At 67.0% G+C, this 95,691-nt stretch carries 91 protein-coding genes, 1 tRNA gene and 1 riboswitch (1 of these 93 cut by a window edge); of the genes, 59 read left to right on the forward strand and 33 right to left on the reverse strand.

Annotation, left to right across the window (positions count from 1 at the left end; genetic code table 11):
- Positions 1-854, forward strand: partial view of an AAA family ATPase gene (locus tag AC1DN2_RS10670; protein WP_476850308.1) — the 3' portion only. The gene continues 3,487 nt to the left of window position 1, outside the view; only the last 854 of its 4,341 coding nucleotides appear in the window; the start codon falls outside the window, past its left edge; it ends in the stop codon at positions 852-854.
- A gap of 944 nt (positions 855-1,798) precedes the next feature.
- Here the strand turns inward: AC1DN2_RS10670 and AC1DN2_RS10675 are convergent.
- Both AC1DN2_RS10675 and AC1DN2_RS10680 read right to left on the reverse strand, forming a co-directional pair.
- The gene (locus tag AC1DN2_RS10675; protein WP_476850309.1) at positions 1,799-2,050 is read right to left on the reverse strand and encodes an FmdB family zinc ribbon protein; all 252 of its coding nucleotides are present in this window, start codon (positions 2,048-2,050) and stop codon (positions 1,799-1,801) included.
- A gap of 139 nt (positions 2,051-2,189) precedes the next feature.
- Positions 2,190-2,852: a 5-formyltetrahydrofolate cyclo-ligase gene (locus AC1DN2_RS10680; RefSeq protein ID WP_476850310.1), complete on the reverse strand. Its 663-nt coding sequence runs from the start codon at positions 2,850-2,852 to the stop codon at positions 2,190-2,192.
- Positions 2,853-2,956: 104 nt separating this feature from the next.
- Here AC1DN2_RS10680 and galU point away from each other — a divergent pair, with 104 nt between their 5' ends.
- From galU to AC1DN2_RS10710, 6 genes are all read left to right on the forward strand, one after another.
- Entirely contained in the window at positions 2,957-3,874 is a 918-nt protein-coding gene (gene galU, locus AC1DN2_RS10685; protein WP_476850311.1) for a UTP--glucose-1-phosphate uridylyltransferase GalU, read from the forward strand.
- Between the two features lie 5 nt (positions 3,875-3,879).
- Positions 3,880-4,500: a GNAT family N-acetyltransferase gene (locus AC1DN2_RS10690; protein ID WP_026537630.1), complete on the forward strand. Its 621-nt coding sequence runs from the start codon at positions 3,880-3,882 to the stop codon at positions 4,498-4,500.
- A gap of 143 nt (positions 4,501-4,643) precedes the next feature.
- Positions 4,644-5,642 (forward strand): hypothetical protein, encoded by a 999-nt coding sequence (locus AC1DN2_RS10695; protein ID WP_476850368.1) that lies wholly within the window; start codon positions 4,644-4,646, stop codon positions 5,640-5,642.
- A 108-nt stretch (positions 5,643-5,750) separates the two neighbouring features.
- Entirely contained in the window at positions 5,751-6,563 is an 813-nt protein-coding gene (locus tag AC1DN2_RS10700) for an SDR family oxidoreductase (RefSeq protein ID WP_476850312.1), read from the forward strand.
- Positions 6,564-6,609: 46 nt separating this feature from the next.
- Positions 6,610-6,682: transfer RNA gene (locus AC1DN2_RS10705), tRNA-Ala, on the forward strand.
- Between the two features lie 151 nt (positions 6,683-6,833).
- Positions 6,834-7,463 carry a GNAT family N-acetyltransferase gene (locus tag AC1DN2_RS10710; protein WP_476850313.1) on the forward strand — a complete coding sequence of 210 codons (630 nt, stop codon included), beginning with the start codon at positions 6,834-6,836 and terminating at the stop codon, positions 7,461-7,463.
- Here AC1DN2_RS10710 and AC1DN2_RS10715 read toward each other — a convergent pair.
- Positions 7,460-7,975 (reverse strand): hypothetical protein, encoded by a 516-nt coding sequence (locus AC1DN2_RS10715; protein ID WP_476850314.1) that lies wholly within the window; start codon positions 7,973-7,975, stop codon positions 7,460-7,462. The genes AC1DN2_RS10710 and AC1DN2_RS10715 overlap by 4 nt on opposite strands.
- 277 nt (positions 7,976-8,252) lie before the next feature.
- Here AC1DN2_RS10715 and AC1DN2_RS10720 point away from each other — a divergent pair, with 277 nt between their 5' ends.
- The 5 genes from AC1DN2_RS10720 to AC1DN2_RS10740 all read left to right on the forward strand — a co-directional run bounded on the left by AC1DN2_RS10720 (position 8,253) and on the right by AC1DN2_RS10740 (position 12,158).
- Positions 8,253-8,621 (forward strand): hypothetical protein, encoded by a 369-nt coding sequence (locus AC1DN2_RS10720; RefSeq protein WP_476850315.1) that lies wholly within the window; start codon positions 8,253-8,255, stop codon positions 8,619-8,621.
- A 25-nt stretch (positions 8,622-8,646) separates the two neighbouring features.
- Complete coding sequence (locus tag AC1DN2_RS10725; protein ID WP_018773763.1) at positions 8,647-9,117, forward strand: GatB/YqeY domain-containing protein; 471 nt, start codon at positions 8,647-8,649, stop codon at positions 9,115-9,117.
- Positions 9,114-10,706, forward strand: coding sequence for an ABC-F family ATP-binding cassette domain-containing protein (locus tag AC1DN2_RS10730; protein WP_476850316.1), 1,593 nt, complete (start codon positions 9,114-9,116; stop codon positions 10,704-10,706). The genes AC1DN2_RS10725 and AC1DN2_RS10730 overlap by 4 nt, the downstream gene beginning before the upstream one ends.
- 166 nt (positions 10,707-10,872) lie before the next feature.
- On the forward strand, positions 10,873-11,676 hold the full coding sequence (locus AC1DN2_RS10735) for a hypothetical protein (RefSeq protein ID WP_476850317.1): 804 nt from the start codon (positions 10,873-10,875) through the stop codon (positions 11,674-11,676).
- A 158-nt stretch (positions 11,677-11,834) separates the two neighbouring features.
- On the forward strand, positions 11,835-12,158 hold the full coding sequence (locus AC1DN2_RS10740; protein ID WP_476850318.1) for a hypothetical protein: 324 nt from the start codon (positions 11,835-11,837) through the stop codon (positions 12,156-12,158).
- Here the strand turns inward: AC1DN2_RS10740 and corA are convergent.
- Entirely contained in the window at positions 12,155-13,150 is a 996-nt protein-coding gene (gene corA / locus AC1DN2_RS10745) for a magnesium/cobalt transporter CorA (RefSeq protein WP_230009012.1), read from the reverse strand. The two genes, AC1DN2_RS10740 and corA, sit on opposite strands and share 4 nt — an antisense overlap.
- A gap of 7 nt (positions 13,151-13,157) precedes the next feature.
- The gene (locus tag AC1DN2_RS10750) at positions 13,158-13,697 is read right to left on the reverse strand and encodes an Lrp/AsnC family transcriptional regulator (protein WP_476850369.1); all 540 of its coding nucleotides are present in this window, start codon (positions 13,695-13,697) and stop codon (positions 13,158-13,160) included.
- A 177-nt stretch (positions 13,698-13,874) separates the two neighbouring features.
- On the opposite strand from AC1DN2_RS10750, the gene AC1DN2_RS10755 reads away from it, so the two are divergent.
- Positions 13,875-15,113, forward strand: coding sequence for an MFS transporter (locus tag AC1DN2_RS10755; RefSeq protein WP_476850319.1), 1,239 nt, complete (start codon positions 13,875-13,877; stop codon positions 15,111-15,113).
- Between the two features lie 48 nt (positions 15,114-15,161).
- On the opposite strand, the gene AC1DN2_RS10760 is transcribed toward AC1DN2_RS10755, so the two are convergent.
- Positions 15,162-15,659 carry an Lrp/AsnC family transcriptional regulator gene (locus AC1DN2_RS10760; protein WP_018773770.1) on the reverse strand — a complete coding sequence of 166 codons (498 nt, stop codon included), beginning with the start codon at positions 15,657-15,659 and terminating at the stop codon, positions 15,162-15,164.
- A 133-nt stretch (positions 15,660-15,792) separates the two neighbouring features.
- Between AC1DN2_RS10760 and AC1DN2_RS10765 the strand changes: the two genes are divergently transcribed.
- Positions 15,793-16,956 (forward strand): trans-sulfuration enzyme family protein, encoded by a 1,164-nt coding sequence (locus AC1DN2_RS10765; protein WP_476850320.1) that lies wholly within the window; start codon positions 15,793-15,795, stop codon positions 16,954-16,956.
- Positions 16,957-16,972: 16 nt separating this feature from the next.
- Here the strand turns inward: AC1DN2_RS10765 and AC1DN2_RS10770 are convergent, their stop codons facing one another.
- Positions 16,973-18,298, reverse strand: a complete 1,326-nt coding sequence (locus AC1DN2_RS10770; protein WP_476850321.1) for an MFS transporter — start codon at positions 18,296-18,298, stop codon at positions 16,973-16,975.
- A gap of 92 nt (positions 18,299-18,390) precedes the next feature.
- Here AC1DN2_RS10770 and AC1DN2_RS10775 point away from each other — a divergent pair, with 92 nt between their 5' ends.
- Positions 18,391-19,413, forward strand: a complete 1,023-nt coding sequence (locus tag AC1DN2_RS10775; protein ID WP_476850322.1) for a LysR family transcriptional regulator — start codon at positions 18,391-18,393, stop codon at positions 19,411-19,413.
- A gap of 181 nt (positions 19,414-19,594) precedes the next feature.
- Here the strand turns inward: AC1DN2_RS10775 and AC1DN2_RS10780 are convergent, their stop codons facing one another.
- Positions 19,595-20,665 (reverse strand): nitronate monooxygenase, encoded by a 1,071-nt coding sequence (locus AC1DN2_RS10780; RefSeq protein ID WP_476850323.1) that lies wholly within the window; start codon positions 20,663-20,665, stop codon positions 19,595-19,597.
- A 51-nt stretch (positions 20,666-20,716) separates the two neighbouring features.
- Here AC1DN2_RS10780 and AC1DN2_RS10785 point away from each other — a divergent pair, with 51 nt between their 5' ends.
- From AC1DN2_RS10785 to AC1DN2_RS10825, 9 genes are all read left to right on the forward strand, one after another.
- Positions 20,717-21,655, forward strand: a complete 939-nt coding sequence (locus AC1DN2_RS10785) for an N-acetylglucosamine kinase (RefSeq protein ID WP_476850370.1) — start codon at positions 20,717-20,719, stop codon at positions 21,653-21,655.
- Positions 21,656-21,689: 34 nt separating this feature from the next.
- Complete coding sequence (locus AC1DN2_RS10790; protein ID WP_028275721.1) at positions 21,690-22,145, forward strand: NUDIX hydrolase; 456 nt, start codon at positions 21,690-21,692, stop codon at positions 22,143-22,145.
- Between the two features lie 340 nt (positions 22,146-22,485).
- Positions 22,486-23,652, forward strand: coding sequence for a ribosome small subunit-dependent GTPase A (rsgA, locus tag AC1DN2_RS10795; protein WP_476850324.1), 1,167 nt, complete (start codon positions 22,486-22,488; stop codon positions 23,650-23,652).
- A 227-nt stretch (positions 23,653-23,879) separates the two neighbouring features.
- The gene (locus AC1DN2_RS10800) at positions 23,880-24,983 is read left to right on the forward strand and encodes an ABC transporter ATP-binding protein (protein WP_476850325.1); all 1,104 of its coding nucleotides are present in this window, start codon (positions 23,880-23,882) and stop codon (positions 24,981-24,983) included.
- Positions 24,983-25,723 carry an ABC transporter permease gene (locus AC1DN2_RS10805; RefSeq protein ID WP_476850326.1) on the forward strand — a complete coding sequence of 247 codons (741 nt, stop codon included), beginning with the start codon at positions 24,983-24,985 and terminating at the stop codon, positions 25,721-25,723. Before AC1DN2_RS10800 ends, AC1DN2_RS10805 begins: the two co-directional genes overlap by 1 nt.
- Complete coding sequence (locus AC1DN2_RS10810) at positions 25,720-26,466, forward strand: ABC transporter permease (protein ID WP_476850327.1); 747 nt, start codon at positions 25,720-25,722, stop codon at positions 26,464-26,466. Before AC1DN2_RS10805 ends, AC1DN2_RS10810 begins: the two co-directional genes overlap by 4 nt.
- Positions 26,463-27,428, forward strand: coding sequence for an ABC transporter substrate-binding protein (locus tag AC1DN2_RS10815; RefSeq protein WP_223913874.1), 966 nt, complete (start codon positions 26,463-26,465; stop codon positions 27,426-27,428). The genes AC1DN2_RS10810 and AC1DN2_RS10815 overlap by 4 nt, the downstream gene beginning before the upstream one ends.
- A gap of 131 nt (positions 27,429-27,559) precedes the next feature.
- Entirely contained in the window at positions 27,560-28,780 is a 1,221-nt protein-coding gene (locus AC1DN2_RS10820; protein ID WP_079550274.1) for a pyridoxal phosphate-dependent aminotransferase, read from the forward strand.
- Positions 28,781-28,850: 70 nt separating this feature from the next.
- Positions 28,851-29,705, forward strand: coding sequence for a polyphosphate kinase 2 family protein (locus tag AC1DN2_RS10825; protein ID WP_476850328.1), 855 nt, complete (start codon positions 28,851-28,853; stop codon positions 29,703-29,705).
- 36 nt (positions 29,706-29,741) lie between these two features.
- Here AC1DN2_RS10825 and AC1DN2_RS10830 read toward each other — a convergent pair whose 3' ends face one another.
- Both AC1DN2_RS10830 and xseA read right to left on the reverse strand, forming a co-directional pair.
- Positions 29,742-29,972, reverse strand: coding sequence for an exodeoxyribonuclease VII small subunit (locus tag AC1DN2_RS10830; RefSeq protein WP_476850329.1), 231 nt, complete (start codon positions 29,970-29,972; stop codon positions 29,742-29,744).
- 124 nt (positions 29,973-30,096) lie between these two features.
- Entirely contained in the window at positions 30,097-31,383 is a 1,287-nt protein-coding gene (xseA, locus tag AC1DN2_RS10835; RefSeq protein WP_230009060.1) for an exodeoxyribonuclease VII large subunit, read from the reverse strand.
- Between the two features lie 255 nt (positions 31,384-31,638).
- On the opposite strand from xseA, the gene AC1DN2_RS10840 reads away from it, so the two are divergent.
- Positions 31,639-32,499, forward strand: a complete 861-nt coding sequence (locus tag AC1DN2_RS10840; protein ID WP_476850330.1) for a hypothetical protein — start codon at positions 31,639-31,641, stop codon at positions 32,497-32,499.
- 9 nt (positions 32,500-32,508) lie between these two features.
- Entirely contained in the window at positions 32,509-33,597 is a 1,089-nt protein-coding gene (locus tag AC1DN2_RS10845; RefSeq protein WP_476850331.1) for a 4-hydroxy-3-methylbut-2-enyl diphosphate reductase, read from the forward strand.
- Positions 33,598-33,674: 77 nt separating this feature from the next.
- Here the strand turns inward: AC1DN2_RS10845 and AC1DN2_RS10850 are convergent, their stop codons facing one another.
- Entirely contained in the window at positions 33,675-34,913 is a 1,239-nt protein-coding gene (locus AC1DN2_RS10850; RefSeq protein ID WP_230008652.1) for a DNA recombination protein RmuC, read from the reverse strand.
- Between the two features lie 208 nt (positions 34,914-35,121).
- Between AC1DN2_RS10850 and ychF the strand changes: the two genes are divergently transcribed.
- The gene (gene ychF / locus AC1DN2_RS10855; RefSeq protein ID WP_028275710.1) at positions 35,122-36,207 is read left to right on the forward strand and encodes a redox-regulated ATPase YchF; all 1,086 of its coding nucleotides are present in this window, start codon (positions 35,122-35,124) and stop codon (positions 36,205-36,207) included.
- 207 nt (positions 36,208-36,414) lie between these two features.
- Here the strand turns inward: ychF and AC1DN2_RS10860 are convergent, their stop codons facing one another.
- Positions 36,415-37,092 (reverse strand): GNAT family N-acetyltransferase, encoded by a 678-nt coding sequence (locus tag AC1DN2_RS10860; protein WP_476850332.1) that lies wholly within the window; start codon positions 37,090-37,092, stop codon positions 36,415-36,417.
- 209 nt (positions 37,093-37,301) lie between these two features.
- Positions 37,302-37,751, reverse strand: a complete 450-nt coding sequence (locus AC1DN2_RS10865; RefSeq protein WP_476850333.1) for a DUF4188 domain-containing protein — start codon at positions 37,749-37,751, stop codon at positions 37,302-37,304.
- Positions 37,752-37,860: 109 nt separating this feature from the next.
- On the opposite strand from AC1DN2_RS10865, the gene AC1DN2_RS10870 reads away from it, so the two are divergent.
- The gene (locus AC1DN2_RS10870) at positions 37,861-38,430 is read left to right on the forward strand and encodes a TetR/AcrR family transcriptional regulator (protein ID WP_476850334.1); all 570 of its coding nucleotides are present in this window, start codon (positions 37,861-37,863) and stop codon (positions 38,428-38,430) included.
- Positions 38,431-39,339: 909 nt separating this feature from the next.
- Here the strand turns inward: AC1DN2_RS10870 and AC1DN2_RS10875 are convergent.
- Positions 39,340-40,035, reverse strand: a complete 696-nt coding sequence (locus tag AC1DN2_RS10875; RefSeq protein WP_476850335.1) for an alpha/beta fold hydrolase — start codon at positions 40,033-40,035, stop codon at positions 39,340-39,342.
- Positions 40,036-40,251: 216 nt separating this feature from the next.
- On the opposite strand from AC1DN2_RS10875, the gene AC1DN2_RS10880 reads away from it, so the two are divergent.
- From AC1DN2_RS10880 to AC1DN2_RS10895, 4 genes are all read left to right on the forward strand, one after another.
- The gene (locus AC1DN2_RS10880; protein ID WP_476850336.1) at positions 40,252-40,956 is read left to right on the forward strand and encodes a class I SAM-dependent methyltransferase; all 705 of its coding nucleotides are present in this window, start codon (positions 40,252-40,254) and stop codon (positions 40,954-40,956) included.
- 427 nt (positions 40,957-41,383) lie between these two features.
- The gene (locus AC1DN2_RS10885; RefSeq protein ID WP_476850337.1) at positions 41,384-43,165 is read left to right on the forward strand and encodes an ABC transporter family substrate-binding protein; all 1,782 of its coding nucleotides are present in this window, start codon (positions 41,384-41,386) and stop codon (positions 43,163-43,165) included.
- Positions 43,166-43,344: 179 nt separating this feature from the next.
- Entirely contained in the window at positions 43,345-44,886 is a 1,542-nt protein-coding gene (locus tag AC1DN2_RS10890) for an ABC transporter permease (RefSeq protein WP_476850338.1), read from the forward strand.
- Between the two features lie 26 nt (positions 44,887-44,912).
- Entirely contained in the window at positions 44,913-46,031 is a 1,119-nt protein-coding gene (locus AC1DN2_RS10895) for an ABC transporter permease (protein WP_476850371.1), read from the forward strand.
- 24 nt (positions 46,032-46,055) lie between these two features.
- Here the strand turns inward: AC1DN2_RS10895 and AC1DN2_RS10900 are convergent, their stop codons facing one another.
- Positions 46,056-46,685 (reverse strand): PH domain-containing protein, encoded by a 630-nt coding sequence (locus AC1DN2_RS10900; protein WP_476850339.1) that lies wholly within the window; start codon positions 46,683-46,685, stop codon positions 46,056-46,058.
- 78 nt (positions 46,686-46,763) lie between these two features.
- Here AC1DN2_RS10900 and AC1DN2_RS10905 point away from each other — a divergent pair, with 78 nt between their 5' ends.
- The 5 genes from AC1DN2_RS10905 to AC1DN2_RS10925 all read left to right on the forward strand — a co-directional run bounded on the left by AC1DN2_RS10905 (position 46,764) and on the right by AC1DN2_RS10925 (position 54,410).
- Positions 46,764-48,590, forward strand: a complete 1,827-nt coding sequence (locus AC1DN2_RS10905) for an ABC transporter ATP-binding protein (protein WP_230007107.1) — start codon at positions 46,764-46,766, stop codon at positions 48,588-48,590.
- Between the two features lie 305 nt (positions 48,591-48,895).
- A complete protein-coding gene (locus AC1DN2_RS10910; protein ID WP_476850340.1) occupies positions 48,896-50,536 on the forward strand; it encodes a peptide ABC transporter substrate-binding protein in 1,641 nt (546 codons plus the stop codon).
- A gap of 223 nt (positions 50,537-50,759) precedes the next feature.
- Complete coding sequence (locus AC1DN2_RS10915) at positions 50,760-51,689, forward strand: ABC transporter permease (RefSeq protein ID WP_230007109.1); 930 nt, start codon at positions 50,760-50,762, stop codon at positions 51,687-51,689.
- Positions 51,679-52,677, forward strand: a complete 999-nt coding sequence (locus AC1DN2_RS10920) for an ABC transporter permease (RefSeq protein ID WP_230007110.1) — start codon at positions 51,679-51,681, stop codon at positions 52,675-52,677. The genes AC1DN2_RS10915 and AC1DN2_RS10920 overlap by 11 nt, the downstream gene beginning before the upstream one ends.
- An 11-nt stretch (positions 52,678-52,688) precedes the next feature.
- Complete coding sequence (locus tag AC1DN2_RS10925) at positions 52,689-54,410, forward strand: ABC transporter ATP-binding protein (protein ID WP_476850341.1); 1,722 nt, start codon at positions 52,689-52,691, stop codon at positions 54,408-54,410.
- 158 nt (positions 54,411-54,568) lie between these two features.
- Here the strand turns inward: AC1DN2_RS10925 and AC1DN2_RS10930 are convergent, their stop codons facing one another.
- Positions 54,569-55,501, reverse strand: coding sequence for an SGNH/GDSL hydrolase family protein (locus AC1DN2_RS10930; RefSeq protein WP_476850342.1), 933 nt, complete (start codon positions 55,499-55,501; stop codon positions 54,569-54,571).
- 282 nt (positions 55,502-55,783) lie between these two features.
- Here AC1DN2_RS10930 and typA point away from each other — a divergent pair, with 282 nt between their 5' ends.
- The 3 genes from typA (at position 55,784) to AC1DN2_RS10945 (ending at position 59,160) form a co-directional block, all read left to right on the forward strand.
- On the forward strand, positions 55,784-57,712 hold the full coding sequence (gene typA, locus AC1DN2_RS10935; protein ID WP_079550304.1) for a translational GTPase TypA: 1,929 nt from the start codon (positions 55,784-55,786) through the stop codon (positions 57,710-57,712).
- A 27-nt stretch (positions 57,713-57,739) separates the two neighbouring features.
- On the forward strand, positions 57,740-58,126 hold the full coding sequence (locus AC1DN2_RS10940) for a hypothetical protein (RefSeq protein ID WP_476850343.1): 387 nt from the start codon (positions 57,740-57,742) through the stop codon (positions 58,124-58,126).
- Between the two features lie 224 nt (positions 58,127-58,350).
- The gene (locus AC1DN2_RS10945) at positions 58,351-59,160 is read left to right on the forward strand and encodes a type IV toxin-antitoxin system AbiEi family antitoxin domain-containing protein (RefSeq protein ID WP_476850344.1); all 810 of its coding nucleotides are present in this window, start codon (positions 58,351-58,353) and stop codon (positions 59,158-59,160) included.
- Between the two features lie 614 nt (positions 59,161-59,774).
- Here AC1DN2_RS10945 and AC1DN2_RS10950 read toward each other — a convergent pair.
- Complete coding sequence (locus AC1DN2_RS10950) at positions 59,775-60,023, reverse strand: putative acetyltransferase (protein ID WP_476850345.1); 249 nt, start codon at positions 60,021-60,023, stop codon at positions 59,775-59,777.
- Between the two features lie 150 nt (positions 60,024-60,173).
- On the opposite strand from AC1DN2_RS10950, the gene fdxA reads away from it, so the two are divergent.
- The 5 genes from fdxA (at position 60,174) to AC1DN2_RS10975 (ending at position 64,684) form a co-directional block, all read left to right on the forward strand.
- Positions 60,174-60,500: a ferredoxin gene (gene fdxA, locus AC1DN2_RS10955; RefSeq protein ID WP_028275689.1), complete on the forward strand. Its 327-nt coding sequence runs from the start codon at positions 60,174-60,176 to the stop codon at positions 60,498-60,500.
- Positions 60,501-60,512: 12 nt separating this feature from the next.
- Positions 60,513-61,661 carry a succinyldiaminopimelate transaminase gene (gene dapC, locus AC1DN2_RS10960; RefSeq protein WP_476850346.1) on the forward strand — a complete coding sequence of 383 codons (1,149 nt, stop codon included), beginning with the start codon at positions 60,513-60,515 and terminating at the stop codon, positions 61,659-61,661.
- Positions 61,662-61,889: 228 nt separating this feature from the next.
- Positions 61,890-63,173, forward strand: coding sequence for a citrate synthase (locus AC1DN2_RS10965; protein ID WP_028275687.1), 1,284 nt, complete (start codon positions 61,890-61,892; stop codon positions 63,171-63,173).
- A 180-nt stretch (positions 63,174-63,353) separates the two neighbouring features.
- The gene (locus AC1DN2_RS10970; RefSeq protein WP_476850347.1) at positions 63,354-64,025 is read left to right on the forward strand and encodes a TetR/AcrR family transcriptional regulator; all 672 of its coding nucleotides are present in this window, start codon (positions 63,354-63,356) and stop codon (positions 64,023-64,025) included.
- Between the two features lie 47 nt (positions 64,026-64,072).
- Positions 64,073-64,684, forward strand: a complete 612-nt coding sequence (locus tag AC1DN2_RS10975; protein WP_028275685.1) for a hypothetical protein — start codon at positions 64,073-64,075, stop codon at positions 64,682-64,684.
- 80 nt (positions 64,685-64,764) lie between these two features.
- Here AC1DN2_RS10975 and AC1DN2_RS10980 read toward each other — a convergent pair whose 3' ends face one another.
- Together AC1DN2_RS10980 and dapD are read right to left on the reverse strand one after the other, a co-directional pair.
- Positions 64,765-65,616: a hypothetical protein gene (locus AC1DN2_RS10980; RefSeq protein ID WP_476850348.1), complete on the reverse strand. Its 852-nt coding sequence runs from the start codon at positions 65,614-65,616 to the stop codon at positions 64,765-64,767.
- 111 nt (positions 65,617-65,727) lie between these two features.
- Complete coding sequence (dapD, locus tag AC1DN2_RS10985; protein ID WP_476850349.1) at positions 65,728-66,750, reverse strand: 2,3,4,5-tetrahydropyridine-2,6-dicarboxylate N-succinyltransferase; 1,023 nt, start codon at positions 66,748-66,750, stop codon at positions 65,728-65,730.
- Between the two features lie 209 nt (positions 66,751-66,959).
- Between dapD and dapE the strand changes: the two genes are divergently transcribed.
- Complete coding sequence (gene dapE, locus AC1DN2_RS10990; protein ID WP_476850372.1) at positions 66,960-68,057, forward strand: succinyl-diaminopimelate desuccinylase; 1,098 nt, start codon at positions 66,960-66,962, stop codon at positions 68,055-68,057.
- Between the two features lie 120 nt (positions 68,058-68,177).
- Here dapE and AC1DN2_RS10995 read toward each other — a convergent pair whose 3' ends face one another.
- From AC1DN2_RS10995 to AC1DN2_RS11010, 4 genes are read right to left on the reverse strand one after another with little or no spacing between them, the layout of a single operon-like run.
- Complete coding sequence (locus AC1DN2_RS10995) at positions 68,178-69,014, reverse strand: amino acid ABC transporter permease (protein WP_223913897.1); 837 nt, start codon at positions 69,012-69,014, stop codon at positions 68,178-68,180.
- Positions 69,011-69,661 carry an amino acid ABC transporter permease gene (locus AC1DN2_RS11000; RefSeq protein ID WP_223913898.1) on the reverse strand — a complete coding sequence of 217 codons (651 nt, stop codon included), beginning with the start codon at positions 69,659-69,661 and terminating at the stop codon, positions 69,011-69,013. Before AC1DN2_RS11000 ends, AC1DN2_RS10995 begins: the two co-directional genes overlap by 4 nt.
- Before the next feature lie 52 nt (positions 69,662-69,713).
- The gene (locus tag AC1DN2_RS11005; RefSeq protein ID WP_243180934.1) at positions 69,714-70,598 is read right to left on the reverse strand and encodes a glutamate ABC transporter substrate-binding protein; all 885 of its coding nucleotides are present in this window, start codon (positions 70,596-70,598) and stop codon (positions 69,714-69,716) included.
- 58 nt (positions 70,599-70,656) lie between these two features.
- On the reverse strand, positions 70,657-71,412 hold the full coding sequence (locus tag AC1DN2_RS11010; protein ID WP_028275678.1) for an amino acid ABC transporter ATP-binding protein: 756 nt from the start codon (positions 71,410-71,412) through the stop codon (positions 70,657-70,659).
- A 213-nt stretch (positions 71,413-71,625) separates the two neighbouring features.
- On the opposite strand from AC1DN2_RS11010, the gene AC1DN2_RS11015 reads away from it, so the two are divergent.
- The 4 genes from AC1DN2_RS11015 (at position 71,626) to AC1DN2_RS11030 (ending at position 74,763) form a co-directional block, all read left to right on the forward strand.
- Positions 71,626-72,519: an LOG family protein gene (locus tag AC1DN2_RS11015; protein ID WP_476850350.1), complete on the forward strand. Its 894-nt coding sequence runs from the start codon at positions 71,626-71,628 to the stop codon at positions 72,517-72,519.
- Positions 72,520-72,567: 48 nt separating this feature from the next.
- Positions 72,568-72,924, forward strand: coding sequence for a DivIVA domain-containing protein (locus AC1DN2_RS11020; protein ID WP_476850351.1), 357 nt, complete (start codon positions 72,568-72,570; stop codon positions 72,922-72,924).
- Positions 72,921-74,342 (forward strand): hypothetical protein, encoded by a 1,422-nt coding sequence (locus AC1DN2_RS11025; protein WP_476850352.1) that lies wholly within the window; start codon positions 72,921-72,923, stop codon positions 74,340-74,342. Before AC1DN2_RS11020 ends, AC1DN2_RS11025 begins: the two co-directional genes overlap by 4 nt.
- A 253-nt stretch (positions 74,343-74,595) precedes the next feature.
- Entirely contained in the window at positions 74,596-74,763 is a 168-nt protein-coding gene (locus AC1DN2_RS11030; RefSeq protein WP_079550332.1) for a DUF3117 domain-containing protein, read from the forward strand.
- A 109-nt stretch (positions 74,764-74,872) separates the two neighbouring features.
- Here the strand turns inward: AC1DN2_RS11030 and AC1DN2_RS11035 are convergent, their stop codons facing one another.
- Entirely contained in the window at positions 74,873-75,505 is a 633-nt protein-coding gene (locus AC1DN2_RS11035; RefSeq protein WP_018773821.1) for an O-methyltransferase, read from the reverse strand.
- Between the two features lie 272 nt (positions 75,506-75,777).
- Here AC1DN2_RS11035 and sigE point away from each other — a divergent pair, with 272 nt between their 5' ends.
- The 3 genes from sigE (at position 75,778) to AC1DN2_RS11050 (ending at position 78,314) form a co-directional block, all read left to right on the forward strand.
- Entirely contained in the window at positions 75,778-76,431 is a 654-nt protein-coding gene (gene sigE, locus AC1DN2_RS11040) for an RNA polymerase sigma factor SigE (RefSeq protein WP_079550334.1), read from the forward strand.
- Positions 76,432-76,439: 8 nt separating this feature from the next.
- Positions 76,440-77,837, forward strand: a complete 1,398-nt coding sequence (locus AC1DN2_RS11045) for a hypothetical protein (protein ID WP_476850353.1) — start codon at positions 76,440-76,442, stop codon at positions 77,835-77,837.
- A gap of 81 nt (positions 77,838-77,918) precedes the next feature.
- The gene (locus AC1DN2_RS11050) at positions 77,919-78,314 is read left to right on the forward strand and encodes a twin-arginine translocase TatA/TatE family subunit (protein ID WP_476850354.1); all 396 of its coding nucleotides are present in this window, start codon (positions 77,919-77,921) and stop codon (positions 78,312-78,314) included.
- A gap of 55 nt (positions 78,315-78,369) precedes the next feature.
- On the opposite strand, the gene AC1DN2_RS11055 is transcribed toward AC1DN2_RS11050, so the two are convergent.
- Genes AC1DN2_RS11055 through AC1DN2_RS11065 form a run of 3 tightly spaced genes read right to left on the reverse strand, consistent with a single transcriptional unit; the run spans position 78,370 to position 81,603 of the window.
- Positions 78,370-79,497, reverse strand: coding sequence for an Mrp/NBP35 family ATP-binding protein (locus tag AC1DN2_RS11055; RefSeq protein WP_476850355.1), 1,128 nt, complete (start codon positions 79,495-79,497; stop codon positions 78,370-78,372).
- An 11-nt stretch (positions 79,498-79,508) separates the two neighbouring features.
- On the reverse strand, positions 79,509-80,339 hold the full coding sequence (locus AC1DN2_RS11060; RefSeq protein WP_476850356.1) for a DUF1003 domain-containing protein: 831 nt from the start codon (positions 80,337-80,339) through the stop codon (positions 79,509-79,511).
- Entirely contained in the window at positions 80,320-81,603 is a 1,284-nt protein-coding gene (locus AC1DN2_RS11065) for a magnesium transporter MgtE N-terminal domain-containing protein (protein WP_028275668.1), read from the reverse strand. The genes AC1DN2_RS11060 and AC1DN2_RS11065 overlap by 20 nt, the downstream gene beginning before the upstream one ends.
- Before the next feature lie 77 nt (positions 81,604-81,680).
- On the opposite strand from AC1DN2_RS11065, the gene AC1DN2_RS11070 reads away from it, so the two are divergent.
- Positions 81,681-82,577 carry a YflT domain-containing protein gene (locus tag AC1DN2_RS11070; protein WP_476850357.1) on the forward strand — a complete coding sequence of 299 codons (897 nt, stop codon included), beginning with the start codon at positions 81,681-81,683 and terminating at the stop codon, positions 82,575-82,577.
- A gap of 112 nt (positions 82,578-82,689) precedes the next feature.
- Here the strand turns inward: AC1DN2_RS11070 and AC1DN2_RS11075 are convergent, their stop codons facing one another.
- Positions 82,690-84,273 carry an aminopeptidase P family protein gene (locus AC1DN2_RS11075; RefSeq protein ID WP_476850358.1) on the reverse strand — a complete coding sequence of 528 codons (1,584 nt, stop codon included), beginning with the start codon at positions 84,271-84,273 and terminating at the stop codon, positions 82,690-82,692.
- 123 nt (positions 84,274-84,396) lie between these two features.
- On the opposite strand from AC1DN2_RS11075, the gene AC1DN2_RS11080 reads away from it, so the two are divergent.
- Positions 84,397-85,242, forward strand: a complete 846-nt coding sequence (locus AC1DN2_RS11080) for a PHP domain-containing protein (protein WP_230008367.1) — start codon at positions 84,397-84,399, stop codon at positions 85,240-85,242.
- A 134-nt stretch (positions 85,243-85,376) separates the two neighbouring features.
- Here AC1DN2_RS11080 and AC1DN2_RS11085 read toward each other — a convergent pair whose 3' ends face one another.
- The 3 genes from AC1DN2_RS11085 to AC1DN2_RS11095 all read right to left on the reverse strand — a co-directional run bounded on the left by AC1DN2_RS11085 (position 85,377) and on the right by AC1DN2_RS11095 (position 89,897).
- Positions 85,377-86,249 (reverse strand): DNA-methyltransferase, encoded by an 873-nt coding sequence (locus tag AC1DN2_RS11085; protein WP_476850359.1) that lies wholly within the window; start codon positions 86,247-86,249, stop codon positions 85,377-85,379.
- An 8-nt stretch (positions 86,250-86,257) separates the two neighbouring features.
- A complete protein-coding gene (locus AC1DN2_RS11090) occupies positions 86,258-88,021 on the reverse strand; it encodes a DEAD/DEAH box helicase (protein ID WP_476850360.1) in 1,764 nt (587 codons plus the stop codon).
- A gap of 382 nt (positions 88,022-88,403) precedes the next feature.
- Entirely contained in the window at positions 88,404-89,897 is a 1,494-nt protein-coding gene (locus tag AC1DN2_RS11095) for an RNB domain-containing ribonuclease (protein WP_476850361.1), read from the reverse strand.
- A gap of 38 nt (positions 89,898-89,935) precedes the next feature.
- Here AC1DN2_RS11095 and AC1DN2_RS11100 point away from each other — a divergent pair, with 38 nt between their 5' ends.
- Entirely contained in the window at positions 89,936-90,610 is a 675-nt protein-coding gene (locus AC1DN2_RS11100; RefSeq protein WP_230008586.1) for a ferritin-like fold-containing protein, read from the forward strand.
- A gap of 37 nt (positions 90,611-90,647) precedes the next feature.
- Here AC1DN2_RS11100 and thiE read toward each other — a convergent pair whose 3' ends face one another.
- Positions 90,648-91,346 (reverse strand): thiamine phosphate synthase, encoded by a 699-nt coding sequence (gene thiE / locus AC1DN2_RS11105; protein WP_476850362.1) that lies wholly within the window; start codon positions 91,344-91,346, stop codon positions 90,648-90,650.
- Between the two features lie 26 nt (positions 91,347-91,372).
- Positions 91,373-91,493, forward strand: a riboswitch (TPP riboswitch).
- Between thiE and thiO the strand changes: the two genes are divergently transcribed.
- The 3 genes from thiO to AC1DN2_RS11120 all read left to right on the forward strand — a co-directional run bounded on the left by thiO (position 91,487) and on the right by AC1DN2_RS11120 (position 93,860).
- Positions 91,487-92,797, forward strand: a complete 1,311-nt coding sequence (thiO, locus tag AC1DN2_RS11110) for a glycine oxidase ThiO (protein WP_476850363.1) — start codon at positions 91,487-91,489, stop codon at positions 92,795-92,797. It overlaps the preceding riboswitch by 7 nt.
- Positions 92,794-93,030 (forward strand): sulfur carrier protein ThiS, encoded by a 237-nt coding sequence (gene thiS, locus AC1DN2_RS11115; RefSeq protein ID WP_476850364.1) that lies wholly within the window; start codon positions 92,794-92,796, stop codon positions 93,028-93,030. Before thiO ends, thiS begins: the two co-directional genes overlap by 4 nt.
- Before the next feature lie 5 nt (positions 93,031-93,035).
- The gene (locus tag AC1DN2_RS11120; RefSeq protein WP_476850365.1) at positions 93,036-93,860 is read left to right on the forward strand and encodes a thiazole synthase; all 825 of its coding nucleotides are present in this window, start codon (positions 93,036-93,038) and stop codon (positions 93,858-93,860) included.
- 955 nt (positions 93,861-94,815) lie between these two features.
- Here AC1DN2_RS11120 and AC1DN2_RS11125 read toward each other — a convergent pair.
- On the reverse strand, positions 94,816-95,691 hold an 876-nt coding region (locus AC1DN2_RS11125; protein WP_476850366.1), incomplete at its 5' end, for a DUF222 domain-containing protein.

The following is a 95,691-nucleotide window of genomic DNA, read 5'->3' on the forward strand; positions in this document are numbered from 1 at the left end:
TCGGCCAGGACGATGCGGAGATTCCCCGTCCGGTGGCGATCGAGTCGGATGGCACCAGCCACTACCGGCGGATGAGCGTCCGCGAACGGAGCAGGCTCAGGCCGCAGCTCCTGGAGCGGCTTGGCTGGCGGTACATGCCCCTATGGACCATAGAGGTCTTCACCGACCCCTCGGCCTGCGCCGACCGGATTGGCGGCTACCTCGGGTTGGAGAAGCCCGCCGTGTCCAGCCGGCTGCGGACATCGCACGGGTTCTTCGACGACGGCATCGAACACCTGGCGATCGACGAGGCGCGGGCCGCCGAGTACCACGTGGCGGCCGAACCCTCGGGACAGGTGTTCCGCGGCCACGAAACTGCCGGCCAAGAATTCCGCCGGCAGGCACCAGCATCAGCAATGACAGGCAATACAGGCAGTAAGGAGGCCGGCGGCATGAGTGCGGACGGCATCACTAGCAACATCGGCAAGACCGGCAAGACCGGCAAGACCGGCAACACGAACGACACCGGCAACACGAACGACGCCGGCGCCACCGGCGCCCGCGAAGCCCGCGAAGCCGGCGCGGCGGGCGCCTCGGCCGACACCGCGGGGCCGAAGCCCGGTGAGTCGACGGGGGCCGCGGCCGACACCGCAGGGTCGAAGGCCGGCGAATCGACCGGGGAATCGACCGGCGACGGGCCGGACCAGGAGCCAGCGAAGGAGACATCCCGCCGTTCGGAGGCACAGGCCACCGTTCCGGAGGGTGTGCTGCCGAACAAAGCGGCGGAAGACGACCCCCGGCGCTGGGGTGACCAGCCTGATAATTACGATCACGACGCCTGGCTCCAGGAACAGAAGCCGCCGCACTGGGGCTGACGGGCCGCGCCCGCAGCCCAGAGCCTGCGGGCGCGGCCCGCGTCGGAGCCTACGGCCCGGGCCACTGGCCCGGCGGAAACGCCCTGCTGGCTGGACGGCTAGCCCGGCGGTGACGCCACAAGCACGAAAAACAATTTGCCCTGGGTAGACGCGCCCGCCAGCCTACGGGCCTGGTCGGCCGTCGCTGCCACCACCACCAGCCCGTCAGTCTCCGCAGTGGCGGGCCAGGAGCCGGCTTTGCCGCCCTGCGTCGACGTCCAGAGCACTGGTACGGCTTCGGCCAGGATTTGGCTTTCGCCGGCTGCCGGGGCTGCCCGCAGGAATAAGGCCGGGTGGCACGCTGATCCTACTGAGATCGCCGGGTTCCAGGGACTTTCCAGCGGGCAGATCGGCCGCGGCGGCGAAGGCTGCGACAGTGTCAGTGGGCGTTGGAGCCAGTTGCTGAACTGTCAGTCCGGCGGGGATGCAGAACAGGAGGGCCGCGATAAGCCGCCGGTTCCGGTTCAGCCAGCCGCGCAGGCGGCGCCACGACGGACGGCCGCGGGGCGGACGCCGGCGGGGTTTCACGGGACCGATCCGGCTCCGGAACGGAAGGCCTGCGGCGGAAAACGTGGCGGCAGGAAGGCTCGTTGGACGGATACCGGTACGGGACCAGCGGCCGGGGCCAGCTTCAGGCATTGCGGCGCGGAAAGGCCTGAACAAAGGCGTGGAAGACGGCACAGGCGCCGCCGGGGCAGCCGTCTTGAACGAAGGCGGGGAAACCGCGGTGAGGAAAAGTTCCATGCCGCCACGCTACGGATCTGCGCAGAGCGGCGGCAGCTGCGGAACGTCCTATGTGGACAACGGCAACAGCGGCAACGGCAACAGCGGACAGGGATTCAGGCAGTGCCGAGAATCAGCCGGCCGTAGCCCAGCCGGCGGCCGGTGCCAACCCGGCAGGTGCCTTAGCTGGCCGCTGCGGCGGGCGCGGGGGTGGCCGCGGGAGTTGCAGGAGCCGGGGAAACCGTGCTGCCCTTGGCGTCGCGCGAATCGGTCCGGTAGAAGCCGGAGCCCTTGAACACTACGCCGACGCTGTTGAACTTCTTGCGCAGCGTGCCCTGGCACTCGGGGCAGGACGTCAAGGAGCTGTCGCTGAACGACTGCACGATCTCGAAGGCGTGGCTGCAGTCCTTGCAGGCGTATGCATACGTGGGCACTGGAAATCCTCCTCAGGGGCAAACGAGCAGGTCCCGTGCTGCGGAGTCCGGATCACCGCCGATATGTCTATCGACCTGTTCCGTCCTTAGCAGTCTCAGGGCCTGAGTGCCAATTCTATCACCTTGGCGGGAACCCGGATCAGGCAGGCCGGGATCGGCCGAGCCGGACGATCCCGCCCGGGGTCAGCGCCGTGTCGACTTTCCGGTCGAACGACTCCGCGGGGATGCTGCCTGCGGGCAGCACCTCCGTGTCATAGACGACGGCGGCAGTCGGCAACGCGACAGCGTCGGCCGCAGCGTCGGCCGCCCCGGCGTCCGCCCCGCCGGACGCGGAGGACATGGCAGCCAGGGCGGCAAGGAACTTGTCGTAGTAGCCGCCGCCTTGCCCGATTCGGTTGCCCGAGAAATCCACCGCGGTGGCCGGCAGGAAGATTGCGGTGGCGTCCCGCATGACTTCGGTACCGTGGCGCTCTCCGACAGGCTCCTGGATGGGCGCGTAGCGGCTGCGGACAAACCCGGACTGGGGAGTCCAATACACCCAGCTGAGCTCGATGTCGGGTTCGCAAACGGGCAGCAGCACCCGGTGCCCGGCCTCGACCAAGGCAGTCAGCAGTGGCAGCGTGGGCGGTTCGGCGCCCACCCCGAGGTACGCCGCGAAGGTGCCCTGGCGGCCGCGGGCAAGCCCGGAGGCCCACGCGAGCCCGTGCCTGGCGATGCCCGCCGCGGCGGTGTCTTGTGCGGCCAGCGGGAGTGCGGAACGCGCCGCCCTGTGGCTGGAGCGAATTTCCTCTTTTGACGCCATCTTGGCCCGTCCTCTGCCTCTTGCGGCCGCGCTGCGCCGGGGGGCCCGGCAGGCGGTTCGCATAATGATTACGCAATGATTGGTCCCTCCGTTAGATTAGTCGTGTGAATACACCCATCGCTTCCGTCCGCAAGGCCGTTATCCCCGCCGCGGGCCTTGGTACCAGGTTTCTCCCGGCCACAAAGGCCATGCCCAAGGAAATGCTGCCTGTCGTTGACAAGCCGGCCATCCAGTACGTCGTCGAGGAGGCCGTGAATGTCGGCCTGAACGACATCCTGATGATCACTGGCCGCAACAAGCGGGCGTTGGAGGACCACTTCGACCGCGTCCCCGCGCTGGAGTCCACCCTGAAGGCGAAGGGTGATACTGCGAAGCTCGAATCCATCCAGGCCGCCAGCAACCTCGGTGACATCCACTACGTCCGCCAGGGCGATCCCATGGGCCTCGGCCACGCGGTCCTCCGGGCCAAGCAGCACGTCGGGTATGAGCCGTTCGCCGTCCTCCTGGGAGATGACCTCATTGACGCCCGCGATGAGCTCCTCAGCACCATGATCGAGGTCCAGGCCAAGACCGGCGGGTCAGTGGTCGCTCTGATCGAGGTGGACCCGTCCCAGATCAGTGCCTACGGCTGCGCGGACGTCGAGGCAATCGGCGGTGAGGACTACGTCCGCATCAACCAGCTCGTGGAGAAGCCCGATGTCGCGGACGCCCCGTCCAACCTGGCCGTGATTGGCCGCTACGTGCTGCACCCGGCCGTCTTTGAAGTGCTGGAGCGCACCGCGCCCGGCCGCGGCGGGGAAATCCAGCTCACGGACGCCCTGCAGGAACTCTCGGCCGGCACCGGCGAGGGCTATGGCGTGTACGGCGTCATCTTCCGCGGCCGCCGCTACGACACCGGCGACAAGCTCAGCTACCTCAAGGCTTGTGTCCAGCTCGCCTGCGACAGTGAGGACCTCGGCCCGGGCCTGCGCGAATGGCTGCCCGGCTTCGCGTCCAGCCTGGCCCCCAGCCTCGCCAAATAACTCCCGTGGGGGGCAGCTTCACCTGGCCGGTGACCTTGGAGAGCGGCGACATCGTGTTGCGCCCGATCCGGTACCGGGACCGCAAGGAGTGGACAGCGCTCAGGTCCCGCAACTGCGAGTGGCTGGCCCCCTGGGAGGCATCGAACCCGGTCCCCGGCGGCGGCCTGCCGGACTACCGGCAGATGGTGCGCTCGCTCAAGGCCCAGGCCGCGCAGGCCACGGCCCTGCCGTTCGTCATCGCGGAATGGACACCAGGCCATCAGGCGCCGGTGATCGTGGGGCAGCTGACGGTGTCCTCGATTGTCTGGGGGTCGGCCATGATGGCGACGCTTGGCTATTGGGTCGACAAGGAACGGGCCGGCCGGGGGATCGCCCCGACCGCCGTGGCCATGGCGACCGACTATTGCTTCGGCACCCTTGGCCTGCACCGCATGGAGATCAACATCAGGCCGGAGAACGCGCCGAGCCTGCGCGTGGTGGAAAAACTCGGGTTTCGTGACGAGGGATTCCGGCCCAGGTTCCTGCACATCAACGGTGAATGGGCAGACCACCGGACCTTCGCGCTCACGGCTGAGGAAGTCCCGGAAGGCCTCCTCGCGCGGTGGCTGAGAACCCGCCAGTCCTGAGGCCCATGAGAGCCGCCTGACCAGCCACGACGCCCCGACGCCGGCCAGTCGCCGCTGCGCGCGCGACACACCCCTGACAATGCGGGGCAGCACCTCATATACCTCATACGGTTTTGAGTGTGGACTTCCCTCTTAGCAGCTCTGTGATCCTTGTCATTGCTGTTGCGCTCTGGATCGTGTGGGTGGCGCCTTACGTTCTCCGGAACGGACGCCACCAGCTGCAGCCTGCAGGCGACTTCCTGGCGGATGTCATTGACATGGAACCAGCAGATCCACATGCGGGGAAGGTTATGAAAATGGCGGCGCAGCAGGAGAAACCCATGATCAGCACACAGCGCGCAGACCCGGCCGGCGGCACACCTGGGCCTGGGGCGGGCAAAGCGGCGACCCCTCGGGTGAATCCGATTGCTGCGTCGGGCTCCCCGGCATTCCGGATTCGTTGGGCGCGGCTGGTGCTGGCGGTAGCCGGGCTCCTGGCTCTCCTCACGGCAGTGGTGTCCGGAGCCCTTCGGCTTTTCGGCATCGGTTCAGGCTGGCTGCCGGTGACCGCCCTCCTGGGCGCCTTCGCCGCAGTGGCGCTGCTTCGTCGTCTTGCCGTCCGCGATCGCCGGCGGAAGATGAACGCTGCATTCCGTGCAGCCATGGGCAGCCCGGAACGCACCCCTGCGCGGCCGTCGGTGCCCAAACAGACCCCCTCCCTTCCCGACGGACGTCCCGCTGCCCGGCCGGAAAGCCCGCTCTTCGACGCCGAAGCGGGCCGCGACACGCCCGAGCCCGCGCCGAAGCCGCTGACCGCACTGGAACTCCGCCAGGCCGCCCTCGCTGAAGCCGTCGCCTCTGGGGATGCCTCGGCGGCCATGGCAGCCGACGCAGGTGCAGTAGCGGAGGGCACGAGCTGGGAGCCCGTCGAGGTTCCCAAGCCCACCTACGTCGAAGCCCCGAAGGCCGAACGTGCAGCCCCAATGCCCCTCGACCTTCCCGAGGCGCCGAAGGCCGTAGGGAAACCGTCTCTCAAGCAGGCCTCGGCGCGACCGGCAGCGTCCGATCCGCAGACCGCCGACGATTCTGAGACTAAGCAGCTCAGCAAGGCCCAGAGCGCCTTGAGCAACCTGGATGATGTCCTCCAGCGGCGCCGCGCCTGATCCGCCCCGTCCTTCCGGAGATTACCCCGGGCAGCCAGCGATGGCGGCCCGGGGTTTTTCATGTCCCCGCAGCGTCGCCGGCGGGCTTCGCTGCGGTAGCCTCGGGTCATGACAAGGATCTGCGTTGCCGGTGGAACCGGGCAAGTGGGCCGAGTAGTGGTGCGCCTGGCCGTCGACGCCGGGCACGCCGTGGCCGTCCTCAGCCGCAACCCGCCGGGGGCCGGCGCCGCCGGCAACATCCCGGGCGCGGAGTACTTCCGCGCGGACGTCACGACGGGAGAGGGAATAGCGGCCGCCCTGGCCGGCGCCGACGTCGTGATCGATTGCCTGGAAGGGCGCGCCGGGAAGGCGCGCAAGAACTTCGCCGACGGCGGTGCGCGGCTTCTGGCCGCTGCACAGGACGCGGGAACGGCCAGGGCCGTCATGCTGTCCATCGTGAACTGCGATCGCAGCAACTCGTCCTTCTACCGATCGAAAGCTGCCAAAGAACACGCCTACGAGCTGTCCGGACTCGAGACCGTGGTGGTCCGGGCCACCCAGTTCCACTCGTTGCTCGCGATGATGTTCGACGCCGGCTCAAAGCTGCGGATCATCCCCGTGGTCAGAGGTGCCCGGTTCCAGCCGGTATCGCCGGCCGACGCAGCCGCGGTTCTGCTGGAGACCGCCCTTGAGCCGGCGTCCGTTCCAGCCGCGGGCCCGCGGCACCGGGTACTGAACCTCGGCGGCCCCGAATCCAAAGACATGGTCGACTTTGCCCGGGAATGGCAGCGGGCCACCCGCGCAAAGGGTCAACTCGTGCGCTTCCCACTGCCCGGCGCGATGGGCCGCTACCTGCGCGAGGGGTTGAACCTGGTGCCGGAGGCGCGACACGGCACCGAGACTTTCCGGGGCTGGCTGGAAAACAGCGCAGATAGTTTGTAGCCTAGGGACACCGGCAACGCCGTTCCGTCAGGACCGGCGTTGCTTCGGGGCTATAGCTCAGTTGGTAGAGCGCTTCGTTCGCATCGAAGAGGTCAGGAGTTCGAATCTCCTTAGCTCCACAGATTGCAAGGGTTTTTGAACCTTTGAGTGCTCGAATGAGTGCGTGAAATGACATTTGCCGCCCGCCCGGCGCGTCCCTGCCCGGTTCCAGGGCTATGCGATGGTGCGTACTGATGCCCGCCGACTAATGCCCGGCGACGAGGAGCAAACATGGAAGCCGCAACGATGGGCACCCGGCCGGCGTCGAACGTCAGCCTCCACGTTGGTGCACCGGGACCCGCTGTGGCCAGCGAAACGGCAGCGCTGCTCAACGAATCCCTCGGCTCCGGTTTCACTCAGCCATCAGCGCTGGCGCAACTCACAGCCGATGGCGGGGGAGTCCTTATCCGTGCCCGCGGCCGGGGCGGCGGGCTCCTGGGCGCGGCGACCGCCCGCGTCCTGGACCGTGCGTCCCACGCCGCACTGCAGGACCGCCTGCGCATCACCGGGGTCGACGCCGGCCTGGACGGCCGCCGGGTTGGGGAGCTGAAATCCATCGTCGTCGCGCCCGCAGCCAGGGGGACGGGCGTCGGCTCGATCATGCTCGCGGCCAGCCTGGACTTTCTCAAGGCCCGCGGCTGCCACGATGTCGTGTCCGCGTCCTGGCTCTCGGCCGATCCACAGCACTCTTCCCTGGGGATGCTGGAGCGGGCCGGTTTTACGCAGGTGGCCACGATCCCCGCCTTCTGGGCGGACGACCAACAGGCGGCCGGCTACCTCTGCCCCCTCTGCGGCGCCGAGTGCGTCTGCGCGGCCGTCATCCTGGTGCTCCCACTCGAGGGCAGGGCCAGCCGCGGCTAGAGCGCTTCCTTGGCCAGGGCCGCAGTGCCGGGAGGGGTCCTGCGGCCGAGCCGGTCGTCCAGTCTGACGCGCAGCCTGGCGGCGGCGACCCGGACCCGGTGATGCGAGAGGGCCGCCGAGCCGGTAACCTGCGCAGCGACGTGCTGCCCGTTGCCTGTGCTTTCCCCGGCCCCGTTCACGGACTCCCACGCGATGTCCAGAAGCTCAAGCTCCTCGTTGCGGGCCAACTCGCTGCGGGCGAGCACATCCAGCGCTGCCAGCCCCAGGGCTTTGCTGTCCCCGTCCTCGTCCAGGGCACGGTCCAGCGCCCATTGGGTCCGTTTCCACCACTCGGCCCGGTCGTCGGCGACGGCCTTCTGGCGCAGAGTCCGCCAGGCCATGAACGCTCCCACGGCTGCCGCTACAAGTACAGCAACAGGGGCAAGCGCGGCAACGATCTGCCACCACTCGGCCGGACCCGTGTGGAGGAGGACTTCAACCGGAACCGGAGACGGGGCAGGTGTTGGCGGCATGCGACCAGCCTAAGCCGCGGCCCGGACAGTGGCAGGCGGCGCGGCGGCAACGCGGCAAGGCGGTGTGGCGGGCGCGGCGTGGTTCGGCGCTCCCGACCGGTCACCGGTACGGAACGCAAGTGATTTCATGAGATGGTGTGAACCTGCGTGAACGGCGCCGTGGCCGTGCCGACGCAGCAATCCGCGCGGCAAGACCATCGTGCAATCCAGCGGCAAGGCAGCCGAATCCAGCGCAGGCATCCAAGACAGACATCCAGCGCAGACAAGGCCACCACCGATGAAGAACACCACCCCGATCGCCCTGGCCCTGCTGTCTGTTCTGCTGACCGCGGCCTGCTCCGCCTCCCCGAGCCCCGAGCCGTCCGCCGGGACCCCTGCGGCGGGCCTGCCGGCGTCGCTGCCCAAGCCTGACCCGGCCCAGCAGGAAGCCCTCCTGGCCGCGCTGGCCAAGATCAACCCCCGCCTGCCAGACGACCAGGCAATCGACAAGGCCCGCCGCCTGTGCGGCCGACTGCTGGGGCAATCGACGGCGGACCAGCTCATCGCTGCCGCAAAGACGGAGTTCAGCGGGGACGTCCCCGCCCTCCCGGACGAAGACGCCCAGCGGATCATCTCGGCGATCGGGGCCAACGGGTTCTGCCGCTAGCCTTGTTAACAACACGAGGAGAACTATGACCACCCTGAAAGAACGCCTGCACGCCGACGTCGTGAGCCACATGAAGGACCGCAACAAGGTTGCCCTGACCACCGTGCGCAACGTCCTGGGCGAGATCGAGACCCGGGAGAAATCGGGCAAGACGCCAATCGTGCTGGACGACGCACAGGTGACCGCACTCCTGCAAAAGGAAGCCGCCAAGCGCCGCGACACGGCCCGCATCTACACCGAGGCCGGCGAAGCCGAGCGCGCCGCGGCCGAGATCGCCGAGGCCGAGGTGATCGAGGCCTACCTGCCCAAGCCACTGACCGCGGCGGAAGTCGAGACGATCGTGGACGAGGCCATCGCGGCGCTCAAGGCCGACGGCGTCGAGCTGTCCATGCGTCAGCTGGGGGCAGTGATGAAGCCCGTCACCGCCACGGTGGCCGGACGTTTTGACGGCAAGGCCGTCAGCGAAATCGTCCGCAACCGTCTCGCGCAGCAGTGAGCCTGGTCCGGCTGCACGACGTCAGCGTCCGCTTCGACAACACACAGATCCTCCGCGAGGCGTTCTTCCGTCTGGAGCCCGGGGACCGGGTGGGCCTGATCGGCAAGAACGGCTCCGGGAAGACCTCCATCCTCAAGCTCGTCCTGGACCAGGTCTCCCCGGACACCGGAACGGTCACCGTGGAGCAGGGAACCAGGGTGGGGTACTTCTCCCAGTTTTCCGAGCTCGACGGCGAGGCAACCATCCTTGCGGTCCTTGACGGACTGTTTGTCGAGATCAAGGCTGCCGAGGCCGAGCTGGCAGCCATCGACGCCGCCATTGCGGCTGACCCCGCCGAGGCGGAGCTGGACCGGCTGATCCGGCGCCAGGCCGAGCTGTTCGAGGACATGGACCGCCTCGACGGATGGGATTACAAGCGGCGCATCGACACGGTCCTGACCACTCTGGGGTTCAGCGACGCCCACCGCACGTGCGCGATCGACGAACTCTCCGGCGGGTGGCGCAACCGCGCCGCCCTGGCCAAGATCCTGTTGGAGGGCCCGGACGTCCTGCTGCTGGATGAACCCACCAACTACCTCGACGTGGCCGGTGTCGAATGGCTCGAAAACTGGTTCCGCGACTACCGCGGCGCCGCGATCATCGTCTCGCACGACAGGAAGTTCCTCGACGCGGTGGTCACCCGGATCATCGAAGTGGAAAACTTCCACCTGCACGAGTACCCCGGCAACTTCGCCGAGTACGTGGTCCAGAAGCAGTTCCGGCTCAAGACGCTCGAGGCCCAGTTCGTCCATGAGTCCGAGCTCCTGGCTTTTGAAGCGGAGGGCATCGCCGACCGCCGGGAGGCCGCCAAGGCCGCCAGCCGCGGGTTGGGGAACCAGCTGGCCAAGATCAAGAAAGCGCGGACACCACGTCCCGTGGACCAGATCGTCACCGAGATCTACGGCGGGCTGCACGTGAAGGATGTCCTCTGCAGGGTCGAAGGACTGGGCAAGTCCTATGGCGACAAGGTCCTGTTCGAGGACCTGAGCTTTGAGATCCGCCGCGGCAACAGGATTGTGGTCCTGGGCTCCAACGGCAGCGGCAAGTCCACGCTGCTGAAAGTGCTGACCGGGGAGGAACCGGCGGATTCCGGTGAAGTGGTCTGGGCGAAGGGGCCGGGTTTTGTTTCCTACAACAAAATGCTGGAGGAGCTCGACGACGCCGACACCGTTTCGCACGCGGTCAACGCGCTGCCGGACAGCCTGGCCTTCAGCGCCACGAAGAAGTCCGTCAACAGGTTCCTCGCCATGTTCCAGTTCTCCGAGGCCGACCTCAAACAGAAGATCGGGAACCTCTCCGGCGGACAGAAAGCCCGCGTCGCCATGGCCCAGTGCCTGCTGTCCGGGGCCTCGGTGCTGCTGCTGGATGAGCCCACCAACCACCTGGACATGTCCAGTACCCAGGTGATGGAGCGGGCACTGCTCCACTTCCCCGGCGCGGTCGTCGTGGTCAGCCACGACCGCTTCTTCACCGAGAAGATCGCCACCCGTCAGCTGGTCTTCGGCACTGACGGCGCAGAACCCGGCGAGGTCGACGTACGCGCGGCCTAAGGACGTGGTGATTGCCCCGAGGCTCAGTGTTTGCTCAACATTGGCTCAGGATGTGGCCTGAGCGGCTAAAGGGCGGACAAGTGGTCGTTTCCGAGCGGTAGTGTGGCGCTGGCTGCCGACCGGGGGGACGGCAGCGGTCTCTTATCCGCTTTGAAAGGAATCTCCCGTGGCAGGAATCATCGGCTGGCTCAGTGCTCTGGGCACCACAGGCAAGGCAGTAGTAGTGGCCTCCGTCGTCGTCACCGGCGGCGCCGGCGCAGCGGCGGCCACCGCGACCACCAATCTCCCGGCTGACCCGACGTCAACCATGACGGCGACCGGCACCGAAACCTCTGAGCCGGTCGAGTCGGCCGGGTCGGAGACTCCGGTAGTGGGCGACCAGGAAGCCGCCGATCACGAATCGTCTGAATCGTCTGAACCGGGCGATCCGGCTGAATCGTCTGAACCGGGCGAACCGGCTGAGTCGGATGACCAGGAGGCGGACGATCAGGGCACAGAGGCGGACGCGGACGATCAGGGTGCGGAAGAGGTCGCGGACGACCAGAACGCGGACGACCAGAACGCGGACGACCATGGCGCGGAAGAGGTCGCGGACGCTCAGGAGCCTGCTGCCCCGGCTCCGGCCCCCGCTGCTCCGGCCCCGGCGCCCGCCGGAGACGATGCGAAGGATTCGGCCGACGCGCCGGTAGCCGACGCGTCCCACGCATCGAACGGCAACAGCGGATGGGCACACCAGAACGCCGCTGAACACCGCGCCGCCGGCCAGGCCAACGCCGCTGAACACCGCGCCGCCGGCCAGGCCAACGCCGCTGAACACCGCGCCGCCGGCCAGGCCAAGGCCGCCGAGCACCGCGCGGCCAGCCAGGCCAAAGCCGCCGAGCACCGTGCCGCTCCGGCCGGTCTTGAAAGCGATCACGCCGCCAAGAACAGCAAGCGCGGCGACTCGGGCGGGCACGGCCACAGCAAGTAGCCCAATCGGCATGCAATGACGGGGCCCGGACCACTGGTCCTGGCCCCGTCGTCGTGACGGCACGAAAATGTTTCAGCGCGAAAGTGTTTCAGCGCGAAAGTGTCCAACGGTTCGGTCTCAGGGGCGCGGCGTTTCCGGGCCCGCGGGATAATGGAACCATGACCAATCAGCAGCAGGACCGCGACCCGTGGGAGGAGTTCGACAAGCTCCAGCCCGCCGGTCCGGACCGGGTTGCCGGGTACCCCGGTGGGAAACCGCAGGGCTTCGGCTTCCGCACGGGCGTCCGCAGCGCCAGGGTAGCCCTCGGATTTGCCGTCTACTCCCTGGCGCTGGGGAGCATTCTGGTCCTCACCGGGGCCATCGTTTTCATCGGCAGCGGGAAGTGGCTGCTGCTCGGGCTGATGGTGCTGATCGAGGTCGTGTTCGTCCTGGCGTTCCGACGGCTCATGGTCCAGGTCCGGAACCGCCGCGCCGCTGGCTAGAGCCAGCCCTTCTTCTTGAAGATGGCGTACATCAGCGCCGCCGTGCCGGCCATGAGCGTGATTGCCATCGGGTAGCCAAGCGTCCAGTGCAGCTCCGGCATGTTGTCGAAGTTCATGCCATACAGTCCGGCCACAAATGTCGGCGCGAAGAAGATCGCGGCCCACGACGAGATCTTCTTGACCTGTTCGTTTTGTTCCGCGCTGGCCTCGTTCTGGCGGTTGGCGGTCAGGGTTCCGTCCAGGGTGAGCGCATTCTGCAGCAGGTCACGGAACGAATCGGCGCGGGAAATCAGCCGTTCCACGTGGTCCTCGACGTCGCGCAGGCTGTGCTGCAGTTCGATGTCCACCCGGTACTTCTCGAAGCCCCGGCGGAGCTGCTGCATCATTGCCGGGAGCGGGTGGATGGCGCGCTGGAAATGGATGACTTCACGGGCGAGCTCGTAGATCCGCCGGGACACCAGGGGGTCGCCGCTGAAGAGCTGGTCCTCGATCTCGTCGATGTCGTTTTCCAGCCCGGCTACCACGGGACCGTAGTCATCCACCACCTGGTCCATGAGCGCGTACAGGACGGCCTCGGGCCCGTGGCGCAGCAGATCGGGCCGGCCCTCCATCCGGCGCCTGACCTGGCCCACGACTTTCGTCTCGGCGTGCCGGACGGTGACCACGAAGTTGCGCCCCGTGAAGACGTGGAGCTCGCCGAACTCCACGGTTTCGGTCTCGTCCAGGTATCTGGCGGGGCGGAGCACAGTGAACAGATTGTCGTCGTAGCGTTCCAGTTTGGGGCGCTGATGGGCAGAGATCGCGTCCTCCACCGCCAGCCCGTGCAGGTTGAATTCTGCCGCCACGGCCGCCATTTCCTCAGTGGTCGGCCGGTACAGGCCGATCCAGGCCATGCCCCCGTGCTCGGTCAGGGTCTCAAAAGTCTGCTCGAGGTTCCGCGGCTCGGCGCTGCGGATGCCGTCAACGTAGACGGCGTTGTCGATGATAGTCACCGGGACATTATCCTTTGTCCACCTGGAATTCGGCGGACCCGGCCCGCCGCGACGCGGACCGGCCAGGGGCGAGCGCGTTGCCTTGGGCGAGGCGGCTGATCAGCGGCTCGGTCCGGTACGGGATATGGGTGTGCAGCGCCAGGACGGTCTCGGTGCGGATGACGCCTTTGATCCGAAGGATCGACCGGAGGGCCGCCTGGAGATTGTGCGTATCCGTCGCCACCACCCGGCACCAGACGTCGCCGCGCCCGGAGATCTCGTGGACTTCCAGAACCTGGGCGATCAGCCGCAGGGCCCCCACGACGCCGTCGAGTTCCCGGTGGTTGACCTCGATCGTCACGAAGGCGACGACGTCGTACCCCACCGCCTCCAGATCGATTTCACGGCCGCCGTCGTGCAGCACACCGGAGCGCAGCATGCGCCGCACGCGCGACTGGGCGGTGTTCCGGGCGATGCCCAGGGCGTCACTGAGCTCGCCGATCTGGATCCGCGGATCCCGGATCAGCTCCAGCAGGATCTTCAGGTCGGTGGGGTCCAGACTGTTCAAATCATCACTCCGGTTCACTTGAGCAGTCTGAGAATGACTGTTTTGCTCAATTTTGGCACAGAACTTGGCCATCCAGATCATTGGTATTGCATTCTTTAGGTACCAATCTTTTCGACCGGGCCGTCGGTGTTCCCCACAGGGAACGCATGCGGCCCGATTTCATGCAAGGGCACGGCCATGACAGTCTTTAGCGAACTCCGCATGCGCCCGGCCACAGCTGACCGCTGGGGCTGGGACGCTTCCACCACCGCACGGCTCGTGATGGCCGGGGTTGTGATCTTTACGCTGCTGGTCGGCGCGAATCTTGCGACGCCGCTGTACCCGCTGTTGCAGGCAAAACTTGGAATCACGGCGCTCGATGTCACGGTGGCGTTCTCGGCCTACGTCCTGGCCCTCGTGGCCACACTCGTCCTGGCCGGCCACTGGTCCGATCACATCGGCCGCCGCGCCGCCCTCGTACTGGCAGTGCTGGTGGGCCTGGCCGGCGGCTTTGTCTTCGCCACCGCGGGCAACCTCGTGGCGCTCTCCGCCGGGCGCGCCCTGCAGGGCGTCGCCGTAGCGCTCGCCACCGGGGCCAGCTCGGCTGCCCTGCGCGAGCTGCTGCCCAGCCGGCCGGAGTGGGCCTCACGGTTCACGCTCCTGGCCTCCGCCGGCGGGGTGGCGGCCGGCCCCGCAATCGGCGGAATGCTGTCCCTCCTGCCGGGCCCGACGTCGACGCCGTACTACCTGCACTCCATCGTCCTCGCCGCCGTGCTGGTGCCCCTGTACCTGCTCAAGGCGCGGCCCGCCATCAGCCTGCACGCCGGTCCCCAGACCCTGCGGGTCCTGGCACCGCGGCGGCCCTCGGTCTCCAGCGACGCGCGCGGCGCCTTCTGGCTGGCGTCGTCCGTGGGCTTCCTGAGCTTCACCGTTTTTGGCTTCTGCCTCTCGCTCGCCCCCGGCTATTTCGCCCAGATTGTCCACGCCGATTCGCGACCGCTGATCGGCCTGCTGGCAGGGCTGACGCTGGGGTCCTCAGCCCTGAGCCAGCTGCTGGCCATCCGGGGACGATTTGCCGTGTCCGCCGGCCTGGCCGTCCTGGGCGTCTCCGTCCTGCTGATCGCCGCGGCCGCCGCCTGGAGCAGCCCGTGGCTGCTGATTCTGGCCAGCATCACTGCCGGCGTGGGGCAGGGCGTGGCCTTCCGGACCGTGTTCAATGACGTTGCCGGCAGGGTGGAGGCCGCGCGGCACGCCCAGATCATCAGCACCGTCTACGTGATTACGTACCTTGGCAGCGCCTTCCCGGTGATCGGGTTGGGGCTCGCAGCCGGGATCGTCGGGCTGCAGAGCGCCGTCGCCGGTTTCGTCACGGTGTGCGCCGCCGCCGCGCTGACGCTGGCGGCCGTTACGCTGCGAAGCGCACTGCGCCGGGGCTAACTGCGCAGGGTCTAATTGCGCCGACCCTAACTGCGTCGGCCGGGCCCGTTAGGGCAGCGGGCCGTGGTTGCCCTGGATGTGGTCGAAGACCAGCGTGGTTTCGGTGTGGCCCACCACGGGGTCGGTGGCCAGGTTGTCCAGAACCCAGTCCCGGAGGTCCTCGGTGGTGGCGACGGCGATGTGCAGCAGGTAGTCCACTGACCCGGACGTGTGGAAGGTCGAGAGCACTGCCGGCAGTTTGGGCACCCGGGCAGTGAAACGGTCGATCTGCTCGCGGTCATGGGCCCGGAGCCGAACCGCAATGAGGGCCTGGACCGAACGCCCGATCGCGGACAGGCTCAGATTGGCCTCGAAGCCCTCGATGATGCCGCGCTCGGACAGGGCGCGGGTACGCATCAGCGCGGTCGACGGCGCGATCCCCACGAGCTCTGCCAGCTGTTTGTTCGAGATGCGGGCGTCCGCGACGAGGGCAGCGAGCAGGCGCTCGTCGATCGCGTCCAGCGGCTCGCTGGCTCCCGGCCGAACATTCTTCGCGGTGCTGCTCACGGATCCTCCTAGTAGTGTTCTCCGTTCATCATAAACGGCGTTATCCGACAGTTCCATTCAGAACCTCTACAAAAGCGCGAATTATTGCCAGATACTTGCGGAATTCAATGGTGAATATTCGTAAGGAGCAAGGGTGCTTTCTCAAGATTCATTGGCGGTCCACGCAGGCCGGAGCGGGCTCACGGAACTGGGCGTCCACGCGGTGCCCATCGATCTGTCCACGACGGCGCCCCTGCCGTCCGTGCACGACGGAGGCCTTGCCTACGAGCACATGGCCACCGGCGGCTCACATGTGGAGGGGCAAAGCACGGTCTACCAGCGGCTGTGGAACCCCACGGTGGCACGCTTCGAAGAAGGCGTCGCTGTCCTGGAAGGCACGCCCGAGTCTGTCGCCTTTGCCACCGGAATGGCGGCGCTGAGCGCCGTGCTCCTCGCGGTTGTGGCCGCGGGCAAGAAGCACGTTGTCGCCGTGCGCCCGCTTTACGGCGGCAGCGACTACCTTTTGGCCTCCGGCGTCCTTGGCAGCGAGGTCACCTTCACGACGCCGGAGGGCGTCGGCGCCGCCCTGCGCCCGGACACCGGCCTGGTGATCCTCGAGACGCCGGCCAACCCGACCCTCGAGCTGGTGGACATCGCCCGCGTGGCAGCCGCCGCCGACGGTGTGCCGCTCCTGGTAGACAACACCTTCGCCAGCCCGGTACTGCAGCAACCCTTCAAGCACGGCGCGGCCATGGTGCTGCACAGCGCCACGAAGTTCCTGGGCGGCCACGGGGACGCTATGGGCGGCGTGGTGGCCGCAGGCTCTGAATGGGCAGTGCGCCTGCGCCAGATCCGGGCCGTGACCGGCGGCATCCTGACCCCGTGGCCGGCGTACCTGCTGCACCGCGGGCTGGCAACGCTCCCGGTCCGGGTCCGCGCCCAGCAGGCCGGCGCCGAAAAAGTCGCGGTTGCCCTGGCAGGGCACGGGCTCGTGAGGCGGGTTTACTACCCGGGACTGGCCGAATGCGACCCGCAGGGCCTGGTGGGCACACAGATGTCCGGGCCGGGATCGCTCATGGCCTTCGAGCTCGCCAGCGCCGAGCACGCCAAGCGGATCCCGGCCGCCGTCGGCATGATCACGCACGCCGTGTCCCTCGGCGGGATTGATACCCTCATCCAGCACCCGGCCGGCCTGACCCACCGGCCGGTCGAAGCCGCGGCCAAGCCGCACGCGAACCTGCTGCGGATCTCGGTGGGGCTGGAGGACCCGGCCGACATCGTCGCCGACCTCGTGCAGGCAATCGAGGCAACGCAGTAGCCCGAGGGTCCCGTGCCTAGCCCGATGCCGTGACCCTGCCGGCGGCCGCGGTGCCGGTTGCGGGCACCGGCGCGGGATGCGCGACGGCGGTGATTGCCGCCGTCGCGCCGGCCAGTCCGATGACCGTCAGCGCAAGGGCCGTCCAGCCGAACCGCTGGAAGACCAGGCCGCCGGCCCAGCCAAGCACGCTGGAGCCGAGGTAGTAGGCAAGGTTGTACAGCGAGGCGGCCTGCGCCCGGCCCGTCGTGGCGATCAGCCCGGTCCAGCCGGATCCGATGCTGTGTGCCGCGAAGAAGCCGCCCGTGAACAGCAGCAATCCCGCCAGGATCGCGGCCAGCTGTTCCGTGAGCGTCAGGGCCAGGCCGCCTGCCATCAGTGCGGTGCCGGCGATCAGGACGGTGCGCCGGCCGAACCGCGACGTCAGGCCCGCTGCCCAGCGCGCCGAGACGGTTCCGGAGAGGTAGGCCAGGAAGATCAGGCTGATCGCGGTGGCGGGCAGGCTGAACGGCTCCCCTGACAGCCGGAATCCGAGGTAGTTGTAGACGGCCACGAAACCGCCCATGAGCAGGAATGCCTGGATGTACAGGGCCAGGAGCCGGGGATTGCGGCCATGGCCGGCCAGCGTGCGAAAGGCCCCGCGGAAGCCGCCCGCGGCCGCGGCGGTGAAGCCCTTGGCCCGGGGCACCAGAACAAGGAACAGGACTGCCGCTCCGCTAGCCAGAACGGAGACCGCCAGGGCCGCGGCCCGCCAGCCCCACAGTTCACCCGCGGGCCCGGCGACCAGCCGGCCGGCCAGGCCGCCCAGGGTGGTCCCGGCGACATAGCTCCCGGCGGCGACGGCGGCGTGGGCCTTGTTGACCTCCTCGTTGAGATACGCGATCGCGATCGCCGGGATGCCGCCGAGGGCCATTCCCTCCAGCATCCGCAGGCACAGCAGCACGGGGAAGCTGGGGGCCAGGGGGACCAGCAGGCCCAGGACGGTGGCCGCTGAGATGCCCCACATCATTGCCCGGACCCGGCCGATCCGGTCGGCCAGGAAGGACCAGGGGAGCACCGTCAGGGCCAGCCCTACCGTTGCCAGGGAGATGGTCAGCGCGGCCTCGGCGGCCGAGACGCGAAGATCCGCCGCCAGGAGCGGGAGCACCGCCTGGGTGGAGTAGAGCTGGGCGAAGGTTGCGACGCCGGCAAAGGCAAGCCCTGCGAGGATCCGGCGGTAGGCCGTGGAGCCCTTCGGGTGGCCAGCCCATGCGGCAGCGTTGGCTGCAGGATCAGCTGCGAGATTGGCTGCGTCCTTGGCCGCGGGGCGTGGGCCGGTGCCGGTGGGTGCGGAAATGCGTGGCATGCCTTCAGGCTAAAGCCTGCCCGAGGGATGCTTCCAATGCATGATTTCCATAGAATAGATAGCAAATATGGATCAGTGTGCTGGAGGGGAACATGGACGTCGAACACAGGCAGCTCGTGCAGCTGCTGCCCCTGCTGCCGATGCTGGCGGAACTGGGGCGGACGGAGCACATTACCGAGACGGCCGAGCTCCTGGGCCTGCCGCAGTCGACCGTGAGCCGTGCCATTGCGCGGGCCAGTGCCATCGTGGGGACGGAGCTGCTGATCCGGGACGGCCGGGGCGTGCGTTTGACGCCCGCGGCGAAGGCGCTCATGCCCCACATCGAGGCTGCCCTGGCCGAATTCCAGACGGGGCTGGACAGCTTCAGGCACGAGTCGGAGGTGGTCCGCGGGCGGATCGCCGTGTCGTTCCAGCACACCTTCGGCGAGGCAATGCTGCCGCTGCTCATCAGTGCGTTCCGGAGCAGGCACCCGCAGACTGCTTTTGACCTCAGCCAGGGTGCACGGGACGGCTGCCTCGCGGAACTGGCCGCGGGCTCCGCCGACGTGGCGCTCACGGCACCCGTTGCCACACCCAGCAAGCGAATCGGTTCGGCCGCGCTGTACCGCGAACCGTTGCGCCTGGTGGTCCACCACCGGCATGCCCTGGCCGGCCGCCGTCGGGCCAAGGTTGCCGAGATCCGGCAGGAGCCCTTCGTGGCGATGGGGTCCGGCTACGGCATGCGCTCGCTGACCGACGCTTTGTTCCGGGAGGCGGGGTTCCGCCCGCGCATTGCCTTCGAGAGCCAGGACTCGCACACCGTCCGCGGCCTCGTCTCGGCCGGGCTCGGCGTCAGCATTCTGCCGCCCGGCGGCTCCGCACCCGGCAGAGCCGCACAAAAGAGCCACCACCCGTCGCGGGGCACCGAAGCCGACGACGGCGGACCGGGCTGGGTGGAGATTCCCCTGGATTCAGTCCTGGCGTTCCGTGAGATCGGCCTCGCTTGGCGGGAGCCGGTTTCGCGGAATGCCGTGGCCGATGCCGAGTCCGATCCCGTGCGCTTGTTCCGCGAATTCGTGCTCCGCGACGGTCCGGCGCTCCTGGCAGGCTTCGTGCGCGAACGCTCGGCAGGCTGAGCCGGGCCGGTGCGCTGAGGCCGAGCCGGAGCCGGTCCGCTCAGGCCGGAACGCTCAGGTCGCCGGTTGGCGCCGAGGTCGCCGTAAGGTGACGGCGGTTTGGCACGTTTCCGGCGACTTCGGAGTTCGGCCAGGTCCGGCCGGATTCCGATGGTGGGGGTCGGCGGGGGGTCGGCGGCGGTCAGCGGCCGGCGAGCAGCCCTCGCACGACGCCGGCCACGGGTCCGGCTTGTGCCTTCTGCCAGCCCGTGCCCGCCCACAGGTTCAGGCGTTCCGCGTCGCCGGCTGCGGTGGCCGCGGCCCGCAGGGGCGCCGTGAGGTGGTGGACGGCAGGGTAGGCCTCCGGCGCCTCGGGGTGGTCGCGGACGAATTCGTTCTCCAGAGCCCGGGCCTGCCGGCCGGTGAAGGCGCGCGTCAGCCGGGTTCGGGTGAAGTGCGGATCGGCCAGGGCATCCTTGTGCAGCTGCTTGGCGCCGCTTTGGTCAGTGCGGAGAAACGCGGTGCCGAGCTGGGCTGCGACGGCCCCGGCACGCAGCACGGCGTCCAGCCCGGCCGCATCCATGATGCCGCCCGCAGCCACCAGCGGAAGGTCGACGACGGACCGCACCTCGGCGAGCAGCTCCGCCGTCGTGCCGCCCGGCTGCGCCGTTGTGCCGCCCGGCTCCGCCGCGTCAGCCGGTTGCGGCTCCGGGGCCGGAAGGAACGTCGCGCTGTGTCCGCCGGCGCTCGCGTGCTGCACGACGAGGGCGTCCACGCCTTGCCCTGCCGCCTGCACGGCCTCGGCCGCGGTAGTGACAGTGGCCAGCACCGCCGACCCCGCCCGCTGCAGGGCCCGAACGACGTCCGGGCCGGGCAGCCCGAAGGCGAAACTGACCAGCTCCACGGGCTCTGAGAGCAGGGCATCGATCTTTCCCTGCCATTCGTCGTCGTCGTCGAGCCGCAACTGCGGAAGCTCGACGCCGTAGCGCCGGGCGTCGGGGCGCAGCTGCTGCCGGTAATCCTCGAGTTCCGCCAGCACCGCCGCGGAGGGCGGCAGCTGGGCCGGATCCGGGACAAACACATTCATGCCGAACCGGGCGCCGGACTCCCGGATGGTGCGGATTTCCGCCTGCATGGCCGCCATGCTCTTGTAGCCGGCCGCGAGGAAGCCCAGCCCGCCAGCCCGGTGTACGGCCTCGACGAAGGCCGGTGTGGAGGTGCCGCCGGCCATGGGCGCCGCGATGACGGGTGTGCCGAAAAGATCGTGGGGCATTGCGGGCTCCTTGCAGCGATTCAGTAACCTGTTGCAGTGACTAACACTGATATGCCGCCGGCGGCGGACTCCGTTCCATCTTCCACCACGCCATCTGCCACGGCGAGGACAGGTGCCGTGATCGGACTGGACATCGGCGGCACCAAAACCCGGGGCGTCAGGTTCGAGGACGGCGCGCCCGTTGCCGATGAATCGGTGGGCAGCTCCAATGTCCAGAACGTCAGCCCCGAGGAAGCCGCCTTCAACCTCGCGGAACTCTTCGCCAGGATCGGCGGGGGAGACGTCGCCGAGGTCTACGCCGGAGCCGGCGGCATCGACACCGATGACGACGCCGCGGCGCTCGCGGCACTGATTGCCCCGCACGTGCCCGGTGCCCGGATCACGGTGGTCCACGACTCCCGGCTGCTGCTTGCCGCAGGCGGCGCCAGCACCGGCGTCGCCGTCATAGCCGGCACCGGATCGGCCGCGTGGGGCAAGAACGGCCGCGGCGAGGAAGCACGGGCCGGGGGCTGGGGCTACCTGCTCGGCGACGAGGGCAGCGGCTACTGGCTGGGCCGGGAGGCAGTCCGCCACAGCCTGCGCCGGATGAACCAGGGGCTGGAACCCGACGAACTCTCCACTGCCCTGCTGGCATCCTGCGGGGTGGATGACCCGAACAAGCTGATCGCCATGTTCCACTCGCCCGAGACCGGGCGCCGGTTCTGGGCCCAGCAGGCCCGTCTCGTGGTGGAGGCTGCAGACGCCGGGCATGCGCCGAGCCGGGCCCTCATGGAGCAGGCCGGGCGCGACCTCGCCGACCTCGCCGCGCAGACCGTCCGGCAGCTCGGCATCGAGGGCCCCGTCATCCTGGGCGGCGGACTCGGCATGAACGTGCCGGGGCTCCAGGAGTCGTTCCGCACGGCACTGGCCGCCGCGGGGATCACCGATGTCCGGGTCCTGGCGCAGGAGCCGGTGTTCGGGGTGCTGCAGCTGGTGGCGGAACAGGAGTAGACGGAGGCAATCCTCCGGCCACTACGCTGGGGGGATGAGCATGCAATTCGACACCCGGCCCGCCGCCTACGCCGTAATCATCCGCGATGCCGGGATCCTCCTGGCGTACTGGAAGCAGGACGGCCGCGAGGGCTGGACGCTGCCCGGCGGCGGCCTGGACCTGGCCGAACACCCGGTGGACGGGTGCCGACGCGAGATTCACGAGGAAACCGGTTACGACGCCGAGGTCGGCGCCATGCTGGGGATCGACGTCGGGCACTGGCCGTCCGAAGTCCGGCTCGACGGCGGCGTACGGGACTTCCAGTCGCTCCGGCTGGTCTACGAGGCGACGATCACGGGCGGGGAACTGCGTCACGAAGTGAACGGCAGCACCACCCACGCGGCCTGGATTCCACTGGATGAGGTGGCGCAGCTAAACCGGGTCTCGCTCGTGGATGCCGGGCTGCGTCTGTACCGTGAGCGGCCGCTGAACGGAAAACTTTCCGGCTAAACCGCTGGCCAGGCACGGGCACCATCGCTATCCTGTAGAAACCGCCGGCCGCAGCAGACCGGCAATCGACGGGGAGGTGGAAGCAATGAATGCGATATTTCTGAGCGCGCAGCGCACCGATACAAGCCATGTCATTACTCCTGCCCCGTCCCACGGCGCAGCCTAGCCATCGAGCGCTAGTCTCCGCGCGCGGCATCCAAACCGCCGCAGCCCGCAATGCGCCGCACCACGGGGCCCCACCAAAGGGTTTTCGTTGACCATTTATCCTGCATCCCGGGGCGCCGGCAGCGCCCTCATTACCAATTCATCCGAACCTCATTCATCTGTGCCTCATACGGCCGTGCCCTCCGACGAGGCTGGCCCCGAGGGTCCTGTCCTCTACGGCTACACGGCCGGCGTCGCCGAGCGGTTCGCGGCCCAGCCGGTGCCGGGCGGCGACCGCCCTGGCCGCGTCATCCGGGTGGACCGCAACCTCGTCCTGGTGGCCGAGGGCGGCGGAACCGCCCACCTGCCCTACCCGCGCGGCGGGGAGCTTCCCGCCACCGGGGACTGGGTCTGGCTGGGTCCGAACGCGGCGGGGGAACCCGCCATCGTGGGCATCCTGCCCCGCCACTCGGAGCTGAGCCGCAAGCGTGCCTTCGAGGCCTCGTCCGAGGCGCAGGTCCTTGGCGCCAACATGGACGTCGTCGGGATCGTCGTTCCCGTGGATCGTCCGCTCACGCACAACCGGCTCGAACGGACCCTGGTTGCGGCGTGGGACTCCGGTGCCACACCGCTCGTGATCATCACGAAGGCGGACATCGCGGACCTCGCGGACGACGTCGTGGCGACGGTCGTGCGCCAGGCAGCCGGCGTAGACGTCGTCACCACCTCTGCCGAGAACGGCGATGGCCTCGACGAAGTGCTGGGCCATCTGCCGCCCGGCGGCACGCTGGTGCTGCTGGGGCCCTCTGGCGCCGGAAAATCCACGCTCGTCAATGCCCTCGCCGGCGTCCGGGCCCAGGAGACGGGGGCAGTGCGGGCGGGCGACGGCAAGGGCAGGCACACCACCACGTCCCGCGCGCTCGTTCCCCTGCCCGGCGGCGCCGTCCTGATGGACACGCCGGGGGTGCGCGGCTTCGGGGTCTTCGACGCCGAGGGAGGAATGGAGGAGATGTTCGGCGACCTCGAAGAGCTCTTCGAGCACTGCCGCTTCTCGGACTGCGCGCACGGCCGGGAACCCGGCTGTGCTGTGCAGGCCGCGCTCGCCGACGGCGTACTGGAGGACCGCCGGTGGGCCAGCTACCTGAAGCTGCAACGCGAACTCGCCGCCCTGGCGCGCCGCCACGACGCGGCCGCGCGGCGCGCCTACCAGCGGGAATGGCACCAGAAGATCGTCGTAGCGGGCAAGAGCCAGCGGTCAGCCGAACGGGACAACCACGAGAACGCGCACGGCGGCGGAAAGAGCCGCCAGGACGGAAATAGCAGAAACACCAGTGGCGCGAAGGGTGCGCGGCGGCCCCGCTGAAGCACACCGCCGGGTGAGACAAGGGCCGCGGTGGCGCGCCGGAACGATTTCCGGCGCGCCACCCATCCAAAATCGTTGTGCTTCCGAAGCCTTACGGGAGCCCCGCGCCGCTGACATAGTCCGGGGTGCTGGTTAGTCTATGAGCTAACTGCTTTATGGCCAGCACACTGACGAAACCGTGCGCTGGCCCGACCAATGTTGCCGCCAACAGTTAGGTAAGCCCGGAAATGGCCGAAGCCATGATCGAGTTCCAGAACGTCACCAAGCAGTACCAGGGCGGTCAGGCCGCCGTTGACGGGCTGACCATGTCCATCGATAAGGGCGCCATCACTGTCTTCGTCGGACCCTCCGGCTGCGGTAAGACCACGTCCCTGCGGATGATCAACCGCATGGTGGAGCCCACGTCCGGCGTCATCACCGTGGACGGGGCCGATGTCACTTCAGTCCCTGCCGCGCAGCTGCGGCGGTCCATGGGCTACGTCATGCAGTCCTCCGGGTTGATGCCGCACCGCTCCGTGCTGGACAACATCGCCACCGTTCCCCGGCTTAACGGCGTGTCCAAAGCCGACGCCCGCAAGCGCGCCCAGGAACTGCTCGACGTCGTCGGGCTGGCCTCCTCGCTCGGCAAGCGGTACCCGTCCCAGCTCTCGGGCGGACAGCAGCAGCGCGTGGGCGTGGCCCGGGCACTCGCGGCCGATCCTCCGGTGCTGCTCATGGACGAGCCCTTCAGCGCCGTGGACCCGGTGGTCCGCGACGAACTCCAGAAGGAGCTCCTCCGGCTCCAGCATGACCTGGCCAAGACGATCGTCTTCGTCACCCACGACATCGACGAGGCCACCGTCCTGGGCGACAAAGTGGCCGTGTTTGCCGTCGGCGGCAAGCTGGCGCAGTACGCCGCGCCGGCGGAGATCCTGCGGGCCCCGGCGAACGAGTTCGTGGCCTCCTTCGTGGGCCGTGACCGCGGGTTCCGGCACCTTGCGTTCAGCCCCTCGGACGGTGTCACCATCCACCCCGTCCCCACTCTCACGCCCGATCAGCTCAGGGCTGAGGGCAGCTCCGATGAATGGCAGCTGGTGGTCGACGACGCTCTCCGGCCCCTGGGCTGGGCCGGGCCCCGCAGCGCCACCGGAACCGCCCCGGCGATGGTTCCCGGAGGCTCCCTGTTCCGGAAGGGGGACACGCTCCGCCGGGCACTGGACGCGGCCCTGTCCTCACCCTCGGGCCTCGGCGTCGCCGTGGACGACGACGGCCGGGTGGCCGGAGTAATCGGAGCCGCCGAAGTCCTCGCCGTCATCGAGTCAGACCGCAACGTCCGGCACGGAGGGCTCTGATGGAGTGGTTCCTGGCCAACAGGGCCGAAGTCTTCAGCCTCGCCGGCCAGCACCTCATCCTGGCCATCCTGCCGATGGTGTTCGGGGTCCTCATAGCCGTTCCGCTGGCCCAGCTCGCCCGGCAGAGCCGCGCGCTCCGGTCCTTGGTGCTCACCGGGTCCTCGCTGCTGTACACGATCCCCTCGCTGGCGCTTTTCATCATCCTGCCGACCATCCTCGGAACCCGGATCCTGGATCCGGTCAACGTGGTGGTGGCCCTGACCATCTACGCCATCGCCCTGCTGGTGCGCGCCACGCTGGATGCCTTCGACTCGGTGGACGAGGACCTGCGGCAGGCCGCCGTCGCCATGGGGTTCAAACCCTTCGCCCGCTTCATGCAGATCGACCTGCCGCTGTCCTTGCCGGTGCTGTTCGCCGGGCTGCGCGTGGTCTCGGTCAGCAATATCTCGCTGGTCAGCGTCGCGGCACTGCTCGGCATCGGCAACCTCGGAATGCTCTTCACCTCCGGCCTCCAGCGTGACTTCGTCACCGAAGTGGTGGTGGGCATCATCGCCATCCTTCTCCTGGCGCTGCTGATGGACGCCGTCCTGGTGCTGCTTGAACGGCTGCTGACGCCCTGGACCCGGGCCGCGGCGGCCACGGGTGGCGGCACCGGTTCGGGCGCGGGCCCGGACAGGACTGGCCCCGCCGCGGCGGCGATGCGGTTTTCGCGTCCCAAGACCGGAGGGGGAAACGCGTGAATAACGTCGTCACGGACACCTTTGCCTGGCTCAGCGACCCGGAGAACTGGTCCGGCAGCGCCGGAATCCCGGTGCGCCTGGCCGAACACCTGTTCTACACGGGCCTGGTGATGGTGATCGCCATCGCCATCGCCGTCCCGATCGGCCTGTTCGTCGGGCATACCGGCCGCGGGCGGGTTGCGATCGTGTCAGTCGCGGGCGCGCTGCGCGCCCTGCCCACCCTCGGCTTGCTCACCTTTTTCGTCCTGCTCGCCGGCATCGGGCTGATGCCGCCGATCTGGGCTCTCGTGATCCTGACCGTGCCGCCGCTGCTCGCCGGCACCTACGCCGGAATCTCCAGCGTCGACCGCAACGTGGTGGATGCCGCCCGCGCCATGGGCATGACCGAGTGGCAGGTCCTGTTCCGGGCGGAATTCCCGAACGCGCTGCCGGTGATGTACGGCGGGTTCCGGACCGGGGTGCTCCAGGTGATCGCCACCGTTTCCGTGGTCGCCTACATCAACCTGGGCGGCCTGGGCCGTTACCTGTTCGACGGGCTCGTGCTCTCCGACTTCCCGCAAATGCTGGGAGGCTCGCTGCTGATCGCCGCCCTTGCCATCAGCGTCGACCTTATCCTTGCCCTTATTCAGAGGCTGTTCCTGTCACGGGGCGCCTCATCCAAGCCGAACCGCAGCCAGCAGGCTGCGGTTGATCTCACAGACCCCGTGATCGCGGAGACTGTTGTTCAAGGAGGTACGTCATGAAGGAATCCCGCCAACGAGGCCTTGGCCGGCGCGCATTCGGCGGCCTGGCCGTCGGCGTCGGCCTGGCCATGGCCCTGTCCGCCTGCGGAGGCTCATCAAACCCGCTGAGCTCGGCCCCGGCCAGCAGCGGTGCCGCCTCCGGTTCCGGCGGTGCCCTGGTGATCGGGTCGGCTGATTTCCCCGAGAGCCAGATCCTGGCCGAGGTCTACGCCGGTGCCCTGAACGCCGCGGGCGTCACCGCCAGCACCAAGCCGAACATCGGCTCGCGCGAGGTCTACATCAAAGCAGTCCAGGACGGCTCGGTGGACGTTGTTCCCGACTACAGCGGCAACCTGCTGCTGTATGTAAACAAGGACGCCACCGAGGTCTCCGCCGAAGACATCGCGAAGGCACTCCCGACCAAGCTCCCGCAGGGCCTGGCCGTGCTCGATGCCTCCAAGGCTGAGGACAAGGACGCCATGGTGGTCACCAAGGCCACGGCCGAGAAGCACCAGCTGAAGTCCATCGAAGACATGGCGAAGGTCTGCGGCGATCTCGTCATCGGCGCCCCGGCGACCTTCGCCGAGCGCGCCTACGGCCTGCCGGGCCTGGCGAAGAACTACAACTGTGTGCCCAAGAAACTCGAGCCGTTCAGCGACGGCGGCGGCGCCGTCACGCTCAAGGCGCTGCTCTCGGACCAGGTCCAGGTCGCGGACATCTACACCACCACCCCGTCCATCCCGGACAACGACCTCGTGGTGCTGGAGGATCCGAAGAACAACTTCATCGCCCAGCAGGTGCTGCCGCTGTACAACTCGGCCAAGATGACGGACAAGGCAAAGGAAACGCTCAACGCGGTGTCCAAGGTCCTCACCACGGAAGACCTCATCAACCTCAACCGTGCCGTGAGCGGCAGCCAGAAGCAGAACCCGAAAGATGCCGCCGACGCGTGGCTGAAGGAAAAGGGCCTCGCCCAGCAGTAGGCCACTGGCGACCCTGCGACGCCGGTGTCCGGGCTTACAGCCCGGGCACCGGCGTCGTTGTTGTTACTGCGGCGCCCGTGTGTGAGTCATGTCTCAGCGGAAGTACATCCTCCATATGGCATATTTGATGAATGGCAGAATTCAAGCAGTCCACCAAGCTTCATAATGTCCTTTACGACATCCGTGGACCGATTCTTCAGGCCGCCCAGCAGATGGAGGCGGAGGGTCATCGCATCCTCAAACTGAACATCGGAAACCCGGCCCCGTTCGGGTTTGAAGCGCCGGACGCGATCCTGGTGGACATGATCCGCCACCTGCCGCATGCCCAGGGCTACAGCGACTCGCGCGGCATTTTTTCGGCCCGCACCGCCGTCTCGCAGTACTACCAGACCCGCGGGATCCAGAACATCCACGTGGATGACATCTACCTCGGCAACGGCGTCAGCGAACTGATCACAATGTCGCTCATGGCCCTGCTCGACGACGGCGATGAGGTCCTCATCCCCACCCCGGACTACCCGCTGTGGACGGCCTCGGTTGCCCTGGCCGGCGGGAAGCCCGTGCACTACCTCTGCGACGAAGAATCCGGCTGGCAGCCCGACCTCGAGGACATGGAAGCGAAGATCACGCCGCGCACCAAGGGCATCGTGGTCATCAACCCGAACAACCCGACAGGTGCGGTGTACCCGAAGGCGACGCTGAAGAAGATCGTTGCCCTCGCGGAGAAACACGGCCTGGTGCTCTTCGCCGACGAAATCTACGAGAAGATCCTCTACGAAGACGCGGTACACGTAAACCTCGCCTCGCTCACCGGCGACGATGTCCTGTGCCTGACCTTCAGCGGGCTCTCCAAGGCCTACAGGGTCTGCGGCTTCCGGGCCGGCTGGATGGCCATCTCCGGGCCGAAAAAGGCCGCCGCGGACTACCTCGAGGGCATCAACCTGCTGGCCAACATGCGCCTCTGCGCCAATGTGCCGGCCCAGCACGCCATCCAGACCGCCCTCGGCGGCTACCAGAGCATCAACGACCTCATCCTGCCCGGCGGGCGCCTCCTGGAACAGCGGAACAAGGCCTATGACATGCTCAACGCCATCCCGGGCGTCAGCACGCAGCAGGCGCGCGGGGCCATGTATCTGTTCCCGAAGCTGGACCCCGAGGTCTACCACATCCGCGACGACGAGAAATTTGTCCTGGACCTGCTCCGCGAGCAGAAGATCCTGCTGTCCCACGGAAGGGCGTTCAACTGGGTCCGGCCGGACCACTTCCGGATGGTGACGCTGCCGAACGTCAAGGACCTCGAGGAAGCAATCAACCGCATGGCGGACTTCCTGAGCCGGTATAAGGGGAACTAGGCTTCGGTCAGCAGCGGAGCTCGGGGACTCGCCCGCGCAGCGGCTGCACGAAACTGGAAAGAGGCTTTCCATGACAGATGCTGTGATGTTCGAGCGGCACCCCGCCGAGACGCTGCTGGTCGGAAAAAAATTCAAGCTGAAGGACTGCGACCCGGACTCCACCCCGGGCTACCCGGGCGGGAAATCCGACGGCGAGGCGCTCCTGGCAGAGCTCGATGGCAAGCTGACCACCCTGCAGGAGCAGCTTTTCGCCGAATCCCGGTTCGGCGGCACCAAGCGCATCCTGCTGGTCCTGCAGGCGATGGATACCGCAGGCAAGGGCGGGATCGTCAACCATGTCATGGGCCAGATGGACCCGCAGGGTGTCCAGCTCAAGTCCTTCAAGGCGCCGACCCCGGAGGAGAAATCCTACGATTTCCTCTGGCGGATCGAGAAGGCAGTGCCGGGGGCCGGCATGGTGGGCGTCTTTGACCGCTCGCATTACGAGGACGTCCTGATTCACCGGGTCCACCGCTGGGCAAGTCCCGAGGAACTGGAGCGGCGCTACAAGGCCATCAACGAATTCGAGGCAAGGCAGGCGGCAGCCGGGACCACGGTGGTCAAGGTCATGCTCAACATCAGCCGGGACGAGCAGAAGGACCGGCTGCTCGCCAGGCTGGATGACGAAACCAAGGTGTGGAAGTACAGCAGCACCGACCTCAAGGAGCGCGCCTTCTGGAACGACTACATGGATGCGTACCAGGAGGCGTTCGAGAAGACGGCCACTGACATCGCGCCCTGGTACGTCGTGCCGGCCAACAAGAAGTGGTACGCCCGCATCGCGGTGCAGCAGCTGATGCTGGACGCCCTGGAAGGGCTGAAGCTGCAGTGGCCGGATCCGGAGTTCGACGTCGATCTGGAACGGGATCTGGTCGAGCGCTCCTAATACGGAGGGAACCGGCACGCCGCGGCGTGCCGGTGCCTAGCTCTTGTCCGCGGCCTGGTCCCGGGCCGCGGCGAGCCGCTTGCGGGCGCCTTCCAGCCACTGTTCGCAGCGCTTGGCCAGCGCTTCGCCGCGTTCCCACAGCGCAAGCGATTCCTCCAGGCTTGCGCCGCCGGCCTCCAGCTTGCCCACCACGGCGACCAGCTGCTCGCGGGCGTCCTCGTAGCTGAGGGCCTCGATGTCGGCGTTCGGGTTGGGTTCTGCTGCCATGTGGGTGCTCCTTGATTGTCGCGGTTTGTGCCGCGGTGACGCGGTGACGCTGTCTGTGGTGCTGACGGTGGTGCCTGTTCGGGGCGCTGACGGGTGGCCGTGTGGGCACGTCCGTCCGCCGGGGTTATTCCTCGGCCGGTTCCTGGCCGCCGGTGGATTGGGCCGTGAACCGGCCGCCGGCCACCCGAACCGTGAGGTCCGTGCCGGCGGGCACCTGGGACGGATGGCGCACAACGTCCCGGTGCGCCGCGGGGGCGTTTCCGTCGCCGGCGAGCTGGACCACCGCGTAGCCGCGATCCAGTGTCTTTTGCGGCGAGAGTGCGCGCACCTGCGCCTTGAGGTGGACCAGTTGGTCCGCTGCCCGCACGACGGCGGCGCTGATCGCCGAGTGCGAGCGGACCTTGAGCCGTTCGACGTCCTCGTGGCGCTGGCTGATCATGACGTCGGGGGAGAGCAGCACGGGGCGCGAACGCAGGGAGGCCAGCCGGTCGCCCTCGCGTTCAACGAGCCGGGTGACCCCGCGACGGAGCTGGTCCCGTGCCTGCCGGACCCTGACAAGCTCCTCGGCGACGTCGGGAACTATCCTCTTCGCGGCGTCGGTGGGCGTTGATGCCCTGAGGTCTGCGACGTCATCGAGGATAGGCCGGTCCGCTTCGTGCCCGATCGCGCTCACCACGGGGGTGGACGCGTCCGCGACGGCTCGGATGAGTTCCTCGCTGCTGAACGGCAACAGGTCCTCGAGGGCGCCCCCGCCGCGGGCGATGACGATGACGTCGACCACGGGGTGGGCGTCGAGTTCCCGCAAGGCCGCGATCATCTGGGCTACGGCGGTGTTCCCCTGGACCGCTACTTCGCGGATCTCGAATTCGACGGCCGGCCAGCGCAGGGCGGCATTGCGCAGTACATCCTTCTTGGCGTCAGAGTCGCGGCCGGTGATCAGGCCGATCCGGTGCGGGAGCAGTGGAAGCCGCTTTTTGCGCGAATCGGCAAAGAGTCCTTCGGCGGCGAGGGCCTGGCGCAGCCGCTCGATCCTGGCCAGGAGGTCGCCGAGGCCCACGGGCCGGATGTCCTTCACAGACATGTTCAGCCGGCCCGTCTTGAGCCAAAATTCGGCCTTGATCAGGGCTACAACCCGGGAACCGCGTTCCAGCGGGGCGGCCTGGCGGTCCAGCACTGTGGTCCAGACCGATGCCGGCAGCGAGATTTCGGCGTCGATGTCCCGCAGGGTCAGGTAGGCGTTGCTGCCACGCCGGTTGAGTTCGATTACCTGCCCCTCAACCCATGCCGAGGGCGCGCGGTCGATATGCATCTTGAGCTTCTGGGACAGCAACTGCAGCGGCCAGGGGTTGTCCGGACTGGTTTGGGCCGCGGTGGCCGGTAGCGTGGTGGCCGCCGCCGCGTCCTCAGGCATGCGTGGGCTCCATGGCCGGGAGTGCCTGGTGGAGTGCCTTGTGCATATGTGTGCGTGTCCTTTGCTGCGTGCCGTTTACTGCATGTCCTTACACCGGGACTGCCGGCGGCCCGCTCCCCGGCGGGTGGGCCGGCCGGCAGCCGGAAGTTGTCTCTGTCAACTCTATCCATAGCTCTACCACCGGGGTCCGACTTTATGGCCGCGCCCGGCCCCGCCCTAGGATGGGAGGGATGCCATCAACCTCCTAGGAATCCCTTGCGCACTTTTGTCTCTGCCGTCGCCGTCCTCATCGGGCTCCTGATGGCAGCCGTCGCCGTTCCAGCCATGTGGGTGGACCAGAACATCGTCCAGGAAGAGGGCTTCGTTGCCCTGACCGCGCCGCTGGGCAAGGACCCGGCGTTCCAGCAGCGGCTGGCCGCGGCCGCCGTCGACGGCCTGGCCGCCAGCGCCGGCATTCCCGAAGCCTTCACGGAGCTGGCCCGGCCGGTCCTGGACAGCGCGGCGCGCTCGCTGACGGGACTGCCCGGCTACCCCGAGGCCTGGGCTGAAACCCTGCGCAAGAGCCACCGCCTCACGTTCGCCGACCCCAGCACGCTGCCGCCGGAGGTTGACGGGTCGTCCTCGCTCACCCTGGATGTCGCGCCGCTTGCCGGGCTGGTGGCCAAGCAGGTCACTGCGGCGACCACCCTTCCGCTGGAGGCGCCCGGCCAGGTGCTGATCCATATCGGGCAGTCCGACCAGCGCCAGATGATCGAACGCGTCACCGTCTACGCCCCGATGGGCTACGCCGTTGCCGTCGGCGCGGCCATCGCCTTCATTCTGGCGTTCGTTGCGGCCCGACGCCGGTGGACCGTGCTGGTCGGAATGGGCGTTGGGACGCTGGTGCTCGCGGGGGTATGGAAGCTTGCCAGCGATGCCGCCGGCGCCGCTGTCGCCGGGACTTCGAGCGGTAACGATGTGGCGGAGCTGTTCAAGAACGAGTTCGTCGCGGCGTGCTCTGCCAGCTTCGGCCAGTGGATCGTCGTTGGTGCCGTCGCGGGAGCAGCACTGGTAGCCACGGGAGTGGCTGTCCGGGTCGCCGGCGGCCGCAAACGGGGCAGGATTGAACACCGGTAGCATGGGAGCATGACCACCACCGCTGTCTCCGTTCCGATGCCATCCGTTCCGCGCAGGCGGCGTTCCCCGGAAGACGTCCTGGCCGCGGCCCCGGTCGCCGGTCCCAAAAAGGTCCTCCTGGCAGCCCCGCGCGGCTACTGTGCCGGCGTGGACCGTGCAGTCATCGCGGTGGAAAAAGCCTTGGAGCACTACGGCCCGCCGGTATATGTCCGCAAGCAGATCGTGCACAACGTCCATGTGGTCAGCTCCCTGGAGGAAAAGGGCGCCATCTTCGTCGATGAAACCGACGAGGTTCCGGAAGGCGCCCTCGTGATCTTTTCCGCGCATGGAGTCTCGCCCGCCGTCGTCCAGTCCGCCGAGGACCGCGGCCTGCGCACCATTGACGCGACCTGCCCGCTGGTCACCAAGGTGCACCGCGAAGCCGTCCGGTTCGCCAAGGATGACTTCGACATCCTGCTGATCGGCCACGACGGCCATGAGGAAGTCGAAGGCACCGCCGGCGAGGCCCCCGAACACATCCAGATCATCAACGGCCCGCACGAGGTCGACAAGGTCACGGTCCGCGACCCGGAAAAGGTCATCTGGCTCTCGCAGACCACCCTCAGCGTGGACGAGACCATGGAGACCGTGCGCCTGCTCAAGGAGCGGTTCCCCACCCTGCAGGACCCGCCCAGCGACGACATCTGCTACGCCACCACCAACCGCCAGGTGGCCATCAAGAAGATCTCGCCCCAGGCGGATCTGGTGATCGTGGTGGGCTCCGCCAACTCCTCAAACTCGGTCCGCCTCGTGGAGGTGGCGCTGGAATACGGCGCCAAGGCCTCCTACCGGGTCGACTTCGCCAACGAGGTTGATGAGACGTGGTTCGAGGGCGCCGCCACGGTGGGCGTGACGTCGGGGGCCTCTGTCCCGGAAGTCCTCGTCAAGGATGTGCTGCGGCTTCTCGCCGACTACGGCTACGGATCGGTCGAGGAAGTCGTCACGGCCGAGGAAGACCTCCTGTTCTCCCTGCCGAAGGAGCTCCGGGCCACCCTGAAGCAGGCCGGCGACGTCACCCGCGCCCTCGGCGGCCGCGGCACCCGCCCCGAACAGTCCTAGGCACCGGACAGTCCTGGGTACTGGACAGTCCTGGGCATTGGACAGTCCTGGGGTACTGAGACCCAAGCGCAGGGCACCTAGGCCGCGGACTCTTCTGACTCGTCACGGGACTGAAGTTCCGGGGCCGCGACTGCCCGCGGTGTAACTTCGACGGCGGGGGGAGTGGCCAGTCCGGCGGCTTCCAGGGCGTTGAGTTTCCTCGCGGTCGGCAGGACGCGCGCCTCAAGGGTCCCGACCATGGAGTTGTACCGCTCAACCGAGGTCTTCAGCGAGGACCCCAGCTTGGTGACGTTCTCGCCGAGCGTGCCCATCCGGTCGTAGAGCTGCCGGGCGAGCTCGAAGAGTTCCCGGGCGCTGTCCGTCAACACGTCCTGCCGCCACGTGAACGCCACCGACTTCAGCACCGCCAGCAGGGTCCCGGGGGAGGCCAGGACCACGTTCTTGGCCAGTGCGTAGTCCAGCAGGGCCGGGTCGGCCGTGAGGGCGGCGGCCAGGATTGATTCCGCCGGCAGGAAGCAGACCACCAGCTCCGGAGAGTTGCCTGGGATGTCCCAGTACTTCTTGCTGCCCAGCGCGTCCACATGGGCCTTCAGGGCCTTGGCATGGGCGGCGAGGTGCGCCTGCTGGCTGCCGGGCAGCTGCGAGGACTGCTGGCCCGCCTGGGCGGCGCCGAGGTCCTGGGCGGCAAGATACGACGCCAGCGGGACCTTTGCGTCGACCACCAGCTGCTTGTCGCCGGGCAGCTGCACCACGAGGTCGGGCCGGAGGCTGCCGTCCGTGCCGGAGCTGTGGGCCTGCCCGCTGTGGAGCTGTTCGTGGAAGTCCACGTGCCGCAGCATGCCTGCCGCCTCGACCACCCGGCGCAGCTGGACCTCGCCCCACTGGCCGCGGGCGCTGTTGGAGCGCAGAGCGGACTCCAGCGCATGCGTGGACCGCAGCAGCTGCTCATCGGACAGGCGGGCCTCCTGCAGCTGCTGGGCCAGCTGGCCGTACTGCTCCAGCCGGTCGCGTTCGAGCAGGGATACCTGCTGCTGCACGGCAGTGAGCTTTTCTGCCACCGGCGCCAGCGCACGGAGCACACTGCCGTCGTGGTTCCGGGACTCGCCGAGTTCCCGGTTCTGGGCCGCGAGCAGGCGCCTCTCGGCGTCGGCGGCGGCGAACTGGGCGCTGACCTCGGACAGCCGGGCTGACACGCCGTCGAAGTCCTGTTCCACGGCCAGATAGCGCCGGCGCAGCAGGACATAGACGACGGCGGCGCCGGTGACGGCGCCCGTGAGCAGCATGAGCAGGGCGAGAATCAGAGAAAAAGCTTCCATGTCTTCACTGTGACATGCCCCTGTGACAGTTTTGGCTTCGACGCCCGGAACACCCTGGAACACTCCGGGATGTACCCGCCGCACCACCCGACAACGCCCCGGGAACACCCCACAACGCCCCGCGCCCGCGCCGGCACCCTGCCGCGCCACAGGCGCAGCCGCAGGCCGCAGCAACGGCCGGCGGCTGGTGCGGGTAGAATATATGCTCGTGGCTCTTACTATTGGCATCGTCGGACTGCCCAACGTCGGCAAATCAACCCTTTTCAACGCACTGACCCGCAACCAGGTCCTCGCGGCGAACTATCCGTTCGCCACGATCGAGCCCAACATCGGCGTCGTGAACCTGCCGGATGCCCGGCTTGAAAAGCTGGCCGGCATCTTCGGCTCCGCGCGCCTGCTGCCCGCCGCCGTGTCCTTCGTGGATATCGCCGGCATCGTCAAGGGCGCCTCCGAGGGCGAGGGCCTCGGCAACCAGTTCCTCGCCAACATCCGTGAGGCCGAGGCCATCGCGCAGGTTGTCCGCGTGTTCGATGACCCGGACGTCATCCACGTCGACGGCAAGGTCGATCCCAGCTCCGACATGGAGACGATCAACACCGAGCTGATCCTGGCCGATCTGCAGACCATCGAAAAGGCCATCCCGCGGATCGAAAAAGAAGTCAAGATCAAGAAGCGGGAGGCCGCCGAACTGGCGGCCATCCTGGCGGCGCAGGCAGTGCTGGAACGCGGCGACACCATCTTCTCGTCCATCAAGAGCGACAAGCTGGAGATGGAGCACCTCAAGGAACTCGGCCTGCTCACGGCCAAACCCTTCATCTATGTCTTCAACTCCGACGAGGGAATCCTCGGCAGTCCGGAGAAGCAGGCGGAACTGCGGGCCCTCGTGGCCCCCGCCGACGCCATCTTCCTGGACGCCAAGCTCGAGTCCGACCTGGTGGAGCTCGACGAGGCAGAAGCCCGCGAGATGCTGGAAATGAACGGCCAGGATGAATCCGGGCTGGACCAGCTGGCCCGCGTCGGCTTCCACACCCTCGGACTGCAGACCTACCTGACGGCCGGCCCCAAGGAAACCCGCGCGTGGACCATCCGCCAGGGCGACACTGCCCCGCAGGCGGCTGGCGTGATCCACTCCGATTTCCAGCGCGGTTTCATCAAGGCCGAGGTCGTCTCCTTCGATGACCTGATCGAGGCCGGTTCCATGGCCGAGGCGAAGGCCCGTGGCAAGGTCCGGATCGAAGGCAAGGAATACATCATGGCCGACGGCGACGTCGTGGAATTTAGATTTAATGTGTAGATTCTTCGCCTGAATCAGTAGAAATGCCGCCCTCCGTGAAACGTACGAGGGCGGCATTTCTTGTAACAGAATTGATAGTCGTAGCGTCGAGGGCCTTCGGACGGAGTCCGGGTGCATAGGAAATTTCGGGGTTTTTCCCCGGATACCCAATGACCTGCGACTCCAACGCGAGGCGATGCGGGTCTTTCCCTTACCAGCGCTCACGAGTCATTTCACAGCTAACCCCTTGATGCCGACCGGGGAGGGGGCCATCCCGGTCGTTTCCTTATGGCCCGATTCCGTCGGAGGCAGATCCGGTACGCTCCGTGGACCTGCAGTCCACTCCCGGTCCAGTATTCCGAAGACGAACTCGCTTCCCCACGTACCTTTGAAAAAGACGTTTTCGTGGAAGTGGGCTTCCCTCCGCATTCCCACCCTCTCAAGAAGCCGGGCCGCAGAATCGTTGAGCGCGTCGGTGACAGCTAGTATGCGGTGGAGATGCAACTGCTCGAAGGCGTAGCCGAGGAGCCCCAGAACCGCCTCACGGCCATACCCGTGCCCCTGGTGCTCGGGCGCTAGCGTAAATCCCAATTCCGCCTCGCTCTTTTCAGTGTCGTTCACCTTTAATGCAACATCGCCGATGAGAATGCCGTCGGCACGTCTTTCGAGGGCGAACTGGTACCACTCTCCCGGTATGCCGGGCTGGATGTTTTGCATCGAGTTGATGAGGGTGCGACCTTGTTCAAGGGTGTAATTGCTCCAGCTTTGGTACCGCTCGACCTGGGGCTGGGCGCGATAGGCGGCAAAGGCTTCTGCATCTGCCGGATGGAATGGGCGGGCATGAAGGCGCGGTGTTTCGAAATGGGCGACAGCGGGTCCTGTTTCGGGGCCGTTGAAAGTCGGCATTTAGTTTCTTCTCCTCGTAGGAACTTTGGATTTGTTTCGGGAGTGCTGCGGCCCGTTCGCACGGTGGTGAGGCTTGCTGCGCCGGGTTCGCCGGAAGCGTGCCGGTTCGCCGTCCGTGGCGGAGAATCGCGGCGATGACTCCAATGAACGGGCTCTGCCTTCACTATTGGCCGGAGACCTTTCACAGTGAGAACTGCAATCTAGACGGCTCATTCGGACAGGCGCCAACTTACCTCGTCTGCCTCCAAACGCTGGCGTGCGGTGTTCAGTCCCGCTCCCACTGGTACGTGACCGGTAGCCGCTGCCAGCCCGAAGACCGGCATATCGCTATACACGCTTTCCCTGCCACCGGGCATCGTCTCGTAGGTTTCGTGCCATACGCCGATGTCGCCAGTACCGGCGGATTCGCGCATGAATCGGCGCCAGGGCTCAAGGTGCGGCGCCGACCGGTCGGCCGCGAACCGCTGCAGATGCTCCGGGCTCCTCCAGTAGCTGACCATGATGGTCGTCCGCCCGAACCATTGCTGGTAGCCCAACAATCCGGCCTCCGGCGTCTTGGCCAGGTGGGCAAGCATCCTGGGCATGGCCGCCCCCACCCGTGCCACTTTCCCGAATTTCCACCACCGGTTGGCGCGCATCCCAATCAGGAAGATTGTCACCGGGCCGCCTCCGGGATCGGCAGTGAAACGTCCTGCGTGCACTTGCTCCGATATGGGCTTCTCCTATTCATAACGCTGTTACAGAACAGTGTTATGCAATACTTGTCCTATGGCAAGACCCATAGTCCACGATGAGACCCTGCGTCGCAGGCTGCTCGACACCGCAGCCTCCCTCATCGCCCGCGACGGCGCCGCCTCCTTATCGCTGCGCAGTATTGCCGCTACCGCTGGGACGTCGACGACGGCGGTGTATTCGCTCTTCGGGGGCAAGGCGGAGCTGTTGACTGCCGTGCTCGACGATGGCTTCGCTTCCTTTGCTGCCTCCCAACAAGAGGTCGCCGCTGCCGGCCTCGAAGCATTGGGCCGGGCTTACCGAACTTGGGCACTGGAGCATCCGATCCTCTACGGCCTGATGTTCGGCGGCTCACTGGCCGGCCAGGTGCCGTGTCGGCCGACGCCGGGTGCCACTGAGCCGTCGATCGCGCCGCTGTTCGCCGCGGTTGCCGCAGCGCTGCCCGGAGCAGCGGATGACGAGATCGCCTCGATGGTCGCCGTCGTGTGGGGCCAAGTCCACGGGCTGGTGTCACTGGAGCTGGCCGGTGCACCGGCTGCTGGCTGGATCTGGGATGTGGCCTATGATGCCGCTATCAGCCAGATTGGCCGCTCGCTGCGACGCTAGGGAACATTAGTCCTCAAGCAGCCGGCGGACCATGGGGTCGCAGTAGCCGTCGAAATCCGGATCTCGTGATGGTCGACCAGTATGTTCGTCAGCGTACCCCCTGTTCTACAACGGGTTGTTTGGTGACGGAACGTGGTGGAGTTCCGCTTTAACGTCTGAGTCAGCTCCGGTACCTCCCGGGAATCCTCGGCCGAAGTGTTGGGGAACTAAACGTTCTTCCGAGACGGTGATTGTTCCCGAGGCGGTGGCGGCTCGGAGTGCGCTAGCCTGAACGGCGTGGACCGCATAGACATGGATGACGCTGCAACGCTCGTGACCCTGCTGCATGATGGGAGGCGCTCCTCGTCGCTCCGTGCGCTGCTGCCGGGGTGGGACATGCTGCAGGCCGACGTCCCTTCCCGGGAACGGGTAGAGACGGCAATAGCGGTCCTGGTCGGTTCCAGCCTTGCTGAGGTCGACTCATCCTGGGGGATGCGGCTCACGGAGCAGGGCGTGCAGCTCAGGCGGTCCGTGAAAGGTGCTCGGGGGATGCGGGAGATCCCGGAGGCAATCAGCGATCTGCTGGTAGGACGCCAGTTGAGCCGTGCAACGCTGAGTCTTCCTCACGAGGTCTTTGATGCGGCGCGCGAGGACTATCTGGACGCGGCCCAACGCAGGGCTGAGCGCCGATCGCGACATCGCTGGTGGTGGCCCGACCCATCCAGGCCCCGTCCAAGGAAGCCGCCATCCTCGACCTCCTGAGAAGCACGAACGGCCACCCGTGACGTTGTTCGACTGCCGAACGTAGTGGAGTTCCGCTTCAACGTCTAGTTTCTGATCTCCCTGAGGCCAAAAGCGATAGCCGCTAAGAACACGTGTTCTTGGCGGCTATCGCTTTTGCGAGCGGGTAAGGGCTTCACGGACAGTTGGCTATGTGGCGGACTCAAGCCAGGAGCTTACGGCGTCGCGTGCGGCGGCGGGCTGCTCGTGGAACAGGAAGTGGCCGGCACCTTCGACGACGGTGAACCGGGCCGTGGGCAGCGCTTCTGCCATTTCTTCGGCAGCGTTCAGAGGGATGAGGCGGTCCTGGGCTCCGTGGATGATCGCTGTCGGGCAGGCGATGGACGGCAGAATCGAGCGAAGATCGGCGCGCTGCACGACTGCCTGCTGCTGTCGGAGGAAGGCTTCTGCACCGACTGGGCTGGTCATGGAGCGCCAAGTGGCTAGGAGTGCATCGTCGGATTCGTTGTCTGCCGCGACGACGCCAGGGAAGGCGGCGTCGACAAGAGCGTCGAAATGCCCGCCTTCAACGAGCGCGGACTGGCGCGCCCGCGCTTGGAGCTGCTCCGCGGAGTCGGCTCGGGCGGACGTGCTTACGAGTGCGAGAGCGGTGACGCGATCGGGCGCCTGTCGGATGACTTCGAGGGCGACGTACCCTCCCATGCTTGTTCCGAGAACAGCAATGTCGCCGACGTTCTCGCGGAGGATCCGTTCGGCCATGGCCGCAATGGTGTCGTCGTGCCGGGTGTCGGCCAAAGTGACTTGCCCGCGCGTCCAGACGGTATCGATCACCGGGGCGTAAGCGAGCGGAGAGCAGAGCAGAGGCGGTATCAGGACAATATTCACGTTCTCAGTCTTGCTGAACCTGCCGACAATAAACTATCGACGCAGGCGTTCTGGCTCACGGTAATCATTTCGACCACCAGAACAGACCAACCGCGTTGATCCAACACACGAAACCGAATCTGTTATCAACGGGCGATGCTTACGGGCTTTACGGCCGTGTTGTTAGGATCGGGCCGACCGTACTGACCATGAGCGTTTACGCGAGAGCGAGGATCCGTGAAAGCCGACCATTATGACAGTTTTGCCGAGAGCTACTCGGCGGAAAACGAGTCCAGCCTCCTCAACGCCTACTACGAGCGGCCGGCGATGATTGGCCTCGCCGGCGACGTCGACGGCCACCGGGTCCTGGATGCAGGGTGCGGCTCCGGGCCCCTGTCCGCGGCACTGAGCGCGAAGGGCGCGATCATGACCGGATTCGATTCCAGTCCTGCGATGCTCGAACTGGCAAGACAGCGACTTGGCGGAACCGCGGATCTATACTTGGCCGACCTCAGCAAGCCGCTGCCTTTCGCGGATGGCTCCTTCGACGACGTTGTCTCGTCTTTGGTTCTGCACTACCTGGAGGACTGGTCAGCGCCGCTTGGCGAACTGCGGCGCGTGCTGAAGCCGGGCGGTCGCCTGATCCTGTCGGTCAACCACCCCACGGTCAGCGTGATCACCCAACCAGCCGAGGACTACTTCGCCATCCGGCAGTACTCGGAGGATTACGAGTTCGATGGGGAGACTGCGGTTCTGACCTTCTGGCACCGACCACTTCACGCGATGATCAACGCCTTCACATCGGCGGGATACCGCGTCGCCACCGTGAGCGAACCAGGGCCATCTCCAAACACACCGCACGAACTCCTTCCGCCGCGCATCCTCACCGGCGAGAAGACAGCGTTCCTGTCCTTCATCTTCTTCGTCCTCGAAGCCGGCTGATGGCAGCTGAGGAACGTGAGGACACGAGCCGCCGCCGTCCCAGTTCACGCCAACGACCTGTCGCGATGGTCAGCCGTGATGAGAAGGAGGCTCTCCGCCGCCCGGCAGCGCGGTAATTCTGCCAAGTAATTAAGGATTAACTGGAGGGCCCCGATTCTCGGATTGGGGCTTTTCCTGTGTGCGGCGCTTTTATCCTTTTGTTACGCCGCCGTCAACGTTTTGTGGGAAAGCTGGCCCTGCGGAAGCTGCCCAATGTTGCAGCTCCATAACGAACTTTACGGTGAGTCAACTTTGGTGGCTCCGGACGGTCTTTGGGGTTACGCTTCATGCCATGTGAGACGGGCCACACTGCCGCTGGGGGAGTGTGGACGTCTGTCTGGCGCCTTCGGCGCCGGTCTCACCCACACCACAGAAACAAGGAGGCGGAATGCGCTTGGGTCGTATTTCCAAAGCAGTGGGCGTGGCGGCAGCAGCTGCCATCGCCCTCAGCGCCTGCGCGGGCAACGGCGGCGGGACAACCCCGACCACTGCGGCGGCAGCAAGCAAGCAAGGCGGATCGGCAACCGTAGTAGAGGTCAACGCGTTTAATACGTTCAACCCGAACACGGCCGATGGAAACACTGACATCAATTCAAAGGTCAGCTACGCCACGCACTCGGGCTTCTTCTACATCGACAACAAGCTCAATGTTGTCCGCAATGAGAAGTTCGGCAAGATGGAAAAGGTCTCTGACGATCCGTTGACGGTGAAGTACACCATCAACGACGGCGTGAAGTGGTCCGACGGCACTCCTGTTACCGCAGCCGACCTTGTGCTGCAGTGGGCCGCCTTCTCCGGTTACTACAACGACGCCGACGCGGAAGGTAAGACCGGAACGTCCTACTTCTCCTACGCCGGTGACCCCACCGGTATCGCCCTCACCGACTTCCCGGAACTCGGTGACGACGGCCGCAGCATGACGCTGAAGTACTCCAAGCCCTTCGCGGACTGGGAAATCGCCATCGGCGGCCCCGGCGTCGACATCCCCGCCCACGTCCTGGCCAAGAAGGCAGGCCTGGCGGACACCAAGGCGTTCATTGACCTGCTGAAGGGCATGCCCCGCGGCGATTCCAAGGCCCCCAAGCCGGCGAACGCCCAGCTCAAGGCTATGGCGGACCTGTGGAACACCGGCTTTGACACCAAGACCCTGCCGGCCGATCCGAGCCTTTACCTCTCCAACGGTCCGTTCATCGTCAAGAGCGTCAACCAGGACCAGTCCCTGACCATGGTCAAGAACAAGGACTACAAGTGGGGACCGGAAGCCAATCTGGACGAAATCACCGTCCGCTACATCGGTGAGGCACCCGCCCAGGTCCAGGCTCTCAAGAACGGCGAGGCCGACATCATCGCCCCGCAGGCATCCGCGGACACCGTGGAGCAGCTCAAGGCACTCGAAAGCCAGGGCGTGACGGTCGACGTCGGCAACCAGCTCGCGTACGACCACATCGACCTGAACTACTCGGGCCCGTTTGCCGACAAGAACGTCCGCGAGGCGTTCATGAAGGCCGTCCCGCGTACGGACATCGTCGACAAGATCGTCAAGAAGCTGGATCCGAAGGCTGCACCGCTTGACTCCCAGCTGTTCGTTCCGGATCAGGCCCCGTACGCCGACTCGGCCAAGAACAATGGTTCCTCCGCCTACCAGGGTGTGGACATCGAGGGTGCCAAGAAGCTCCTCAACGGCGCCACCCCCGAAGTTCGCATCATGTACAACAAGGACAACCCCAACCGTGTTGACGCTTTCTCCCTGATCAGCGAGTCCGCCACCAAGGCCGGCTTCAAGATCGTCGACGGCGGCCTCGGCAAGTCTGACTGGGGCAAGGCCCTCGGTGACGGCAGCTACGATGCCACCATCTTTGGCTGGAGCAACTCGGGTGTCGGCGTGTCCGGCGTTCCGCAGATCTTCAAGTCCGGCAACGACTCCAACTTCAACCAGTTCAGCGACCCCGCAGCCGACAAGCTGATGGACGAACTGATTGTCACCACCGACAAGAGCAAGCAGGACGGCCTCGTTGCGCAGATCGACAAGATGATCTGGGATTCGGCCTACGGCCTGCCGCTGTTCCAGTCGGTTGGCGTGGACGCGTACAGCGACCGCATCACCGGTGTGAAGTACATGCCGAACCAGACCGGCGTTTGGTGGAACTTCTGGGAATGGGCGCAGAAGTAGCCCGCGACCCCAAGTAACACTGCTGGAAAGGCGTCGGGACCACAGCTTCTTCGGTCCCGGCGCCTTTCTGGCGACATCCCTGACGATGCCGTGGTCCCGCCGCCACATCGGCGGGAACCGGCCAAACTCCGCGACCGGTCCGGGCAATCCCTGGGCCCGAATTCCGAGGTTCTATTCCAATGGTGACCTACATCTTCCGGCGGCTCGTGACTGCCGCCCTCATCCTTCTCGGTGCGTCTTACCTCGTATATCTCCTGACAGCGGCGTCCGGCGATCCCCTCGAGGAATTCCGCGCCAACCCCACGCCCCAGAAGCAGCAGCTCATGGACGCGAGGACCGAGCTCTTGCAGCTGGACACCCCGGCCCCGCTGCGGTACTTCAAATGGTTCGGCGGCGCTGTCCAGTGCCTCGTTCCGTTCGCCAACTCCTGTGACCTCGGGAAAAACATCGCCGGTCAGCCCATCACCGAGGCCCTCGGCTTCGCGCTCGTCCAGACCCTGACCCTCGTCACCGCGGCAACGGTGCTCGCCATCCTGATCGGCATCACCCTGGGCATCGTCACCGCCCTGCGGCAGTACAGCACCCTGGATTACGGCGTGACGTTCATGGCCTTCCTGTTCTTCTCACTGCCGATCTTCTGGGTCGCCGTCCTGCTCAAGGAATTCGGCGCCATCGGCTTCAACGACTTCCTGCGGAACCCCGACGTGCCGCTGCCCGCGGCCCTCGGGATCGGCGTCGTCGTCGGCGCAGTGACAGCCGTCGCGGCGGGCGGGACCATGCGGCGCCGGCTGCTGGCCGGCGCCGTCGCCTTCGCCTTCGTCACCGCGGTGCTCATTTACTTCTCCGCCACCGAATGGTTCAAGACCCCGGGCATGGGCCCCGTGGTCATCGCCATCGCCGGTGTCGGCATCGCGTTCGCCGTGACCCTGCTCTCCGCCGGGCTGAAAAACCGCAAGGCCCTGCAGTCGGCCCTCATCGCCGTCGGCGTCGGAGTCGTGCTCTACTTCCTCCTTCAGCCGCTGCTCAACGAGGCTACGTTCCTGATGATCGTGCTCCTGGCGGTCGCCTTCGTCCTGATCGGCATGGGCATCGGCTACCTGGTGGGCGGCTACGACCGCGGGCAGTCCATGCGGGCGGCAGCCATCACCTCGTTCCTGGTCGGCTTCCTGATCCTGCTGGACCGGTACATGCAGGCGTGGCCCAGCTACTTCAACAACAGCCGTGTGCGCGGCCGGCCGATCGCCACCATCGGTGCCAGCACGCCGAACATCCAGGGCGACTTCTGGGTCCTGAGCCTTGACTCCTTCACGCACCTGATCCTGCCCACCCTGGCCCTGATTCTCATTTCACTGGCCAGCTACACCCGCTTCACCCGGGCCTCGATGCTCGAAATCATGAACATGGACTACATCCGCACGGCCCGGGCCAAAGGCCTGAGCGAGCGGACCGTCATCATGCGCCACGCCTTCCGCAACGCCCTGATCCCGATCGCCACGATCGTGGCCTTCGACATTGGGGCGCTGATCGGCGGTGCCGTCATCACCGAAACCGTCTTCTCGGTCCGCGGCATGGGCTTCCTGTTCCTGGACGGGATCGCGCACACCGATCCCAACCCGGTCATGGGCGTCTTCATCTGCGTGGCCATCACGGCCATGGTCTTCAACCTCATCGCGGACCTCGCCTACTCCGCACTGGATCCGCGCGTAAGGGTAAAAGCATGAGCCAGCCAAGTCAGCAGGAAGTAATCATGGCCGAAGACGAAGCCTCGCGGATATCAGCCGCGGCCGGCGTTGAGCCGGTCCTTGAGGCCAAGGGTCTCAGCCAGGGCCAGATCGTCCGGAAGCGTTTCCTCGGACACTCCGGCGCCATTATCGGCCTCGTGGTGTTCGCCTTCATTTTCATCCTGGCCTTCACCTCGGTGGGTTACCTGGGAATCCCCGGCTGGTGGAAGTACTCCCACACGCAAGTCTCGCCACTGGTCAACGGCGGCGCACCGACCTCCTCGCTGTGGCCGCTGGCCTGGGGCGAACATCCGTTCGGCCAGGACCGGATCGGCCGCGACCTCTTCGCCATGACCATGCGCGGCGCGCAGCAGTCCATCACCATCATGATCGTGATCGGCCTCATCGCCGGCCTGATCGGCGTCGTGGTCGGTGCCATCTCCGGGTACTTCCGCGGCTGGTCCGAGGCCATCCTGATGCGCCTGACCGACGTCATCATCATCATTCCGGCCCTGTTGCTGGCCGCCGTCATGGCCGCCCTCGCCGGCCGCCGGGACCAGGGGAGCTGGTTCGCCTCCTTCGCCAGCACCAACGGCGTCCTGGCCCTCGGAATCTTCCTGGGCCTGATCAGCTGGGTCGCCTTGGCCCGACTGATGCGCGGCGAATTCCTGTCCCTGCGCGAACGTGAGTTCGTGGATGCGGCCCGGATTTCCGGCGCCAGCAACGCCAGGATCATCTTCAAGCACATCCTGCCCAACGCCGTCGGCGTGCTGATCGTGAACGTGACCCTGACCATGTCCGCCGCGATCCTCACCGAAACGGCGCTGAGCTACCTCGGCGTCGGCGTCAAGGCCCCGGACACGTCGCTGGGCCTGCTCATCTCCCAGAACCAGCAGGCCTTCGCCACACGGCCCTGGCTCTTCTGGTTCCCGGGCATGTTCATCGTGCTCATCTGCCTCAGCATCAACTTCATCGGCGACGGCCTGAGGGACGCCTTTGACCCACGGCAGAAGAAGTTCAATGCCAAGAAGGCGGCCGATCATGGGGGTGCCGCGGTGCAGGCAGGTACCGTCACCGGACTTGGCGCCTCGGCGCCTGAGGATCCCCGCAACGACGGGCCGGCTGACGGAACACGGGGCCAGTAGATGCCGGCCCCGTGCAGGACCGCTCTAACCGGCGGTAATCGCCAGGTAGCTTGCCGCCAGGAGAAGTACGACGGCGCCAATCGCCACCCAGCGGACGGTCACCGTTGCCGCGGTGCTGGCGGCGTCGCCGGCGGCGAGCTGCCCGCCTTCCACGAGGTCATGCCACCGGGCCCGCACCAGCATGGCAGCCTGGCCGGAATCCGTGGTCTTCAGATCTCCCGGACGGACCGACTTGCCGGGACCGTAGGTGGTTGCCGGCAGGCCGTGGAGGTCCTCCGGGCGGGCATGGCGGCCGCCCCAGATGCCGGGGGCCGGCGCGGCCCAGGAGGTGTAGCTCTTCCGGGCGGTGACCAGCGTCAGCGCAAAACGGGTATCGACGTGCACCAGCGCTGCCCACGGCACCTCAATCGAGCGGAACGGATTCTCCAGGGTGACGCCGGCATCGTGGACTACAACGGACGGCATCCAGAACAGTTGCCAGCCCATGAAGGCAATGAAGGCCAGCGGGGCGATGCCGCCCAGCGCCCCCGGACCCGCCATGACGACCGTGACCACGACACCGAACGCGGCCACCGCCCAGGACAGCAACGCGAACCATTTGTTGGTTCGTGCTTTGAAGACTTCAACATTTCCGGCGTGCGGCGTAGAGCTCATGCCCCCAATAATTCAGTATTCCGAGCCGCAGCACTAATCCCCGGTGCACCGGCGGCCCGGGCGGAAGGATAGCCCATCATGACTGACTTCATCACCCTCGATCCGCCGGCGTCACCTGTGCCTGGCAAAGGCGAACCTGTCCTGGAGGTCCGGGATCTCAGCGTGGATTTCGGCGTGGACAAGAAATGGGTCCCGGCAGCGATCGGCCTGAACTACGAGGTCCGGGCCGGCGAAGTGCTCGCCATCGTGGGGGAGTCCGGCTCCGGAAAGAGTGCCAGTTCGATGGCGCTGCTGGGCCTGCTGCCGAGTAACAGCCGTGTGACAGGAAGTGTCAAGCTTGCCGGCCGTGAGCTGCTGGGGAGCAATGAGGCCAATATCCGCGCGGTGCGCGGCAAGGACGTCGCGGTGATCTTCCAGGAGCCGATGACGGCCCTGAACCCGGTGTACACCGTGGGGTCGCAGATCGTCGAAACTGTGCGTCTGCACAATGAAGTTTCCCCGGAAGAAGCCCGGCTCCGGGCCCTGCGCATGCTGGAACTTGTCGAACTGCCCGATCCGGAGAAGGCCTTCCGGTCTTACCCGCACCAGCTTTCCGGCGGCCAGCGCCAGCGCGCCATGATCGCGCAGTCGCTCTCCTGCGACCCGAAGCTGCTCATTGCCGATGAGCCGACCACGGCCCTCGACGTGACCGTCCAGGCCGAAATCCTTGACCTCATGCGCAACCTGCGGAACAAACTGGACAGCGCCATTGTGCTCATCACCCACGACATGGGAGTGGTGGCCGACCTCGCCGACCGGATCGCCGTCATGCGCAAGGGCCTGATCGTGGAGACGGGCACGGCAGCGCAGATCTTCCACAACCCGCAGCACGAGTACACCAAGGCGCTGCTGGCTGCGGTCCCACACCTGGGCCAGGGCGGCGCGGATTCCACCGCGGACGTGGACGTCACCGCCGCCCTCGCGGCCGCGACCCACGTCGAGATCCTCTCCATTCCTGAAGACGAGCTGATCCGGCGCGAGCGCGAAAACGCCGCCGCCCTGGCCGCGGCCGAAGCGGCCAAGCCGAAGGGCGAGCCGGTCCTGGAGCTCACCGATGTCGCCATCGAGTACCCGAAGCAGGGCCGGGTGCCGGCGTTCCGTGCCGTGGAAGGGGCCAACCTGGTCATCTATCCCGGACAGGTGGTCGGTCTCGTCGGCGAGTCCGGCTCCGGAAAGACCACCATCGGCCGGGCCGCCGTCGGCCTGCTGCCGGTGGCGGCAGGCACCATGCGGGTAGTCGGGCAGGACATTTCCGCCGCCAAGAGGAACGGCCGGCAGCTCCACGAGATGCGCCGGCATGTCGGCATGGTGTTCCAGGATCCGTCGTCGTCCCTGAACCCCCGGCTGCCCATCGGGGAAAGCATCGGGGAGCCGATGTTCCTGGCACGGGCCGCGAAGGGCGCCGACCTGCAGCGGCGGATTGAGGCGCTGCTGGACCAGGTCGAGCTGCCGCGCGACTACCGCAACCGCTACCCGCACGAGCTCTCCGGCGGCCAGAAGCAGCGCGTGGGGATCGCGCGGGCCCTCTCGCTCAAGCCCAAGCTGATGGTCGCCGACGAGCCCACCTCCGCCCTCGACGTCTCAGTCCAGGCCAAGGTGCTCGATCTGTTCCAGAACCTGCAGAAGGAACTGGGGTTCGCCTGCCTCTTCGTCACCCATGACCTCGCGGTGGTGGACGTCCTCGCGGACCGGATCTGTGTCATGCAGCGCGGCAGGATCGTGGAGCAGGGGACCCGCGACCAGATCCTCCGCAATCCCCAGGAGCCCTACACCCAGCGGCTTTTGGCGGCGGTTCCGCTGCCGGATCCGGACAAGCAGCGCGAGCGCCGCGAACTGCGCGCGCAGCTGCTGTCAGGGGCCAGCTGAGGCTTGCCTGGAGGGGGTCGGAACAGGGGCGAAAACCGGAAGATTCCAGTTAAGGGCGAGTAACCCAGGTCACACCGCGGGCGAATACTACCAGCCGGTAGCGTGTGACTTGAAATACACTCCGCTTGACGTTACTCGTCATGAGATTGTCGGATCACGGTTTGGCAACAGAGTTCCAACATTTGGACGGTTTAGGGCTAGGCTACTTCCATATGTAGGCCACGTCACAGGGGATACCCCTGTGCCTGCTTACGGGGAAGCATAAGTTTTTCCCTCACGAACTCCCACAACTCATAGGAGGCGGAATGCGTTTTTCGCGCACTTCCAAAGCACTGGGCATGGTGGCTATCGCCGCCCTCGCCCTGACCGGATGCGGTGCCAGCGGCTCCGCAACCGGTAGCGGCAGTACCGGCGGCGACACCAGCAAAGTGATCCTCGCCGACGGCTCCGAACCCCAGCGTCCCCTCATGCCCGCCGACACCAACGAAGTCGGCGGTGGCAAGGTCATCGACATGATCTTCGCGGGTCTGGTCAGCTACGACCCCAGCGGCAAGCCGGTCAACGAACTCGCCGAGTCCATCGAGGGCAAGGACGGCCAGCACTTCACCATCAAGGTCAAGAAGGACCAGAAGTTCACGAACGGCGAGGCCATCACGGCCAAGTCCTTCGTCGATTCCTGGAACTTCGGCGCCGCAGCCAAGAACGCCCAGCTCAGCGGTGGCTTCTTCGAAAGCATCAAGGGCTACGACGAAGCCAGCGCAGAGGGCTCCACGGTTGAGACCATGTCCGGCCTGAAGGTCGTTGACGACCAGACGTTCACCGTCGAACTGAAGCAGCCGGAATCTGACTGGCCGCTTCGCCTTGGCTACACCGCGTTTGTTCCGGTTCCCTCCGGTGCCCTGAAGGACCCGAAGGGCTTCGGCGAGAAGCCGGTCGGCAACGGCCCGTACAAGCTCGCGGACGGCGGCTGGCAGCACAACGTGCAGATCCAGCTCGTTCCGAACCCGGACTACAACGGCCCGCGCAAGGCCAAGAACGCCGGCGTGACGTTCAAGATCTACCAGAACGACGACTCGGCGTACCAGGACCTGATGTCCAACAACCTGGACATCCTGCAGACCATCCCGACCAGCGCGCTGAAGAACTTCAAGTCTGACCTCGGCGACCGCACCATCAACAAGCCGTACGCCGGCAACCAGACCATCGCCATCCCGGAATACCTGCCGGAATGGAGCGGCGAGGCCGGCAAGCTGCGCCGCCAGGCGATCTCCATGGCGATCAACCGCGAAGAGATCACCAAGGTGATCTTCAACGGCGCACGCCAGCCCGCCAAGGACTTCACGGCACCCGTGCTTGACGGCTACAGCGACTCGATCGCCGGAGCCGAGAACCTGACTTTCAACGCCGACAAGGCCAAGGAAGCCTGGGCCAAGGCTGACGCCATCCAGAAGTGGGACGCGAACAAGACGTTCACCATTGCCTACAACGCTGACAAGGGCGGACACAAGGCCTGGGTTGAGGCAGTAGTCAACCAGCTCAAGAACACGCTCGGCATCAAGGTTGAAGGCAAGCCGTACGCCACCTTCAAGGAAGCCCGCAACGACGCCACCGCCAAGACCCTCACCGGCTCCATCCGTGCCGGCTGGCAGGCAGACTACCCGTCGCTGTACAACTTCCTCGGCCCGATCTACAAGACCGGTGCCGGCTCCAACGACGCCAACTACGCCAACCCGACGTTCGACAAGGCCATCTCTGACGGCCTGAACGCCGCGTCGGTCAGCGACGGCAACAAGGCCATGAACAAGGCCCAGGAGATCCTCCTGACGGACCTGCCGGCCATCCCCCTGTGGTACCAGGTTGCCCAGGGCGGCTGGAGCGACAAGGTCACCAACGTCGACTACGGCTGGGACGGCGTCCCGCTGTACTACAACGTAACCGGTAAGTAACAACAAAACGACGGCGGGGGCCGCCCATACTGGGGCCTCCGCCGTCGTTGTGCTTCCCCTCCATTTATTTTCTTGATGCCCGGCTCTTTCGGGCGAACTTTTCGCAGCCCTGCCGCCGTGAGCAAACCGGCGCCAGCCTGCATCCATAGTGAAAAGGTTCTTTGATGAACAACTCCGCCGCATCCCTGGACAGGATGCCTGCCAACGAGGGTGTGACTCGCTGATGTCGACATACATCCTCAAGCGTTTCCTGCAACTGATTCCCGTCTTCCTGGGCGCAACACTGCTGGTCTATTTCCTGGTCTTCAGCCTGCCGGGTGACCCCATCGTGGCCCTGTTCGGCGACAAGCCGGTGAACGAGGCGGTCGCAGCCAAGCTGCGCATGCAGTACCACCTGGACCAGCCGTTCTGGATGCAATACCTGCTTTACCTCAAGAGCATCTTCACGTTCGACCTCGGCCAGGACTTCTCCGGACGCCCCATCGCCGCCGTGCTCGGCGAGGTCTTCCCCGTCACGGCGCGGCTGGCCATCATGGCGCTGATCTTCGAGGCCTTTTTCGGCATCATCTTCGGCCTCATCGCCGGCCTGCGCAAGGGCAAGCTCTTTGACGCCACGGTCCTGATCTTTTCGCTGATCGTAATCGGCATCCCGATCTTCGTCCTCGGCTTCCTGCTGCAGTTCACCATCGGAGTCCAGCTCGGCTGGGCCAAACCGACCGTCAGCTCCGCGGCGACCATCCCGGACCTCATCCTGCCGGCGATCGTGCTGGGACTGGGATCGTTCGCCTACGTCCTGCGCCTGACCCGCACGTCCGTCATCGAAAACATGAACGCCGACTATGTGCGCACCGCCACCGCCAAGGGCCTCTCCCGGTTCCAGGTGGTCCGCGTCCACATCCTGCGCAACTCCCTGATTCCCGTCATTACCTTCCTGGGCGCCGACCTCGGTGCCTTGATGGGCGGGGCAATCGTCACGGAAGGAATCTTCAACGTTCCGGGCGTAGGCAACCGGCTCTACCGGGCCGTGCTGTCCGGCGAAGGGCCCACGGTGGTCTCGATCGTCACCGTCCTGGTGCTGATCTACTGCCTCTCCAACCTGCTCGTTGACCTGCTTTACGGCTGGCTTGACCCGAGGATCCGTTATGACTCCTGATAACACCACCACCACCGCACGGCACGCCGATTCGCGCCGCCCGGCCCGCCGGACCGTGCACTTCGTGGCCGATGTCTCCGAGACTCCGCTCCAGGTAACGGACCGGGTCAAGGACGAAGCCGCACCGCTAAGCCTGTGGGGTGAGGCCTGGAAGAACCTGCGCAAGCAGCCGCTCTTCATCATCTCCGTGTTCCTGATCCTCGTGGTCGTGGCGGTGTCGCTCTTCCCGGGGCTCTTCTCGCCGATCGACCCGACCTCGGAGGCCTGCCAGCTGGCCAACTCCGACGCCGGCCCCGCCGCGGGCCACCCGCTGGGCTTCACCCAGTTGGGCTGCGACGTCTACGCCCGCGTTATCTTCGGTACGCGGTCCTCGGTGACCGTGGGCCTGTTGACCACCATCGGCGTGCTGCTGATCGGTGGCATCATGGGTGCCGTCGCCGGCTATTACGGCGGCTGGATCGACTCGGTCCTGGCCCGCATCAATGACATCTTCTTCGCCCTTCCCCTGATCCTGGGCGCGATCGTGCTGATGCAGCTGCCGATGTTCCGGGCTAACAAGACCGTGTGGACGCTGGTGCTCATCCTGATCATCTTCGGCTGGCCGCAGATTGCCCGCATCACCCGCGGCGCCGTCGTTGAGGTCCGGAACGCCGACTTCGTCACGGCCGCCCGCTCGCTGGGCGTCTCGAAGTTCGGCGCCCTCATGCGCCACGTCCTGCCGAACTCGCTGGCCCCGATCATCGTCGTGGCCACCATCTCCCTGGGAACGTTCATCGTGGCCGAGTCCACGCTGTCCTTCCTCGGCATCGGGCTGCCGGCCAGCGTCATGTCCTGGGGCAATGACATCGACGCGGCGAAGGCCTCCCTCCGGTCCAACCCGATGCCACTGATCTACCCGGCCATCGCGCTGTCCATCACCGTCCTGAGCTTCATCATGCTGGGCGATGCCCTGCGTGATGCCCTCGATCCCAAAGCCCGCAAGCGATGAAAGGGGACACCATGAGCGCCTCTGTTGACTTCCAGGAAGCTGAGTACGCCACTGAGCGCCCGCTGCTTGAAATCAAGGACCTGGCCATCGGGTTCACCACCAGCAACGGCGAGGTCAACGCCGTCCGCAACGCCCACCTCACCATCATGCCGGGCGAAACCGTCGCGATTGTGGGCGAGTCGGGCTCCGGCAAGTCCACCACCGCGCTGGCTGCTATCGGCCTGCTCCCGGGCAACGGGCGGGTCGCGGCAGGCCAGATCCTGTTCGATGGCGAGGACATCTCCAACGCCAGCGAAAAGCGGATGATCGCACTGCGCGGCAACAGCATCGGAATGGTCCCGCAGGACCCGATGTCCAACCTGAACCCGGTGTGGAAGATCGGCGACCAGGTCCGCGAGACGCTGAAGGCCAACGGACTCCCGAGCGGCCCCGACGACGTCGCCAAGGTCCTGTCCCAGGCCGGGCTGCCCGACGCCGGCAGCCGCGCCAAGCAGTACCCCCACGAGTTCTCCGGCGGCATGCGCCAGCGCGCGCTGATCGCGATCGGGCTCGCCTGCCAGCCGCGCCTGCTCATCGCGGACGAGCCGACCTCGGCGCTCGACGTGACCGTGCAGCGCCAGATCCTCGATCACCTGGACAAGATGACCACGGAACTGGGCACCGCGGTGCTGCTGATCACGCACGACCTCGGCCTCGCCGCCGAGCGTGCCGATCAGGTGGTGGTCATGTACCGCGGCCAGGTTGTCGAATCCGGACCCTCGCTGGAGCTGCTGCAAAACCCGCAGCACCCGTACACCCAGCGGCTGGTCGCCTCGGCGCCGTCGCTGGCGTCCCGGCGCATCCAGGCGGCCAAGGAACTCGGCGTGGAAACCGACGACATGCTCGCCCCGAGCGAGACCGGCGTGGTTGAGCCGGCCAAGTCCGACGACGTCCTGCAGATCCAGAACCTCAGGAAGGTCTTCAAGCTGCGTTCGGGCCTGGGCAAGTCCACGGACTTCACCGCCGTCGACGACATCTCCTTCAACGTCAAGCGGGGAACCACGACGGCGATCGTGGGGGAGTCGGGTTCCGGCAAGTCCACGGTGGCGCAGATGGTCCTGAACCTCCTGACGCCGACCTCCGGCAAGATCATCTTCGACGGCGTGGACACCTCCACGCTGAACAGCAAAGAGCTCTTCGCCTTCAGGCGCCGGGTACAGCCGATCTTCCAGGACCCGTACGGTTCCCTGGACCCGATGTACAACATCTTCCGGACCATCGAGGAACCGCTGCGGACCCACAAGATCGGGGACAAGGCCAGCCGCGAGAAGAAGGTCCGGGAATTGCTGGACCAGGTGGCGCTGCCGCAGTCCACCATGCAGCGGTACCCCAACGAGCTCTCCGGCGGCCAGCGCCAGCGGGTCGCGATCGCCCGCGCCCTGGCCCTGGACCCCGAAGTGATCATCTGCGACGAGGCCGTCTCGGCACTGGATGTGCTGGTGCAGGCGCAGGTGCTGAACCTGCTCGCCGAACTGCAGTCCCGGCTCGGCCTGACCTACCTGTTCATCACCCACGACCTCGCGGTGGTCCGGCAGATCGCCGACCGCGTGTGCGTCATGGAGAAGGGCAAGCTGGTGGAAACAGGCTCGACGGACGACGTCTTCGAGTCGCCGCAGCAGGACTACACCCGGGCGCTGCTCAACGCCATCCCCGGCGCCGGCCTCATGCTGCCGCCGGAAATGGACGTGGCCTGAGCGGCCGCTTCCTGAGGGCTTGAAGAAGTCCGCCGCCAGCAGCGCTTAGCGGCTGGCAGTACAGGAGCCGGTGTCCTCCCTTCGGGGCGGACACCGGCTCCTTTGTTGTGCTGTGGCCCGTGCGCCGGCGGTGCCTGCGCCGGTGGGACAAACCTGCGTTAGTGGGATAAGCCGGCGAGCATGCCGGGGTCGGCGTAGTCAAACCCCAGGGACTGCAGCCGCTGGCCGAAAACGGCGCCCAGGGCCGCGTGGCCCTGCCGGTTCAGGTGGACCCGGTCCGCCATCGAGCCCGTCAGGTTGTACCGGGTGAGCCAATCGCCTGCGCTGACGAACGACAGCCCGTGATGGTCCGCCACCCGCCCCAAAAGCGCGTCCACCTCGCTCCGGCGTCCTCCGCCGTAGTGGGCGCCGCGCCCGAGTGTGCCGACGATGAGTATCCGGGCAGCGGGGTAACGCTGCTGGATGCTGGCGATCAGCCGTTCCGCGTTGGAGACGATCTGCGCGTCGGAGGCGCCGCGTGCGGCATCGTTCCCGCCGCCTTCGATCACCACGAGAGGAGGAGCGCCGTACGGGAGTTTCCAGTCGCCGCGCTGAAGCGCGTCGATGTAGTTGCCGGTCTTGCCGTTGGACGCCACGAAACCGGTGCCGCCCCGGCCACAGAAGAAGACTTTGTACCCAGCAGCGGCCAGACCCTGCCTGGGCCAGCCGTAGGAAGGTTCCGATTGCGAGTCGCCAATCAGCACGGCGACATTGCTGGTGTCCTTGACGATGATCTCGTTGCGGCCGTTGGCAGGATTGCGGTAGGTCGAGCCGCTCGGCAGTGCGGCGGGGTCGATGGTGGACCCGATGCGCGTCTTGGCCGCGGACCCGGCCGCGACCGGGACTCCGGCGCCAACGGCCGCTCCGGCCCCGCTGCCGGTCAGTGGCGTGCCCACAGCTTCCGACTCTGATGATCCAGCGTCGGAAGAGCCCACTTCGGAAGAGCCCGCGTCGGGCGCAGGTGAATAAGAGGTCTGTCCGCAGCCGCCAAGAACCACGCCGGTGGCGATCATCATTGCGACGAAGCGGGACAGGGCCGAGGCGTTTCGCATGAATGTCTCCGGGCTTGCTTGCTGCTATCAGAGCAATGATGGTGCATGGGCGCTGGAAAATCCAGTGACTTTACTCACACGTAATAGACCACTTCCGTGCGCCCGTCCTGCTCTGGCGACAGCGCGGACGCTGGTCACCGATCCGCATTTTAGGCCAATAAATGACCTAGCGTTTAGAATGGTAGTAGGTGCCCTGTGCCAAAGGGACTTATCTGTCGTGCGTTCCGGTTGGAAATGTCGCGATACCACAGCTGACTTCACCACTGAATCGAGCAATAACGCATGTCTGAAACCACCACCAACACCGCGGTAGCCACTGCATCGCGCAGTGACCTGCGCAACGTCGCGATCGTGGCCCACGTTGACCACGGCAAGACCACGCTGGTCGACGCCATGCTCAAGCAGACCAACTCCTTTGCCGAGCACAACCACCTCGAAGACCGCGTCATGGACTCCGGTGACCTGGAACGCGAAAAGGGCATCACCATCCTGGCCAAGAACACCACGGTGGCCTACAACGGACCGTCCTCCAACGGCGAAACCATCACCATCAACGTCATCGACACCCCCGGCCACGCCGACTTCGGTGGCGAGGTGGAGCGCGGCCTGTCCATGGTCGACGGCGTCGTCCTCCTCGTCGATGCCTCTGAGGGCCCGCTGCCCCAGACCCGCTTCGTGCTGCGTAAGGCCCTCGCCGCGCACCTGCCGGTGATCCTCCTGGTCAACAAGACCGACCGCCCCGACGCGCGGATCGAAGAAGTTGTCCACGAATCCATGGACCTGCTCCTGGGCCTGGCCTCCGACCTCGCCGACGAAGTTCCGGACCTCGACCTGGACAAGATCCTGAACGTGCCGGTTGTTTACGCCGCCGCCAAGGTCGGCCGCGCCTCCCTCGAGCAGCCCGCCGACGGCAGCGCCCCGGAAAACGAAGACCTCGAGCCGCTCTTCCGGGCCATCATCGAGCACATCCCGGCCCCGACCTACAACCCGAACGGTGTCCTGCAGGCACACGTCACCAACCTGGACGCCTCACCGTTCCTGGGCCGCCTGGCGCTGCTGCGCATCTACAACGGCACCCTGCGCAAGGGCCAGACCGTGGCCTGGGCACGCGCCAATGGCGAGCTCAAGAACGTCAAGATCACCGAACTTCTCGCGACCAAGGCACTGGACCGCGTCCCGGCTGAGTCCGCTGGCCCGGGCGAGATCGTCGCCGTCGCCGGCATCGAGGAGATCACCATCGGTGAGACCCTGACCGACGCCGAGAACCCGCAGCCGCTGCCGCTGATCACTGTTGACGACCCGGCCATCTCCATGACCATCGGTATCAACACCTCCCCGCTGGCCGGCAAGGTCAAGGGCGCCAAGGTCACGGCCCGCCAGGTCAAGGACCGCCTCGACAAGGAACTGATCGGTAACGTCTCCATCAAGGTTCTCCCCACCGAGCGTCCCGACGCCTGGGAAGTCCAGGGCCGTGGCGAGCTTGCACTGGCCATCCTGGTCGAGCAGATGCGCCGCGAAGGCTTTGAGCTGACCGTCGGCAAGCCGCAGGTGGTCACCAAGACCGTCGACGGCAAGGTCCACGAGCCGATGGAACACATGACCATCGACGTGCCCGAAGAGTACCTCGGCGCCGTCACCCAGCTGATGGCAGCCCGCAAGGGCCGCATGACCAACATGGCCAACCACGGCACCGGCTGGTGCCGCATGGAGTTCATCGTTCCGGCCCGCGGCCTGATCGGGTTCCGCACCAAGTTCCTCACGGACACCCGCGGCGCCGGCATCGCCGCCTCCATCTCCGAAGGCTACGAGCCGTGGGCCGGCCCCATCGAATACCGCACCAACGGTTCGATGATCGCCGACCGCGCCGGTGTTGTGACCCCGTTCGCCATGATCAACCTGCAGGAACGCGGATCCTTCTTCGTCAAGCCCACCTCCGAGGTGTACGAGGGCATGATCGTGGGCGAGAACTCCCGCGCCGACGACATGGACGTGAACATCACGAAGGAAAAGAAGCTCACCAACATGCGTGCAGCTTCCTCGGACACCTTCGAGAACCTGACGCCCCCGCGCGACCTGACCCTCGAAGAGTCCCTCGAATTCGCCCGCGAAGACGAGTGCGTTGAGGTTACCCCGGATTCAATCCGCATCCGCAAGGTCATCCTGGACACCAACGAGCGTGCCAAGGCCAACCGCGCCCGCGCCAAGGTCTGATCCCGGTCTCCGGGCTTCAGCCACAACGTGATTAAGAGAGCTGCCGGTACGGCAGGCGGCATTGCCGCCGCCGTGCCGGCAGCTCTTTTTGTTGCCCTGGCCGGCACCGCCCTGCATCGCCACGATCTGGTCCTGGGCGGAGTGGACGTCCCGTGGGGCGCCGTCGCTGCGCTCGTGCTGCTGGGCTCGGTCCAGCTGTGGCTGGGGGCGGCATTCCGTTCTGTCGTCCCGACGGCGGCTTGCGGAGTCCTCTGCTACGCGCTGATTGGCTGGTGGTCCACCCTGGAAACGGGCAAGCGCCTGGTCATCGGCGACGCCGCGGGCAATATCTGGGTCTTCGGCATCGCAGGCATCACCGTGGCCATGCTGGCCTGGTGCCGGCGCTACAGGAGGCCGACCGGCCAGGACCGGTGACGACGGGCCAGGACCGGACCGCCCTGCCCGGCTCCCCTCGGGACATGCCCATTTTTCGGTCGCTCGAGTGGGCACAATGGCATTGTGTCCGGCCCCGGCTCCCCTCGGGACATGCCCCCTCATGGTCGGACCTGTCCGGCACCGCCCCCATCCGGCCGGTGCAGTTTTCCACATAGTGCGGGATCCGACTTCCAGGGCGCAGAGTGCGGCTCCACCATGGGTGAATGGCCAACATCATCGAGGTGCTCTCGAATTACGACGGCGTCGCCCGCGCCAAATACATTGCCGCCGCGGGGGTCTCCGATTTTCAGCTCAAGTCCGCGATGGCCTCGGGAGCCGTGTCACGGGTGGCCCGCGGCGTCTATACGTTGCCCGGTGCAGACGCGCAGCTGATCGCCATACGCTCGCTTCCGGCGGAACCGGCGTGCATCACCGCGGCGCACTTCAGCGGGCTGTGGGTCCTTGAAGCCCCGGCCCAGCCGCACGTTGCCCTCACCCACAGCAGGAGCTACCAGGGCTTCGTGTGCCACCGGGCGCCCGCGCCGCCGACACTCCTGGACACGGTCATCCAATGCTTGCGCTGCCTACCCGAACCTCACGGGCTGATCATCGCCGAATCCGCCGTCGTGCTGAAGGGACTCCCGCTGGGTTCATTGCGTCAGCGGCTCGATGGCCGGAACGACACCCGGGAGCGCCGGATCGTGTCGGCGATTGTCCCGCAGTCGCAGTCGCTCATTGAGTGCCTGGCCCGGTTCCTGCTGCGGCGGGCCGGCTTCCATGTTGAATCGCAGGTCAACGTTCCAGGGATGGGACACCTGGACCTGATGGTCGACGGCCGTCTCGGCATCGAGACTGACGGGGCGGGATTCCACATGGACAGGGCAAGCTTCGAGGAAGACCGGCGGCGTTGGAACGTCACCACGCGACGTGGAATCCCGACTCTTGTTGTGACGTACCCGCTGCTGAGGGACCACCCCGAGGATTTCATCGCTATGGTCCGCGAAGCCCTGAACAGGCTATCTGCCGCCGCCTAGAGTCAGACTCCACGTCCGGCTTCGTGTGCCCTTGCGATGCGGTTCGGCGCTCTGATCCTGCACTCTGATCCTGCACCGCGCCCAGCCACCGCTGAAATTGTCCCGCGCTCTTTCGATGCACCGCTGGACATGTCCCTTGTTCTGTTGGTTTACCGCTGGACATGTCCCGCGGTGGCTGGCGGCGATGAGCACGGCGCCGAAATGTCCATCTCCAGCAGCAAGGGGAGTGCATGTCCATTGATGGCCGGAGGTGGGGCTGGACACGTGCGTGGTTGGCCAGCAGGGGAGGGCATGTCCATTGATGGCCGGAGGTGGGGCTGGACATGTGCGTGGTTGGCCAGCAGGGGAGGGCATGTCCATTGGTGGCCGGGGGTGGGGCTGGACATGTGCGTGGTTGGCCAGCAGGGGAGTGCATGTCCATTGGTGGCCGGGGGTGGGGCTGGGCATGTGCGTGGTTGGCCAGCAGGGGAGTGCATGTCCATTGGTGGCCGGGGGCGGGGTTGGGCATGTGCGTGGTTGGCCAGCAGGGGAGGGCATGTCCAGTGGTCAGGTGGGGCGGAGGGCATGTCCCCTCGGCGCAACCACCACCGACGCGCCCACCCCGGAACCGCCCGTCAGCGCTCCTGCACCCGCGGGGCGCGGCGCGGCGGGGGCGGCGGGACTTCCTTGGCTGCCACGACAAGGGGGAGGGCAATGACGACGTCGGAGCGGCGGGTGCGGACGGTGCATACGCCGTCGGCGCGATCCACGAGCTCGCCGAGGGCATCCGTCAGGCCGCCGTCGATCCTGTACCGGACCACAACGCGGGTGCCGAGCGGGGCGGCGGAGAGAAACTGCTGGGGCAAGGGCAAAGGCGAGCTCATCAGAACATCGTAAGACGCGGAGCATGTGTGACGTCCGGCTAGGTTCGCGGGAACAGGCTGGGAGATAATAGGCTCAGAAGTCAGCAGCCCGGCTCAGGGCCTGGAAATCATCCGGCCGGTCGCCGGAACCAACGTGGAGAGGCCAGGGACGTGACGTACGTAATCGCGCAGCCGTGTGTAGATGTCAAAGACAAGGCATGTATTGAGGAGTGCCCCGTCGATTGCATTTACGAGGGTGAGCGTTCCCTGTACATCCACCCCGACGAGTGCGTGGACTGCGGTGCCTGTGAGCCGGTCTGCCCCGTGGAGGCGATCTACTACGAGGACGACACCCCCGAAGAATGGGCCGACTACTACAAGGCCAACGTCGAGTTCTTCGACGAACTCGGGTCCCCGGGCGGCGCCGCGAAGGTTGGGAACACCCACACCGACCACCCCATGATCGCCGCCCTGCCGCCGCAGAACCAAGAGAACTAGGACGGCGCTACGGTGACATCCGCGGTGCGCACCTTCGGCCTGAGCCTGCCCGATTACCCGTGGGAGGCCATGGCGCCGTATCTCGCCACGGCAGCCCGGCACCCGGCAGGAGCCGTCAACCTTTCCATCGGAACCCCGGTGGACGCGACGCCGGCCCTCATCCAGGACGCACTGCGCGCCGCCGCGGACGCCCCCGGCTATCCCACGGTGCACGGGACGCCGGCCCTGCGGGAAGCCATCGCCGGCTGGTTTGGGCGCCGGCGCGGCGTCCCCGGGCTCGACCCGCAGAATGTGATGCCAACGGTGGGTTCCAAGGAACTCGTCGCGTGGCTGCCGTTCCTGCTCGGCCTGAAGCCGGGCGACGTCGTCGTCCGGCCCACGGTTGCGTACCCCACCTATGACATCGGGGCCACCTTCGCCGGTGCGGAGCAGGTCGCCGCGGACGACCTTGACGAGCTCGACGCCGGCACCCGGGCCCGCGTGCGCCTGGTCTGGGTCAATTCACCGGCCAACCCCACCGGCAGCGTCCGGGACATCGCGTCGCTGCGGCGGATCGTCCGGCAGGCCCGCGAGCTCGGCGCCGTCGTCGCGTCCGATGAGTGCTACGCCGAACTCGGCTGGGGGGAGTGGGACCTCGAGCGTGGCGGCGCCCCGGTCCCGAGCGTCCTGGATCCGCAGGTCGCAGAAGGCTCCCACGATGGCCTGCTCGCCGTCTATTCGCTGAGCAAACAGTCCAACGTGGCCGGTTACCGCGCGGCATTTGTCGCCGGCGATCCGGTGATCATGGCGAACCTGGTCAACAGCCGCAAGCACGCCGGGATGATTGTGCCCTATCCGGTCCAGGAAGCCATGCGCGTGGCCCTCGGCGACGACGCCCACGTCCAGGCCCAGAAGGACCTGTACCGGGGCCGGCGGGAACGGATCGTGCCCGCGCTCGAAGGTTTCGGCCTGAGAATCCATGAATCGAGGGCGGGCCTTTATCTGTGGGCCACCGCCGGCGAGGCCACGTGGGACACCGTGGGCCGGCTCGCGGACCGCGGAATCGTCGTCGGCCCCGGGGTCTTCTACGGCGACGCCGGCAACGGGTACATCCGGGTGGCGCTGACCGCCAGCGACGAAAGGATCGACGCCGCCGTCTCGCGGCTGGACCCGGAAGCGTAACAATGCTGTGACGCGTGCCACATGTGGCGTGTTTTTGGCGTTTTGCGGGCCCCCCGGATTAGTGCCACCCGCGAAGTGAAGGTACTTTTTAACTGACGATCAATGGTGGCTTTCCACAAGAAGGCAGCGCAGCCTTTGGAAATCCTGTCCGCACAGGATCCGCGGGCAGCTTCACCAGATGTTGGACCAGCTTTCGACAGAGGCCCCGATGCCTCATGAGGAGACTCCATGACTGAAACCACCAGCGCAACCCTGCGCCATGCCGGCGGCGAACTCGAACTCCCGCGCATCAAGGTTGTAGAAGGGAACGAAGGCTACGACGTTTCCAAGCTGCTGAAGCAGACCGGCGCCGTCGCCTTCGACCCCGGTTTCATGAACACCGCGGCCACCACCTCGGCCATCACCTACATCGATGGTGACGCCGGCATCCTGCGCTACCGCGGCTACCCGATCGAGCAGCTGGCCCAGCACTCGAGCTTCCTGGAAGTCTCCTACCTGCTGATCTACGGCAACCTGCCGACCCCCACCGAGCTGGAGTCCTTCGACCAGCGGATCCGCCACCACACCCTGCTGCACGAAGAGCTCAAGGGCTTCTTCAGCGGCTTCCCCCGTGACGCCCACCCGATGCCGGTGCTGTCCTCGGCCGTGTCGGCGCTGTCGACGTTCTACCAGGACTCGCTGGATCCGTTCAACGCCGAGCAGGTGGAGGTGTCCACCATCCGCCTCATGGCCAAGATGCCGGTCATCGCCGCCTACGCCCACAAGAAGTCGATCGGGCAGCCCATGCTGTACCCGGACAACTCGATGAACCTAGTGGAGAACTTCCTGCGCCTGAGCTTTGGCCTGCCGGCCGAGCAGTACGAGGTGGACCCGGTCATCGCCAAGGCCCTGGACCTGCTCCTGATCCTGCACGCCGACCACGAGCAGAACTGTTCGACGTCGACCGTCCGCCTGGTCGGTTCCTCGAACGCGAACCTGTTCGCCTCCGTCTCCGCCGGCATCAACGCCCTCTTCGGCCCCGCCCACGGCGGTGCCAACGAGGCCGTCCTGAAGATGCTGCGCCAGATCCAGGCCGACGGCATCAAGCCCGAGGACTACATGGAGAAGGTCAAGAACAAGGAAGACGGCGTCCGCCTCATGGGCTTCGGGCACCGCGTCTACAAGAACTACGACCCGCGCGCCAAGATCATCAAGGCCACGGCTCACGAAGTCCTGAGCAAGCTCGGCGGAAACGACGAGCTCCTCGACATCGCCATGCGCCTTGAAGAGAAAGCCCTGGGCGATGACTACTTCATCCAGCGCAAGCTCTACCCCAACGTGGACTTCTACACCGGCCTGATCTACAAGGCCATGGGTTTCCCGGAGAAGATGTTCACCGTGCTGTTCGCCATCGGGCGCCTGCCGGGCTGGATCGCCCAGTGGCGCGAGATGATCAGCGACCCCAACACGAAGATCGGCCGCCCGCGCCAGCTCTACGTCGGCGAACCGGAACGCAACTACCCGTCGCTGTAGCCCGCCCGCCGGCCACGGCGCGCGTGATAGACAGTACGACGCCGGCCGCGCACCTTTTGCTGAGGTGCGCGGCCGGCGTCGTCCTTATGGGGGCACTGTGCCGCTGTGACCCGCGCCACGTCCCCGCCGGGACCGGTGTGGCCCGGGGCGGCCGCGGCACGTACGTGCTAAAAAAGACCAGTGCCTAAATTTGTCGACGCCGTCATCCGGCGCCAGGAAATAGTTGACGCAGTCTTCAGGATCATCGCAACGGATGGCCTCGAGCGGGCCTCGCTGCGGGAAGTTGCTGATGAAGCGCAGCTGGCCGTCGGCTCGGTGCGGCACTATTTCGCCAGCAGCGACGAGCTGTTGACCCACGCGTTCGCCGTGGTGGTGGACCGAATCGTCGGCCGCCTCACCGACGCGGACTCCCGGCTGGGCGATGCGCCGCCGGCGTCGGGGGAGCAGCATGCGGCCGTCCTGGCACTGCTGGGTGAGTTTCTTCCACTTGACGAGCAACGGGCGGTTGATGCCTGCGTCTGGATGGCCTTCAAGAATGCCGCCCGGACAAGGCCGTTCCTGGCCGCTGAGGCCGACCGCAGCCACCGGGCGGTGGCAGCCGTCGTGGGCGGGCTCATCCTGGGCCTGGCCGAGGCTGAAGGCGTTGACGCCGACCACGCGGCCGGCCTCGACCAGCAGGTGCTCGTCACCGAAGCGGAACTGCTGCTGGCAGTCCTGGACGGTCTGACGATGCACGCCCTCCTGCAGCCCGAGTGGATGACGGCCGTGATGTGCAGGGATGTGCTCGAAGCCCACCTGGCGGGCCTGAACCGACGGCTGGCGGCCGGGCAGCCAGCCGTTAACGCCTCATAACAACAGGAATAGACTGAGATCGTACGTCTTGCCAAGGAGGCAATTGGATGCACCACACCGGCGGACCAGGCTGGCGGATCACGATGGATACTTCTGGTCCCATGCTCATTGCCCTCTACGTTCGTGACGCCGCCGGCTTGGACACCGCGGGACACCCGGCGCTCTGCCATGCGGCACCGAAGATCCGCGCCTCGGACCACTCCCACCTGATCGCCGAGGTTGGCGGCCCGGCTGCGCTCAAGACCGAATGGGAGGCCTGGTGGGAACAGCTGCTGAAAGACCACCCGGAAATGTCCCCCGAGCTCTCCCCTCCGGGCTTCCGTGCGTTCAGCAATTCGCCGGCCCTCCGGCGCGTGCTGCAGGCCCACTTCGGGGCCGCTTTGACGTGGGCCCGGGAACGCCTCGCCGAATACGGAACCCTCGAGGCGGAGCGCGAAGCCAACGGCAACAACGAGCTGCTGGCCGACATGGTGGAGGACCGCCTGCTTGACGTGGGACGGGCTTCAAAGGATTTCGGCCTGACGATCATCGAGCTCCCGCTTGCGGAGCCGCGGGCCTGGTATCTCGAGCCCGATAAAATCATCATGAGCCACGAGCTGTTGTCCCAGCCGGAGCTGTTCCGCAGCTACGTGCAGCCGGTGGTCGATCTCCTCGTCTGAGCCCGCCCGGTGACGGCTGACCCCGCTGGCAACTGACCCGCTGGTAACTGACCCCGCTGCCAACTGACCCCCGGTAGCGGTCAGGTGCCGGGGGCGTCTGCGACAGTAACCCTGACCTGGCCGGCCGGGACTTGGGCCGGCTGCCAGCCGTCGCGGGACTGCCGGTTCCAGGTGCGGCCCTCGACCTCCACGCTGGTGATTTCGAGCTCCTTGGCGTTGGCCACGGCCCACTGGCCCACAGCCCAGGCCTGGGTTCCTTCGGCCTCGACGAGCAGGGTCCGGCCGTCGGTGGACGCCGTCACGTCCCCGAGAGCAGCGGTCAGCCCTGCGGTGACGGCGGCAGGATTCCCGGCGGCGTCGGGGGAGCGCAGCGAGCAGTCCAGGCCTGCGGGCGTCTGCCCGCTCAGGGCGGAGGCGAACGCGCGGGCCATCACCTCATGCTGGGCGTAGGCCTCCGGGTACGCCGAGCGCTGGACGCGCTGGGCGGCAACGGTGATATCGAGCGACTCGTACCCGGAAACCTCGACGAGGGCATCGTAGAACGCATTGCTGGCGTGGTACGGGTCCATCACCTGCGCCGTGGTGCCCCAACCCTGGGACGGCCGCTGCTGGAACAGTCCGCGGGAGTCGGGACCGGCCTGGTCGCCATGGCCGATGTTGCGCAGTTTGGATTCCTGCATCGAGGTGGCCAGCGCGATGCTGGCGGCCCGGGCCGGAAGTCCCCGCCGGACCGCGACGGCGGTGATGAGGGAGGCGTTGGCCGCCTGGTCGGTGGAGAGGTCATCGCCGCCGCTGCCCGTGGCCGTGCAGCGTTCGGTGATCAAGGTCTCCGACCGTTGCAGGAACGTCACCGCGGTGTAGATGCCGCCCGCGACCATCGCCAGGGTCAGCAGAAGGACAATCCGGCGCCGCCAGCTCCCTCGTCGTGCCACGAAAATACTCCCTCAGGCCCCTGCGGGCTGCGTCATCGGCTTTTTCGTCGGGGCGGGTCGGCCCCGCCAGTGCGGTCTTCGCCGCCCGCCATACCGTACCAGCCGGTGCGGTCAGTTGGCGTGCAGGGCCTCGTTGAGCTCCACCGTCTGGCCCTTGCGGGGGAGGACCTCAACCTCACCAGTGGTGGAATTGCGGCGGAAGAGCAGGTTCGGAACGCCGGAAAGGTCCACGGCCTTGACGATCCGGCTGGTGTCTTCGCCGTCGGCGTCCTTGGGGCCGATCACGCGCACACGGGTGCCGGCGGTGACGTAGAGGCCTGCCTCCACCACCGAGTCGTCGCCGATGCTGATGCCCACGCCGGAATTGGCGCCGAGGAGGACCCGCTCGCCGAGGGAGATCTTTTCCTTGCCGCCGCCGGAGAGGGTTCCCATGATCGAGGCCCCGCCGCCAACGTCGGACCCGTCGCCGGTGATGACGCCGGCCGAGATCCGGCCCTCGACCATGGAGGTACCCAGGGTTCCGGCATTGAAGTTCACGAAGCCCTCGTGCATGACCGTGGTGCCTTCGGCCAGGTGCGCACCGAGCCGGACCCGGTCGGCGTCGGCGATCCGGACGCCGGAGGGAACGACGTAGTCCACCATGCGCGGGAACTTGTCCACGCCGAACACCGTGACGGCGCCGCGCTTGCGCAGGCGCGCCCGGGTCAGCTCGAAGTCCTCCACGGCTGCGGGGCCGAAGTTGGTCCACACCACGTTGGGAAGCTTGCCGAAGATGCCGTCAAGGTTGATGGTGTTGGGCTGGACGAGCCGGTGGGAGAGCAGGTGCAGGCGAAGGTAGGCGTCCGCCGTGTCCGCGGGTGACGCATCCAGGTTGATCTGGGCGAAGACAACGATCTGCTCTGTGCCCCGGTCCGGGTCAATGCCGCTGGCGGCGATGTCGATCAGCGACTGGTCCGCGTTCTTCACGTCACGCAGGTCCTCCGCGGCGACTCCGAGCGCCGGCGCCGGAAACCACACGTCCAGCACGGTGGCGTCACCGTTGCGGGTGGACACGGTGGCCACCCCGTAGCCATAGGCAGAGCGGGCGTCGGAACGAGCGTCGGCGGGCACAGCGGAAGCAGCAGTTTCAGTCATGGCCCAAGTCTAACGAGAGGCCCGTCGGGCGCTGAAACTCATGACAACCCGATTGACACGCTGCAGGGCCTCTCGACGCCTGGAAACGGCCCCTGCAGCGACTCAGGTGGGACGGGGAGGCAAACAGATAAGGTGGAACGGTGACCCCCACGAACCCGCGCACCCCTGCCAGTGCCACCGCCAGCGTCCCTGTCCGCACACCGGTCCATCTGGACCTCCGCCAGGACGTCGCCCTGCTCACGGCCGCCCTGATCGACATCAACAGCGTCTCCGGCAACGAGGGGGTCCTGGCCGACGCCGTGGAACATGCCCTCCGCCAGCTGCCGCAGCTGGAGCTGGTCCGCGACGGCGATTCGATCATCGCCCGCACCAACCTGGGCCGGGCCGAGCGCGTCATCCTGGCCGGCCACCTGGACACCGTGCCGTTGCCCACCACAGAGGGCTCGCTGGGGACCGTGCCGGCGTACTGGCCCTCCGGGGCCCCTGGAGAGGGGATCCTCTACGGCCGCGGCGCCACTGACATGAAGGGCGGCGTCGCCGTGCAGCTGGCGCTGGCGGCCACCATGTTCGACGGCGGGGCGGAACCAGGCAAGGACGTCACGTTCGTCTTCTACGACCACGAGGAGGTCGAGGCCGTGAAGAGCGGCCTGGGCCGTCTGGTGCGCAATCACGGCTCCCTGCTCGGCGGGGACTTCGCGATCCTGCTCGAGCCGACCGACGGGACGGTGGAGGGCGGCTGCAACGGCACCAGCCGCTTCGAAGTGACCACGAACGGCGAGGCTGCCCACTCGGCCCGGGCCTGGATGGGCAGCAATGCCATCCACGCCGCGGCCCCGATCCTGGCCCGGCTGGCGGCGTATGAGCCGCAGACCGTGACGGTTGACGGCCTGGACTACCGCGAAAGCCTCAACGCCGTGAAGATCCACGGCGGCACGGCCGGGAACGTCATTCCGGACAAATGCGTCGTGGAAATCAACTACCGCTTCGCGCCGGACAAGACCCCGGACGGAGCAGAGGCCGTCGTGCGCGAACTGCTGGACGGATTCGACGTCGTGCGCACCGACAGCGCGGCCGGCGCGCGGCCGGGCCTGCACCACCCCGCGGCGGCGTCCTTCGTCGCCGCCGTCGGCGGGGAGCCGAAGCCCAAGTACGGCTGGACCGACGTCGCACGCTTCAGTGAACTGGGCATCCCCGCGGTGAACTTTGGACCCGGCGATGCTCTGCTGGCGCACAAGGACAATGAGCACGTCGAGGCGGACGCCATCCGCGAATGCCTGCGGGCGCTGCGGACCTGGCTGAGCGCTTAGCAAAGGCCAGGAAGCAACGCCCAGGACACCACGACCGGGAAACAAGGCAGGAAACAAGGCGTAACGCACAAAGGGTCCGGAACCTCCGTGAGGTTCCGGACCCTTTGTGCGCGGGACGGCTTACTTGGCGGCCGGAATACCGGCGACCGGCACGTGCGCCACGCCGCCGGCGGCGCGCTTGGAGCCGCGGCGTTCGAGCCAGATGGCCAGGCGGGAGACCGCCAGGTCGATCGCGATGTAGATGGCCGCGGCCACGAAGAACACCGGGAACAGGTACTGCGGACCCAGGAAGTCAGCCATGACCTGCACGGCCCGGAGCAGCTCGCCGTAGGCGACGATGTAGCCGAGCGACGTGTCCTTCAGCAGCACCACGAGCTGCGCGACCAGGGACGGCAGCATGCGCCGGATGGCCTGCGGCAGCTCGATGGTCAGCCGGCACTGGAAGCTCGTCAGGCCGATCGCCAGGCCGGCCTCACGCTGGCCCTTGGGCAGCGACTGGACGCCGGCGCGGATGATCTCGGCGAAAATCGCCGAGTTGTAAAGGACAAGGCCGGCCACGACGGCGATGAACGAGCTGGTGGCAAAGACGAGCAGCACGAACAGCATCATGAGCACGACGGGCATGCCGCGCAGGAATTCCAGCACGATCCGGGTGGGCACCCTGATCCAGGCGTTGTCCGAGATGCGCATCAGGCACAGGAGCAGGCCCAGCGGGAAGGCAATCACGGCCGACACGGCCGCGGCGGCCAGCGTGGCGCCGATGCCGGCGGCGATCAGGGCCCAGACCTCGGGAAGCTGGAAGACCGCCCAGCGTTTGGGGTCGAAGATTCCCTGCTGGGCGAGGGTCACGACTGCCAGGACGAGGAGGCCGCCGATCACGATCACGCCGATGATGGAGCCGATCAGCGAGACCCGTCGGGCTTTGGGGCCGGGGACGTCATAGAGAACAGAGCTCATCGTGCGATCGCCACCTTTCGTTCAACGACGCTGGCGAGGAAGCCAAGCGGGATGGTTATCAGCAGGTAGAAGAATGCGATGCCGACCAGGACCCACATGACGGCGTCGCCGTTGGCATTGGCCAGTTGCTTGCCCTGGCCGAAGAGTTCCAGCACGTAGAACGCGCCGGCCACAGAAGAGTTCTTGACCAGGGCAATCAGAATGTTGATCAACGGCGGGATCACGGTGCGCAGGGCCTGCGGCAGGATGATCAGCGAGAGCACCTGGGTGAACTGCATGCCGATGCTGCGGGCGGCCTCCGCCTGGCCCACCGGGACGCTGTTGACGCCGGAGCGCACGGCCTCGGCAATGAAGGCCGAGGTGTAGGCGCTCAGGGCGATGATGGCGGCGACCTCGAACTGCTGGAACGTAACGCCGAGGCGGGGCAGAACCACTGCGGCGAAGAAGAACGCGATGGTCAGCGGGGTGTTCCGGACGATCTCGACGTACGTCATGCTGAAGCCACGCAGCGCGGCGACGGGCGAGACACGGGCGGCAGCCAGGATGGTGCCGAAGACCAAGGCGATAATCCCCGAGACCAGGGACAGGAAAAGGGTTCGGAGAAAACCGTCCCAATACTGGGGGAGGTTTTCAATAATGACGTCCATAAGTTCCTTCAGCTGCGTTGAGGGGATTCCAGGCGAAAGACGGGAGTGGCGGCTAGTAGCGGTCGATCGTGGGAAGCGCGGGCGTGGTCTTGATGACGGTGCCGGCCGTGTCTTCCCAGGCCTTCTTGTAGGACCCGTCCTTGTCGGAGGCCTCCAGTTGGTCATTGACCCACGTGCGGAAGGCGGTGTCGTCCTTCTTCAGGCCGATGCCGTAGGGCTCCTTGGTGAAGGTCTGATCCGATGCCAGCTTGAAGGCGTCCGGTTCCTTGGACACGAAACCGGCCAGGATGACGTTGTCGGTGGTGACGGCTTCAACCTGGTGGTTCCGCAGCGGTTCCAGGCAGGCTGAGTAGGTCGCGGCCGGAACCAGGACGGCTCCGTACTTCTCCACGATCGTCGAGGCTGGCGTGGAGCCGGTCACGGAGCAGACGTTCTTGCCCTTGACGTCTTCGGGCTTGGTGATGGAGTTGTTGTCCTTGTTCACCATGAGCGCCTGTCCGGCCTCGTAGTACGGTCCGGCGAAGTCGACTTCGGCCTTGCGCTTGTCATTGATGGTGTAGGTGGCGACGATCATGTCCACCTTGCCCTGCTTGAGGAACTGCTCGCGGTTGGCGGAGACAGTTTCGACCCACTCGATCTTGTCGGCGGGAATGCCCAGCTTGGCAGCCATCAGCTTGCCGATTTCGACGTCGAAGCCGACGGGCTTGCCGTCGAGGCCCTTCTGGCCGAAGAGCGGCTGGTCGAACTTGGTGCCGATGGTGATCTTGCCCGCGGAGGAAAGCTTGGCCATGGTGGAATCGGCGGGAAAGCTCGGCTTCTCGGCTACGGGCGGGTTGGTGGTCGTGGAGGAGCTGCCGCCACAGGCGCTCAGGCTGAGTGCCAGTGCTGCGGAAGCGGCAACCAGAAGGGATTTCCTTCGGGTCAAAAATGCCATCATGACATTCCTTTCATTGGGCGGCCGCCGTCCGGCAGCCAGGGTGCGAAAACGTAGTCGGTCAGTGTGTCAGCAGCTTGGACAGGAAATCCTTGGCCCGGCTGCTCTTGGGGTTGTTGAAGAATTCCTCGGGGGTCGCGTCCTCAACGATCTGGCCGTCGGCCATGAACACGACGCGGTCGGCCGCCTTGCGGGCGAATCCCATCTCGTGGGTGACCACGATCATCGTCATGCCTTCTTTGGCGAGCTGGACCATTACGTCCAGGACCTCGTTGATCATTTCCGGGTCGAGGGCAGAGGTGGGCTCATCGAAGAGCATCACCTTGGGCTTCATGGCCAGGGCACGGGCGATGGCAACGCGCTGCTGTTGGCCGCCGGAGAGCTGGGCCGGAAGTTTGGGGGCCTGATGCCCGACGCCGACGCGCTCCAGGAGGGCCATGGCGTCCTTGTCGGCCTCGGACTTGGCAACGCCCTTGACCTTGATGGGGCCGAGGGTGACGTTTTCCAGAATGGTCTTGTGGGCGAACAGATTGAACGACTGGAAGACCATGCCGACGTCGGCGCGCAGCTTGGCCAGTTCCTTGCCCTCCTCGGGCAGTTCCTTGCCATCGATCTTGATGTCGCCGTCGTCGATGGTCTCGAGGCGGTTGATGGCGCGGCAGAGCGTCGACTTGCCGGAACCCGAGGGGCCGATGACAACAACAACTTCACCCTTGCGGACGTTCAGGTTGATGTCCTTCAGGACGTGCAGCTGGCCGTAATGCTTGTTCACGGCCTTCAGGGAGACGAGGGCATCGCCGGGCACTTGAGTAGTCATAGTACGAATCTAGCGAAGATTGACCAGATATGACGGCAATCACTCATTTTGGTGCAGATCGTGATTCAAGAGATACCTGCACGTCAGGCCCCTTGTTGGACTGCGTCGGACATTCGCCGTTGACCTCGGCATACGGCCTCGGCAGGCGGCTGCGGCCGTGCGGCGCCGACGCGCCGACGCGGCGGCGGCCGAGTTCCGCGCTAGCCTATGGGCATGAGTACCGATCCGCAGCACGGCCCCAAGCAGAACGCCGAACAGAACCCGGAACAGAATCCCGGCGGAAAGCCGGCAAGGGAGGCCCGGAGCACACCGGCGCCCAACGGGATCCGCCACAAGGGTCCGCTTGAGCTGCGCCGCAAGGCCGCCAAGGTCACGATGTCCGACCAGACCTTGCTGGACACCAAAGGGCCGGGACAGTTCGTCCACACCGACCCCTGGCGCGTGCTGCGGATCCAGAGCGAGTTCGTGGAAGGATTCGGCGCGCTGGCCGATCTCGGTCCGGCAGTCAGCGTCTTCGGTTCCGCCCGCACCGTGCCGGGGAGCCCGAACTACGAGCTCGGCGTCGAGGTCGGACGCCGGCTGGCCGAGGCCGGACTGGCCGTGATCACGGGCGGCGGCCCCGGCTCGATGGAGGCCGCCAACATGGGCGCCGTGCAGGGCAACGGCGTCTCCGTGGGGCTCGGAATCGAACTGCCCTTCGAACAGGGCATGAACCAGTGGGTGGACCTGGGCATCAACTTCCGGTACTTCTTCGCCCGCAAGACCATGTTCGTCAAGTACGCCCAGGGCTTCATCGTGCTCCCCGGCGGCCTCGGCACCCTGGATGAGCTCTTCGAAGCCATGGTCCTGGTCCAAACCCGCAAGGTCACTTCCTTCCCGATCGTCCTGGTGGGAACCGCTTTCTGGAGCCCCATGCTCGAGTGGGTCCGGGACACGCTCGTCGCGGAGGGAATGGTCTCGGCCGAGGACCTGGACCTCGTGCAGGTGGTGGACGACCCCGCGCGGGCCGTCGAGCTGGTCGTGGAAGGCGCCGCCCGCCACCGGAACCCGAACGGCGGCTCCACCAACGGGACCGGCACGGCAAACATCAAGGGAACGCGGGGCTGATCCGTCCGCCTGAGCGCTCCGGCGTCCGGCTTCTGGCACGATGGTCTAGTGAGTCTCTTCCTGGTTTTCCTGGCGATTGTGCTGATCGGCGTCGCCGTCCTCCTGGGCACCGGCCTGGCACCGAAGATCTTCCGTCGCCGCCGGGACGGCGGTGCGGGCGGTTCCTTTGACGACGGTTTCGACGAGCCGGTCGCATCCCTGCCGCCGGTCCTGTTGCCCGAGCGCGCGGCCGCGGCGGACATTGACCGTCTGCGCTTCGCCGTCGGACTCCGCGGCTACCGGATGGACCAGGTGGATCAGGTCCTGGATGACCTGCGGGAGCAGATCACCGCCAAGGACCAGGAGATCGAGGCACTCGGGAAGGAACTGGAGCGCCTCCGTCCGCCGACCGAACAGCGTCCGTGAGCCGCGTGGAAGACCCGAAGACCGTCGCGGCGCCTGAGGCCCGGAAGCCCCAGGGGTTGAACGCGGCCCTGTGGAGCCGCATCGCCGCCGCGGGCGCCGCGATGGCGCGGTGGCCCTGGTGGGCGCAGGTGGCCGGACTTTACATCGCCGCCAGGCTGGTCAGCGCCTGCATCTTCATGGCCGCCGCCCTGCACCAGGGCGTGAATCCGTGGTTTCCCGCCAAGCCCGACTACTGGAACTTCATCAATATCTGGGATGCCCGCTGGTACGCCCAAGCGCTGCAGGCGGGGTATCCGGCGCTTCTGCCGACCGACGACGCCGGCACCGTCCAGGAGAACACGTGGGCCTTCTACCCCCTGTTTCCGGTGCTGGGCCGGGTGGTGTCCGGGCTGACAGGCACGGGCCCGGCGTGGTCCCTGACGGCCATCGCCCTGGTCTCCGGTGTGGGTGCAGCCCTTGTGGCGTACAGAATTTTCCGGCACCGGGCCACGCACCGCACGGCGCTCTGGGGGACCGTGTTCCTAGCGGCTTTCCCGGTGGCGCCGGTGCTGCAGGTGCCCTACGCCGAATCCCTCAACCTGCTGCTCCTCGGCGCCGCGCTGTTGCTTGTCATGGAGCGCCGGTACCTGTGGGCCATGCCCGTTGTGGTCCTGATGTGCCTTTCCCGGCCTACCGGGGTTCCGTTTGCCGCGATGATGGGCCTGTTGCTGCTCTACCGTCTCTGGCAGCGCCTCACTGCGCAAACCCGTACTGCGCAAACCAGTGCTGCGCAAACCCGTGCTGCGCAGACCCGTACTGCTCAGCATCCCCCGGCACAACAAGCCACGGCACAACACCTCGCGAACCAGAGCCCCGCGACACAGGGCGTCACAGTGCAGCGCCGGGACGGCCTCGCCCTCCCCGGCAAAGCCGAGCTGTGGTCACTGGGCGGGCTCACCGCCGTCAGCGGCATCGGTGCCCTGCTGTGGCCGGCCATCGCCTGGGCCGCGACCGGCGATCCGGGCGCGTACACCAAGACCGAAACCGCATGGCGCGGCGATGACCTGGTGCCGTTCAAGCCATGGTTCGACGCCGGCATCATGCTGTTCGGGCCGACCTTCGGCGTGCTGGCTCCCTTCGTGTTCGTTGCCGCGTTCACGCTGCTGATGATGTCCCGGCCGGTCGTCGCCCTGGGAACCGAGCTGAGGCTCTGGTGCTGCTGCTATATGGGCTACCTGCTGGTCTTCCTGCACCCCCAGACCAGCACGTTCAGGATGCTGCTGCCGCTGTTCCCGCTCGCCCTCAGCGCCGCCCTTCTCTCGCGTTCCCGCGCCTACCGCGGCACCGTGGTGGTCATGTTCGTGCTGCTGCAGATCGTCTGGATTGTGTGGCTGTGGGCGTGGGCGCAACTGCCGGGCGGAGGGGACTACCCGCCGTGACGCACAGCACCATTTCGCGGCGCCGGCCCGGCCTGGCGGGACGCGCTGGAAAGTCCAACGATTAGCTACGGGCGCATTGTTACGCGATAATAGAGGATAAGCAAGGACAAGAAGCACACAGTTTGTAAGCGGTTTATTTGTGAGTTTGCCGGTCACGGCAGCCTCCTGGAGCGCTGCCGGACGGCTTGATTGGCCAAGCGGACGCAGCCCGGCCGGGCTGGTATGTCAGGGACTAATGGAGGGGATATTCCTTATGGCGGCAATGAAACCACGCACCGGCGACGGCCCTATGGAAGTGACGAAAGAGGGACGAAGCCTGATCATGCGTGTTCCGCTCGAAGGCGGGGGGCGGCTTGTAGTCGAACTCAATGCCGCTGAGGCGACGAACCTCAAGGAATGCCTCGTCGGCGTCACCGAATAGCGTCACGCCAAGAGCTTCGCAACAGGGCGGGGTCCCGGCCACCAGGCTGCGGACCCCGCCCTTTGCTGTCAGCGCCCGCCCCTGCACCCGGGCTAGTGAATCCTGACTGCTACTTCTTCACCGCGATCAGCAGGCCGTCTCCGGTGGGCAGCATGGCGGAAGCGAGACGGTCGTCGTCGCGGATGGACTTGCCGATCTGGCGCAACACCACGGTGGTGGCCTCCCGGGCGGCCGGGTTCGCGACCCGGTCCTTGTCGAGGGCATCGTTGACGATCAGCAGCCCGCCGGATTTGAGCAGCCGCACGGCCTGTTCGACGTAACTGGGGTAGTTCGGTTTGTCCGCGTCAATGAAGACGAGATCATAGGCGCCGTCCGTAAGCCGGGGCAGGACATCCCCGGCCCGGCCCGAAATGGTGCGGGTGCGGTTGGCGGGGCTGCCGGCCTCCTGGAACGCTTCGCGCGCTGCCTTGAGGTGTTCGACGTCGACGTCGATAGTGGTCAGGACAGCCTGCGGACCCAGCCCGCGCAGGATGCACACGCCGGACACGCCTGCGCCGGTGCCGATCTCCACGGCGGTCTGTGCCTTGGACGCCGCCGCCAGCACCGTCAGCACGGCGCCCACGCCGGGGCCGATCGGGGTCACGCCAAGCTCGAAGGACCGTTCGCGCGCGTGCAACAGGACCTCATCCTCGGCAGGCAGATCTTCTGCATAGGACCAGCTCGTGGACTTATCGGCGCTCATGGGATATCGCTTTCTGGGCGGCAGGGGAGTGTTCCCTACAGCGTACTGTGTCCGGCGGGACGGGACGCGGAAGCGGCAGCACCGTGGCCCCGGCCGGAGGGGGTCGTTCTGCCTTCGGCGGAAGACCGCGGTGGATCAGGAAATTCCCAGCTTATTTTGAAATGATGGGTATCCGCTCATCCGCGTGGTGATCGGCGTCGAATGAAGGGTGCAGGAACCTGTGCAAGCAGGCACAATTCAGGCGTAGGTACCATCCACGAGGGGAGTGGACGATGTCGATTCTGGCACCTGTCCCGGCAACAGAGGCAACAGATTCAACCGGCCAGTCCCGGACCGCGGCGGAAGCCGAATGGGTCCGGCCGACCTGGGAGGAAGTGGTGACGAACCACTCCGCCAAGGTCTACCGCCTTGCGTACCGTCTGACCGGAAACAAGTACGACGCCGAGGACCTCACCCAGGAGGTGTTCGTGCGGGTCTTCCGTTCGCTCGAGAACTTCAAGCCCGGCACGCTCGATGGCTGGCTGCACCGGATCACCACCAACCTGTTCCTGGACCAGGCCCGGCGCAAGAGCCGGATCCGCTTTGATGCGTTGGCCGACGACGCCGAGTCGCGGCTGCCGGGCCGGGAGCCAGGGCCGGAGCAAAGCTTCGAATTCAACAACCTCGACGTCGATGTCCAGGCAGCGCTCGAGGAACTTCCGCCCGACTTCCGCGCCGCCGTCGTGCTGTGCGACCTCGAAGGGCTCTCCTACGACGAAGTCGCCGCCGCGCTGGACATCAAACTCGGGACCGTCCGGTCCCGGATTCACCGCGGCCGGACAATGCTCCGTGAAAAGCTCGCGCACCGCGACCCGCGCCCGGCGCAGCCGGCCAAGCAGTCCCTCAAGCCGAGGCTCAAGATGCCGCGCATCGCCGGCCTCCTCTGAACCGGTCAATGGGTCTGCTGAGACGGCTGCTGGGAGCACCAGGCTGCAGGTTCTGGGGCGGGCCCGGGGCTACCCGGAAATGGGCCGCCGGCCGCCACGACCACGTGGAATCGTGTGCCGAATGCCGCGCCCGGCAACAGCGCGAACGCCAGTACCTCGAGAAGCTCCGCGGCGCCGCCGTGCCCGAGGCCAGTGAGGACCTGACTGCACGGCTCCTGGCACGGACCGGTCAGCTGGCCGCGGAACGGGCGGCCGCGGAACGGACAGCCGAAGCGGAGCGGGAACAAACAGCCCCGGAAGCTGCGGTGCCTGCAGCTACAGCTCCGGCACCTACGGCTCCTACACCTTCGGCACCTTCAGCTCCGGAACGGGCCATGGCGGAACGCCCCGACCCGGCGGACACAGCGGACGTATTGGATGCAGCGGAACGGCCGGGCGCGGCGGACGCCGCCGGGGCCGGCCATCGTCCGCGGCCCTCGGACCGGTTCCCGGCAGGACACCCCGTGCCGGGTCGGCCAGGGACGACGGGACCGGTCGCCGGTCGCGCCGCCGCCGCGGGTCCACACGGCGCCCGTCGCCGCGGCCCGCGCCTGCCGGTGCTTGCTGTCGGCGGAGCCGTCGCCGCTTTAGCCCTCATGACCGGCACCGCGTACGTCATGGGAGGCGACGACGCGGTCCCCGCCGAGGGCGCAGGGACTGCCACCCTCGCCCACCCGGATGCCCCCGGGCTGCCCGGCAGCGGTGAGCCGCTCGGTGCAACGGAGCTGTTCGACGCCAGCGGATCGGGCGTCCCCGGCGCTGAGGGAACCGGGCCCCGTGTTGCGTTCGGCCTCGGCGGCGAGCCCGACTTCACCCCTGCCGGGACGCTGAACACCGGTGAGCTTGCTGCGTTCCGGTCGCAGGGGTGGACATGTCCGGAGCTGCGCGAGCTCGGATTCCACCTCATCTGGGCCCGTGCCGGCGTCATCTCCGGGGACGAGGTCCTGGAACTTCGCCTCACGGATGGCCGGCACTTCGCCACGGTCCTTGAGCAGCACGCTTCGACGCGGGCGCCCGCGGCGCCCCCCGCACCCGCACGGGCCGAAGATTCGCCCATCAACGTGCTGACCGGACACGCCGCCGTGGCTGACGGCTTTATCCCGGCCAAGGCCGGCACGCCGTCGGCCGCCCCCGAACCCGGGTATGGCTTTCTTTGGGTCAACCCCGCCCCGCCCTACCGGGCCATCTACCAGACGTCGGCGGCGACATACACGTACATTTCGGACCTGCCGGCCGAGCAGGCGTACGACGGCGTTGCCGCGCTGACCCGGGTCAGCAGTCGCACTCCCGTGCCTGCCTCGCACAACGGAATTCCGGAACGGATCGAGCGCGGATTGAGCCGAATTCTGGAGCACCTGGCACCGTGAGGCAGGGACGGGCCGGACATGGCCGGCATACGGACTTCGCGGAATCGTCGCCAGCCCGAGCGAGAGGGTAACCTTCCTAAAGTGCTTGGAATCAATGGACCGGAGTTCTTACTTCTGCTGATCATCGGCCTTCTGGTGATTGGTCCCAGCAGGCTGCCCGAATACACCCAAAAACTTGCCAATATTGTCAAGGAAGTGCGCCGGATGGCGTCAGGTGCGCGGGAACAGATCAAGGAAGAAGTCGGCATCGACATCGATGAGGTCGACTGGAAGAAGTACGATCCGCGCCAGTACGATCCCCGCCGGATCATCAGGGAAGCGCTCCTTGACGATGACACCAAGCCGATGAGCGCCGGGGCACCGGCAACGGTCTCCACGGCCGCTGCCGCGACTGCTGTCGCCGCGCACCGCCCCGAGCGGGTGCTCGAGCGGCTGCCCGAGGGCGAACCGGCACCCTTCGACTCAGAGGCGACCTAGGACTTCCCGCGGCGGGCCTGCCGCAGTGCCTGCGCAGGGATGCGGCCCGGCGCTGTCAGCGGGGCTGCAGACCCAGCGGCATGCCCTTGAGGCCGCGGGGAACCGACGCCAGCCTGCCGGCGATCCCCGCCAAGGCCACGGCCGCAGGCGTCTCCGGACGGCCCAGCACCAGCGGCACTCCGGAATCCCCACCCTCACGCAGCAGGACTTCGAGCGGAATCTGGCCCAACAGCGGCACGTCCTCACCCACGGTGGCCGAGAGGCGCCCGGCGAGCACGGCGCCGCCGCCGCTGCCGAACAGTTCCATCCTGCCGCCGTCGGGCATTTCAAGGTAGGACATGTTTTCCACGACGCCGGCCACGGTCTGGCCCGTCTGGGTGGCGATCGCACCCGCCCGCTCGGCAACATCCGCGGCGGCCGCCTGCGGGGTGGTCACGACGAGGATCTGCGCCTTGGGCAGCAGCTGGGCGACGGAGATCGCGATGTCGCCGGTGCCGGGGGGCAGGTCCAGGAAGAGGGCGTCGAGGTCGCCGAAGTAGACGTCGGTGAGGAACTGCTCCAGCGCCCGGTGCAGCATCGGGCCCCGCCACGCCACGGGCTGGTTCCCGGTGACGAACATGCCGATGGAGATGACCTTGACCCCGTAGGCCACGGGCGGCAGGATCATGTCGTCCACCCGCGTGGGGGCCTGTGTGATGCCCATCAGCGCCGGAACGGAGAAACCGTACACATCCGCGTCCACGATCCCCACACGGAGCCCCTGGGCGGCCAGGGCGCACGCCAGGTTGACAGTGACCGAGGACTTGCCCACGCCGCCCTTCCCGCTGGCGACGGCGTACACCTTGGTCAGCGAGCCCGGCGCGTTGAACGGGATGCCGCGCTGGGCGCCGGCGCCCCGCAACTGCTCCTTGAGGGCGTCGCGCTGGACCTGCGTCATGACTTTGAGGTCCACGTCCACGCCGGTGACGCCCGGGACGGCGGACAGGGCAGCCTCGGTGTCCGCCGTGATGGTTCCGCGCAGCGGGCAGCCCGCGATGGTCAGCAGCACCGCGATCCGCACGCGGCCGCCGTCGCCGATCTCAACGGACTCCACCATGCCGAGCTCGGTGATGGGGCGGCGGAGCTCTGGGTCGATCACGGTGGCAAGTGCGCCGTGCACTGCCTGTTCCAGCGGGGTGCTCATGCGGGCGATGCTCAGCTTTCGGGGATGGTGCGGTGTGCGGGCTGGCGGGTGGGATCGGCCGCGGCCCCGGAGTGGTTCGCCGACGGGTTCGGCAGTTTCCCCGAAGGGTTTCCTGTCGGGTCCTGCGAAGAGCCCTGCGCACGGTCCCTCGCCGGGTCATCGCGCTTGCCGCCGGCTTTTACCCGGGGGATTTGCTGGGTCCGGGGGCTGCGCTGCTTGTCGCGCCGCTCCTTCATCTTTTCCTTGACCTTTTCCCGCGGGGTCTCGTGGGCGCCGGCGGAAGGATCGTGGGTGCGCAGTTCCTCCTGGGCCTCCAGCATGTCCTCCAGCAGGCTGCGGAGCTCGGCGCGGACGTAATCGCGGGTGGCGACCTCGCGCAGCGCGATGCGCAGGGACGCAAGTTCCCGGGTCAGGTATTCAGTGTCGGAAAGATTGCGCTCGGCCCGCTGGCGGTCCTGCTGCAGCGAGACCTTGTCGCGGTCGTCCTGGCGGTTCTGGGCCAGCAGCAGCAGGGGCGCGGCGTAGGAGGCCTGCAGGGACAGCATGAGGGTCAGCAGCGTGAAGCCCAGCGCCCGTGAATCGAACTGCCATTCCTCCGGCGCCCACGTGTTCCAGCCCAGCCAGAACAAGCAGAACACCGTCATGTACATCAGGAACGCGGGGGTGCCCATGAAACGGGCGAAGCCTTCCGTGGCATGGCCGAAGGCGTCCGGGTCGGGACGGAAGTTGGGCAGGATACGCTGCCGGCCGCTTAGTGGCGTGTCGAGGCCGCCGGTGGTCCTGCCGCCAGGGCGGACATTGGAGGTCCGTGGTGCTGTGGGATCAGCCAATGCGGCCTCCAAGCTTTCTTATCGGGGCATCGTCCTCGTGGGCGCGCCAGTCGTCCGGCAACAGATGATCAAGCACGTCGTCAACAGTCACCGCCCCCACAAGCCGTCCGTCATCGTTGACAACTGGAAGCGAGTTGAGGTTGTACGTTGCCAGCGCGCGGGCGACCTCGCTGATGTGGGCCTGGTCGGAGACCGGCTCCAGGCTTTTGTCCACCAGATTGCCCAGCGGCTCCGGCGGCGGAAAGCGCAAGAGCTGCTGGATATGGACGACGCCGAGGAATCGTCCCGTCGGCGTCTCCAACGGGGGCCGGGCGACGAAGATCGACGACGCCAGGGCGGGGGAGAGTTCCTCCCGGCGTACGTGCGCGAGTGCCTCGGCGACGGTTGCTTCCGGGGGCAGGATCACCGGCACGGGCGTCATGAGCCCGCCGGCGGTGTCCTCGTCGTATTCGAGCAGGCGGCGGACGTCTTCGGCGCCTTCGGGTTCCATCAACTGCAGGAGTTCTTCAGCCTGGGCGCTGGGGAGTTCGGCGAGGAGGTCGGCGGCGTCGTCCGGATCCATCTCCTCGAGGACGTCGGCGGCGCGGTTGACGTCCAAGGCGGAGAGGATCTCCACCTGGTCACCTTCGCGCATCTCCTGCAGGACGTCCGCGAGCCGTTCGTCCTGGAGTTCGCTCGCAACCTCGAAGCGGCGCTTGTCGCTCATTTCCTGCAGGGCCTCGGCGAAGTCGGCGGGCTTGAGGTCCTCGTGCGTGGCCACGAACTGGGTGGCGGCCTGGGGCTCGGTCTTGGCGCCTTGCCGGGCATCGGCCCAGTCGATGATGAGGGTTTCATTGCGGCGCAGCCGGCTCAGGGGCGAGAGGGAGTGGCCGCGGCGGACGAAGAGCTTGCTGACGAACCAGTCGCCGGAGCGGTGCCGGTCCATGGCGATGTCCTCGATGGTTGCGTCGCCGCTGCCGTCCGCAAGGGTCACCCGGCGGTCGAACATTTCGGCCACCACGAGGGTTTCCGCGCCGCGCTGTTCGAAACGGCGAAGATTGACCAGCCCGGTGCAGATGACCTGGGTCTGGTCTATGGACGTAATCCGGGTCATCGGCACGAAGACGCGCTTCTTGCCGGGGACCTCGACGACGATGCCCACCACGTGCGGGGCGCCCCTGGTTCCGCGGGAGAGCACCACGACGTCGCGCAGCCGACCCAGACGGTCACCCAATGGGTCGAAGACGTCCAGTCCGAGGAGGCGCGCGACAAACACTCGCGAAAGATTCGTGCTCACCCCTACAGGCTACCGAGTCTGCTCTCTTTTAGCTGAATTTCCAGCCGCACACCAGCCCGATGGGTGAGAATGGGCATATGTCAAACATTTTTGGTGCTCCCAGGGCCGGTGCCCCCAACGGCTTGGACGAGGCACGCACCGTCCCGAGAGGCGACGTTGTCGGTTCCTACAACTCCTACCTGGATGCCCAGAAGGCGGTGGACTACCTGGCTGACCAGCAGTTCCCCGTGCAGATGGTGTCGATCGTGGGCAATGACCTGAAGATGGTCGAGCGGGTGACCGGCCGGCTTACCTACCCCCGCGTCGCCCTCTCCGGCGCCCTCAGCGGCATGTGGTTCGGCCTGTTCGTCGGCGTCATGCTGTCGTTCTTCTCCACAACCCCCGGTTATTTCTCGATTGTGACGTCAGTGCTGATGGGTGCAGCGTTCTTCATGCTGTTTGGCATCGTCACGTACGCCATGCAGCGCGGCAAGCGTGACTTCACCTCAACCAGCCAGGTGGTGGCGACCAATTACGACGTCGTGGTCTCCTTCGAGGCCGCCGGCGAAGCGCGGCGCCTGCTCCACCAGCTGCCCATGACGGCGCATGACGCGTCCGGTGCCGCAGCCGGCGGTTTCGCGCAGCAGGACTACCGCCATCAGGCACCGCAGCAGCCGGGCCCGCAGCAGCCGGGACAGCAGAGCCATGCGCCGCAGCGCCCCGCGGGCTGGAACGACCCGTACGGCCAGAGAACGCCGGAGACCGGCGCAGACCCCGCCGGACAGTACCAGGGCGGTGCACCCCAGCAGGAGGGCCCCGCAGGCCCCGCTCCGACGGCACCGGCCGCGGCCGCGGCTGAGGAGGCGGCGGCCCGGCCGSCCGGCCGGGTTTCCGGGGTGAGCTATCCGGATCTCCCGGACGGCCGCCCGCAGTACGGGGTCAGGGTCACGGACAGCGAGAAGCCCGCGGCAGGCCAGGACGGCCAGCAGCACTGATTCAGGCAGGAAACAGCAGCAAACAGCTGCAAATAGCAGCAAGAAGGGAGCGTCCCGGTGCCGGGACGCTCCCTTCTTGCTGCTATCTACTGCTGTCTACTGCCTGGCTGACCTACGGCGTCTGGCCGTCCGCTTCCAGGTAGATGCCCGCCATCCAGGACTCGACGTCGTCGGCCTTGCGCGGCAGTGCGGCGCTGAGGTTGACCGGCCCGTCGGCCGTCATGAGAATGTCGTCCTCGATCCGGACGCCGATGCCGCGGTATTCCTCGGGGATGCCGATGTCCTCGTTCTTGAAGTACAGGCCGGGTTCGATCGTGAACACCATGCCGGGCGTGAGCACGCCGTCGAGGTAGAGTTCCCGCTTCGCCTGGGCGCAGTCGTGGACGTCGAGGCCGAGGTGGTGGCTGGTGCCGTGCGGCATCCACCGGCGGTGCTGCTGGCCCTCGGTGCTCACGGCTTCCTCGACGGAGACGGGCAGGAGGCCCCATTCGGCGAGCCGCTCGGCCAGCACCGTGGTGGCCGCGGTGTGGATGTCCCGGAACTTCGTGCCCGGCTGGGCAGCGGCAAAGCCGGCGTCGGCGGCGTCGAGCACTGCCTCGTAGACCTTGCGCTGGACCTCGGAGAACTTGCCGTTGGCCGGCAGGGTGCGGGTGATGTCCGCGGTGTAGAGGGAGTCGGCCTCGACTCCGGCGTCCAGGAGCAGCAGTTCGCCGGCGTTGATCTTGCCGGTGTTCCGGGTCCAGTGCAGCACGGTGGCGTTGTTGCCGGAGGCGGCGATGGTGTCGTAGCCGAGCTCGTTGCCTTCCTCGCGGGCCCGGGCGAAGAACGCCCCTTCCACGACGCGCTCGCCGCGGTGGTGGGTCAGCGCCCGCGGGATCGCCTTGACCACCTCCGTGAAGCCGGCCACGGTGGCGGCGACGGCGATCTTCATCTGTTCGATTTCCCACTCGTCCTTGAGCAGGCGCAGTTCCGAGAGGGCCTCTGTGAGTTTCTCGTCCAGGGCGTCGAGCACACTCAGGTCGAGGTTGTCGGGGTCCTTGGCCGTGTTGTAGCGGGCAGTGTCGACGAGGGCATCAATGTTCTCGTCAACCTTGCGGACCAGCCTGATGGAGATTCCGCCGATCTCCGGCGCACCGACATTCTTGGTGATGGCCAGTTCGAGTTCGGCGATGTCGGCCGTGTCCAGTCCCAGCTTGGCCTTGAATTCGGCCAGGGTCGGGCGTGCGCCGATCCAGAACTCCCCGGAGCGGGAATCGGCGTAGAACTGCTCGGTGTCGCGGCCGGCCAACGGGCGGAAGTACAGCGTGGCGTGGTGGTTTCCGCCGTCGTCGCCGGTGCCCTCCGCGACCGGTTCCAGGATCAGGACCGCATCAGGTTCGTGGTCCAGGCCGAGGCCGGTGAGGTGCGCGAAGGCGGAGTGCGGCCGGAAGCGGTAGTCGCAGTCGTTCGAGCGGACCTTCAGCGGGCCGGCGGGGATGACCAGGCGTTCACCTTTGAACTGGCCTGAGATGGAGCGGCGCCGGCCTGCGGCGTGGCCCGCGACGGCATCCCGCTCGGGGAGCTGTTGCGAGGCCGGCGCCCAGTTGCTGGCCATGAAGGCCTTGAAGGCGTCGGAGCTGGGCCGCTGCGAGCGGTTGTTGACGCGCTCTTCGAGGGGCTGGGAAGCGGAGACTAGGGTGTTATCTGCATCGTTCACCGTCCCATAGTCTCACCAGCGCCGCGGCTTAGGCCAACGGCGCGCTCGCGCTGCAGGGCCGCTGCCGGGCCCCGGCACTACGGGGCAGAGGCTTTGGATCCTGCCATCTACTAGGCTGGTGAGGTGAGGATCGACCTGCATGCGCACTCCAACGTTTCCGACGGCACCCAGGCGCCGGCCGGCGTCATGGAGTCCGCCGCCGCCGCGGGCCTCGACGTCGTCGCCCTGACCGATCACGATTCCACTGCCGGGTGGGCGGAGGCCGCCGTCGCCGCCCGGAAAGCCGGGGTCGCGCTGGTCCCGGGGATGGAGATCTCCTGCCGCACCGCGGAAGGCATCAGCGTTCACCTGCTCAGCTACCTCCACGACCCCGCGCATCCCGGACTGCTTGAGGAAATCACCAAGTCCAAGGACGCCCGGCACACGAGGGCGCAGAAGATGGTCACCCTTTTGTCGGAGGACTACCCGCTGACATGGGACGACGTGATTCACCACGTCGCGCCGGGGGCCACCCTGGGCCGCCCCCACATCGCCGACGCGCTCGTCGCGGCCGGTGTGGTGGAAGACCGGGCCGAGGCTTTTGGTTCCATCCTCACAGCACGCTCGCGCTACTGGGTCCAGCACTATGCGCCGGAGCCGGCGCTCGCCGTCGAACTGGTCCGTGCAGCCGGGGGCGTCCCGGTGTTCGCCCACCCAGTGGCATCCGCCCGCGGCCGGATCGTGGGGGAGGGGACCTACCGGGAGATGATCGACGCCGGCCTGGCCGGCCTGGAAATCTACCACCGGGACAACCCCGAGGAGGGCCGGACGTTCCTGCGCCGCATCGCCGAACGCTATGGCCTGCTGATCACAGGGTCCTCCGATTACCACGGCGCGGGAAAGCCGAACCTGCTGGGCGAGAATCTGACCTCCGCAGAAGTTTTTGCCCGGATCGAGGAACTGGGCACGGGCTCGTCCGTGGTGCGCTGAGACCCAGTCCGCTGAGACCCTGGACCCGTGTTGAGCTATCACTTAGCGTCCCTATGCGGCCCCCAGGACCCGAATAGCCGCCACAAGTGATAGCGCAACGGGCGGGAACGGCGGGGCGTGGTGAGGGCGGCGGGTCAGGGGGCCGGGAAAGACGTGAACTGCGCCTGCGCGGCCAGGCGTTTGGCCATCACGTCGATGGCCGGCTGGTTCTGGTCCACGCACACGAACCTGCGGTCGAGTTTCGCGGCCACGGACCCGAGCGTGCCGGAACCTGCGAAGAAGTCCAGGCACCAGTCGCCCGGCCGGCTCGAGGCCGCAACCACGCGGCGGATCAGCCCCTCCGGCTTCTGCGTCGGGTAGCCGGTTTTCTCCTTGCCGGTCGGCGAAACGATAGTGTGCCACCACACGTCCGTGGGCAGCTTGCCGAGCTCGCGCTTGGCGGGGGTCACCAGTCCGGGCGCCATGTAGGGCTCACGGTCCACCTCGGCGCTGTCGAAGTGGTACTTCGCCGGGTTCTTGACGTAGACGAGGATGTTGTCGTGCTTGGTGGGCCAGCGGTACTTGGCCCGTGCACCGTAGTCGTACGCCCAGATGATCTCGTTCAGGAAGCATTCGCGGCCGAAGATCGCGTCCAGCATGACCTTTGCGTAGTGCACCTCGCGGTAGTCCAGGTGCAGGTACAGGGTGCCGTCGTCGGCCAGGAGCCGCCAGGCCTCCACGAGCCGGGGCTCGAGGAAGGACCAGTAGTCGCTGAACGCGTCGTCGTACTTGTGCAGCGCGCCCTTGATGGTGTCGTAGGACCGGCCCTTGAACCCGACGCGGTCACCCTCGCCGCCGGCGTTGAGCACCATCCTGGTTTCCTGGCGCCGCTGGACCCGGCCGGTGTTGAAGGGCGGGTCCACGTAAATCAGTGTGAAGGCGCCGTCCGGCAGCGTGGGGAGGTATTCCGCGTTGTCCGCGTGAACCACCAGGTTGCTGCCGTCCGGCGCCCAGACGGTGTCAGTCATGGAGGGGATTAGGCCTCGGCGCCGCTCGGCTGTGCGTCGCCGCCGGCCACTACCTCGCCGTTGCGGCGGCGGGTGCGGGTCCGGCGCCGGGCACGGGTCGCCCGGTCCACCTCGGTGGGGGCCTTCGCCGGCGCGGCGGCAGCAGCTTCCGGTCCCTGTCCGTTCGCAGTGGACGCCGTGGCGGCATCGGCCTCGGCGGGACGGCGACGGCGGTCGCCGGAGCGTCCGCCGGCTTCGGTGCCGCTGCGGCGCGAGTCACGTCCGCCGGTCCGGCTGCCCTCGCGGGCGCCGTCACGGCTGCTCGTGCGGCTGCCTTCACGGGCGCCGTCACGGCTGCTCGTGCGGCTGCCGTCCCTTCCGCCGTCCTTTGCGCTGGTGCGCGAGTTCTTCTTGCCGGTCTCGCCGAGGTCTTCGAGGACCTCCGCGTCGACCCCGGCCAGCACACGCTTGTCGCGCGGCAGCCGGCCCTTGGTGCCTGCGGGGATGTCGAGTTCCTCGAACAGGTGGGGCGAGGACGAGTAGGTTTCCACGGGCTCGGGGTAGCTCAGGCCGAGGGCCTTGTTGATGAGCCCCCAGCGCGGCATGTCGTCCCAGTCGACAAAGGTCACGGCGGTGCCCTTGTTGCCGGCACGGCCGGTGCGGCCCACGCGGTGCAGGTAGATCTTCTCGTCTTCGACGCACTGGTAGTTGATCACGTGGGTGACGTCGTCGACGTCGATGCCGCGGGCGGCGACGTCGGTGGCAACGAGGACGTCCACCTTGTTGTTGCGGAAGGCGCGCAGCGCCTGTTCGCGGGCGCCCTGCCCGAGGTCACCGTGGATGGCGGCCGCAGCAAAACCGCGGTCCACCAGTTCCTCGGCCACCTTCGCGGCGGTGCGCTTGGTCTTGGTGAAGATGATGGTCCGGCCGCGTCCGCGGGCCTGCAGGATGCGGGCCACCACTTCCACCTTGTCCATGCTGTGGGCACGGTAGATCAGCTGGCGGATATCGCGCTTGGTCAGGCCCTCGTCGTCCGGGTCCGCCGCGCGGATGTGTGTCGGCTGGGTCATGTAGCGGCGGGCCATGGCGATGACCGGGCCGGGCATGGTGGCGGAGAACAGGAGCGTCTGGCGGACCGCGGGCGTGCCGGCGATCAGGGTCTCGACGTCCGGCAGGAACCCGAGGTCCAGCATCTCGTCGGCTTCGTCGAGGATAACGATCTTGACGTTCTTCAGGCTCAGGTGCTTCTGCTTGAAGAGGTCGATCAGGCGGCCGGGGGTACCGACGACAACCTCGACGCCGTTCTGCAGCGCCTCGACCTGCGGCTCGTAAGCGCGGCCACCGTAGATGGTGGCGATGCGGGCGTTGCGCTTCTTGGCGGCGTTTTCGAGGTCTTTGGCTACCTGGACGGCGAGCTCGCGGGTAGGCACGATCACCAGGGCCTGCGGGGCGCCGGGAACGGCCAGTTTGTCGAAGCCGGCGTCGTCGCGGCCGACGACGCGCTGCAGCGCCGGGATGCCGAAGCCGAGGGTCTTGCCAGTACCGGTCTTGGCCTGGCCGATGATGTCATGCCCTGCCAGTGCGACCGGCAGGGTCATGGCCTGGATCGGGAAGGGGTGGGTGATGCCGGCGTCGGCCAGGGACTCCACGATGTCGGCACGGACATTGAAGTCGGCAAAGGTCTTCTCGGCAATCTCGTGCGGCTTTTCGTCCGAGATGATGGTCTCTTCGGGCTCGATGGTCTCCGTGCCGGACTCATCGGTCAGAAGCTGGTGCGTGTGCAATTCACTCACAGGGGAGTTTCCTTATTCATTTTGGGCTGCGCTGCTTGCTCAACGGGGCCGGCCGTGGTGGCCGTTCCGGAGCACGCTCAGGCGCGCAAGCAATTCCAGTGGAAGCCGATCGCGGGCTATCTAAATGCTGGCACTGGGGACCAGCGGGTGTATCTCAAGATCGCGTAGGGGCGGGCTTGTTGAATTCGAAAATCATGGAAATCAACGACCGGGCATCCATTTCTACCTCTTCAGTCTAGCTGTACAAGGCGTGGATCCTCGACTGGGCGGGTGATTGCGCCTCGGGAAGTGACCGGGAGGGCGGCCGGGAGCGCTGGCTGGCGACGGCGTGGGGACGGCGTGAGGACGGCCAGCGGGCCGTCAACGGACCGATAGCCGGCCGTCAGCCCACGAGCTCCAACTGGATTTCCCGCGTGACGATGTCCGAGGACACCACCCGGACCCGGACTTTGGTGCCCGGTTCCAGCTCGCCGGGGCAGCGTGCGGTCACGGCGGGCTCGGCGATCTGGACGATCCCGGACGGGCCGTTTCCGTTGCCGTTGGTCTTCCCGCCGTTGCCGTTGCTGGTGCCGTTGGTGCCCTTGGCCGGCTTGGGACCGGAGATGACGACAGCGTCGAATTCCTGGCCGACGTGGTTGACGAGCAGGGCCGCCTCAACGGTGTCCAGCGCCAGCCGCTCCAGTTTTGCCGCCAACTGGTCCGAGGTAGCCATGATCGCCGGGAGGGAGGGCAGCGCGGCCCTGGCCCAGGCAGGAACTTCGGTGCCGTTGCTCAGGGCCTCGCAGATTACCAGCACGAAGCGGTCGACCAGCCGCCGCAGCGGTGCCGTGGAATGGGCGTAGGCCGCGCCGATGGCGGACTGGACGGCGGCGTTGGGCACTGTGCCGTCGAAGGGTGTGTATCCGGCACCGCGGAAGAGCATCCCGGCCGAATGCACAATGGCCAGCTGCCGGGGGTCCGTCGGGTCAAGGGTCCGCAGGTACTCGCCGTAGCGCATTTCCCCGTCCCAGGGCTTGCCGAGGGCGTGGGTCTGCCGGTGGAAGTGGCGCAGTGATGCCTCGTCCGGGGCGGGCATGGTGCGCAGGATGCCGACTTTGCCCTGGAGCATGAGCGCCGCGGCGGCCATCCCGGTCATGAGTGAAATCTGGGCGTTCCAGTCCTCCACCGGCAGCGGCGGGGCCGCTACGATCCGGTAGCCGCCGTCGGGCAGTTGCTGGATCTCCTGTTCCGGCATGTTCAGGCTCGCGCCGCCGCGCAGTCGTTCCAGTTCCACCCGTTTGAGGCCTACTTCTTTCAGCAGCTGCAGCACGGGCGCCGCGGTGCCGGCGTCGAGCTGGGCCTGGACGCCTTTGTAGTTGAGCTTCGCGCGGCTGCGGACCTGTGCCCGGCGCACGAGGACCGAGGCGACCTCTGCCGCGGCGTCGAGCTCGAACTCCCAGACGAACGCCGCGCACAGCTGCCCGGCGAGCAGACTGCCGGCGGCCTCGCTGATAATCTCCGGATGCAGCGGAATCCGGCCGTCCGGGGTGTAGAAGGTCTGGCCGCGGCGTCGGGTCTCGGCGTCCAGCGCCCCGCCCGGGGCGACAAAGGAGGGGACGTCGGCGATGGCGTAGAAGACCTTGTAGCCGCCGTTGCTCCGTTCGATAAACAGGGCCTGGTCCAGGTCGGTGGACGATGCCGGATCGATAGTCACGAACTCGACGTGCGTGAGGTCAAGGTCCGGGAGCTTGTGCTCGGCCACCGCCGCCTCCGCGTCGCGCAGCACATCCTCGGGGAACGGGCCGGGCAGTTCCAGCGTGGTGCGCAACGCCTTGAGTGCCCCGGCAAGCTGGTTCTGCTGCTCGTGGACACTGGGGGTCAGGCGATGATGTGACACGAAAATCAGGGTAGCCCGATTTCCGCTATTAGTCTTGGATGATGAGCGCAACTGCGGACGATCCTGCCCTCTACAACAGCTTCCTTGCCGACCTGCTGGGAGTCTTGGCGTACGGCGAGCTTTCCGCCTTCGAGCGGCTGTCCTCGAGTGCCCGGTATTCGCCCACGCTGCATGACCGTGCGTTGCTGGGCAGGATGGCGGTGGTCGAGTTCCAGCATTACGAACTCGTCCGAATCCGGCTCGAACACATGGGCCTGGATACGGAGGCCGCCATGCTGCCGTTCCAGCCCTCGGTGGACCACTTCCACGAACGCACGCGCCCGTCGGACTGGTACGAGGCCCTCATGAAGGCCTACGTGATCGACACGGTCGCCGCGGACTTTTACGGCGTCGTGGGCCGGTACGTCGACGCCGCGACCCGTGAGTTGATCGGGCAGGTCCGCTCCACCGGTGAGTCCACGGCCGTGCTGCAGGCGCGCATCAAGGCGGCCCTGGCCGATGACCCCCGGCTGGCGTCGCGCCTGGCGTTGTGGGCCAGGCGTCTGCTGGGGGAAGTACTGAACCACGCCCAGCGTGTCAGCGCTGAGCACGCGTTCCTCGGCGGACTGTCGGGGCTGGACGACGCCGGCGCCCGGGCGCTGGTCAATGGCCTGGCGGCCGAACTTGCAGCGAATCACGCGCGCCGGATGACGGAGCTGGGTCTCGCCGGATAGTTTCAGTGCCGGCCGGCATTACGGGCTGGGGACCTGCTTAGGATGCGGCGGCGTCCAGCGCCGCCAGCAAGGCTCCGGCGGCGTGGGCCGGATCAGTGGCGTCGGTGATCGCCCGGACCACGACGATCCGCCGGGCACCGGCATCGACTACCTGCTCCACGTTACTGAGGTCGATCCCGCCGATCGCGAACCACGGCAGCACGCTTTCGTCGACCTTGCCGGTTCCCTCCGCGTCCGCCCCGCCGATCGCCTGGGCGGCGTAGCGCACCAGATCGAGGCCGACGGCGGCGCGTCCGGGCTTGGTGGGCGTCGCCCACACGGGGCCCACACAGAAATAATCGAGCCCTTTGCGGCCTGGCGCGGCAGCGATGGCGGCGTCCACCTGCTTCGGGCTGTGGGTGGACAGGCCGATCACGGCATCCTTGCCGAGAAAGCCGCGGGCGGCGTCGAGCGAAATGTCCTTCTGACCGACATGGAACACCGGAGCCCCGGACAGGGAGGCGATGTCCGCCCGGTCATTGACGGCCCACAGCCGCCCGTGGCGCTGCGCCGCGGTGTGCAGGACCTCCAGCAGTTCCAGCTCCTCGGAGGCCTCGAGCGACTTGTCGCGCAACTGGATGATGTCCACGCCGCCGGCGAAGGCGGCGTCCACAAAGTCCTCGAAGTCGCCGCGGTCCCTGCGGGCGTCGGTGCAGAGATAGAGGCGGGCGGTGGTGTGGAGAGGGTCCTGGCTCATGGGACCAGCCTAGTTCCTCTAAACTGGGCGCATACCGCGGGAGCCCGCAGCAGCCATGTCGCCGCTGCCCGGCTGAGAGGGCGTCAGAGCCGACCGCTTGACCTGATCCGGCTAGTACCGGCGTAGGGAAGGAATTTTTCATGGGCACACGAGCAGGCCGTGCAGCCGGAGCCGCAAATGACGCCGCCGCCCAGGTTTGTGACACAGGGCCCGGTACCGCAGAGGGAATCACCGCGGGGGATACGACTGCCGACGTGGCCGTGATCGGCGGCGGGGTGATCGGCCATGGCATCGCGTTCGAGGCCATCCGCTCGGGCCGATCCGTGGTCCTGATCGATGATGCTCCCGGCAGCGGAGCCAGCTGGGCCGCGGCCGGCATGCTGGCCCCCGTGAGTGAACTGCACTACCAGGAGGAACAGCTCCTGGAACTGATGCTTGAGGCCTCCCGGTTGTGGCCAGGATTCGCTGCGGCTCTCGACGCCGGTGCCGCCGGCGCGGATTCCCCGGCGGGTACCGGCTACTTAACGACGCCGACCCTGGCGGTGGGGGCCGACGCGGCGGACCGGCGCGCCCTCGCGGACTTGAGGGAAGTCCAGAAGGCATGCGGCCTGGCCGTGGAGCCACTGACAGTGCGCGAGGCGCGCACCCGGGAGCCCCTCCTGAGTCCCGGCATCTCGTGTGCCTTCGACATCCCGGCCGACCACCAGGTGGACCCCCGCCTGCTGATCACCCGGCTCGCCGGCGTGCTCGGTGCGGAAGGCGGCAGCTTCGTCCGGCGGCGCGCGGCAGGACTGCTGTGGCAGGACGGACAGGTGGCGGGTGTGCGGTTGGCCGGCGGCGGTACCGTGCGGGCTGCCGAGACCGTGGTCGCCAACGGGCTCGGCGCCGCCGCGCTCGAGGAGCTACCGGCCGGGCTGGCGCTGCCGCTGCGGCCCGTCTACGGCGACATCCTCCGGCTCCGCGTGCCTCCGCATCTGCAACCGCTGCTCACGGCCACCGTGCGGGGCATGGTGCGCGGCATCCCGGTGTACATCGTCCCCCGCCAGGACGGCACCGTGGTGATCGGGGCCACCCAGCGGGAGGATGGACCGTCGGATCCGCACGCAGTTTCCGCCGGCGGCATTTACCAGCTGCTGCGGGATGCCCAGCAGCTGGTGCCTGCGGTCGCCGAGCTGGAGCTTTTGGAAGCCACGGCGCGGGCGCGGCCCGGAACCCCGGACAATGCCCCGCTGCTGGGGCGGGTCGCACAAGCGGACGGCGGCGACGTCCCGGGACTCATTATCGCCACAGGATTCTTCCGGCACGGCGTCCTGCTGACCCCCGCCGCTGCCGCCGTGTGCCGGCAACTCATGGATTTCACGCCGGACCCGCGCTGGGCCGGGTTCCGCCCCGACCGTTTTTCCCGCATCCCGGTTACGTCCGGGGACAGCCCTAAGAAGGAAGCAGCATGAACATCCGACTTAACGGAACGGATCAGAGCGTCGCCGACGGCGCCTCCGTCTCCGCACTCGTCAGCCAGCTCACTGGCCGGAGCATCGGCCCCGACGGCCGCGCCGCCGACGGGCGGAAGCTCGGTGTCGCCGTCGCCCGCAACGCCGAAGTGGTGCCGCGCAGCCAGTGGCACGCCACGGCGCTCGCCGACGGCGACGACGTCGAACTTGTCACGGCAGTCCAAGGAGGATGACCAGCATGAACGAGACGACGTTCGCAGGAGCACAGGCCGTCCCCATGACCGGTGCGGTGGCCGATCCGTTCGTGGTCGACGGCGTAAGGCTCGGCTCCCGCCTCATCATGGGAACCGGCGGTGCGCCGAGCCTGGACGGGCTCGGGGCGGCGCTGGTGGCGTCCGGGACGGAGCTGACCACGGTGGCGATACGCCGCTATTCGCCGGCGGAGACGGGCTCGCTGTTCCAGCTGCTCGAGGACCATCAGATCCGGGTACTGCCCAACACGGCAGGCTGCTTCACCGCCAAGGACGCCGTCCTTACCGCCGAGCTGGCGCGGGAGGCCCTGGAAACGGACTGGGTCAAGCTCGAAGTCATTGCCGACGAGCACACACTGCTGCCGGACGCCGTCGAACTCGTGGACGCAACCGAACAGCTCGTGGCCCGAGGCTTCAAGGTCTTCGCCTACACGAACGACGACCCCGTGCTTGCCCTCCGGCTCGAAAACCTCGGCGCGACGGCCGTGATGCCGTTGGGCGCCCCGATCGGCACCGGACTGGGCATCCTGAACCCGCACAACATCGAGCTGATCGTCTCGCGCGCGTCCGTGCCCGTGGTGCTGGATGCCGGGATCGGCACGGCCTCGGACGCTGCCCTGGCGATGGAACTCGGCTGCGACGCCGTGCTGTTGGCTACGGCGGTGACCCGTGCGCAGAATCCGGTGCTCATGGGCGAGGCCTTCAAACATGCCGTCATCGCCGGCAGGCTGGCGAAAGCGGCCGGCAGGATCCCGCGGCGGGAACACGCATTGGCGTCCTCGGCAATGGAAGGCCGGGCCGAGTTCCTCTAACGCCCGCTCGGCCGGCGGGGCTGATCTGGTTGCGCCGGCCGGACCTCCTGATCACCCTTGCTCTTGATGACGCGCCGGCGCGATCATCGGTAGGCCCGGCCCGGTCCGGCCCGGCCGGGTCGACGTGCGGCGGGGACGAACCGGGTATGCCGTCGGTCCGCATCCGGATGGTCCACAGTCCTCGTGGATCACGTGGTTGTGCGAGTACGCAGGGTCCCATTAGCGCGCTGGTGAAACTTTCACGAAGAATGGCGTTGCCACTTCTTTGCCTTTCCAGCTGCCCTTTTCGAGGTCAGGTGCCATTCCTTGCAGCCTCCGCATGGGTATACGCTCGCGGGCAACTTGCCCCCAGATGACGAGCCCTGCCGGATGATTTCCTTGAGCGCGCGGTTCGCGTGCCAGGGGGTGGAGTAGGTGATCTTGGTGCAGCTTGCCATCGAGCGAAACCCTTCTTGAAAGAGTACGCGCGTGGCTCATATCCACACTTGAGCGCCACCTAACAGTGGCGTCCCAGGTTCCACATGATTGTGTCGTTCAAGGCACAAACTATCGCAGCCCTAACTGCGTTGCAATCGTGAGTCTTCGGCGCAAGATTCTCTGAGGAATAACCACCGCTCCCAGAGCTCTTATTATCGACCTGTCCCGTTGTCCAGCCCAGTGGTTCCGGCGCGGAACTACTACGTGATTGGGTGGGCTTCGCCCCCGGACGCGGAGAGATTCGGCCGGTGTCCAGGACCTGGCCCTCGCCGCCGAGGACGACGGGGATCATGTCGAAGTCGCAGCCGATATTGCGCGCGGTGGAGGCGGTGACGTGTCGGCGGGACTAGCCGTAAGCGCCGCGGGGCGCTACTGGTGGGGGCGGAAGTATCTGTTCCACCCGGCCGTCCGGGCCGCTGCCGTTCGAGCCACGCGGTCACCCTGCCGTCAGGGCGTCTGTCACGCGGCGGCCACGGGGTCACTCCAGGCGGAAGTAGGTGTTCCGGCGGGGTGTCCGGGCGGGGTCGAGGTGGGGTGGCGGGATGAACCAGGGGATGCCGGTGCGCATCTGGATGCTCCAGTGTTCCTTGTGGATCACGTGGTGGTGATGGGAGCAGAGCAGGGTGCCGTTGCCGGTTCCGGTGGTTCCGCCGCGGGACCAGTAGGTGATGTGGTGGGCCTCGCACCAGGGGGCGGGGATGGTGCATTGCGGGAAGGCGCAGCCCTGGTCCCGGGCCGTGATGGCCTTGCGGATGTGGGGCGGGAAGATGCGGGAGGCGCGGCCGATGTCCAGGACCTGGCCCTCGCCGCCGAGGACGACGGGGATGATGTCGGCGTCGCAGGCGAGCTTGCGAACCGTGGACGCAGTAATTGGGCCGGTGAACATCAGAGATCCCGTGGCCCCGTTTTCGGAGTCGGTCGTCCCGAGCCGGGTGAGCAGGTCGCGGTAGTCGATGGTGGCCATGACCTGGGGCCGGAGCCCGCCCGCGGCGGGCAGCCCTCCGGTGGCGAGGGCCGCTTTGCACGCGCCGACCAGGCCGTCGAGCAGCCGTTGGGGCCGGGAGCGGAGGTCCAGGGACGGCAGCGACGGGTCCTCTTCGGCCGTGGCGGGCTCCGCAGCGGGGCCTGGCGCATCCGCCGACCCACCCTCGCCCGCCCCGCCTTCGCCCGGTCCGGCCTGCGCCGTGTTGCCGGTGGCGGTGCCCTGGCCGGTGTCGGGGCCGGTGCGGGGGTTGGTGGCGGTGTTCATCACGGTGATCAGGTGTTCGAACTGGTCCGTGGTGGCGAAGATTTCCAGGTGCTGCAGGCCGTGCCGGGGTTTGCGGAGGAAGGCGCCCTGGAGCTGGCGGAGCAG

This window comes from Arthrobacter sp. 01L42, from assembly GCF_056400005.1.

What these genes read in the sequence shown, in the direction of transcription:
- AC1DN2_RS10680 (WP_476850310.1), bottom strand. Translation starts at nt 2,852, where the DNA reads ATGGCGTCAAAAGAGGAAATTCGCTCCAGCCACAGGGCGGCGCGTTCC.
- AC1DN2_RS10700 (WP_476850312.1), top strand. Translation starts at nt 5,751, where the DNA reads ATGACAAGGATCTGCGTTGCCGGTGGAACCGGGCAAGTGGGCCGAGTA.
- AC1DN2_RS10710 (WP_476850313.1), top strand. Translation starts at nt 6,834, where the DNA reads ATGGAAGCCGCAACGATGGGCACCCGGCCGGCGTCGAACGTCAGCCTC.
- AC1DN2_RS10715 (WP_476850314.1), bottom strand. Translation starts at nt 7,975, where the DNA reads ATGCCGCCAACACCTGCCCCGTCTCCGGTTCCGGTTGAAGTCCTCCTC.
- AC1DN2_RS10720 (WP_476850315.1), top strand. Translation starts at nt 8,253, where the DNA reads ATGAAGAACACCACCCCGATCGCCCTGGCCCTGCTGTCTGTTCTGCTG.
- AC1DN2_RS10725 (WP_018773763.1), top strand. Translation starts at nt 8,647, where the DNA reads ATGACCACCCTGAAAGAACGCCTGCACGCCGACGTCGTGAGCCACATG.
- AC1DN2_RS10740 (WP_476850318.1), top strand. Translation starts at nt 11,835, where the DNA reads ATGACCAATCAGCAGCAGGACCGCGACCCGTGGGAGGAGTTCGACAAG.
- AC1DN2_RS10755 (WP_476850319.1), top strand. Translation starts at nt 13,875, where the DNA reads ATGACAGTCTTTAGCGAACTCCGCATGCGCCCGGCCACAGCTGACCGC.
- AC1DN2_RS10770 (WP_476850321.1), bottom strand. Translation starts at nt 18,298, where the DNA reads ATGCCACGCATTTCCGCACCCACCGGCACCGGCCCACGCCCCGCGGCC.
- AC1DN2_RS10775 (WP_476850322.1), top strand. Translation starts at nt 18,391, where the DNA reads ATGGACGTCGAACACAGGCAGCTCGTGCAGCTGCTGCCCCTGCTGCCG.
- AC1DN2_RS10780 (WP_476850323.1), bottom strand. Translation starts at nt 20,665, where the DNA reads ATGCCCCACGATCTTTTCGGCACACCCGTCATCGCGGCGCCCATGGCC.
- AC1DN2_RS10785 (WP_476850370.1), top strand. Translation starts at nt 20,717, where the DNA reads ATGCCGCCGGCGGCGGACTCCGTTCCATCTTCCACCACGCCATCTGCC.
- AC1DN2_RS10790 (WP_028275721.1), top strand. Translation starts at nt 21,690, where the DNA reads ATGAGCATGCAATTCGACACCCGGCCCGCCGCCTACGCCGTAATCATC.
- AC1DN2_RS10800 (WP_476850325.1), top strand. Translation starts at nt 23,880, where the DNA reads ATGGCCGAAGCCATGATCGAGTTCCAGAACGTCACCAAGCAGTACCAG.
- AC1DN2_RS10805 (WP_476850326.1), top strand. Translation starts at nt 24,983, where the DNA reads ATGGAGTGGTTCCTGGCCAACAGGGCCGAAGTCTTCAGCCTCGCCGGC.
- AC1DN2_RS10815 (WP_223913874.1), top strand. Translation starts at nt 26,463, where the DNA reads ATGAAGGAATCCCGCCAACGAGGCCTTGGCCGGCGCGCATTCGGCGGC.
- AC1DN2_RS10820 (WP_079550274.1), top strand. Translation starts at nt 27,560, where the DNA reads ATGGCAGAATTCAAGCAGTCCACCAAGCTTCATAATGTCCTTTACGAC.
- AC1DN2_RS10825 (WP_476850328.1), top strand. Translation starts at nt 28,851, where the DNA reads ATGACAGATGCTGTGATGTTCGAGCGGCACCCCGCCGAGACGCTGCTG.
- AC1DN2_RS10830 (WP_476850329.1), bottom strand. Translation starts at nt 29,972, where the DNA reads ATGGCAGCAGAACCCAACCCGAACGCCGACATCGAGGCCCTCAGCTAC.
- xseA (WP_230009060.1), bottom strand. Translation starts at nt 31,383, where the DNA reads ATGCCTGAGGACGCGGCGGCGGCCACCACGCTACCGGCCACCGCGGCC.
- AC1DN2_RS10845 (WP_476850331.1), top strand. Translation starts at nt 32,509, where the DNA reads ATGACCACCACCGCTGTCTCCGTTCCGATGCCATCCGTTCCGCGCAGG.
- AC1DN2_RS10850 (WP_230008652.1), bottom strand. Translation starts at nt 34,913, where the DNA reads ATGGAAGCTTTTTCTCTGATTCTCGCCCTGCTCATGCTGCTCACGGGC.
- AC1DN2_RS10860 (WP_476850332.1), bottom strand. Translation starts at nt 37,092, where the DNA reads ATGCCGACTTTCAACGGCCCCGAAACAGGACCCGCTGTCGCCCATTTC.
- AC1DN2_RS10870 (WP_476850334.1), top strand. Translation starts at nt 37,861, where the DNA reads ATGGCAAGACCCATAGTCCACGATGAGACCCTGCGTCGCAGGCTGCTC.
- AC1DN2_RS10885 (WP_476850337.1), top strand. Translation starts at nt 41,384, where the DNA reads ATGCGCTTGGGTCGTATTTCCAAAGCAGTGGGCGTGGCGGCAGCAGCT.
- AC1DN2_RS10890 (WP_476850338.1), top strand. Translation starts at nt 43,345, where the DNA reads ATGGTGACCTACATCTTCCGGCGGCTCGTGACTGCCGCCCTCATCCTT.
- AC1DN2_RS10895 (WP_476850371.1), top strand. Translation starts at nt 44,913, where the DNA reads ATGGCCGAAGACGAAGCCTCGCGGATATCAGCCGCGGCCGGCGTTGAG.
- AC1DN2_RS10900 (WP_476850339.1), bottom strand. Translation starts at nt 46,685, where the DNA reads ATGAGCTCTACGCCGCACGCCGGAAATGTTGAAGTCTTCAAAGCACGA.
- AC1DN2_RS10905 (WP_230007107.1), top strand. Translation starts at nt 46,764, where the DNA reads ATGACTGACTTCATCACCCTCGATCCGCCGGCGTCACCTGTGCCTGGC.
- AC1DN2_RS10910 (WP_476850340.1), top strand. Translation starts at nt 48,896, where the DNA reads ATGCGTTTTTCGCGCACTTCCAAAGCACTGGGCATGGTGGCTATCGCC.
- AC1DN2_RS10915 (WP_230007109.1), top strand. Translation starts at nt 50,760, where the DNA reads ATGTCGACATACATCCTCAAGCGTTTCCTGCAACTGATTCCCGTCTTC.
- AC1DN2_RS10920 (WP_230007110.1), top strand. Translation starts at nt 51,679, where the DNA reads ATGACTCCTGATAACACCACCACCACCGCACGGCACGCCGATTCGCGC.
- AC1DN2_RS10925 (WP_476850341.1), top strand. Translation starts at nt 52,689, where the DNA reads ATGAGCGCCTCTGTTGACTTCCAGGAAGCTGAGTACGCCACTGAGCGC.
- AC1DN2_RS10930 (WP_476850342.1), bottom strand. Translation starts at nt 55,501, where the DNA reads ATGCGAAACGCCTCGGCCCTGTCCCGCTTCGTCGCAATGATGATCGCC.
- typA (WP_079550304.1), top strand. Translation starts at nt 55,784, where the DNA reads ATGTCTGAAACCACCACCAACACCGCGGTAGCCACTGCATCGCGCAGT.
- AC1DN2_RS10945 (WP_476850344.1), top strand. Translation starts at nt 58,351, where the DNA reads ATGGCCAACATCATCGAGGTGCTCTCGAATTACGACGGCGTCGCCCGC.
- AC1DN2_RS10950 (WP_476850345.1), bottom strand. Translation starts at nt 60,023, where the DNA reads ATGAGCTCGCCTTTGCCCTTGCCCCAGCAGTTTCTCTCCGCCGCCCCG.
- AC1DN2_RS10965 (WP_028275687.1), top strand. Translation starts at nt 61,890, where the DNA reads ATGACTGAAACCACCAGCGCAACCCTGCGCCATGCCGGCGGCGAACTC.
- AC1DN2_RS10975 (WP_028275685.1), top strand. Translation starts at nt 64,073, where the DNA reads ATGCACCACACCGGCGGACCAGGCTGGCGGATCACGATGGATACTTCT.
- dapD (WP_476850349.1), bottom strand. Translation starts at nt 66,750, where the DNA reads ATGACTGAAACTGCTGCTTCCGCTGTGCCCGCCGACGCTCGTTCCGAC.
- AC1DN2_RS10995 (WP_223913897.1), bottom strand. Translation starts at nt 69,014, where the DNA reads ATGAGCTCTGTTCTCTATGACGTCCCCGGCCCCAAAGCCCGACGGGTC.
- AC1DN2_RS11000 (WP_223913898.1), bottom strand. Translation starts at nt 69,661, where the DNA reads ATGGACGTCATTATTGAAAACCTCCCCCAGTATTGGGACGGTTTTCTC.
- AC1DN2_RS11005 (WP_243180934.1), bottom strand. Translation starts at nt 70,598, where the DNA reads ATGATGGCATTTTTGACCCGAAGGAAATCCCTTCTGGTTGCCGCTTCC.
- AC1DN2_RS11010 (WP_028275678.1), bottom strand. Translation starts at nt 71,412, where the DNA reads ATGACTACTCAAGTGCCCGGCGATGCCCTCGTCTCCCTGAAGGCCGTG.
- AC1DN2_RS11015 (WP_476850350.1), top strand. Translation starts at nt 71,626, where the DNA reads ATGAGTACCGATCCGCAGCACGGCCCCAAGCAGAACGCCGAACAGAAC.
- AC1DN2_RS11030 (WP_079550332.1), top strand. Translation starts at nt 74,596, where the DNA reads ATGGCGGCAATGAAACCACGCACCGGCGACGGCCCTATGGAAGTGACG.
- AC1DN2_RS11035 (WP_018773821.1), bottom strand. Translation starts at nt 75,505, where the DNA reads ATGAGCGCCGATAAGTCCACGAGCTGGTCCTATGCAGAAGATCTGCCT.
- sigE (WP_079550334.1), top strand. Translation starts at nt 75,778, where the DNA reads ATGTCGATTCTGGCACCTGTCCCGGCAACAGAGGCAACAGATTCAACC.
- AC1DN2_RS11045 (WP_476850353.1), top strand. Translation starts at nt 76,440, where the DNA reads ATGGGTCTGCTGAGACGGCTGCTGGGAGCACCAGGCTGCAGGTTCTGG.
- AC1DN2_RS11055 (WP_476850355.1), bottom strand. Translation starts at nt 79,497, where the DNA reads ATGAGCACCCCGCTGGAACAGGCAGTGCACGGCGCACTTGCCACCGTG.
- AC1DN2_RS11085 (WP_476850359.1), bottom strand. Translation starts at nt 86,249, where the DNA reads ATGACTGACACCGTCTGGGCGCCGGACGGCAGCAACCTGGTGGTTCAC.
- AC1DN2_RS11100 (WP_230008586.1), top strand. Translation starts at nt 89,936, where the DNA reads ATGATGAGCGCAACTGCGGACGATCCTGCCCTCTACAACAGCTTCCTT.
- thiE (WP_476850362.1), bottom strand. Translation starts at nt 91,346, where the DNA reads ATGAGCCAGGACCCTCTCCACACCACCGCCCGCCTCTATCTCTGCACC.
- thiO (WP_476850363.1), top strand. Translation starts at nt 91,487, where the DNA reads ATGGGCACACGAGCAGGCCGTGCAGCCGGAGCCGCAAATGACGCCGCC.
- thiS (WP_476850364.1), top strand. Translation starts at nt 92,794, where the DNA reads ATGAACATCCGACTTAACGGAACGGATCAGAGCGTCGCCGACGGCGCC.
- AC1DN2_RS11120 (WP_476850365.1), top strand. Translation starts at nt 93,036, where the DNA reads ATGAACGAGACGACGTTCGCAGGAGCACAGGCCGTCCCCATGACCGGT.